Origin of the sequence: Asticcacaulis aquaticus, from assembly GCF_028550415.1 — a bacterium.
GTDB lineage: Bacteria > Pseudomonadota > Alphaproteobacteria > Caulobacterales > Caulobacteraceae > Asticcacaulis > Asticcacaulis aquaticus.
This window is the reverse complement of record NZ_JAQQKX010000001.1, coordinates 397,967-512,205: the sequence shown is the minus strand read 5'-3', so window position 1 is coordinate 512,205 and position 114,239 is coordinate 397,967. Positions and strand designations below refer to the sequence as shown.

The following is a 114,239-nucleotide window of genomic DNA, read 5'->3' as shown; positions in this document are numbered from 1 at the left end:
TACCCCAACCAAAAATGTCGTCATGCGCAATTGCAAGGTCAAAAACGGCCACCAGCTCATGGCTGTCGGCAGCGAACTGTCGGGCGGGATCGAGAACGTCTTCGTCGACAACTGCCACTTCGTCGGGTCGGGTGAGCGCGGCGACGGCTGGGCCGTGGCGATCAACAACCTGCTCTACGTCAAGACCAACGAGCGACGCGGGGGCTACGTGAAGAATATCCACATGTCGAACGTCTCCGCCACAAAGATCGCCGGCAGCGTCGTGGCGGTAGAGACCGACGTCCTTTACCAGTGGCGCACCCTGATGCCGACCTATGTGCGCAAGCTCACGCCAATCGAAGGCCTGCACGTTTCAGGCATCAAGGTCGGTGAGGCGAAGAACCTGTGTTTTATTAAAGGTGAAGCGGAGTTGCCCGTTCGGAACGTGTCGTTGAAAAACGTCAAGGTGGACAAGGTTACGGGTACACCGGTAAGAACGGACAACGTCGTCGGATTGTCAGTATAGGCCCGTGTCGGGCGGAAAGACCGAGGTCCTCATGTCGTCGCCTGTCGTGAATCGCCGTACATTCGCATTCGGGGCATCGAGTCTTGCGGCGACCGCGGGTCTTGCCCATGGCACCTCCTCAGACCCCATTGCCGCACCGGTCCCGTCCGGACGAACCGTCCCGTCAGAAGTCTTAGCGTTATGGTCGCACGAGGCACCGCTGATGGCGACGAAGGACTTTTCTGAGCAAATCGAGAATATTTCGCGGGTTCCAGGTGAGGTGGTGCGCCGCCTAACCGGTACCACTCGACCTCGGCTGGCTGTCTTCCGACCGAAGCATCCCAATGGAAAAGCTATCCTCATCATTCCGGGTGGTGGGTTCGCGACCAATTATTTCGACCCGGAAGGATACATGCCCGCGACCGTATTTGCCTCGAAAGGCTATACCTGTTTCGTGTTGTTTTACCGGCTTGCCGACAATGGGTGGCAGTCACGGCCTGATGTGGGGACAGTGGACGCACAGCGGGCGTTGCGTCTCATCAAATCCAACGCCTCCCGTTTCAATATCGATCCTGAGAAGGTGGGCGCGGTTGGTTTCAGCGCCGGTGGTTTCGTCGTCGCGAGCCTTGCCACACGGTTCAACGAAACCCTGTACGACCCCACCGATCCGATGGATTCTCATAGTTCGAAACCGGCTTTCATTGGCTTGGCCTATGGTGTCCTGTCACTAGATCCGGCAATCGCATGGGCGGGCGCCAATCCGGCTTTATTCGGGCGGATGCCGACCGTGCAGGAAATGGATCGTTACTCCCCTGACCAGCTCGTCACCGCTCAAACGCCTCCCGTGTTTCTAACCCATGCCGAGGACGATAAGGTCGTTGTCGTGGAGAATAGCCTGCGTTTCAGAGCCGAAGCCGTGCGCCACGGCGTACGCACAGAGATGCACATTTTTGCGACGGGCGGTCATGGCTTTCGAAAGGGTGACCTGTTGCTGGACGCGTATCTGCGATGGCCGAGCCAGTTCATGGGCTTCATCGACGCGAATGTCTAACCAGTTGCCATAATGGTTCGCTCAGCGACTAGGCGACGAAATTGAATGTTAACGCTCACTGGTGCTCGCCAACAACACCCCTCGAATATGTACGACAAAATGAACCGTACACATTGAAAACCCGCCGCGCATATGACAATATTGTCAAAAATAAAAAAGCCTGCGTTCGGATTTCACCGGTAACGACAGGTTCCAAGGGAACGGCGCAGGGATTTCATTAAATGCTACGCGTGTCTGAAGAGCGGACGATCTGGCTGTCACGGTTTGTGATTCCACATGAGCCGGCCTTACGAGTGTGGTTGCGAAGGCGAACGTCTGCGGGCATCGAGGTTGATGACATCGTACAGGAAACCTATTCGCGCTTGATTGGTTTGGATTCGGTAGCGGATATTCGAAACGTTCGAGGCTACATTTTTCAGGTCGCGCATTCGGTTCTGGTCCACACAGTTCGACGTTCGAAAATCGTGCCGATCGAAGTCCTAAGCGATGTCGATGAGTACGAAGCTTATGTGTCGGACCCAACTCCAGAAGATTATCTTTTGGGTCGAGACGAGTTGTCGCAAGTCTATGGCGCCATCGGAGCCTTGCCACGGAAGATGAAAGAGGTTTTTCTGTTGCGCAGAGTGGATGGATTGTCCCAACGCGAAGTGGCGCAAAAGCTAGGCCTCGCCGAGAGTACCGTGGAAAAACATATGAGCCGCGGAATTCTGATGGTATTAAATCTGCTGACCCATGGCGGAAATGAGGGCGCTCGCGCCTCTAAAGCATGGGGGAAGAGATTGAGTGAGGATAGTTCGGACCGTGACGTCAGGAGACAGCGCCAATAAGATTGACGTAGCGGCCGCCGATTGGGCGGCGCGTGTGGATCGTGGCGACCTGAATCCGAGCGAAGAATCGGCTTTGGACGAATGGTTGGCGGCTGATGTCAGGCATCCCGGCGCGTTTGCGCGCGCGCGGGCTGCCAGCCTGATCTTGCAGCGGGCGGTCGCCATAGATTCTCAGCGTCAGTCAGGACGTAACCCGTCGGGAGCTGGGTCAGGACGAATAATAACGCGCCGTCAATGGCTCTGGGGCGGCGGAGCCGTTGCGGCGGGTCTCTCAGGTTTAGCTGTCTACAAGATGATCGAAGCAGACGCGCCTTTGACCCTAGTCACGCGGCGCGGCGAAATCAGGTCCATCCCGCTGGCAGACGGATCTGCGGTCAGTCTGAATACCGACACCAGCATCCGAACCAAATACTCGCCGCAACGACGGGAAATATGGCTGGATTCCGGGGAGGTGGATTTTTCGATTCTGAATGATATCGCGCGACCGTTCATCGTCTTCGTTCGCGGCGTCGAAGTTGTATCGAGCAACGCGAGACTGCTAATTCAGAATTTGCCGGGCGCTCCGATTAAAGTGTTAGTATCGGCCGGCGTTGCAGAGTTGCGCGGGCGAACCGCCGAGCAACGCGTTCGACTCAATGCGAATATGGGTGCCATCGTCCCGGACGTCGCCGATGCGCAGACACCAGCCATTCGTTTGGTGCCACTTGCGCCGGGCCAGATCGAGCAGGCGTCGCTGTGGCGTGTCGGAAAAGTAGGGCTTGAGGGACAGCGCTTGCAAGACGCCGTATCGGAATTTCGACGATACGGGGACGTGAAGATTGTCTGGTCCGATCCGAAAATTGGCCAGGAAGAAGTTTCCGGAATGTTCGACCTACGCGATCCCGTAGGTTTCGCCAGAGCCGTCGCCGAGAGCCTTGACCTCAAACTCAGCGTTTCTGGGGACGAAATCGTCCTGGCTTACAAATAAAAAGCCTGAGACAGCAGAGCGAGATGGCGGAAATGCCACGCCGGGACGCTCTAGTCTAAGAGGGCATAAAAAAGGCCTTGGGAGTAATGATGCGCAGAGGACTGAACACCCCTGTTTTACTGGGTGTGGTCGCGACGGCTATGTGCCTCGCGCCGGTCGCTTCCGCGCAAAGCCAAGCCTTCGACATCCCCTCTGACCTGGCATCGAAAACGCTGCCCGAATTCGGTCGTCAGTCCGGTTTGCAGATTATTGCGCCCACGGGTCGCATCAAAGGCATAAAAACCCGGTCGGTTAGCGGACGCTTTCTGCCACGTGAAGCCTTGGCGAGAATGATCGAAGGGACGGGTCTGGAGATCGCTTCAGACCGCGGATCGGTCATCGCGCTTCGTTTGCGTTCGGTGCCGTCCGATCCCCAACGCCTCCCGCCGCCACCTCAAGTGGACGCCGCGCAACCGTCGTCGCTCGATCAGCCTATTCCGGAAGTAATCATCGTGGGGGTACGGCGTGCTCAGCAATCGGCGATCGAGCGCCGCCGAATGTCGGCGACCTTGGCGGAGTCCATTGTCGCCGAAGACGTGGGGTCTTTCCCCGATCGAAACCTCAATGAAGCGATTTCTCGGATTGCAGGTGTAGCGCTAGCGCGGAACGACATGGGGGAGGGAGCCGATATCAGCTTGCGGGGCAACGGTCCCGACCTGACGCGTGTGGAAATCGACGGCATGGGTGTCGCCGCCTCGGGGTTCGATCTGGCCGTCAATGGTGGGGGGCGCGCCGCCGATCTGCGTGAACTGCCCGCCGACATCATCAAGTCCGTCGACGTCATAAAGGGTCAGACAGCCGATATGACCGAGGGCGGGCTTGGCGGAACGGTGGTGATTACAACCCGAACAGCATTTGAATTTCCGCGCCCCTATCTCTCCATGCGCGTTTCGCTCGATCGAAATTCATTGAGCCAGCGATGGTCTCCGGATACCAACTTCGTCGCCACGCGAACATTTCTGGATGGTCGACTGGGCGTTCTGTTCAATCTGACGCAAACGCGCCGCTTAAATGATAGCCATCAGGTCGCTCAGGCCGGGGTGAACAACTCTCAGGGCTATGTTCGACTATTTGATCTGGATGATTCGCCCGAAAAGACCTACGCGCTCAATCCAGCGCTGGTCAGCGGTGTTGATCGGAACAATGTGGCTTTTAATGCGCCGCTCCAGACCTTTGCGCTTGCCTCTGGAACCGGTACCTTCAGCACGAACTCAGCTCTCGACATCGTGAGGTTGTCATCCCAGGCTCAGTCCAAGGCGGAATGCCTGTCGGCCTTTCCGCTCTATTCCGAAACCGATCTGAACCGTATACAGCCCGGCACAAACAACGCCAACCGCGCGGCCCTTCAGGAACAACGCATACGGGAGCAAGTGACATGTTTGAACCAGTGGAACGACTACTTACCCAACACTGTCAACGAACGCTTTAAGTCGAACTACGAGGATCGCACCGCGTGGGACATCCGGTTGGACTATCGCGTCAATGCGCAATTGACCGTTTTCGCGAAGTATCAGTATGCCGGTCGTGAGATGGACGAACAGGTTCGCACCCGGGGCCTGGGCTCGGTCTTGTGGAGCTACACCGACGCCCGTTACGTCTCGCAGTCCCTATCGAACAACACCGCTATTCCGATCGGAAGTCTCAATACCCTCAGCCCTGTGGCCGGTAGCGGGTATTCGCTTTTCAACACGGGCCAACCGACGGGAAGCATCCGATTGGATAGCACGTTAGGCGGCGGAAATGTTCTCAACGCGTTTCCGATCTATGGCGTAGCGCTCAACGTGGTTCCAGGGTCGCTGAGAATCGACTCCAATCACTACGCCACCAGTCTTGAGATCACCAATCCGGCGCTGGCCTACGACAACATCCAGAATGATCAGAAATGGAAAAGCTCTTACCTGCAAGTCGGCGGGGCGTACAAAAATGGGTCGTTAAGCGCTGATTTTCAGGCCAGCCACACCCAAGCCGCCTATCAACGGACAGACGCGCGCTTTCGCCGATCAATCCTTTATTCTCAGGCAACCTTACGGGCCACGGAGCAGGGTTTATGGCGTGTAACTTTCCCGGCGGGATTCGATCCCGATCAGATTGAGAGTGCCTATCCGTTAAACCCAGCCACCAATGCAGACGCCGCCCAATTTACGAACCCGGTGCAGGTCACCTACGATCCCAAGTTAAGCGAGAACGCTGAGGATGCGGCTAAGGTCGATCTGACCTATCGCAGGCCAGACGCCAGTGTCTTATCGCGTATCAAGGTCGGTGTGAGTTACCGGAACCTCCAAACAGATTACTGGTCCGGGGGCGGATACGCATTGGGGAACGGCGTCACGGTTCCGGCAAGCACCATGAGGGGGACGATTCGCGCTTGTGAGAATACGCCGACCACAGCGCTGGCTAACCGGTGTGCCTATGGCTACGCGCCCATCTCCAATGGCGCGCTCTACGGTGTTGAAACAGTGACGCGAGAGCAATTGCTCGATGTTTATCGAAATAGTGTCCAGATGAATTCCAACGGGTTTCTCCCCGGAATAGACGGCTATGCCGATGCCCGTCTCTGGAACACGGTGGACGTGCAGCGCGCCTTTGCGCTTATGGTCGGCACGCAGCACTTCAACCTAGATTGCATGAAATGGTGTCGCGGCAGTGATGGGATCATCTATTCGACACCTATCAGTTCAGCCAATGAACAGGTGTATGCGGCTTACTACATGGTCAATTTCGACCGAACGTTGCCCCTCGGCATGAGGCTCGATGGAAACTTCGGTGTGCGCTACATTCGGACAGATTTGCGCACATCAGGCTTCGTTACGTTCAACGCGATAACCAAGAATGCGGACTGGAATGCAAACGAAGGGGCGGACCGTGTGACGACGAGCGTAACAGCGCGACCGGTAAGTCTGGGTGCCATTTCAAGTGATTGGCTCCCGAGTTACAATTTGGCGTTATGGTTTGTGCCGGGCAAAATCGTAGCGCGATACAATTGGGCAATCGCCGTCGCGAGACCGCCCATCAGCCGTCTGTGGCCGTCCGGAAATTGTACCTTTGATGAGCGTGTCGTCATATCGGGCGACACCGCGCCATACTTGGCATGCGGCACGGTCGGCAATCCTGATCTGAAGCCCTACAGGGCTAGCCGGGTCAATACCTCTCTGGAATGGTACATCAATCGCGATAGCTATTTTACAGTGACCTATTACCGTCAAAAGGTGAAAATAGGTGCGCCTATTCTTGTTCGTGTGCCAGGCGGACCTCTGTTTGAAAACAGCTCGGACGCTGACCCGAATACGGGCCGTATTCTAAGCGACTACGCCGTAGATTACTCGACCTATGTAAATGGCCCAGCCTACACCTACGCAGGCTGGGAGATTGCCGCCAAAGCGGCCTGGACGAGGTTGCCCGGTCCATTGCGCCACACGGGCACCGACTTCAATATTTCGACGAACCGGGCACAGGGGGCGGCGAGCCTGATTGATCCGGTTACAGGAGAAAAAGTCGGCGTTCCGGGCCGGTCCGATTATTTCCTCAATATAGGCCTTTGGTATGACGATGGAAAAACGATCGCACGCCTGACCTATCAGGCCCGTGACGCCATGTTACGGTGTTTGACGGGATGTGGCACCAATACCGAGCTCGCTTACAATTTTCCATCTTCCAATCCGGCCAGCACCAGTTTTGTGGGGCTGCCTTATAACCCCAGTGAGCCCTACTACAGCCGCGCCTATGCCTACCTTGATGCCAAGGTCAGCCACGAAATTGCGCCTGGGTTTGAAATTTACTGGGAAGGCCGAAACCTCCTCAAGGAAGCCAGCGTTGTCGATGGAAGCCGCGGGTTTGCCGACTCGAATTACCCATTTAGCTACAATTACGGCGGGCGTCGCTTCACTGTAGGTGTGGTTTATAAACTCCATTGAATGGGGTCGCGGGCGTTAGGTGCCGCCGCAACGCCGAAATTTTTTTGCAGGTTTATGGCGGAAATCAGCTCGCCCAGCTCTCTAATCTAATGTGAGCGTCGCGGCACTGCACAATCCGTTTTTTGAACTTTTGGAGAAGTGATCCAGCTTTTCCGCAGTGGCTGCCGCGCTCGTCCTGGTGCATCGCCTCTCTTGGGTGATTGGCCTGCGTTTCCTGTTCGCATGTGATCTCTTCGCTGTACAAGTGAGAGCATCAATGCGCGGCCAGACTAAGCAAACTCCCTGCAACTGGTCGAGACTGGGCGGACCGAAAGGTCCGCCCTTTTTTTGCGATGCGGGAAGGCGCCGTCGAAAATAAACCGAGACCTAAATAGCGGAAGAAGGATGAACTCCAACTCTAGTTAGTTGAGGGTCGGCCTTTGGACATGAATCCGTCCGGGCCTGTCTGACCGAACAAATAAATAGGCAGGGGCGCCGTGTGCGCAAGGACATGAACCTAATCTCAAGCGGGCTGTACCGTGCCTGAACGGGGCATCGTATCGCCGGATCGCGCGGAATGGTTGGCGCGCCATGTACTCCCGCACGAGCGAGCGCTTCGTAAGTGGCTTAACGGGAGGGTGCCACCAGACATCGATGTCGATGATATCCTTCAAGAAACCTACACCCGTCTGATTATGAAGGAGTCGGTGGCAGAGATTTTGAACATCCGGAACTACGTCTATCAGGTCGCCTACTCCATTCTGGCATTGCATATCCGTCGCGCCCGCGTCGTATTCATCGATGCCGTATCCGAAATTGAGGAGTTGAACGTCGCGGCCATCGAACCCTCTCCAGAGGACCATGCGGGTGGGCGCGAGGAGCTGCGACATCTCGCCGAGGCCGTTAACCGGCTCCCGGGGAAAATTCGAGAGGTGTTCCTGATGCGACGGGTTCAGGAAATGTCGCAGAAAGAGGTAGCCAAAACGCTCGGACTTTCTGAAAGCACCGTTGAAAAACATATGAGCCGCAGTCTTTTTTTGCTCATGCGTACGCTTTTCGATAGTGGCAAAGACTTTGAACGCGCATCTAAGAGAATAGGTATGGCATTGAGTAGGGATGAACCCCATCGTGGCGGCGATTGAGACGGCGGTAGATATTGACGCCACAGCGGCGAAGTGGGTAGCGAGGGCCGATCGGCGTCCGCTGACACCAGACGAAATGTCCGAACTTGAGGCTTGGCTATCAGGCGACGTCCGTCGGCCAGGCGCGTATGGACGCGCACAAGCCGTATTGATCTATGCAAAGCGCGCGGTGGCCTTGGGGCCGGACTATCGTGGTCGGGCCGAGGTGCGGGACGGGAAGGGCTTCAAACTTGTCCCGGGGGGGCTGTCACGTCGTCAGGTTTTCTGGGGTGGCGGCGCGGTCGCTGCGTCAATGGCAGGCGCGCTGGTCGTACTGTCCGCTGTCGATAGCCAGGCGCAGGTACTGACGACGGAAAAAGGTGAAGCGAGAGCGGTCCCGCTGAAGGATGGATCGTTGGTAAATCTGAATACCGATACGCATTTACGAGCATTGGTTAATGCACGGCATCGCCGCGTTGACCTCGAAGCGGGTGAAGCCTTGTTTGAGGTTGCGAAGGACCCGACCCGACCCTTTACCGTAAATACTGAAAATGTGGAATTTGTCGCTTTAGGGACTAGCTTCGTGGTGCGGCGCCTGAACAGCCATCAGGTAGTTCTTCTTGTAAGGGATGGGCTCGTCGACGTGCGTCTAGCGGGCTCAGATACGATTGTCCGCGTTGGCGCGGGCGAACGCCTGAAAGTCGATAGTCGGATGTGGAGAACGGCGGGCGCGACCCCAGAATCGCTTTCCCCTGACGAGTTATCACGTTCGCTGGCGTGGCAGGGTGGACACATCGCCCTTGAAGGACAAACCCTTGCGGAGGCGGTTGCCGAGTTCGCGCGCTACAATGACAAGGTTATAGTCATTACGGACCCGGCTATCGCGGCCCACGAGATTACGGGGCTTTTCGAAGCCCGCAACCCGGGCGGTTTCGCCAGCGCCGTAGCCGCAGCTTACAGCCTTACGGTTATCGAAGACACCCACCAGTATCGCCTCGTAGCCAAGGCAAGTTAGAAAGATATTGTGTCGGATGGCGGAACATTGACCCTCTGCGCCTCTAACTAAAGGGAAGTCCGCATCACAAAACAAGCGGATACCCAGGGAGGTTTTAGGAATGGTAAGTCGGAGGGCAGGACTTGCGGCCGGTCTTATTGCCGTCGGTTTTGGCTTCGCCAGTGCGTCGGTGGCGCAAGTGAAACGATTCGATATCCCGTCGGAACCGGCTACAAAGGCAATATCGGAGTTTGCCCGTCAGGCTGGCATACAAATTTTTGCGCCTGCTGACACATTGAAGGGTATTCGGACCCGCCCTCTTAAGGGCCACATGGAGGTCAGGGCGGCTTTAGGATTTTTACTAGAGGGTACAGGTCTGGAAGTCGCGTCGGACACTGGGACCGTGATCTCTTTAAGGGTGAGGACATCGGTACCGGAGACGAAGCTGCTATCATCCCGACCTGATCCCGTTGCCGAAACACAGGTCGAGCCGGTAGAAGTGATAATTACTGGCTCTAGACTACTCGTCCGGGGGGCGCGGTCCCCGGCACCGTTGCTGGGGATCAGGCGCGATCAGATAGACCTTTCCGGTGATCAGACGATTGAGACCCTGCTGAGCCAGGGTTCGCAATTTCTCGGTTCCCAGACCAACAGCTCCACCGGCAATACCGTACCCGGCGGTAGCGTGGCGCTCAATCTCCGCGGACTGGGCGAGCAGCGCAATCTGGTACTGGTAAATGGACGCCGCTTTGCCATAGCGGGGATAGATCAGACGACGGATCTGAACGCCATCCCGCCCGGTCTGGTCGACAGGATCGAGGTGGTCACGGGCGGGTCGTCCGCAGTGTATGGGTCGGACGCTATCTCGGGAGTCGTGAATTTCATCATGAAGACCGATCTGAAGGGTGTAGACCTATCGGCTCGGACGGACTGGGACGAACCCACCGGCAGGCGAACCCATGAGATCGAACTGACCGTCGGCCGCGCCTTTGCCGAAGATCGGGGAATAGTTATGGTCGCCGTCAATGCGACGGATCGGGATGCCATCACGCGCGGTGAGATGGGTGGCTGGGCTTATTTTGCCGCAGGCGATGGGTGCGTAACGAAGGAAAGCTGGAGTGCTAGCCGGCCGGGTCAGGCTTTGGCGGTGCCGACGGGTCAGACCTGTACAGAGGCTGGCGGTCGGCCTGGCTTGATCGCTACGGGTTCGGGTGACCTGCCCAACGGGCGCTTTTTTGGAATACCTCAGTACGGGGCCGTCCGTTCCAGCCCGCAACTCGATATGAGTCTGACGGCGGCAGGCCTGCAAAGTGCCGGCGGGCGGGGTTTCACCTTCGACGATGCTGGCATGACGGCGCGCCCCGCCCTGACGCCGGAGGACGATTATAATAATAGCCCGCCGAATTATCTGATCATCCCGCTCAAACGGCGCACGGCCAATGCGTTCTTCACATTTCAGGTGACGTCTGCCGATACCGCGTACGCCGAGTTGCACGCGTCGCAAAACACCACCCGGATGCAATTCGCGCCCACCAACATCAACGGAACGTTTTTGCTCGAAACGACCAATCCATTTCTATCGTCTGAGATGAAAGCTGTTTTTCGAGAGATCGATGCCTTGGAGACAACGACGACTACCATCAATCAAGGCGGTATCGATTTTACAAACCGGCCGCAGGACGGCCTAATCGCCATTGGAATTGGGCGGCGAATGGCTGAAATTCCCGTGCGACGCAATGTCTCGGAACGGCGTTTGGCGCGGGGCGTCGTAGGGATTAGAGGCAGCCGATACGGCCTGCAATATGATGTGTACTATTCCTATGCCAAAATGCGAAATCGCGACAGGCAGACTGGGGCGGTCTCTCGATCGCGATTTGCGCTGGGCCTGTTGTCGCACAATGGACAGCCGCCTGTGCTAAACATATTCGGCGCGAATATATCGCCGACCGCCGCACAGTCCGTCACCTTTGGTTCGACGAACTACCAGTACGCCGCGCAGGACGTCTTCGCCGGGAACGTCAGGGGAAGCGGCCCGACATTGCGTACGGGACGGATCGTTTACAGTCTCGGCTTTGAGTGGCGCCGCAATACCGCCATTCTTAAGCCCGACTACCCTGCGGACCTCGGAGATATCGCCGGATTTACGGCGTTGCGCCCGACATCGGGATCGGTGTCGGTCAAGGAGGTTTACGGAGAGGTCCGACTACCCCTCATCGCCAATCAACGGCATATCGGCCGGTTGGATATGACTGCGGCGCTGCGGTATTCCGACTATAGCCTAGCGGGTGTCGGCGGGGTCTGGAGTTACTCCGCAGGACTGCAATGGCAGCCTTCGGCTGACTTTAGCGTCAGGTCTCAACTTCAGCATTCCATTCGCGCGCCCAGCATCGGCGAACTTTATAATCAGCAATCCGCAATATTCACGCCGGCCGTGGACCCCTGTTCCAGCCGGGCTGCCGCCGATCACAAGACGGATGCGGTTCGAAAGCTGTGCATCCAGACCGGCGTGCCCGACCATGCCGTCTTCACTGAACTCGTCCAGCCGAATGGCATCATCGGCGTGACGTCGGGTGGAAACCCCTTGGTGGGGCAGGAAGAGTCAGATACCTTGACATTTGGGGCCACGTATCAGCCCACCCACCGGCCGACGGCGGTCATGAGTGTGGATTTTTTCGATATTCGCGTAGACGGCGCCATCGGCTCAGGCGGTGGCGGTCTGCAAAGTACGCTGAACCTCTGCTACTACGAATTTGTCGCGGCGGAGAACACGTATTGCCAAGCGATCCACCGGGACAGGTTGACGGGCGAAATCTCGCAACCGACTTACGTCCAGACAACAAACGCTAATGCCGGTGGCCTCCGAGTGTCGGGCGTCGACCTGAGTCTGCGAGACACCCTGTCCGCGTCGGGATACCTATCTCGCCTGATCGGGACCGTGGAGGTGGCGGTAGACGCCACATATACACAGAGGTTCACGATCAATCCAGTTCAGGCGCTCAGCCATTTCAACAACGAATGTGTAGGCGCGTTTGGTGGCACCTGTGGTCAGCCTGTACCGCGATGGAAAAGCGTCTCGACTCTCACCTGGCGTGGGGAAGCAAAATCAGTGTCGCTTAAGGTACGCTATATCGGCGAAGTCTGGCGGGACAGCTACCGGCTTCCCCGGCGTGCCGGTGGCAACGTGCCCGACCTCGAAAACATGACCAGCCCGCGCATCGCGCCACAGGTCTATGTCGATTTATCCATTATGTTAAAGCTCGGACAGCGAACGAGTCTTTTTGGGGGCGTCACGAATGTGATGAATCGGGAGCCGCCGATACCCGGTTCAGCTCAGTACCTCTCGAACACATGGCCCGCCACCTACGACGTGCTGGGCCGGACTTTTCAAGTCGCCCTTAAGACGACCTTTTAAGACCCCAACGATTTCGATTCAAAACCCATAACACCATCAGGATGGAAACCATGCGCTTTAAGCTAAAACTCTGTTCCGCAATGTGGCTGTGCCTGGCGGCCTCTTCGGGAGCCGCAGCGGTGAGGGCAGCAGATGCGCCTGTCATCGCTTCCTCGACCAAGGCCGTAAGCTGGGATGAACACTCCCTGATGATCAACGGCCATCGCGAGTTCATCTGGTCGGGCGAGTTCCATCCGTTCCGACTGCCGGATACAAACGCTTGGCGCGACGTCTATCGCAAGATGAAGGCCTCGGGGTTCAACACGGTCGCACTCTATTTCAACTGGGGCTATCACTCGCCCGCGCCGGGCGCGTACGACTTCACGGGTATCCGCGACATGGATCTGGCGATCCGCATGGCCGAGGAAGAGGGGCTCTACGTCATCGTGCGTCCCGGCCCCTATATCAATGCCGAGGTCTCCCGCGGCGGCTTCCCCGGCTATCTGGCGCGTCAAACAGGTGTGGCGCGGACGATGGCGCCGGACTACCTCAAGGAAGCCGACGACTGGCTGACCCATATCAACGCCATCATCGCCAGACATCAGATCAGCCGCGGCGGCAAGGTCATCCTCTATCAGGTCGAGAACGAACTGTTCGACACCTCCGACGAACACCGTCGCTATATGGATCACCTGATCAAGAAGGCTCGTGCCGACGGTATCGATGTGCCCCTGTTCCATAATTCCCCCAACTCCCTGCCCAACTGGGTGCCGCAGGGTTCCGAGACCTACTATACGGTCGCCGCGCCCGGTCTCGACCTCTATGCCTTCGACGGCTATCCGGGTGGATCGTGCAACGAGAAGGGCGAGGTCGGAGCCCACAACCCTGCGCCCAATAACGGCATCTATTCGACGACCCAGCCGCAGATCGGTTCGCTGGCATCGCCGAAGACGCCGGGCTTTGCCGCCGAATATGGCGCGGGCTGGTTCGACTACTGGGGCAGTGTCGGGAACTACGAATGCAACGCCAAACGCCTCGGGCCGGGCTATGTCCGGACGTTCTATGGCGCCAATATCATCAACCGCGTGACTATCCACAATATCTATATGGCGTTCGGCGGTACTTCGTGGGGCTGGATGCCGGCCAGCGTCGTCTATACCTCCTACGACTACGGTGCGCCGATCTCTGAGACGCGGCAACTGCGTGACAAAGCCTATACCCTGAAGCAACTGGGTCAGTTCACTCAGGCCGCGGAACCGCTCCTGACCCATATGGACAAGGCCGAGCCGCTCTATCCGACGTCCGACAAGGTCAAGCTCTATCATAACGCAGGACCTGCTGGGCATCTGGTCTTCGCCATCCACGAACCGCACGACGGCATGGGTGATGATGCGTTCAAATTTCGCCTGACGACGAAGGCCGGATCGTACCTGATCCCGCAACAAGGCACGCTGCGGCTCAAGGGGCAGGACGCCAAGCTGCTGCTGGCCGATTACGGGCTGGAGCGACAAAAGCTGGTCTATACGACGTCGGACCTGCAAACCCACCTTCAACAGGGCGCGACCGATATTGCTCTGTTGTATGGTCGGGTCGGTGAGGATGGCGAGACCGTCCTGCGTTTCAAGACTAAGCCCAAGGTCGAGGTGATCGAGGGTCTGGCGACCACGGTTTACGACGCCAAGACCGGCGACCTGCGTCTGAACTATCAGCACAAAGGCCTAATCCGACTGCGTATAACGGGCGATGCCGCCCCGCTGCTGCTACTCATTGGTGAGGATGCCGAAACCCAGAAATTCTGGCGGCAAGAGACAGACAAAGGGCCTGTTCTGCAACGCACGAGCGCGATCGTCAAAGGCGCGGTGTGGGATGGCGAGCGCCTGAACCTGACCGGTGAGGGTCAGACAGCCGAGGCCATCGAAGTCTGGGCGACGGCGAAAACGCTGACTTTCAACGGAACACCGCTGGACGCCCATTCAACGGCCTCCGGATCGCTGTTGACCTCGTACCTCGCGGAGCCGAAAGCCGTCGTGCTGCCTGATCTGATGGCGGCGCAATGGACAATCCGTTGGGATTCGCGTGAAGCCGATCCCGCCTTCGACGACAGCGCATGGCGCGTGGCGGACCTGAAGGTTTCTGCCGCCACCGTGCCGACCCAGCCGCCGCCGGGGCAGCCGGTTTTGGCGATGAGCGATTACGGTTTCCATCAGGGCGATGTCTGGTATCGGGGCCGCTTGACGGCGAGGACCACTCAGAAAAAACTGGAGCTGACCTATGGCGGTGGCGCGGTCGGTCTCGTGCAGGTGTGGATCGATGGCAGGTTCGTCGGTCAGAACGAGCTGCCGGGCGGTTTCACCTATCCGAAAATCCCAACGGTGGGTAAGGCCAGCTTCGACGTCGATCTGAAACCCGGCACGCACCAGATATCGGTGATGGTGCGCAACATGTCGCACAACTGGGATCTGTTCGCCAATGAGGAACACAAGGAGGGGCGCGGCCTAATCTCGGCCTCGCTCAGCCCTGACGAGACGCAACGCTTCACCACGCCGATCACGTGGAAAATTCAGGGTCAGGGCGAGACCATGGACCCCGTGCGGGGCACGTTCAACAACGGCGGGCTCTACGGTGAACGCAAGGGCTGGCACCTACCCGACGCCAGACCCGACGGGTGGACGCCCGCCAACGTCACCGCCGCCCCGCCTGCACCGGGTACCTACTGGCTGCGCACTGCCTTCAAGCTGGATCTGCCCAAGGATGTCGATACGCAACTCGCCCTGGTTTTCGGCGATCCGACACAGACAAAAACCGATAGGCACACGCGCGTTCTGATCTTCGTCAACGGCTGGCATGCTGGCAACTATGTCTCAAACGTCGGGCCGCAGAATACCTTTGTCATACCTCCGGCATTCCTGAACCCGAACGGCGCCAACACGATCGCGCTTGCCGTCACGACCGACGGCAAGCCCGGCAACGCCTTGGAAGGCGTGAAACTGGTCGATATGCGCCAAGCACGGTGATTGAAGAGTGCGAATGAGCGCATCGAACTCGCGAGGATTGCCGCGACCAAATCCTAGACAATAGACGGCCGACGCCGAAGATACCGGAAGAAAGATCATGCACATGAATACCATCAAAATAATATCCCTGACGGTCGCCATTTTGACGCCGACCTTCGCCTGGTCGGACGTACGGCTACCGGCTATTCTTTCAGATCATATGACTCTTCAAGGGGGACAGTCCGTTAGCGTCTGGGGTTGGGCCGATCCGGGTGAAAAGGTCGATGTTCGGATTGCGGGTCAGACGGTTAAAACGAAGGCAGGTTTGGGCGGCCAATGGCGGGTGCAGTTGAAGCCTATGAAGTCTTCCAGCCAACCAATCGACATGATCGTCAAAGGGAAGGCAAACACCCTGACGGTGAAAGACATCCTAATCGGTGAGGTGTGGCTGGCATCCGGCCAGTCGAATATGGAGATGCCCTTTCGTTGGGGAAAATTCCCCGGCATCTTCGATTACAAGGCCGAAATGACCGCGGCTAACTATCCGGAAATCCGCATCTTCAAAGTTAAGAAAGCGCGGGGAGCAAAGGAAACGAATGATGTCGAGGGGCACTGGATTGTCTGTACTCCTGACCAAGTCACGGAGGAGGGATTCTCGGCCGCGGGTTACTACTTTGCGCGGCGACTGAACGGAGCCTTGGGTACGCCCGTTGGGCTTATCGATTCCACATGGGGAGGAACCCGGATCGAAGAATGGATTTCCACGGATGGCTTTCGGGGGCAATCGAGTCTGAAGCGCTTCCTTGCCGTGGAAGCCGGTGGTGAGAAGGTCGACGGTATCAAGCGAACGGAACTGTTCAATGGAATGATCGCGCCGCTTTCAAATCTGACGATCAAAGGCGTGATCTGGTATCAGGGTGAAGGCAACGCCAGTGACTATCCTGCGGGAGATGACTATGCCGACAAGATGCGCGCGCTTGTCGGCGGCTGGCGTACGGCGTTCAAGTCCGATGTACCGTTTTACTATGTCCAGATCGCACCTTATCTCTATCACATCGAACGTCCACTTCGTGTCGCGTCGCCTGAAGCGGCACCTCTAATACAGGAAGCGCAGACCGACGCGCTTTCGGTACCCGGAACCGGCATGGTCGTTGTGAGTGATCTGGTAGATGATCTGGCAGATATCCATCCTCGCAATAAGAAAGATGTTGGTGAACGTCTGGCTGGATGGGCGTTAGCGAAAACCTATGGCCGTAGCGATCTCGTTTTCTCCGGCCCGCGGTTCAAGTCAATGGCGATTTCGGAAGGCAGGGCAATTCTGACTTTTGATTTTGTAGGTGGTGGGTTGGCATCGCGAGATAAAAAGCCGATCACATGGTTCGCGGTCGCGGGTGCGGACGGGGTCTATTTTCCCGCAAAAGCGGAAATCTCGGGCGACCAGATCATAGTTTCGAGTCCGTTTGTCTCTGAACCGATGGATGTTCGCTTTGCGTGGGACGAGGGGGCAAGATCGAATTTAATGAACAAAGAGGGCTTGCCCGCTTGGCCGTTTCGAACACGCCGCTGAATGGAGGCTGCCTGACTCGGCGAGTGGGATTTGCCTTCATCGGTATTTCCCATTGGCGATAAACTCGATGCTGGGGGAAGCGGGCGTTCAGCGTAAACCTAGGCACCTGACCGCCTCACAATAGTGGCTCATTTCTTTGCCATTCCGGGGGGGTAGCTTAAATTATTTTCGCGCCGAGTATGGAGGCAGGCGTATCGAACACCGCTCTACCTAATTGAGCCCGTTAAATCAGACAAAACGGGCCAATCAGGAGGAAACATATGCGAAGAGTAAAATCGCTTCTGTGCGCCGGTGTCGCTACAGCAGGTCTTTCGATGGCGTGTGGTGCTTTTGCCCAGGACGCCCAACCCACCGCTGAGAAGGCCGCCGATGAGCCGCAGGAGGTCATCGTAACCGGATCACGGATTGCCCGGACCGGCTTCGACGCGTCAACGCCTGTGGCGGTAGTCCGCGAAGAGGATATCCGCCGGTCGGGCAACATCAATATCGAGCGGACCCTGCTTCAACTGCCGCAATCGTTCGGGTCGTCGACCGGCAGCTCCTTCTCCAATGAAGTATCAGGCCAGTCGAGCGGATTTGTGGATATAAACCTACGCGGGTTTGGATCGAGCCGCAACCTTGTCCTCGTGAATGGACGTCGCTTCGCTATTTTTGACGCACGCCAAATCACCGATCTGAATTCCATTCCCTCAAGCCTCATCGCACGCACCGAAGTGGTCACCGGCGGCTCTTCAGCCGTTTACGGTTCCGATGCCATCACGGGTGTCGTCAACTTCGTCATGAAGGATAATTTCGAAGGGGTCGAAGCCAAGGCACAGTACAACTGGGTTGGGCACACAGGCACGCCGACCTACAACCTCGACTTTACCGCTGGTGGTAATTTCGATGGCGGCCGCGGCAACATGGTCGTTTCGCTGAACTATGTGAAGCGCGAGCCGGTTTTCCGTGGCGATTACGACTGGTCATATTACGGTCTGGGCGAAAGCTGTGTCGCCAACGGCACCGGTACGGCGACAACTCCGGGCACCCAACTCGTGCCGCCATCGGGTCAGACCTGCGCACAGGCCGGCGGCTATATCGGCTATATCTTCAGTGGCAGCGGCGATATTCCAAATGGCCGCTTCTCGGGTATCCCGTCGTTCGGCGGTAGCAATGCCGGTCTGAATGCTGCCTATACCGCAGCGGGCCTGTCGGGCATGGGCTCATTCGGCTTCACCTTCAACGACACGGGCACGACCGCACGTCCGGCGGTCGATCCGACCGATCGCTACAACAACCAGCCGCCCAACTACCTGCAAAGCGCGCAGGATCGCTACATGCTAAATTCCTTCGCCCATTATGATCTCAGTGATCGGGCGACGGCCTATATGGAGCTGCACTACAGCTACAACAAGGTTGCAGGCCAACTGGCAGCGACCAATGTTGGTTCGCCAACGCTGTTCAATACGAATAATCCCTATCTTTCGACCCAGATGCGCGAAGTCCTCCGTCAACTGGATATCGCCGAAACCTCGACTACCACTGTGACGGCTGGAAACGCGCTTTTCACCAACGCGCCCAATGACGGCCTCGCCGTCATCACCGCGGGTCGACGATACTCCGATCTAGGGCCGCGCCACGGCAGCAATACGCGCAACGTATTCCGCGGGGCGTGGGGCCTGCGCGGCAGTCTGCCGGAGGTGTCGCCGGCCTTCCTGCGCGAGCTGAAATATGACGCCTATTACAGCTATGCCCACACGGAAGAATCCATTCTGGTGCTGAACGGTATTTCCCGAAGCCGCCTGCAACGGAGTCTCCTGTCCGTCGGTGGCGCGGCCCCGGTGTGCAACATCTTCGGCCAAAACGTCAGCCAGGCCTGCGCAACCGCGATAGCGACCAACTCGCTCAGCCAGACAAGCGCGACCATGCAGGTGATTCAGGCAAACCTGACAGGTATCCTGCTGACGCTACCGGCGGGCGATGTGGGCTTCTCCGGGGGCGCTGAATGGCGCAAGACCGAAGGCGAGTATGTTCCGGATCAGGGTCTCGCAACGGGTGACATCGCCGGCTACAGCCCCGGTCTGTCGACAAAGGGCAGCGTAACCGTCAAAGAACTGTTCGGCGAACTGCGCATACCGGTCTTGGCCGATCTGCCGTTGGTCAAGGCCCTGACGGTCAACACCGGCTTCCGCCAGTCTGACTATTCGCTCAAGGGTGTCGGTTCCGTATCGACCTACTTCTATGGCGCCGACTGGAAGGTCAACCGCGATGTCGCTTTCCGCGCTCAATATCAGCGCGCGATCCGGGCGCCAAATATTCAAGAGCTGTTCGGCGGCCTGACGACCAATTCGGTCGTTGTGTTCGATCCGTGTTCGAGCCGCGCCCCGACATCGCTGCAAACAGCGGACGTTCGCGCCCTGTGTGTTGCCACTGGCGTACCGTCGGCAAATGTGTTTGGGACCGGTGTTCAACCGAACGCCTTCGTGCAGGTTCAAACAGGCGGAAATCCCAATCTGAGCGAAGAAACGTCGGACACGAAAACCCTCGGTGTCGTTTTCACACCGAGCTTCCTGCCGCGCCTCTTCGTCAGCGTCGACTACTTCAATATCGAACTTGAAGGCGCGATCGCACCCCTCGGCGGGGGTGCCCAAAACGCGATGAACCTGTGCTATTACACGGTCAAGGATGCCGCCAGTGAGTTCTGCCGCGCCATCCCGCGCCTGTCGTCGACCGGTGAAATCGTCGAAAACAACCCGTTACGCGTTCTGAACGCCAACACCGGTGCGCTGAAGACTTCAGGCTATGATCTCGCTGTGCGTTACCGCATCGAGGCAAACTTTGGTCTGCCCCGGCTGGCTGATCGGAGTACGTTCGACCTCACCGGTAATTTCACGTGGCTGGAGGACTTCACCCGCGTGCCAGTATCGGCTCTGCCGGCTGTCCAGAATGATTGCGTCGGCACCTTCGGCGGCACCTGCGGGACGCCGTTGCCGCATGTCCGGGGCTTTTTCCGCGCCACATGGAATGTGGGTGATCTCAGCGTGAGCGTACGCGACCGCTATTTCGGACCGGTGACAACCGATCGATATATCGTGCCGATGCGTCAAGGCTCGGCATCAACGCCTGCGCTCAATACGATCGCCTATCCAACGATCAAGGCGCAAAACTATATCGATCTCAGCATCGACTACGATCTGAACGACAAAATCAAACTATTCGGTGGTGCAAACAACCTGTTCAACGTGGAGATGCCGAATCAAAGCGGTCAGCAAACCTATGATGCGCTTGGGACGGAATTCTTTGTCGGCGTGACAGCGAAATTCTGATCCCAGACGGGGAGGGGCTCCGGACGTGTCTCTTCCCGTCTACTCTGACCATAGCGGTCGCCTTTTGATCTGTTTTTTTAGCAAAAATCTCGAAAACGAGTGGCGGAAATTCCGGTCCAAATACCTCTATTAAATGAAGCGCGGATACAGGTAGTCCACCAACGCACGCGCTTCGAGCATTCGTGAATTCCCCGCCCTTTTGGGTACATTCCTAGAGACTTGGTCCGCCAGACCATTTTGGCGGACTTTTTTCTCGTTTTGACCTCGCCCGATCAAAACTTTCACTATTTGGCTGGGGCGTTCCATCGCGAAGTTCGAACGTAAAAAATTACATCGGGAGAAACATATGAGCCTGTTCACCGCGATCCGCACTTTTTTGAAGTCCTCTAAAACCGACAGCGATACTGGACGGCTTGCGGTTTCCCGGCGGACCCATCTTCTGGGGTCAGTAAGTCTTTTCGCGCATTTGAGCCTGAGTTTTGCACCCCGCAGCGTGGCGGCTGTAACGGGCGATTTGCCCACGCACAGGGTCCTCCTGAACGGTCATGCGGGCGGTAAACGCTTCGACGGCATAGGCGTCGTGAATGGGGGTGGGGCCACATCAGTTCTGTTGAAGGATTACCCTGAGCCTCAGCGGAGTCAGATTCTCGATCTAGTTTACAAGCCAAAATTCGGTGCATCGGTAAGCGCTTTGTTGGTCGAGATACCGGGCGATGGAAACTCCACGCAAGGCTCCATGCTGAGTCATATGCACACCCGAGAAGACCTCAATTACCAACGCGGCTACACGTGGTGGGTGCTGAAGGAAGCCAAGAAGCGTAATCCGAAACTGTCACTCGACGGCACGGCATGGAGCGCACCTGGCTGGGTCGGTGACAGTGGTGGCCATTTCGACAAGATCGGTAAAAACGGTGATGCAAAATTCTTCTCACAGGATGCTGTTGACTACTACATCAAGTGGCTGGAAGGCCTGCGTAAGGTTCATGGACTCGAACTGGATGCCATGGGTGTCCGAAATGAAAAAGGCGTCAGCTATGGCTTCGCAAAGGCGCTGAAATCGGCTTTGAAGACCAGAGGTTTCGAGAAGGTGAAGCTGCACGGCTTCGACAACTGGCCCAAGGATAAGCTCGACTTCGTCCCCGACCTGCTGGTCGATAAGGAACTGAGCGACTCCATCGATATCATCGGCGCCCACACCTTCTATTCCAACTGGCCGGTAACGCCTGAAAATCAGGCTATCGCCGCTCAACTGGGCAAGCCGATCTGGAATACCGAGGATCACGTCTACAAGAAAGGTTTTGATTGTGCGATCAGCATCACCCAGTGCTTCAACCACAATTACATCAAAAGCGGTGTCACCAAGGTCGTAAACTGGTACGACATAGCCGGTGTTTATCCCACAGAACCCTATTCCGAAGATCCTGCGGCTATGCTGGCGTGGGAGCCTTGGAGCGGTCACTACAAGATCCGGGAATCCTTGTGGGGTTACGCACATTGGGGTCAATTCACGGAGATTGGCTGGACTTTTCTGTACGGCGGCAGTGGTGAGTTGGGACAAGGAGGTACGTTTGTAACGCTTAAGTCGCCGGGCGACGATTACAGTGTGATCATAGAAACTAAGGATGCGAAGGGACCGCAGAACCTCCGACTGGAGATTGTCGATGGTTTGTCCACCAAACCCTTATGTGTCTGGCGGAGTAACGCCGCTGAACAGTTTGTTCGACTTGAGGACCTGAAGGTTGAGGGTGGCGCTGTGACCCTGACCCTGGAAGCGAATAGCATCTATTCTTTGTCGACGACGACCGGCCAACAGAAAGGCGGGTTTGCAGACATCCCGGCATCGAAAGCCTTCCCGTTCCCCTATTATGAAACCTTCGAAAGCTACAAACGGCCGGACCTGTCAGGTTATTTGCCTCGCTACACGGCGGATATTGCCGGCGGGTTCGAGCTTGTGAATCGACCAGACAAAAAGGGGCTGTGTCTGCGGCAGGTTATTCCAGTTCCGACGATCTCATGGGCACCAGACTGGCAGCCCTACACGATCTTGGGCGATGCAGCCTGGACCAACTATGAAGTAGGTGCTGACATCTGGCTAAATAACGGAGACACCGGCGGTGTAATGGGTCGTATCAACCACGTTGGCACGGGCTACGGGTTCATTCCCAAGGGCTACTTTTTCGAGTTGAGGGACGACGGTCAGGCTCGACTAATCGCCATCCGAGGCAAGAAAGATCCGAAAGCGCTCGTGGGGGATGCGGAGCAGCAAAGGCTCATAGCGGCGGGTAAATTCGATGGAGAGGGCGGTGAACTGGTTCTCGGAACCCAAACGGTTCCAGGCATCAAGTCGCATACCTGGTATCGGCTCTCGATACGATTTGAGGGCGATGTAATCACCGGCGTGATCAATGGGAAGCCCGTTCTTACAGCGAAAAGCAACCTTTACGAAAAAGGTATGGCCGGATTGGTGGCAGGTCAGTCGAAAGCGAAGATCAGCACGCCCTATTTTGACAATGTATCGGTGACGGCGCCAAATCGGCGACTGCCCAAAGCCGCAACGCCATCAAGGTATCAGACGCCAATCTATGCCCTCTGATTTGATATCGACCCTGCGCTCCACCCATAGAGCAAAACAATAAAAGGAGGAATTTCTATGAACTCGACGATCAAAACCCTTATCCCATCACTGTTTCTTGTTGCGATATGCACTGGCGCCATCGCGGCAGATGGAAAACTGTCGGACAGGTTTTCCAAAATGGACCGTAACAAAGACGGTATATTGACCTTAGAGGAATTCAATCACGAGATCGGCGAGACGGTTAAAAACATCGACAAGAACCGTGACAAGGAGCTGACGGCGGCCGAAGCTGAAACCTATTTTACGGCTATCGCACCAATTACCGATCCGAAGACGCCGAAACGGATCGCAGGCGTTATGCGAAACGATTTGAACGGCGATGGCCGTGTCACGATCGAGGAAATGAAAGCAAAAGGCACCTCCGACTTTAAGACGATTGATAAAAATGGTGATGGTGTCGTGACCGCTGCGGACATGTAGAGTTACCAAGTGACGCTTGCTTAGGTTTTGCTGCGCAGGCGCCGTGAGATTAAACGCACCGGAGGCTGAACGGTATCCTCTACAGGCTACCGGATAACTCGGAGCTGACGGCTTTCAGCGCGTCACCAGAGCGAACACACTTTCAATCAACCGCCAGGCTAGTGACGCGGCCTGGCGCATTCATTCAATGCTTATGGTAAAGGTCGACTACAATGCTCGCGCTTGATCCCGGCCAAGCCTCAACGGCTGTAAGGGGCGTCGGGCATGGTTAGGGGTGATGGATTGCGGCGCACCCACTCGACGGCCAACTGACACAGGCGAGCGGTATCTCCGCCCTTGCGCTTGACCGCCGCGGTCAGCGCGCGCGCCTCCTCCAATTCGCCGGCGGGAAGCGCCTGGCCATTGGCGAATATCTGCGTCAGCATATCCGCCATGGCCTTGAAGTCGGAGTCCCAGTTGACGCCCCCATTGCCTTCTAGCTCCCGATGGAGGCGGCCGGAAACACGGATCGCCTCCCCCTGCTGCGTCATGGCGGCGCCTTGAGGTGGGACGAGCAGTGCCCAGAGTTCATCGTGCTGGTCGCTCCAAGCCTTTGCCGTCACCTTGATAGGGGTCTTGCCATCGTACATGGCCCGGCGTGGCACAGGTGTTACGTCGAAGATCGCGTACAGCTTGTCCAGAGCCGCGCTCACCGCGTCGACACTCTCCGGATTGAAGGCGCTTCGCGAAAACTCGAAATCCTGGCCGATACGGGTCACTTCTGCCTGCCTCTCGGGGCTCATGACCGCCACGGTTTTCGCCCCGCCCAGCAAACGGTTGAGGAAACTGGCCGGCGGCTTCGCCTCATCTCGCATGGCTGCTAGCAACACCTCTGACAACGGCACCATATTTTCGATATTGATATTGCTGCACCGAGACAGCGCATAGTCTAGCGGCGTCTGGCCCTCGCGGTTCGCCACCGTTGCCCGCGCGCCCGCAGCAATGAGCGCTGCTGCGGCATCGGCCTTGTAAGCTCTGGCGGCGCAATGCAAGGGCGTGCCCCGGCCGCTTTCGCCGTGATTCACGAAGGCCCCCAATTCTAGCAGGGTCGAGATCCGGCCGGCGCGGGTGCCGGCATGCGCGTGCAGAGGCGTCTCGCCGTAGGCGTCCTCGGCGCCAAGATCCGCGCCCTGAGCGACCAGCCACCGGGTCAGGTCGTCCGGACAGGCAAACGCCAGCGCCGTCTGTTTGGTGTAACCGCCGCGTGCGTCGATCTCACACTTGTCGAACACGGCCTTCATGGCTGCGAGATCGCCGCTGGCGAGTATCGCTTCGAAGTCCTTTGGTAGGGTTTTTCGTTTCGCCATCGACGTCTCCTCCAGGCGCAGCCGCTACGCTGCGAGGCGATCAGGTTTTCGGGACAATAGTCGAGTCACGAACGTGTTCCATTTTTTCATACCGGCGCGCTTCTCCGGTAGATAATTCCAACGATCATAGTTCTTCGAACTGACGTCATGCAGAGCATGATTTTGAATCCGGTCTCGAATTTCCTTCGATACACCAGCCTTCCCTGCCAAGGTTTTCCAAGTGCGCCTCAAATCGCGGTTCGTCGCGTGGGGTATCACACCGCGCTCGCGTTGACGCCAAATAAACGAATATAGCGTGGCCGCTGTGACTGGTCGTTTAGGGTCCTTTTGAGACGGGAAAAACCATCCGTACTCGTTTGGAATGATACTCTCAATCAAGTCGGTGGCGATGTCGGGAACTGGAATAGCGTGAGGACGATTATTCTTTGTCTTTGACCAGTCGATCATTCTGGCAGCCGAATCCCACTGCGAAACATGGAGGTGGGCGATTTCGTCAACCCGCTGGCCGGTCAACATAATCAGTCGAATGGCTCGGGGGTAGGGTGGGTGGATTTCGACGTCCGGATGTTCGAGCCAGCGGTACAAGTGCACAAATTCACCTTCGGACAACCAACGGGTGCCGGCATTTTTGGGTTCACTGGGAATTCCCGCGGCCGGATTATAGACAAGGTGGAAGCGTCTTGGTGACGTATCGCGATAGTCGTGCTCAGTCTTAAGTCCCCAACTAAAGGCAGCACGAATATAGCTCCTGACATGATCCGCCATAGACTTAGCGCCACGCTCGTATATTGGCCTAATAACGGCAGTAATTTCATCGGGCTCGATGCTTCGGGCCGGCCTGTTTTCACCTAGTATCCCAGCGACCTTGTGAAGCCCCTTTTTTGTTTCTTTCCACGAAGATTTGCCAGCCGATTTGAGCGACTCGACATAACCGTCAAATAGATCAAGGACCGTTCCAGGTCGGGCGTCGCCTGTTATTTTGATGCTTCGCTTTTTCAAGATAGCCTTTGCAAAGTCCCTATGGAAGATGGACCGAGCCTCAGACAGGGATAGCGCTGGGTAACTTCCGATTTTCTTCTTCGTGCGCTTGCCGGCCCGCCACTGTTGCACCATCCAGTCGGCGGTGACGCGCTTCGGCATAGGTTTGAGGATCAAAATAAGTCTTCCAGTGCCATGGCCCTCGCCATCCGCCAAGTTCTCTTGACGACGGTCCTTTTCGACCCTTTTGATCGCGTGAATGATTTCAAGGTTGGTTAAATTGGCCATTGTTTCGTCCGCCTCTAAACTGGGAACACACCCTGTATGGGGGAGTGTGAATGGGGACGGTTGATGGTTCAATTGCCCGTCCGATGCCCCTAATATGCTTTAGGACGTCAGACTGCGACAAACGATAAAAACTTAATAATTTCAACTGGTAGAGTTGGCGATCCGTGACGCCATTCACCCCAAAATGGGGTGGTTGTGGACCAGAATCACCGAGGACGCCGACAGCTCCAGCGACCGGCGCATGATCTCGCGCGGATAGGCCGGGGCGTGATCGACCGTGCCATGGTTCATGATCTCGTCGGCGATGAGCTGGTTTTTCTTGTCGAGAAACAGAATGCGGAACTGCTCACGCGGCTCGTGCGCCAGGGTCACGCGCAGATAGCTGACCAGCGACGCCCAGCTTGAGATGACCGTGCTACGTTTAAGCGGTTCGGCCAGCATCCGGCGGGTGGACTCAAACATCAGCGCCAGATCGAGCGCGATATCCGCCGTCATTTTCAGCGCCCGGCCTTTGTTATCCAGGGCCGAGACCTGAAGCATGTCCTCCAGCGGCGCCGACAGGGTGGCAGGCAGCGAGCCGAACCGCGTCAGCAAGGCCTTGGCCAGCGGCTTCACGTCGCGCTGAGGGATCGAGCGGAAAAGGAACAGTTCCAGCAGTTCGTAATCGGGCAGGGCCGAGACGCCACCCTTGCGCGCCCGGTCGCGCAGCCGCTGACGGTGGCCGCCATGGTCGGGCAGGGCTGTATCGAGGCTGGAAATATCGTCGCTCATACGGTGAGCCTATATTGGCTTTGCGGGATAATCCAGAGCCGACGGGCGGTGAAATATACTCGCTATTGGCGATATTTTAATGTCGCGCACGCTAGGAAGCCCTGTAAGCGAAAGGGTGGTATCGTGCGGGAATTTCTGAAGGACGTGTGGAAAGGCTGGCCCTATCTGGAGTTTATGGAGCCGCGCACTCGTGAGATATTATATACGATAGGCGTCTCAGTGGCGGCGGTAATTATCCTCTTTTTTGCATATGTCGTCTGGGACCGCGAAAACCATTACCGGATCATTGCCGCTGAGATCGTCGCCGCACAGACCCAGTGCGTATATACCGAGGCCGACCGCACGCCTGTAGCGGTAAGATGCGACAGGGCCTATGGTCCAACGCGGCCACAGGGGGCGAGCCTTGTCATTATTACCGACCTGACCTATCGCTTTCGTTCCCCAGCCGACGGAAACCTGTATGAAGGCAGCGCTCAGGTCCAGCCGTCTTCACCATGGTCCCTGCCAAAAGCGGGTGAGACCGTGCAAATACGAGCGCACCTGACCCAGGCCGGGCGGTCGACTCTGGCGACGAACGCAATGCCGCTACTTAAGGATTAAAGCACCGGCAACGGACGGAACAGATCCGACGCGGTGAAAAGCTCCAGCCCGTCCTTCGTCACGCCGATGCTGTGTTCGCACTGCGCCGTCAGCGACTTGTCGCGCGTCACCGCCGTCCAGCCGTCGTTCAGAACCTTTACCTCGGGACGACCCAGATTGATCATCGGCTCGACGGTGAAGAACATGCCTTCCTGAAGCACCGGTCCTGTACCGGCACGACCGAAGTGCAGGACGTTGGGATTGTCGTGGAAGACCTGACCGAGGCCGTGGCCGCAGAAGTCGCGCACGACCGAACAGCGCTGGCTTTCGGCATATTTCTGAATGGCGTGGGCAATATCGCCGAAGGTGTTGCCGGGCTTGATCTGTTCAAGGCCGAGGCGCATGGATTCGTAAGTCACGTCGACAAGGCGCCTGGCCTTCTGGTTGACCTGACCGACCTCGTACATGCGCGAGGTGTCGCCGTGCCAGCCGTCGACGATGGCGGTGACGTCGATATTGACGATATCGCCCTCTTTCAGCGTCTTGTCCGACGGCATGCCGTGGCAGACGACGTGGTTCGGCGAAATACAGACCGTATATTGATAGCCGCGATAGAAGACGCAGGCCGGTAGCGCGCCGTGGTCGAAGATGAACTGCCGCGCCAGATCGTCGAGATAGGACGTCTTCACGCCCGGCACGACATAGGGGATCAGCATGTCGAGGCACTGGCTGGCGATCTTACCGGCGCGTCGCATGCCCTCGAAGTCTTCAGCCGTGTGGATGCGGATCGTGTCGGAGCGGGTCATATAGTCTGAATCTACGGTCATGGCGGCAATATAGTCGTTAGAAGACGCCAAGGCTAGAGCGGCGTTGCACGATCCCAATTCTCCCCCATATCCTCCCCAGCCAAATTGTTAACGAATTATTGACGCAGAATGCGCGCGGCCTGACAGTGAGGGTGTCGGTTCAGGGTCGATTCGGGTGTGGAGTAAAAATATGTCGAACGCGCGCATTCTGGTTTTTGGCAACGAAAAGGGCGGGGCGGGGAAGTCCACCGTCGCCATGCACGTCGCCGCCGTGCTGCTGCATATGGGCAAGCGCGTGGCGATCATCGACCTCGACCTGCGTCAGCGCTCGCTGTCGCACTTCTTCGAAAACCGCAAGAAGTGGGCGGCGGCCAACGAAAAGATTCTGCCGCACGCGGTCGAGCCGTTCCTGCACAAGAATCCGGCGGAACTGGTCAAGGTGCCCGATGCCGAGGCCAAGGCGGCCTTCGATCGTGCCCTGAGCGAAGCCATCGATATCGCCGACTACGTGATCATCGACACGCCGGGGGGTGATTCCGTCCTGTCGCGCCGGGCCCATTCGGTCGGTCACGTCATCATCACCCCGATGAACGACAGCTTCATCGACTTCGACCTGCTGGGGCAGGTCGATCCGGTGACGCTTGAGGTCAAACGCCCGTCGATCTACGCCGAAACCGTGTGGAATTCGCGCAAGCAGCGCGCTCAGTGGGACGGCAAGACCATCGACTGGATCGTCCTGCGCAACCGTCTGGCCACCAATCAGGCGCGTAACGGCAAACGCATCGACGACCGTTTGCAGGCCCTGGGTAAGCGTATCGGTTTCCGCGTCGCGTCGGGCCTGCGTGACCGGGTCATCTACCGCGAACTGTTCCCTTTTGGCCTGACGGTGCTCGACCTCAGCAACGAGATCAAACCGGTGGCCGTGTCGATGGCACACGTCTCGGCGCGCAGCGAAATCCGTGCCGTCATGCTGGCGCTCGATCTCGAAAACGAAGACTCAGTGTCGGATCAGCTGACCGAGCTTGGCCCGCAGGTCGAGGCCGACGAGGACGATTTCGAGGCGGCGGAGTGATTGAGCCCGCGCGCGTCCTGTGCCACAACACCGTTGCATTTTAAGGAAACGCAACGGTGTATCTGCTTATTGGGGCGGTGGCGGTTTTCGCCTTTCTGGTCTGGGTCGGGCGTCAGTCGCACCTCGGCAAGCTGAAGGCCGGGCCGTGGATACGGCAAAAGCGCGCCGTGATCGCCATTCTGGCCGTGGCCGTGGCCATGGCTGGCGTGGTTTGCGTGGCGCGCGGGCAGTATATTCTGGCCAGCATCCTTGTGACGGTCGCCTTCGGTATGGCAGGTGGGGCACGCTATCGCGGCCAGACTCAGCCGCCAGCGGATCGGCCCCATAGTCTCGCGGAAATCGAAGCCTATCGTGCGCTGGGTATCCCGGCGGGTTCTGACCGCAAAACCATCCTCAAGGCGTGGAAAGCGCGCATGAAGGAGGCTCACCCGGATCAGGGCGGCTCCGATGCCCGCGCGGCGAAGCTCAATGCGGCGCGGGATGTGTTGTTGAAACGCAGATAGTCATGGGGTTTGGGGCCTGTGGCCCCAAGTCTTATCTTCAATAGAAAACCCCGGCTTTGTGAAGCCGGGGTTTTCTATTGATCGGTAAAGGTTCATGGGGCCATAGGCCCCAAACCCCATAACTCTAGCTCTTCACCACCATGCAATCCAGACGCTTGGCCTCGATCGCCTTGCAGGCCTTCTGCGCGTCGGCCTTGGTCATATCGACAAAGCGCGTGCGGTAACGGCCCGCGTCGTTCTTCGACACGTCCGTATCGACACCCTTGAGCAAGGCAAAGCGCTTCTGGACGTCCTTCGCCCAGTCGGCGGCCTGAGATTTCGCCTTGAAGGCGCCGACCTGAATCGCCCAGATGGCGTCAGGGTCTTTCTTCTTCTTTTTGGCGGCGGCGGTCGTCGAGGTCTTCTTGGCCGCCGCCTTGTCATCGGCGGCCTTCTTGGCCTCGGCCTTGGTCAGGGCGGCGACGACGCCGGGGGCCGGAGTCTTCTGGCTCAGGCGCTGAACGTTCACGCCGTCCTCGTCGTCCTGCGCATCGAGCGCCGCCATCAGGGTCGCATTATCGCCCAGCACCTCGTATTTGGGCTTGGGCGCGATGACGCTGCGGAATTCGCTTTGGGCGACGGTGATCGTCTCGCCCTTGTCGCGGCGGGCGAAGACGGTGAAGCCCGTGTTCATCAGGGTGGTGACGTGCTCGCGGCGCTGGGCCTTGTTCGAACCGCCGAGCATGACCGCGATCAGGCGGTGATTGCCCTTGCGCTGCGAGGCGACGAGGTTGTAGCCGGCGGCGTTGATATAGCCGGTCTTCATACCGTCGACGCCGGGATAGGCGAGCAGGGGGTTGTGGTTGGGGTAGGTCCGGCCGCGGAACTCGATCGAGCGCACGTGGAAATATTCATAATATTGCGGGAAGTCGCGCATGACCGAGCGCGCCAGCACGGCGAAATCGCGCGCCGACGACACCTGACGCGAGTCGGGCAGGCCGGACGCATTGACGAAGTTCGAGCGCGTCATGCCGATTTCCTGCGCCTTAACCGTCATCAGGGCGGCGAAGCGCGACTCGGTGCCGCCAATATGTTCGGCCAGAGCGGCGGCCAGATCGTTGGCGGAGTAGGCGGCGATCAGACGCATGGCCATGTCCACCGTGATAGTATCGCCGGCCTTGAGGCCCGAATTCGTGGGTGGCATCGAAGCGGCGTGCGGCGAAATAGTGATCAGATCGTCGGGCCTGAGGCGGCCCTGGGCCATCTCTTCGAACGCCATATAAAGCGTCATGATCTTGGTCAGGGAGGCCGGATAGCGGGGGCTGTCGGCGCGCATGGCGTAGAAGACTTCGCCGGATTGCGCATCGACGACGATGGCGGCATAACGGGCGCTGTCGGCCGGGTCCTGCGCACGGGCGGGCGAAACGATCAGGGCGGCGACGATCGCCAGCGCCGTTATCAGCCACAGCTTAAGGGCGCTGAAATCCCGCGACGCTGCCACTGCCTGTGACCGAACCATAGTCTTACGCATTCCACTTTTTCCCGCTCTTACGCATTGTACAAAATCGGAGGCCTGACATGCCGCAGGTGCGGCGGGCGACCGGATGGGAGAGAGTCCGCTGAACCCACGCAGGGGTCTTAACCATAACACCATGAAAGCTTCGCGCTGTCAGGTGTAATTTAACGCGGTCTTAACAGGACACCGCGAAATCCTTACCAATTGCTTATAGTGAGGGGGATATTTGTCGAAAATGCGCCCGCTTACATCTTTGAGGCGAAGATTGTCCATCACGATTTCGTTAGGCTTTTGTGCGCCGCACAAAAATTGTTGACCTTATGCTGCATATGCGTTATTTATAGTCTCAACAAAGGGCGGCGAAACGGATTTCGCGGGCCCTGCGCTCGAAAATTCCGCGTACCCTCAGGCGTTTTGAAAGCGTCGAACCTCAAGGAGATTATCTCATGGTTGATACCGAAGCCTACAAGGCCACCGTCGAAAAAGTGTCCGCTGCCTCGAACCAGGCGTTCAAGGACGGCGTCGAAAAGACGCTGGGCGCGCTGAACGAAGTCAACGCCCTGTCGAAGTCGAACGTCGAAGCCGTCGTCGAATCGCTGACCGCTGCCACCAAGGGCGCAGAAACGGTCGGCGCCCAGGCTGCCGCCTTCACCAAGAAGAACTGGGAAGAAGCCGTCGCCGCCGCCAAGAGCCTGTCGACCGCCAAGTCGGTGCAGGAAGTGATCGAGCTGCAGTCGTCCTACGCCAAGACATCGCTCGAAGCCTACGTCTCGGAACTGAACTCGCTGACCGAAACCCTGTCGGCCTCGTTCAAGGACACCTTCAAGCCGATCAACGCCCGCGTCACCGCGACCGTCGAGAAGTTCCAGTCCTACCGCTAAGATTAGCCGAAAGACAGGATCACATTGATGTGACGTGTTGAACGCCGCGTCTGCGATACCCAATTAGAAATCCCCGCTGGCGTGCTGGCGGGGATTTTTATTTTTCGCTTAGAGAGGCAAGCCCTTATTCGTTCAGGCGATTTGTAACGCATGTGCGTAAACTGTGATCAGGATAACGCAAATATGTCACGTGCAGCCTCTTAACAGGAATAAAGTTTGTACTATCTTGAAGTGGAACGGAAACTGTTGAAGCATGGGCCGACGCAGCGTTCGTTCAAGCTATATGAGTCTTTGCGGCCGGTGGCGTACTTACCGTTCGCACGCATACAGGACAGTTGGTTGATTTCGACACCGGACCTTCCCCGCCCGTTTCCCCCGGCAGCTTCCCTGCCGATCAAGGCCGCGCGCGCGCCTAAGCCTCCGATCGAGGATTCGTCCAAACCGGCCAATGCGCCCTTCGCGATCATCGACGCCAAGCCCAAGCCGCAGAAGCCGTCGCTTTATCGCGTGTTAATACTTAATGACGACTATACCCCCATGGAATTCGTCGTGTACGTGCTGGAGCGTTTTTTCAACAAGTCGCGCGAAGAGGCTACCCACATCATGCTGCACGTCCATCAGACGGGCGTCGGCGTCTGTGGTCTTTATACCTACGAAGTCGCCGAAACCAAGGTCGCGCAGGTCGTGGACATGGCCCGGCGGCATCAGCATCCCCTTCAATGCACTATGGAGAAGGATTAGGGGTTTCTGATCCCGCCTTTCAGCCCAGGTTCATCAAGGAGAGACGATACTAACTGTACTGCTTTACTCGCTCTAAGGAGAGGCCGACATGCCATCGTTTTCCAGCGCCCTCGAAGAAACCCTGCATCGCGCGGTGAGTCATGCGAACACTCACCACCATGAATACGCGACCTTGGAGCACCTGCTGCTGGCCCTTGTGGACGACACCGATGCCGCCGGCGTTATGACCGCGTGCAATGTCGATCTGACCAAGCTCCGCACCGCCCTTGCCGCCTATATCGAAACCGACCTCAAATCGCTGGTCGTGCCGCATTCCGAAGAAGCCAAGCCCACCGCCGGGTTCCAACGCGTCATTCAGCGCGCCGTGATCCACGTGCAGTCGTCGGGCCGTGACGAAGTGACCGGCGCCAATGTGCTGGTCGCCATCTTTAGCGAGCGCGAATCCCACGCCGCCTTCTTCCTGCAGGAGCAGGAAATGACGCGCTACGACGCGGTCAACTATATCGCCCACGGCATCGCCAAGAAGCCGGGCGCTTCCGAATCGCGTCCCGTGCGTTCGGCCTCCGAAGACAGCCCCAGCGGCGAGGAAAAATCCGGCAAGGCCGCGTCGAACGACGCGCTGGCCGCCTACTGCGTGGACCTGAACGAAAAGTCGCGCCACGGCAAGGTCGATCCCCTGATCGGCCGCCACGCCGAGGTCGAGCGCGCCATCCAGATCCTGTGCCGCCGCACCAAGAACAACCCGCTGCTGGTCGGCGATCCGGGCGTCGGTAAGACGGCCATCGCCGAAGGTCTGGCCAAGAAGATCGTCGACGGCGAAGTGCCTGAGGTGCTGGCCGGGGCGACCATCTTCTCGCTCGACATGGGCACGCTGCTGGCGGGTACCCGCTACCGCGGCGACTTCGAAGAGCGTGTCAAGCAGGTCGTTAAGGAGCTTGAGGCCCATCCGAACGCCGTCCTGTTCATCGACGAAATCCACACCGTCATCGGTGCGGGTGCGACCTCGGGCGGGGCGATGGACGCCTCGAATCTGCTCAAGCCCGCTCTGGCGTCGGGGGCCCTGCGCTGCATGGGCTCGACGACCTATAAGGAATATCGTCAGCACTTCGAGAAGGATCGGGCGCTGGTCCGTCGCTTCCAGAAGATCGACGTGACCGAACCGACCGTTGACGACACGATCAAGATTCTGAAAGGCCTCAAGCCCTACTATGAGACCTTCCACCATCTGAAATATACCGACGCCGCCATCAAGACGGCGGTGGAGCTGTCGGCGCGCTACATCACCGACCGCAAGCTGCCGGACAAGGCCATCGACGTCATCGACGAAGCGGGGGCCCTTCAGGTCATCCTGCCGGAATCGAAGCGCAAGAAGGTCATCGGCCCGCGTGAGATCGAGACGGTTATCGCCAAGATCGCCCGCATCCCGCCGAAGTCGGTCTCCAAGTCGGACACCGAATCGCTGCGCGACCTGCAAAGCGATCTGCAACGCGTCGTCTTCGGTCAGAACGAAGCCATCGAGCAACTGTCCTCGGCCATGAAGCTGTCGCGGGCCGGTCTGCGCGATCCGCAAAAGCCCATCGGTTGTTACCTGTTCGCCGGTCCGACCGGCGTCGGTAAGACCGAAGTGGCCAAGCAACTGGCCTCGACGCTCGGCATCGAACTGCTGCGCTTCGACATGTCGGAATATATGGAACGCCACACGGTGTCGCGCCTGATCGGTGCGCCTCCGGGCTATGTCGGCCACGATCAGGGCGGTCTTCTGACCGACGCCGTCGATCAGCAGCCGCATGCCATCGTCCTGCTCGACGAAATCGAAAAGGCGCATTCGGACATCTACAACATCCTGCTGCAGGTCATGGATCATGGAGTGCTGACGGATGCGGTGGGTAAGAAGGTCGATTTCCGCAACGTGGTCCTCATCATGACCACCAATGCGGGCGCTTCGGACAACCAGAAGAACTCGATCGGCTTCGGCCGTGAAAAGGTCTCCGGTGAAGACGAAGCGGCGATCAAGCGCCTGTTCACGCCGGAATTCCGCAACCGCCTCGACGCGATCGTCAACTTCCGTCAGCTCAAGCCGGAGGTCATCGGTCAGGTCGTCCAGAAGTTCATTCTGCAACTGGAAATGCAACTGGCCGACCGCAACATCTCGATCGAACTGACCGCCGAAGCCGAAAAGTGGCTGGCCGAAAACGGCTACGACGAACTCTATGGCGCGCGTCCGCTGGCGCGGGTCATTCAGGAGAACATCAAGAAGCCGCTGGCCGACGAGATCCTGTTCGGCAAGCTGGTCCGCGGCGGTCATATCCTGGTCAAGCTGGCCGAGGGCAAGATCGCCTTCGACATCACACCGGCCAAGGATAAGAATGCATCCAAGGCCGAGGCTGTGGACTAAGGGAAGAAAGGGCAGGGGCCGCAAGGCCCCTGCACCCCTATACTGGGAGCCTTCGGTTGACGCCGGAGGCTCTTTTATTATGGGGTGTGGGGTCCGCGACCCCACGTCTTTTTCTTTTGCTTTCCCTCGTAATCGTAACCGGATCACCTACATAAGCTGGAGTAGCTTGAAAGGTGCCGCATGATCCCGTTCTCCATCCTTGACCTGTCGCAGATCGGCGAGGGCGGCACCGCGTCTGAGGCTCTGGCTAATTCGGCCTTGATGGCGCAACAGGCCGAGGCCTTGGGATATAGCCGCTATTGGCTGGCGGAACACCACGGCATGCCGGGGATCGCTTCGGCGGCGACCTCGATTGTCATCGCGCATGTCGGGCATCATACGTCGAAAATCCGCATCGGGTCTGGCGGTATCATGTTGCCGAACCATTCGCCGCTGGTGATCGCCGAGCAGTTCGGGACACTGGAGGCGCTGTTCCCGGGACGCGTCGATCTGGGGTTGGGCCGCGCGCCGGGAACCGACATGAAGACCGCGCGGGCGCTGCGGCGGAACATGGAAAGCGGCGTCGACAGTTTCCCCTACGATGTCGCGGAACTTCAACAGCTTATGGACGATCACGCAGGCGATGCGCGGATCATTGCCGTGCCGGGGGCGGGGTGTCAGGTGCCGATCTGGGTGCTGGGGTCGAGCGCCTATGGCGCGCAACTGGCGGCGCAGATGGGTCTGCCCTATGCCTTCGCGTCGCACTTTGCGCCCGATATGCTGCACCAGGCCTTGCGGATTTATCGGACGCAGTACCGGCCAACAGAGCGCAATCCGGAACCACGCGTGATGGTTGGGATCATGGGGGTAGCGGCGGACACCGACGAGGAAGCGAGGTTCCTCTATTCGTCGATGGAGCAGTCTTTCGCCAATCTGCGGCGCAATGACCGCAAGCCGTTCCCGAAACCTCAGCATGGGCTGCAACTGGCCCCGGAAGAGCGGCAGATGGTCGATCATATGCTGCAATACGCCGTGGTGGGGTCGCCGGAGACGATCAACCGCAAGCTGGAGACTTTTCTGGCGGCGACCGAGGCCGATGAACTGATCGTATCGATGCCGATCCACGATATTACCGCGCGTCTGAAGTCGGTGGATATCTTTGCGCAATCGCCCTTGATGCGGAAGGTTTGAGACGCGCAATAAAAAAGGCCGGTGAAACACCGGCCTTTCATTCTGTTCCAAGTTAGGATTGTAAGGGCTAGCCCTTACCCGACGCGGATACCGGAAAGCGAGCCCAGCACGCCGAAGACCTGAAGCAGCCAGATGACGACGGCGATGACGACGACGGCGTTGAGGATGTTTTTGATCTTGGGGTCCATCGGGATGTAGGTGTTGACCAGCCAGAGCAGGACACCGACGACGATGAGGATGGCGACAAGTGACAGAAGAGGCATGACGGGTTCCTTTTGAGATTACTCAGAATATGGAACTAATGTCGCCTGTCGGTCGGGGGTTTTAAATGTCGCTCGCGATCCAGAAAATAAAGAAGGCGTGTTTAAGGCTTCACGGTGTGGCTAAGGATGCGTCCGCTGACTTCGACGGTTGTATCGGTCGGCGCGAAGATGAGTTCAACTTCCTGTCGGGCGTTACAATAATAGGTCGACCAGATTTCGCTCCACTGGCCGGTCTGGGCGCTGGGGGCGGACACGACCCGGCTGTCATAGGCCAGAGTGACCATATTGCAGTCCGGTATGGCCTTGCCTTCGCGGCGGGATTTCTGGACCAGATTGACAGCGGTCATCTCGGCGCGCGATTGCAGGTCGCGCTGGGTCAGGGTGTTGCCCGGGACTGCCAGAGCTACCGTTACAAATGGATCGTTCGCCTGACGCCAGGTAACGAAATTGAGGGTATAGGTCTTGCCGCAACCGGCGGCCTGAATATGTTCGATGGCGGCAACTGGCCATTCGGCAGCCATGGGCGGGCGTGCGACCAGGACGCCTCGCAGGTCGGGCTGCTGCGGCTCGACGGTACGCGGCAGAAGGGTGTAGCCAGTTGACGTAAAGGTGAGGTCGCGACATTTATCCAAAGCGGTCTCAAGGCGTACGGTGACGCCATCAATCGCCATGAATTTGCTGATAATGGCTGTATAGGTCGTCGGCCCTGCCGGTCCGGTCAGTTCGACCGGCCGTTCCTCGATTCCCGTAATGACATAGGCCGCCGTCAGTAATTCAATCATTATCGCCTCCCCCAATTATCCTTAGTTATCTCGCTTCAAAATGCCTCGTCAAGTTGAATTACGCGCATTTTCGCGGGGCATAGGCCTCGATACCGGGGGCGGGGCGACCGATGAGGTAGCCCTGCGCCTCGCGGCAGTTCATGGCCCGGAGTGCGTCGAGTTGCGCGGGGGTTTCGACGCCTTCGGCGGTGATTTCGACGCCCAGCGAGCGGGCCATTTCGGTGATGGCGCGGATGATCGAGGTAGCGTTGCGGTCGTGCGGCAGGTCGCGGACGAAGGACTGATCGATCTTTATTTTATCGAAGGGGAAGGTGCGCAGATAGGACAGGGACGAATAGCCGGTGCCGAAGTCGTCCATGGCGATACGTACACCCATGCCTTTGATCTGGTTGAGGACTTTCAGATTGTGGGTCTCATCGGCCAGCAGCACGCTTTCGGTGATTTCAAGCTCCAGCCGCCGCGCGTCGAGGCCGGTGGCCTTCAGCGTCTTGCGTACCAGACCGGGCAGCGAGCCGTGGCGGAATTGCAGCGGCGAGATATTGACGGCGATGCGCCACGGCTGCGGCCATGCCGCCGCCTGACGACAGGCCTCACGCAGCACCCATTCGCCAAGCGCGCCGATCAGGCCACAGTCTTCGGCCAGCGGGATGAACACGGCGGGCGAGACCATACCGGTGACCGGATGATGCCAGCGCAGCAAGGCCTCGAAGGAGACGATGTCGCCGCTGTCGAGATTGAGCAGGGGCTGAAAATAGAGCTGGAACTGGCCCTCGGCGAGGGCGATTTTGAGGTCGCGCTCCATCTCGACGCGGGCCTGTAGCTGTTCGTCCATCTCGGCGCGATAATAGCACCAGCCGTTGCGACCGTCGCCCTTGACGCGGTAGAGCGCCATGTCGGCGCGCGACAGCAGGTTATGGGCATCGGCGCCGTCATCGGGCGCGAGCGCGATACCAACGCTGAGGCCGATATCGAGGCGCGCATCCCTGACCACGAACGGGTCTTTCACGGCATCGATCAGCCGTTCGGCGAGGTACTGGGCGTCTTCGGGGCGGTCGATATTCTGGATGATGGCGAATTCGTCACCGCCCATGCGGGCCATGAAATCGCCCTTGCGCAGACACAGCTTGAGGCGTTCGGTGACCTGACACAGAAGCGCGTCGCCGGTCAGGTGGCCGTAGGAATCGTTGACGGCCTTGAAGCGATCGAGATCGAGGCAGAGCAGGGCGATTCTGTGGCCTTGTCGCTGAACGCGGGCCAGGGCCTTGTCGATTTCGGTCGCATAAAGTGCGCGGTTGGCCAGTCCGGTCAGGGGATCGAAGTGCGCCAGTTGCGCGATCTGGGCCTGAGCGTGTTTCTGTTCGGTCAGGTCGATCCCCAGCGTCAATATGGCGTCGGCCTCGCCTTCGGGGGTGCGCAGGACGGTTTTCTTGAGCTGGACGACGCGCTCGCCGCACCCGTTATAGATAGCCTCTTCCTCGATCATCACGGCCTCGGCGCTGTCGAGCGCACGGCGGTCCGAGCGGGCGAACTGCGCCGCCTGATCCGGGGCGAAGATGTCGTGGCTGGTCTTGCCAATCACCTCGGCGCTGGTGACGCCCAGCATGGTTTCGCCGGCGGGGTTGATCAGGCGGATTTTGGAATCGTGAGCGCCCTTGACCAGCACCATGGCCGGGATGGTCTGAATGATCGTGTTGAGGAAGGTCTGGTGCCGCTGGGACTCGGCACTGACACGGATCAGGTCGGCCATCATGTCGCGCTGCTGGGTCAGGGTGTCCTGAAGGTCCTGACTGATCGCCTTCATGATCGACAAGGTGGTGCCGACGCCTTCATAGCGCCCGTCGCGGGTGACGATAAAGCCGCGCATCAGCTCCGACGGACGGTCGGCCAGGCTGGCCTGAGTAAAGTCGCGCAGCGGTGTGGCGACGTCCACTGTCAGGGCGGAGGCATCCATCATGGTGGTGACCGACTTGGCGCCGAACAGGGCGCGTCCGTATTCGGCGGCCATTTTGAGATTGAAGTCGTGGCGTTCCATCAGGCCAAGGACGCCGCCCTGCGCATTGACGACGGCTACTACCATAAGTTCGGGCTGGTCGCGGAACAGATCGTAAAGTTGCGAGTTGGTGAAGGACGGTAAAACGGGGTCTATGCGATCCGCAATATCCGAAATTGTGGATACATTCTGCATAACGGCGGTCCAGTTTGTCATAAAAACTTCACAAAACTCAACTTAGGCGTATTTTACACGTCTCTATTGGGTTTTATAGATGATTTTCCTGAATCCACGCTTAATGCAGCTGATTTTATACTCAAATAATACTTTGTTCCGTGGGCGGAGGAACGGGGAAATGAGTGCCTATTTTATATGCGCCCCATGGTTGTGGGGCCTTTGAAAAAGGCGCCGTGCAGGGGTTGATTGTCCGGATCGAGGCCGGTCATGGTCCACACCTCGCCGGTCTTTTCGTAGCGCACCGGGCAGGCATTGGGACTGGAATACATCTCGCCTAAGTAAATCCGGGCGATGGCGCGGAACGGGATGCCGTGGCAGACGAACAGGCAGGTCTCGCCGGAACCACAGTGATCCTCGATGGCGGCCTTGACGCGGTCGATGACCACGGGCAGGCGCTCGGCATTGTGCGGATAGTGCTTGCCATCGATATCGAGGTCAGGATTCATGTGGGCCAGCATGTCGCGGCGCTGGGTTTCGACCTCGTCGATAGTCAGGCCTTCGAACAGGCCGAAATGCCGTTCGGTGAGGCGCGCGTCGGTGACGACCGGCACGTTCAGGGTCTCGGCGACGATGGTGGCGGTCTCATGGGCGCGGACGAGGGGACTGGCCAAAATCTGGGTGATCCCCTGATCGGCGAGGAAAAACGCGGCCATGCGCGCCTGATCGCGGCCCGTCTCATTGAGTGGTATGTCGGTCGAGCCCTGAAGCCGCATCTGGGCGTTCCAGTCGGTTTGGCCGTGGCGAAGAACGTAGAACATGGGAGCCTACAATACCCCCTCTCCCTGAGGGAGAGGGGTGGGGTGAGGGGGAAATGGCAAAAACGCGCTCGGTTGTGCCGGTATGGTCAAATTAGTTCTTATCAAAAAGTATGCGAGGGTTCGGACACATTTCCCCCTCACCCGGTGCTTTGCACCACCCTCTCCCTCAGGGAGAGGGATTATAAGGCCGCTTTGATCCGTGCCGCCGTTTCCAGCAGATCGCTCATCGCCGCCATTTCGCCCGAGGCATGGCCTTTCAGCTTACCGGCGTCCCAGCAGGGGATGATATGAAAGTGCAGGTGGAACACGGTCTGGCCTGCCGGTTCGCCGTTGAACTGCGCGATACGGATGCCGTCGGGCTCCAGCGATGTGTTGACGGCGCGGGCGATGCGCTGGGTCTGATGGATCAGGTTTTGCAGATGCTCGGACGGGATGTCGAACAGGTTGCGCGCCTTGACCTTGGGGATAACCAGCGTATGGCCCTTCGATTGCGGGAAGGCGTCCATGAAGCTGAGGACGCGCGCGTCCTCATAGACCTTGGCGCAGGGAATGTCGCCGCTGAGGATTTTCGCAAAGATATTCTTGCTGTCGTACTCACCGATAAGGCTCATGACCGGTCTCCGATTCTGTCTATTCAATCTTATCGCTTTAATTATACAGCCAATACAGGTAAAGAGCGGCGATGTTCAATCTTTTGCTGGTCATGATCGGCGGTGCGGCGGGCTCAGGCCTCCGCTACGGCCTGTCGCGCGTTTTGCCGACGCAGCCGTGGCCGTGGCACACCTTCGCCGCCAATCTGGTTGGCGGGCTCCTGATGGGGCTGTTGATGGGGTGGCTGTGGTCGAGGGGCGGAGACGAGAAGCTCCGTCTGCTGCTGGGTGTTGGCGTGCTGGGCGGCTTCACCACCTTTTCGAGCTATTCGCTTGAGGTCGTGCAGATGCTGGAGCGCCGCGACTACGGCACCGCAACCGTCTATGCCGCAGGCTCGGCGGTCGCCGCTATTTTCGCCGTCATGATCGGTTTGTATATCGTCCGGAAAGTGACCGGATAAGAAGGTAAAATGAGTAAGGAAGTCAAAACCCTCTACGTCGCCGAAGGCGAAGACGGCGTCCGCGTCGATCGCTTCTTCAAGCGTCGCTGGCCGCATATCAACCACGTGCAACTCAACAAGCTGCTGCGCTCGGGGCAAGTGCGCGTCGACGGGTCGCGCGCCAAGGCCGATACGCGACTGGTCGCCGGTCAGACCGTGCGTGTGCCGCCGCTGCCCGACGCGCCGACTGAGGATCAGCAAAAGCGCGAGCGTGCCGAACTGTCGCCGCAGGAGGTCCGCTACGCCAAGTCGCTGGTCCTCTACGAAGACGAGGACGTGATCGCCATCAACAAGCCGTCGGGCCTGGCGGTGCAGGGCGGAACCAAGACCAAGAACCATATCGACCGTCTGTTGTCGGCGTGGGGCGAGGGGCTGGAGCGCCCGCGTCTGGTTCACCGCCTCGACCGCGATACCTCGGGTGTGCTGCTGCTCGGCAAATCGCCGTCGGCGGCCGCGCGTCTGGCCGGGGCCTTCGCCAAACGCAAGGCCTACAAGACCTACTGGGCGCTGGTCGCCGGGACGCCGGACCCCAAGGAGGGCGTCATCGACGTGCCGCTGGTCAAGAAGGGCTTCCACGACCGCGAAATCGTCCAGCCAGCCGATCCGAAAGAGCCGGGCGCCGAGGCGGCCGAGACCGAATATGTGACCATTTCGCGCGCCGCCCACCGGCTGGCGTGGATGGCGCTGCGTCCGCATACGGGCCGCACGCACCAGCTTCGGGCCCACATGCAGGCCATCGGGCACTGCATTTTGGGCGATCCCAAGTACAAGGACGAGAAATCCATAGCCTTGTCAGAGGGTTTGGGGCTTCAGCTGCACCATCGCCGGATCGAAATTCCGCATCCGAACAACGGTACCCTGATCGTCGAAGCGCCGCTCGATCCGGTCATTCAGGCCGGGTTCGATCGCTACGGCTTCGATGAGCATGAGGCCTCGGCGGAACCGTTCCGCAAGGCGACGCGGGCGTCGCGCCGATGAGGCTGGCGGTATTCGATGTCGACGGGACGCTGGTCGACAGCCGCGCCTCGATCCACCGTGCGGCGGTGGAAGGGGCCAAGGCGATCAATATTGATCCACCGACCTATGATGAGGTGCGCTCGATCGTCGGCCTGTCGTTGTTCGAGGCCTTGCAGGCCATGCGACCGGAACTGGATCCGGAAACCGTGGCGGCCTATACGCGCGAGTTTCAGAATGCGTTCCTCACCTTTCATGCCGATCCGGACTTCACCGAGGCGCTCTATGCCGGGGCGCACGAAACGCTGGTGCGACTGAAGAACGACAACTGGCTGATCGGCATGGCGACGGGCAATTCGCGCCGCGGCGTGACGCGGATCGTGGATCGCCACGGCTGGAAGGACATTTTCGACGTGACCTTCTGCGCCGACGACGGCCCGTCGAAACCGCATCCGCATATGCTTCAGTGCAATCTGAGCGCCTTGGGTGTGGGCACGCATCAGGCGGTGATGATCGGCGACGCCACGCACGATATCCGCATGGCGCGCACCGCTCAGGTCCATGCCATCGGTGTGTCGTGGGGCTTTCATACAGTCGAAGAATTGCAGGACGCCGGAGCCCATGAAATCGTGCACGATTTCAAGGCACTGGAACGGTCGCTTGAAGCGTTCGTGCCGGTATTGGCATAAACCCCCTCTCGCCCCATTTTTGATTTTTTGGGGGAGAGGGTTGGGGTGAGGGGGCTGCTTCGGTGGCTGTTACTCCCCCTCACCTGGCGCTAACGCGCCACCCTCTCCCCGTAGGGGCGAAGGGATTGCTACGAGATATTTTCATGACCTACAAAGCCGAAGCCCCGTCCAAACGTACCGATCAGGTCGGTCATAAGCCCAAGCGCTTCTGGACGTCTGTCGAGATCGCCGCCACGTCCGGCGGCTATGGCGTCAACCTCGATGGCCGTCCCGTCAAAACGCCTTTGGGGCAGATACTGGTCCTGCCGAATTTCGCGCTGGCGGCCTTGGTCGGGCGCGAGTGGGAGACGGTCGAGGACTATGTCGACTTCACGTCGATGCCTCTGACGCGGCTTGGTTTTGCGGCGATGGATCATATGGAAAGCGGCCTCGACGCGGCTCTGGCCGAGGCGGCGCGCTTTTCCGAGACCGATCTGGTTTGCTATCCGGCGGACTATCCTCAGGCCTTGATCGAGCGGGAAACGGCGGCGTGGCAACCGATCATAGACTGGAGCAAGGCCGAGTTAGGTATTGAATTCGTTCAGCAAAAGAGCCTGATGCACCAGGCGCAACCGGTAGCGACCATCAATGGCGTTCAATCATTGATTCGCGAGGTCGATATCTACACACGTGCCGGTTTGCTAGTGGCCATCCCTCTGTTGGGGTCGGTGGCTCTGGCCCTGGCCCTGTGGAAGGGGCGCTTGTCGGGCGAGGCGGCCTTTGACGCCTCGCGCATCGGTGAGGCCTTCCAGATGGAAACCTGGGGCGATGACGCCGAGGCCGTTCAGCGGGCGGCCCATATGAAAGCGCAGGCGATCAGCCTTGAGGCGTGGTTCCGGGCGTTGATCTGAACCTTTTCAGGCGTTCAGGCAGGCGCCCACTCAGCCACAGACCGAACATGTGATAGTCGCCGATAAACGACCACAGGGGATAGGTGAAGGTCGCCGGGCGGTTCTTCTCGACGAAGAAATGCGCCGCCCACGCACAGCCGTAACCGGTCCCAAGGCCTGCCAGCAACCACAGGGGCTGCCGTTGCGCGACCGTCAGTATCAGGGCGGTAATCCCGAACGTAGAGCCGAGGTAGTGCAGGGCGCGGGTCGCCGGTTTGTCGTGTTCGCTCAGGTAGAAATCGAAAAAGGCGGCATAGGTCGTGTAGCGTTCCATCCTCATATTCCTTTTGGAAAGATGAATACCACGAACTCGCCTTCCACACGAAGCGTTACAATAAATAATATCAAATGTGACCGGCAAGGGGCTTTCTCGCAGGTGCAAAATTTGCTATGACAGCGTTGTCAGATGCCGAAAGGCTTAAAGTTGAAGCGCCGAACCGATCAATCCGGCACTCGCGTCCGACCTTTGAAAACCCTTTGTGTGTGGAGATATGACAATGGAAAAGATGATCGAAAAATTCATGGCGGCCTTGCTGGCCTTCGGTTTTGCGCCGTTTTCGGCGTCGAACTAACGATCTCACTGTAAACTGAAAAGAGTAAAACGATGAAAACCCTGACCAAAGCTGTTGCACGCGCCCTCAAGACCTGGGCCTTTGCGCACCGTCTGCCGGTCGCTTAATTAGCGAAACAGCGTACCCAAAAACGCCGCCGGTTCATCCCGGCGGCTTTTTTCATGCCTTTTTGAAGGGGGAGCCCTCGGCTTCCAGCCTCTGCATCTGTTCCATAACCGCCATGCGCTCCTGCAGCAGATAACGCGCGACCGGGGCGCGCAGGGCTTCGTCGCGGATATGATGCGCCGAATAGACCGAGTGGGGCAGGTAGCCGCGCGAAATCTTGTGCTCGCCCTGCGTACCCGCTTCGACGCGTTTCAGCCCGTGGGCGATGGCGTAGTCGATGGCCTGATAATAGCAGACCTCGAAATGCAGGAACGGCACCTCGACGGTCGCGCCCCACTGGCGCCCGTAAAGCGTATCGCCGCCGACATAGTTGATGGCTCCCGCCACGGCCTCATCGCCGTCATAGGCAAAGACCAGTATGATACGCTCACGCATCCGTTCGGTAATAAGTGAGAAGAAGTCGCGCGTCAGATAGGGCGCGCCCCACTTGCGGTCATAGGTATTCTCGATGAAGGCGTGCAGCTGATCGAGGTGCGTTTCGGTAATATCGTCGCCGGTGATGACGCGCAGGTCAAGGGCGGCCTGCACGTCGCGACGTTCGCGACGGATGACTTTGCGCCGGTTGGCCGATAGCGCGCCGAGGAAATCGTCGAAGCTGTTGTAATTATTATTGTCCCACCAGAATTGCTGATCCTGACGCAGCAGCAGACCGGCTTCGCCCATCTCTTCCCATTCGGTGTCGGTGGGGAAGTTGATGTGCAGCGACGACAGGCCATTATTGTCGGTGAGGTCCACGGCGGCGCGAATAAGCGCGCGGCGAATATCCGGATCGGGCGACAGCAGCCGTGCGCCGGTGACAGGCGTAAACGGCGCGGCGGACAGGAGTTTGGGATAATACCGCCCGCCCGCGCGTTCATAGGCCTGGGCCCAGCTGTGGTCGAAGACGTATTCGCCCATCGAATGCAGCTTGAGATACAGCGGCATGACGCCCCGGATCGCGCCGGTTTCGTCGCTCAGACTGAGGTGGTGCGGCAGCCAGCCCGACGCTTCGCCGACGCAATCGGTCTGTTCGAGCGTTTCAAGAAAGGCGTGCGAATTGAAAGGATTGTCGTCGTCTTTTAACCCATCCCATACGGTAGCATCGATCTCCGAGATCGAGCGGTGCAGGGCGACGGTCAGGGCGGGCAGGGACATATCCTATAGATAGATTTGCCCTGACGTGTTCGCAAGTAATTACATCCTTCCCCGTTTACGGGGAAGTTGGCGAACAAATGCGAAAGCATTTGAGCGTCGGAAGGGGGAAAGCTTCAGATACAACGAACTCAGATGTGGGGCGTGGAAACATCCTCCCCCTTCCGTCTGCTCGTCCCTCGCAGCCACCTTCCCCGTAAACGGGGAAGGATTTTAGGTGTTTTGGCCCTGTAAACGGGGAAGGATTTAAGCCTTAAGCCACTTCGATCACGGCGTCGATTTCGACCGCGAAACCGAGCGGGATCTTGTAGATGCCGACCGCCGAGCGGGCGTGGCGACCGGCGTCGCCCAGCACCTCGACCATCAGGTCCGAGCAGCCGTTGACGACCTGAGGGATGGCGTAGAAGTCCGGACCGGCCTGCACAAAAGCCCCCAGTTTCACCACGCGCACGACATTGTCGAGATCGCCACCGGCCGCGGCCTTCATCTGCGCCAGCAGATTGATGCCGCAGACGCGCGCCGCTTCGGTCGCCTCTTCGGGGCTGACATCGACGCCGACCGTGCCCTTGAAGCGGCCCGAGCCGTCGTTCGACAACTGACCCGAAATATGGACCGTGTTGCCGCTGCGCACGAAGGGCACGTAGTTGGCGACGGGGGCGGTCGGCACGGGCAGGGTGATGCCCAGTTCGGCCAGACGGGCTTCGGTTTTCGACATGTCAGGGTTCCTTGAATTGAACGATAGGCGCTTATAACCAAAAAGCCCCCGCTTTCAAACGAAGTGTGCGTCACCATATGAGGAGGTGGAAAACTTGCCGCCTTTACCTTTTGTTTTCTTCCTTTTCACCTCGGCTTAAGACAGTTCCGCTAAGGTCAATGGCCATACCGTCCGACAGAGCCTCGAATCGCGGGCCGCCGGGCAACTTCCTGTAAGGCGCGACCGCATTGGATACGCTTGTAATGACCGCAAAGAAGGTCCTCATCGTCGAGGACAACGAATTGAACATGAAGCTGTTTCATGACCTGCTGGACGCGCAGGGCTATGACACGCTGCAGACCGGGGAAGGGCTCTCCGCGCTGGCGCTGGCGCGCAAGCATCGCCCGGACCTGATCCTCATGGATATTCAGTTGCCCGAAATTTCCGGCCTTGAAGTCACCAAGTGGCTGAAAGAGGACGATGAACTGTCGCATATCCCGGTTATAGCGGTGACGGCCTTTGCCATGAAGGGCGATGAGGAACGTATCCGCGAAGGTGGTTGCGAGGCCTATATCTCGAAGCCGATCTCGGTGTCGCATTTCCTCGAAACCGTCCGACGTTATTTAGCGTAGGTTTGGCAAGGGGGATCACATGAGCGCCAAGATTCTGGTCGTCGACGATATCCCGGCCAATGTCCGCCTGTTGCAGGCCAAGCTTGAGGCCGACTATTACGAAGTGGTCGTCGCCCATTCGGGGCACGAGGCGCTGGATATCGCCGTCAATGATCCGCCCGACCTGATCCTGCTCGACGTCATGATGCCGGAGCTGGACGGTTACGAAGTCACGCGGCAGCTTAAAGAACACCCGGCGACCCGTCATATCCCCATCATCCTGATCACGGCGCTCGACGGCCGCGAAGACCGCCTGTCGGGCCTTGAGGCCGGGGCCGACGACTTCCTGACCAAGCCGGTGGACGATGTCATCCTGTTCGCGCGGCTGAAGGCGCTGGTCCGCCTCAAGCAGATGTTCGACGAACTGCGTCAGCGCGAGGCCTCGTCGCGCCGCATGGGCCTGTTCGACGCGGCGCAACTTCAGCGTCAGATCACCGCCACCGGCAATGTCCTGATCATCGACGACAATCCGCGTCAGGCCGAACGCCTGATGCACGCCCTGGGTGCTACGCACCGGTGTGCCTACGAGACCGATCCGCAGGCGGCGCTGAAAATCGCCGCGGGACGTGTCGATCTTCTGGTGCTGAACCTGACCGTGCGAGCCTTCGACGCCCTGCGTTTCGTCGCACAACTGCGTTCCAGCGAGGCGACGCGCCAGACCCCGGTGCTTGGGATTTTCAATGCCGACGACCGTCCGGTCCTGCTCAAGGCGCTGGAGCTGGGTGTCAACGACGTGCTGCCGAAGCCCGTCGATTCGCTGGAACTGATCGCGCGGGCGCGGACCCAGATCCGCCGCAAGCGCTATGCCGATTTCCTGCGCACCAGTCTCGACAAGTCGCTGGAGCTGGCGGTGACCGATCCGCTGACCGGCCTGAACAACCGCCGCTATATGGATATGCAACTGGCGCAACTGATGCGTCGGCACCTAAAGACGGACGAGGAGGTGTCGGTCCTGCTGCTCGATATCGACCATTTCAAGCGCGTCAATGACAGCTTCGGTCATGATGCCGGGGACGAGGTGCTGAGGGAGTTCGCCGGTCGTCTGGGGATCAATGTCCGCGCCATCGACATGCCCTGCCGCATGGGGGGCGAAGAGTTCGTGGTCATCATGCCGGACACCGATTCCGACAGTGCCCGGATTATCGCCGAACGCGTCAGGTCGCAGGTCGCGGCTGCGCCGTTTGCGCTGGCCGACGGGCGGACTTTGGACGTCACCGTCAGCGTCGGCGTCGCCACCCTGACGGGACTGGGCGACTCGATCGAGGCCATGCTCAAACGCGCCGACGAAGCGGTCTATGAGGCCAAGCGCGCCGGCCGCAACAAGGTCGTGCTGAGAGCGGCCTGATCGGGGGGGCATGAGGTGCCGATCAGGCCACCCCGGGTTATGAGCAGCTGAACACGATTTTGCTGTCCCCGAGGATAGACTTTTTCACCAGCGTGATCCGGCTGTTCATCAGCGCTTCTGAAGCTTCAATCAGCTTCTGCGACGAAGCCATGATGGCCGGTGGATTTTTCGCCGCATCGGCTTTTTGGGCATAGCTAATGGCGCTCTTGAGGTCGCCGCAGTATTTCTTGTCCTTTTTACCGGAACTGTAGGCGCGTCGCAGATTGTCGGCCCCCAGGCAGAAACGCTGCTGGGCGGTCTGAGCCCAGACCGGCATGTTCTTGCCGCCATAGCGGATATGCTCGCCGCTGATGCCGCTGCAGGCTGTTTTCAGAGCGCCGAAATAGGCGTTGCCTGCGGCCTCACTGGCGTCCAGGTCGTCCGATGTGGGGACGTTCTGGGTAGCGGCATTGAAAAGTGACAGGTTGCGCTCGGTCCAGACACGGGCGCTTTCGTCGCCGAATTCGGCGGCATGAAGCGGGGCCGCGGCGATAAGGATGCACAGGGCGGTTGTATAGATGGTCAGATGATGTGGCTTTGACATGGTATCCCCGCAGAATTAAGAACGACGATATCCATTAATGGGGGGGGTGTGCGGCGTCAGCTTACAAATACCGTAAGGGGTTCCGGCGGGCATAGAAAAACCGCGCCCGGCGAACCGGACGCGGTTTTTTAAATCTCATAATGCGAGACGCCAAATAAGCTTTTGGCTTACTTGATCTTGCCTTCGCGGAATTCGACGTGCTTACGCACAACCGGATCGTACTTCTTCAGGACCATCTTTTCGGTCTTGGTGCGGGCGTTCTTCTTGGTGACGTAGAAGAAGCCGGTGTCCGCCGTCGAGTTCAGGCGGATCTTGATGGAGGCTGGCTTTGCCATGGTTTAAAACCCTCAAACGGTTGGTCAGCGGACGATTGAGGAGACACCCAGCGCCGCACAAATCTTTCAGAGGCGCGGAAAATACGCATCTGCGTCCGGAAGTCAATGGCGGAATGTAGATTTCATACATTATCGGCACGAAAGATTGGCTTTCGCGCCGTTTCCGGCCAGACTGGACCTGTTGCCGCCTCTATAAAGGACATTTGCCGCGAATGCGATACGAAGAACGCCCGCCGTCGCTGGAATATGCGCCCTATATCGAGCGATTCTGGCGCTTTTCTGTGGACGATCACGATCCACCGGCGTTCGAACACGTCATAGTCCCCGACGGCACGATCAGTCTGGCGGTTATCGTCATCCCGACGGGGCAGGCCTTTTTCAACTGGGTCGGACCGTCGGCTCAGGCGATTCGCACCGAGGTCCATCAGGGCGTGCGCTATTTCGGGGCGCGGTTTCATGCCGGGGCGTTTCGCGCCCTGACCGGGCTTGAGGCCGCGGCTTTGGCGGAGCGCGTCCTGCCGCTGGCCGTGGTGTCGCCGGACTGGGCGGCCGCCATGCAGGCCTGTGTCGGGGCCACCGATCTGACGGACTTTGCCGACTGCTTCGAGCAGGCCGCACAGCCGTGGCTGGATAGCGCCGGGCCGCGTGATGAAGCCGTCTGCGAACTGGCCCGGCGACTGATCGCGGCGGACGGGGAGGGGGCCTTGCCGGTCCACGATCTGGGGGTCAGCGAGCGGCACCTGCGTCGCCGGTTCGTCAGAGAGGCGGGGCTTAGTCCAAAGCTATTTTCACGACTGAGGCGCGTGCGGCGGGCCTGTATCGATCTGGTCCTGCACGCCCAGGCCAAGGCCGCCGTGTCGGCGGATCACGGCTATGCCGACCAGCCGCATTTTACGCGCGAACTCAAGGCCGTATTCGGCCTGTCGCCGGAGATGCTGAAACAATATCTGGAACAGATCCGTCATATCGACGTCGGCAATATTTAACCTGTCCGATTTGTTCAATCGGGCGATCTGGAACGGTGTTATGGTCGGCCGTTCAAAGGAGATCGCCATGTTGAAAACCGTTGCCCTTACCCTGATACTAAGCCTCGCACCGATGGTCGTCATGGCGGAAACGCCCAAGGCGCCTGCCGCCAAGCCGGAGATGAGCAAGCTGTCGCCCATGACCGGGGTATGGAAGGGCCGCGCCAAGGGCACCGATCGCGCGGGCAAGGCCTATGACATCATCCAGACCGAACGCGTGGGCTTCATGCTGGACGGTGACGTGCTGGTGGTCGAGGGCAAGGGCTACGAAGACGGCGGCGCGGTGGCCTTCAATGCGCTGGGTGTCGTCTCCTACAATGCGATGACGCAGAAATACGAGTTCCGGGCCTATAGCGGCGGGTTTGCCGGCACGCACAGCTTCGAGGTCACCCCCGAAGGCTTCGTCTGGGAAATGGCGGCGGGGCCGAAAGCGAAAATACGCTACCTGATTGTGATCAAGGACGGCACCTGGGTCGAGACCGGCGAGTATATAGCCGAAGGCCAGCCGGGGCGTAAGTTTATCGAACTGAACCTCAAGCGTGTCGGTGACTCCGACTGGCCGGTGGCCGGGACGATCAAACCTTAGTTTGACGCGCATCTGGTCCTAAAACCGCGGCACACTTTTAGGGATGCGCTTAACCATAGTTTTGCTTCCACTCGGCCTTGAGCCGCGCATAGTCGGGGTGGGCCTCGGCTTCGCGCCAGGCGTCGTAGAAGATGCGCGCGCTCTCGGCCTTCTGCGGGTCGCCGGTGCCGCGCTCAAGCGGCGCATGGTTGCGGTCTTTATCGTACTTGCGTCCGCCCTTGTAATTGGCGTAGCGGCGGGCGCGCGTGAAACCCATTTGCAGGAACTTGCGCGCCATATCGGCACCGACAAAGTCCTCCGCGTCCAGATAGGCTAGAAACATGGCAGTGAGGCGCTCGGCGCTTTCGCGGGCGATCTCCGGCGTCTTGAAGCGCCAGTGCGGCGTCATCTGGCTCTTGTAGGGCTCGACGATCAGCACGCCTTGCTCGCCGCGCCCAACGCGATAGGCTTCGGGGTGGGCGCAGTAGTCGACATCGGGTCGCCACGCATAGCTTGCCTTGTCGAAGTTCAGATAGGACGGGTGTTCGCTCATGCGAACGATTGTCGCCGCACGCGGATAAGGATGCGATGAGAAGCGAGCCGTGAGTTCGCAAAGGGTGGAGAGTTTCTCATACCTCCCCAGTTTACTGGGGAGGGGGACCGCACGAACTTGCGAAGCAAGTGAGATGTGGTGGTGGGGGCCTGCGCTGTCGTGGCAGCGCATAGGTGAGCGATCAGGTTCGGGCGCGGATTCTACGCGAGCCCCCCACCGTCAGCGTCGCTGCGCTTGCTGCCACCTCCCCCGGCACGCCGGGGGAGTATGAGGTGAGGGTTATCTCCGCTTGCCCTTTTTAGTCTTCGATTTCTCCGTCACGCCCTTTTGACGCGGCTTTTCGCCGGGTTTGCGCGAGCCGCCCCCCGGCCCGTTGCGGGGTACGGGCTTGCCGCCGCGGCTGGAGTCGACACGCGACCGGACACCCAGCCTGACGCGCGGGGCATTGGGATCGGGCGGCGAGGCCTCGGAGATCGCCTTGAAGACCAGCCCGCCGGTCATCGGCATGGCCTCCAGCAGCTCGACCTCGATCAGCCGCCCCAGTGGCCAGCGCTTGCCTGTCCGTTCGCCGACCAGCGCATGGGCCGTGTCGTCGTGGATATAGTAATCGTCACGCAAGGACGACGCCGGGATGATGCCGTCGGCGCCGGTTTCGGTCAGCTTGACGAACATCCCAAAGCGCGTGACGCCGACGATGCGGCCCTCGAAGGTCGCGCCGACCTTGTTCTCAAGGAACGAGGCCACATAGCGCTCGATGGCCTCGCGTTCGGCCTGCATCGAGCGGCGCTCGGTCGCCGTGATGTGCTCGGCGGTGTCGGCCATGGTCTTGACCTCGTAGTCGGTCAGGCCGTCGTCGCCCAGCTTCAGTGCCCGGATCAGCGCCCGGTGCACGATCAGGTCGGCATAGCGGCGGATCGGCGAGGTGAAGTGCGCATAGCGGTCGAGATTGAGCCCGAAGTGGCCGAAGTTTTCGGCGCTGTAATGAGCCTGCATCTGGGTGCGCAGGACGACTTCGTTGATGATGTCGAAGTGCGGGCCGTCCTTTTCCTTGTTCAGAAGCTGGTTGAAGCGTTCGGTGCGCGGCGGTTCGCCCTTGTTCCACGGGAGGCCAATCGTCGACAGGAAGTCGGCCAGATTACCGACCTTTTCGAGGCTCGGTTGTTCGTGGACGCGGTAGATCAGCGGCGTCTTATGCTTTTCCAGCGTCTCGGCGGCGGAGACATTGGCCTGAATCATCATCTCTTCGATCAGCTTGTGCGCCTCCAACGAGACGCGCGGTGTGATGGCGACGACATTGCCGTCCTTATCGAGTTGTACCTTGCGCTCGACCGAGGTGATCTGTAGCGGCTGACGGGCATTGCGGCCACGCGTCAGGCAAGCGTGCGCCGCCCACAAGGGCTTGAGCAGGGTCTCAAGGATGGGCTGGGTCTGTTCGTCCGGCGTGCCGTCGATGGCCGCCTGCGCCTGCTCGTAGCTGAGCTTGGCCGCCGAACGCATCAGGCCGCGCACGAAACTGTGGCTGATCTTCTTGCCATCGGCATCGAAGACCATGCGCACGGCAAGCGTGGCGCGGTTCTCGCCTTCCTGAAGCGAGCACAGTCCCGACGACAGGACGTGCGGCAGCATCGGCTCGACGCGGTCGGGGAAATAGGTCGAATTGCCCTTGTCGCGCGCGTCGCGGTCGAGCGACGAGTTCGACTTCACATAGTGGGCGACGTCGGCGATGGCGACCCAGACGACGTGGCCGCCGGGATTGGCCTCGTCTTCGTCGGCATGGGCGTATACGGCGTCGTCGTGGTCCTTGGCGTCGGACGGGTCGATGGTGATCAGCGGCAGGTCGCGCAGATCCTTGCGGCCTTTCAGGTCTGGCGCGACGGCGTTCTTCGCTTCGTCCTCGGTCGAAGACGCGAACCCGACCTTCAGGCCGTGGGCGTGGATGGCCATGATCGAGGCGATGCGTGGGCTGTCTTCCTTACCGATGACCTCGACCAGGCGCGCGGGTTTCGGCCCGAAGCGGTGCGTGCCACCTTGCGGCGCGGCGATGACCACGTCGCCATCTTCGAGCGAGTCGATGGACCCGGCGACCAGCGTATAGCTGTCCTTCGCCTTGCGATCGACGCTTTCCAGACGGATTTCGCGGCCTGACTTGCCCTTTTTCGAGATGCGCACGACGCCGACCAGCTTGGCCGCGCCCTGATCGAGGACCTTGACCAGATGGGCGATCCATTCGTCATTAACATATTCGAAGCGCACATAGATTCGGTCGCCCACCGTCGGCGGCGTCTGGGCGACGGTGCGTTTCAGCGGCGCGAGGCGGGCCAGCGGCGGCTTGTGCTTCAGCTTGGGATCGTCGGCTTTTCCCCACTTGACCCACAGATCGCCGTCGACGTCGCGTTCCACGACCTCGGCGACGCCGGTTTCGGGCAAGGTGCCGACCGCGCCGAACGTCTTGCGCCCGCTCTTGTTCAGCTTGCCCGATTCGCTCAGCAGTTTCAGCTTTTGCCGCAGGGCGCGGCGTTCGTCGCCCTTGAGGCCGAATTGCTTGGCCAGATCGCTGACATCCAGTTCGCGGGCGGTGCGCAGCACCTCCAGCAGGGTGTCATCGTCGGGAAGGCCCTGAAAGGAACCATTGGCGCGGGGGGTACGGGGCAGCTTGGGCGTGCGTGTCATGAATCGCAGTGTAAAGCGTTTACGACGACGGGGCCACGATTAGTTGCGGCCTATACCCCCTCGCCCCTATGGGGAGAGCCGGGCGCCCGGTGGCGGTTGGGGTGAGGGGAAAAGATCAAGGCCCATCTTCGGTAGCCGAAACTTCCGCCTCAGCCTGCCTCATCGCCAGATAATCCTCCAGCGGTCGGCCGGTGCGTTGTTCGATCAGCCTGCGCGCCAGTTTTGGCTCGTTGCGCAGCATCTCGTCGTCGCGCATGCGTTCCCGACGCTGGCAAAGCGCGGTGTGTTCCGCCTGACGCACGATGTCGGCCTTGGCGCTTTGCAGGGCCGCGGTGTGTTGATGGACCTCAAGCTTCGATTTGGCCGCCGCGGCCTCAGATGCATCGGCGCGGGCATAGAGCCGCTCGATGCGGTTACCGACGCGGACGGCACGTTCAATCTCGGGCAAGGTTTCCGGATCGGGCAGTTTTTCCGCACAGGCCAGCATCCGATCGGCGAAGGCGCGCAACCGCGCCCGGCGTTCTTCGGGGCTGAACTGTTCCTTTGTGCGATTGATCTCAGACATGCGCCTATCATGAGCGCAGGTTTCAGGGGAGGGGATAAGTGGGCCGCTTGTTTATATCTATGCGACTCTGCGGTCTGCAGAGCCATGCGCTTGCGCGCGAATAGCGAGAATCGAACCGTAAAAATAGAACCACAAAGGTGCGCTGAGCAAAGAGCAATAGTTCAAATACCAAGCGGCATACAGGGTCATACCTGCTGTAATAATGAGTTCGCCTAAAATGAACAGGTTGGCTTTTCGAAGATTGATCGGAATGAGTCGTGTCCGAAAATTAAATTTTTGTCCGATGAGAAACACTGCGTTCAAACCAACCAGCAACAGCGTCATGGGAAATATTCCGAAGACGACCCCTCGGGCGGTTGCCGCATCGGCACCGCTCCAAAAAGGTATGATGGCCATACCGTACAATTCTTCGACATCCTGAATAGCACCCCAGGCCGTCAAACCGGAGGCAATCAGTCCGACCGGTATTATCAGCCATTTGTTCGCGGGTGATATCAGGCCGTTGAGGCCTCGGTGAAACAAAAGTATGGCCCCTGCGGCTACAGCGGCGAGTGTCAGGCTAATACGTTTGATTTGATTTCGGGGCGTTGCATAGGTCTCATAAAGCCGATCATACGCCTCGTAGTCTTGTGGCGATGACTGCGCCTCAATGGCTGCCGCACCGGCCTCAAAAGCCGTTCTGTCCGTCATATGAGGTAAGGTGCGCGCATACCCAAACGCCGCCAATGCCAGCGCCAGTATCACGCATGAACCTATAAATAGCCGCATTCCGCCCCCCGAACGTCGAATTATGCCTCCGTCTTGGCCTTTGCGGAGGCTTTTTTCGCCGGTGCCTTTTTGGCTGCGGTGATCGTCTTCTTCGCCGCAGGTTTTTTGGCCGCCGTGGTTTTCGTAGCGGCCTTCTTGGCCGGAGCCTTTTTCGCGCCCGCTTTCACGCCGCCCTTGGCCGCGATCAGCTCCAGCGCCAGTTCCAGCGTCACGTCTTCGGGTTGAACATCCTTCGGGATGGTCGCATTGACCTTGCCGCATTTGACGTAAGGCCCATAGCGACCGGCCATGACCTGAATCGGGTCGCCCGATTCCGGATGCGCGCCCAGTTCCTTGAGCGGCGCGACCGACGACGCCTTGCCCTTGCCATTGGCGCGCTTTTCGGCCAGCAGGACCACGGCGCGGTTCAGCCCGACCTCGAAGATATCCTCGAAGCTGGTCAGATTGGCATAGGTCTTGTTGTGCTCGATGAACGGCCCGAACCGGCCCAGAGCCGCGACGATGGGCTTGCCATCTTCGGGGTGCAGACCGACTTCGCGCGGCATGGACAGCAGTTTCAGCGCGCGTTCAAGGTCGATCGACGCCGGAGGCCACGCCTTCGGCAAGCTTGAGCGTTTCGGCTTGTCCTCTTTCGACTCGGCTTCGCCCAGTTGCACGTAAGGCCCGAAACGTCCGATTTTCAGCGAGACGACTTTGCCGGTTTCCGGATCGGTGCCAAGTTCGCGGTCGCCCGCCGCGCCGCCGTCGTCGGAGGCGTTTTCGGGGTTGCCGACCGGGCGCGTATATTTGCATTCCGGGTAGTTCGAGCAGCCGATAAAGGCACCGAAGCGCGAGGTTTTCAGGCTGAGCAGGCCTTCAGAACACGACGGACAGGCGCGTGGGTTCGAGCCATCGCCCTTATCGGGGAAGATGTGCGGCCCCAGCGACTCGTTCAGGCGATCCAGCACTTCCGACACGCGGAATTCGGCGATTTCCCCGGCCTTGGCATTGAAGGCGTCCCAGAATTCGCGCAGCAGCGCCTTCCAGTTGAGGTCGCCCGCCGAGACCAGATCGAGCTTTTCTTCGAGATCGGCGGTGAAATCGTACTGCACGTAGCGCGAGAAGAACTGATCGAGGAAGGCGGTGACCAGACGGCCCTTGTCCTCGGGGATAAAGCGGTTCTTGTCCATGCGGACATAGTCGCGATCGCGCAGCACGGTCAGGACCGAGGCGTAGGTCGAGGGACGCCCGATGCCCAGTTCTTCCATGCGCTTGACCAGTGAGGCTTCGGAATAGCGCGGCGGCGGCTCGGTGAAGTGCTGGGCGGGCTTGATGTCGTGGACATCGACCAGGGTGCCGGTGCGCAGCATGGGCAGGCGGCCGCCGTCTTCGTCCGTCTCGTCGTCCTTGCCTTCTTCGTAGAGGGCCAGATAGCCGTCGAAGGTGATGACTTGCCCCGTTGCGCGCAGGCCTATCGCCTTGTCCTGATTGAGCAGGTCGATGGTCGTCTTTTCGACGCGCGCGGCTTCCATCTGCGAGGCCATGGTCCGCTTCCAGATCAGCTCGTACAGACGCGCCTGATCGCCGTCGAGGCGCAGGGTCTCCGGACGGCGATAGAGCGAGGTCGGGCGGATGGCTTCGTGGGCTTCCTGCGCGTTCTTGGCCTTGACCTTGTAGTGGCGCGGTTCACCGGGCACGTAAGGTGCGCCGAAGCGCTCGCCGATAACCTTGCGGATCTCACTGATGGCCTGTGGCTCGATATAGACGCCGTCGGTCCGCATATAGGTGATCAGGCCGGTCGTTTCGCCGCCGATATCGACGCCTTCGTACAGCTTCTGCGCCGTCTGCATGGTGCGCTGGGCGTTGAACCCAAGCTTGCGCGCGGCTTCCTGCTGCAGGGTCGAGGTGGTGAACGGCGGCGGCGGTGTGCGCTTGCCGGGCTTTTGCTCGACCGCTTCGACGGCGAATTTCGACAGCGAGATCGCCTTGCGCGCGTCCTCGGCCTTGTCGGCGGTGTTCAGGTCGAACTTGGCCAGCTTCTTGCCATTGAGCAGGTTCAGACGCGCGGTGAAGGGCGGCGAATTGGCCGAGACCTCGGCGTCGACGGTCCAGTATTCCTCGGTCTTGAACTTCTCGATCTCAAGCTCGCGGTCCACCACGATCTTGAGCGCCACCGACTGCACCCGACCGGCCGAACGCGCACCCGGCAGCTTGCGCCACAAAACGGGGGACAGGGTAAAGCCGACCAGATAGTCCAGCGCGCGGCGCGCCAGATAGGCCTCGACCAGTTCCATGTCGATCTGACGCGGAGCGGCCATGGCCTCCTGCACGGCGGACTTGGTGATGGCGTTGAAGGTGACGCGTTCGACGACCTTTTCCTTCAACACCTTCTTTTTGTTGAGAACTTCGAGTACGTGCCACGAAATGGCCTCGCCTTCGCGGTCGGGGTCGGTCGCGAGGATAACGCGGTCGGACTTCTTGGCGGCGTCGGCGATGTCGCTCAGGCGTTTGCTCGCCTTGGCGTCGACTTCCCAGCTCATGGCGAAGTCTTCGTCGGGCTTCACCGACCCATCCTTCGACGGCAGATCGCGCACGTGGCCGTAGGAGGCCAGCACGGTGTAATCCTTGCCGAGATACTTGTTGATGGTTTTGGCCTTGGCCGGGCTTTCGACGATGACGAGGTTCATGAGGTCTTTAATAGGGACAAAGCTGAGAAGATCAACTGATTGAATGTAAGGCACCTGTATTTTTCGAGGTCGAACATGGGCTGCGTCCCCGCATATGTCAACGCAGAGGCGAATTTGGTAATTGCAACTTAAGGTTAAAAATACTATCGTAACGTTCTGTTGCGATAGTAGAGGTGCCCATGACGAATATTCCGGAAACCGAGGCCAACAAAGGCGCCTATCCCCCGATCGATGAGACGGTCCATCGTGAAGGTGTGCTGAACTATATCGGGGAGATGGCGGTGGAATTGTCGGTCCTGGCCGATCAGATCGGCGCGCCGGCCCTCAGCGACTCTTTGCGCCGGATATACCGCAAGACCCGCGGGGTTTAGAGCGATATGCCCAAAAGTGTGAAGCGGTTTTGGGCTGCAATATCGCGACAAAGCAAAAACTTAGAATGGAATGACTTATCCATTCCATTCTAAGCCCTGACGTACTGCCCTTCATTCGTGGTGACAATCAGGCCCGCGATTTCCAGTTCACCCAAGGCGGCAAAGCCGATATGGACGGGGGCATTGGCCAGCCGCAGCAGGTCCTCGCGCGGGGCAGGGACGTGGCTGATCAGGCCCAGCAACCGGTCGCGGACAGAATCGACCGCTTTGTCTAAATCCATATCGTGCAAGGGCGTCACGGCGTGGAGCGGCACGGGGGTTGCGGCGGGCTCGAACAGCGACATCTGTCCGTCCAGAGTCCGGATGACGTCTTCGGCGGTCTCGCACAGGGTCGCGCCCTGACGGATCAGGTCATTGGGACCGCGGCAGCGTGGATCGAGCGGTGAACCCGGCACGGCAAAGACCTCGCGGCCCTGTTCGTTGGCCAGTCGCGAGGTGATCAGCGAGCCCGAGCGCAGTTCGGCCTCGACGACGATGGTGCCCATGGTCATGCCGCTGATCAGGCGGTTGCGGCGCGGGAAGTCCCCGGCACGAGCGCGGTAGCCGACCGGGCTTTCGGACACCAGCGCACCATAGGCCTTGATCGACTGGTAGAGGTCGGCATTGTCGGGCGGATAGATATCATCGACGCCGCCGCCCAAGACGGCCGCCGTGCCGGTCTTGAGGCTGCCCGCGTGGGCCTGCGTGTCGATGCCGCGCGCCAGACCCGAAACGACGAAAAAACCCGCTTCGCCAAGGTCTTTGGCGAGCGTGTGCGCGATACGGCTGCCCGCGGCGGAGGCATTGCGCGCGCCGACGATGGCTATGGCGCGGGTGGGGAAGGCTTTTTGTTCGCCCATCACCCACAGTATGGGCGGGGCGGCGGCGATTTCGGCCAAAAGCTTCGGATAGGCGGGATCGCCCAACACGATCAGGCGCGCCCCTGCGGTGGTGCCGCGCGCGATCTCGGCCTCGACGGCGTCACGACTGGCGGGTTGCAAGGCGCCGCCTGCGCGTTTGGCGATAACCGGCAGGGCTTCGATGGCCTTAATGGCGCTGCCGAAACGCAGGATCAGTTGGTGGAAATTGACCGGTCCGATGCGGTGGGTGCGCGCCAGTTGCAGCCGCGCGAAGCGTTCGGCCTCATCGGTGCAGGGCGGTATGCGTCCAAACTGTTCCTCTTCCCCCCCGTCGAGCAATTTAAACCTCAGCCGTTTTCTTCTTGCCGATCTTCGGCTCTTCGCCTTTCAGCAGGCGGCGGATATTGTCGCGATGGCGGACATAGATCAGCACCGCCATGAACAGCGCCATGACGATAAAGGCGTGCGGCTGATCGAACACTAGGGCCAGCGGCGCGATCAGGGCCGCAGCGACCAACGCTGACAACGACGAGATGCGGAAAATGAAGGCCGTCAGCAGCCACGTCCCGGCAGCCAGCAGACCCATCGGCCACGCCGCAGCGAACAGGGTGCCCAGAAACGTCGCCACACCCTTACCGCCCTTGAAGCGCAACCATACCGGGAACAGGTGGCCGAGAAAGGCCGCGCCGCCCGCCAGCGCCATGCCGACCTGACGCGTGGCCTGATCGAGACTGAGAAGCAAAGCGAAGGCCAGTCCGACCGCCGCCGCACCTTTACCGGTGTCGCCTAAAAAAGTGATCAGCGCCAGATCCTTACGGCCCGTTCTTAAGACATTGGTCGCGCCGATATTGCCCGAGCCAACCTCGCGGATATTGATCCCCGCCAGCTTTGTGGTCAGGACGCCGAACGGGATCGAGCCCAGCAGATAACCGCCGAAGGCCGACAGGGCATAGATGGTCCACGCGGGAAGGGCGGTCATGGGGAACAGAATCCTAAGCGCTTTGGTAGACGATTCGCCCGTCCACCAGTGTCAGTTCCACCTTGCCCTGCAACGTGCGGTTTTCAAAGGGGGAGTTCTTCGATTTTGACAGGATGTCTCTTTCGCGCAATGAAAACGGCGCGTCGATATCGACGAGGATCAGGTCGGCAGGGGCCCCGACGGCCAGACGTCCGGCGTCTAACCCGATCAGGGCCGCTGGATTGCTCGTCACCGTGCGCAGCAAATCGATCAGCGGAATCTCGCGGTCGTGGTGCAGCCCGATCAGGGCGGGCAGCAGGGTCTGCAAGCCAATGGCGCCGGGTTCGGCTTCGCTGAACGGGCGGCGCTTATCCTCGGCAGGCAGCGGCGTGTGGTTCGACACCACCACATCGATGACGCCGTCGGCTAAAGCGTCGACCAGGGCCGAGCGGTCGTCTTCTGAGCGCAGCGGCGGATCGAGGCGGTAGAAGGTGCGGTAATCGCCGATATCGATCTCGTTGAACACCAGATGATTGATCGAGGCCGAGGCATAGACGTCGAGGCCCCTGGCCTTGGCCTGTTTGATGGCCTTGACCGAACCGGCGGTGGTGATCTGATCGACCAGCAGTCGCGCCCCGGTCAGTTCGACCAGGGCTAAATCGCGTTCCAAAGCGATGCGTTCACTAAGCGCCGAGACGCCCGACAAACCCATGCGCGCGGCCATTTCGCCGGAGGTGGCCACGGCCCCGTCGGACAGCCACGGCTCCTTGGGCCGGTGCGCGATCAGGGCGTTGAAGCCGTTGGCGTAGCTGAGGACGCGGGCCAGCACCTTGGAATTGACGATCGGGTGTTCGACATCGGTGAAATAGACCGCGCCGGATTCCGACATCAGGCCGATTTCGGCCATCTGCTTGCCATTGTGGCCCTTGGTGGCGGCCCCGGCAGGGTAGACGTGGACCAGTTCGATGTCGCGGGCGCGGCGCAGAATGAAGTCGACCATGGCCGGTTCGTCGATGACCGGGTCGGTGTCGGGCTGAACGACCATGCTGGTCACGCCCCCGGCGGCGGCGGCGCGGCTGGCGGATTTGAGGGTTTCCTTGGGCTCGGCCCCCGGTTCGCCGGTCTTGACGCGCAGGTCGATCAGGCCCGGACAGACGACATTGCCGTCGCAGTCGATGACCTTCATGTCGGCGGAGCCCGACGGCAGGTGCGCGGTGTGCAGGACTTCGGCGATCAGGCCTTCGGCGATGATCAGGCTGCCGGGACCGTCATAGCCGCTGGCCGGGTCGATCAGGCGCGCGTTCACAAGGGCGATGGCTTGGGATTGTTTTTGGGTCATCGGTCGGTCTCCAGACGCGCCGCAAGACTGGCCAGCACGGCCATGCGGGCGGCGACGCCCATCTCGACCTGATCCTGAATGAGCGAGATCGACAGATCGTCGGCGATTTCCGAGTCGATTTCGACGCCGCGGTTCATCGGGCCGGGGTGCATGACGCGCACATCCTTGGCCGCCACGGCCAGCTTTTCGCGATCCAGCCCGAAATAGCGGAAATATTCGCGCGTCGAGGGGATAAAGGCCCCATCCATGCGTTCAAGCTGAAGGCGCAGCATCATCACCACATTGGCCCCGGCAATGCCTTCGCGCATGTCGTGATAGACCTCGACGCCCCATTGATCGGCGTCGCCGGGAATGAGCGTCGGCGGCCCGACAAGGCGCACATTGGCCCCCATCGCATTGAGCAGGATGACGTTCGACCTTGCCACGCGGCTATGGGCCACGTCGCCGCAGATGGCCACGGTAAGGCTATCCACATGCCCGAAGGCGCGTCGGATCGACAACATGTCGAGAAGCGCCTGAGTCGGGTGCTGATGCTGGCCGTCGCCAGCGTTGATGACGGAACAACCCACCTTCTGCGCCAGAAGCTCCGCCGCGCCGGACGCCGAATGGCGCACCACCAGCAGATCGGGCTTCATGGCGTTGAGCGTCACCGCCGTGTCGATCAGGGTCTCGCCTTTGGCGACGCTTGAGGTGCGCGGGTTCATATTGACCGTGTCGGCCCCAAGGCGCTTCCCGGCCAGTTCGAACGACGACATGGTCCGTGTCGAGTTTTCGAAGAACAGATTGACCTGCGTCCGGCCTTTGAGCAGGTCGAGCTTCTTGTTGGTGCGCCGGTTGAGATCGACGAACACATCGGCCAGGTCGAGCAGGGCCAGAATGTCGGGCGGATCGAGATCCTGCGCGGCATTGAAGTGGCGCTTGGGGAAGGCGAACAGGCGCGACTGGATCATCTCCAGCAGGACCTGCGGATCGGTGGCGGCGATGCGTGTCATAAAGCCGTGCTATAGCCGACGACTCAGGGCGAGGGAAGGGGCTATCCGCCCTTCGCGTAGATCGCGGTTTGACGGGCCTGCGCCGTGGCCAGTTTGGGGGTTTTGCCCTTCACCCGGTTGATCAGCACATTGTCGAAGTAGGGGCGGCTGACGCGCGTCTTATCCTGCCCGGCCAGAAGCCCTGCCATGCCCTTGTCATAAAGGGCGTTGGTGGCCGTCACCGTCGCCTTGCCGTCGATCAGGCCGGTGATCGTCTGGCCTTCGAAGCGCAGGGTCAGTCGGTGCCACTGACCGGCACGGGCCTTGATCTTCGCCGTACCGAGCACCAGCTCACCGCCGTCGCCTTCGAACTTGCCCGCCGCGATCAGGCGTTGCTGCTCGGCATCGCCTATGACCTCCTTCGGGTTCTTCTTGCCGCGAATGGCGATCAGCCGGACGTCGCCGTTGTCCTTCAGTTCGAGATAATAGCCCTTGGGGATGAAGCCGTACCCGGTGCCGACATGGGTGATGCGGCCCATGACGCCCGCCGTGTCGCCGTCTGTAAGCCAGACATCGGCGCTGACCTCGTAGTCGGTCCACGCGGCATCGCCGAGGATCGTATAGGGCTGCCAGTCAGGCGCCCACGAAATGGTCGGTACGGGCACGACCTGACGCAGGCACTGGCCTTTTGTATCGGGACGGGCGGTCAGTTCGAACGCCCCGGCGATATCGGCGGTATACCGCGGCAGGTAACCGTGCGCCCTGATGTCGTAACCGTCGAAGGTCTCAAGATAGGGGAAGGGGAAAGGTCGCGAGGCCGGAATGTCGGCGAAGCTGCCCTTCTGTTGTCCCGTCGTGGTCGACAGCGAATAGATGGCGTCGGGTTCCAGTATCAGGCTGGCCACGCCCGTATGCGGCTGTATATCGGGCTGGCGGATGAACTGCGCTTTTGCGTCGCTTTTCCACACGCATAGCGGCGCTGACGACAAACCCTGCATAAGGACAAGGGTCAGTCTTTGTGCCGCTTTTGCGCCCCTGGTTTCGATGATGACGCTGTAATCCTCGTCGGGCGATTTCAGCGTCACATAGGAGCCGCCCTGAGGCAGCTCGCCGCTGCCGCCCTTGAGGTAGGTCCAGCCGATTTCGCTGAACTGGCCATAGTGCGCATAGCCCCACAGGGCCTCGCGGATGCGGTAGTGACCGCTCCACGGCTCCCAGGCCAGCACGGTGGCCGGGTCTTCGGGGTAGGGCTCGGTCGGATAAAGCCCGGCGATGTCGTACCAGTTGACGACCCGCGTCGCGCCGCTTTTGATGAAATTGTGGTTGAAGCACTGGACCAGACCGATCGTGCAGTCGAACCCTTTGAGATAGACGTGGTCCTCGGTGTTCCAGATCGGCTTGCCCAGTTCCGTGGCCAGGGCCTGCTGTTCCGGCGTGGCGTGGGTATGGGCATAGAAAACATGCGCGCCGATGACGTCGATGGCGTCGCGCAGTTCGGTATCGGTCTTCATGTCGGCCATGAAGTCGAGCTTGTCCTTGGGCCAGTTGTCGAAGGCGTGCAGTTTCACCTTGTCGAAGCCCCGCGTCGTCAGGCCCTTTTTCAGCGCCTTGGCGAAGCCGTAGCTGACGCCCTTTTCGTTGCGTACCCCCAACGCATCGAGTTCGAGGCCGTGGACGGTGCGCAGGCCTTCCAGCCATTTGATGTAGTAATCGACGGCGTCCTGAGAAAAGAACTCGACATTGCCGTTCTTGCCGATCTTGTCGAAATGGCTTCCCGCATCGCCAATCCAGCCGGGGGCGCTCCACGCCGCGGCGTCGAGGCTGAGTTTGGGATTGCGCTTTTTGGCTTCCTTCAGAATCCACCACGTATAGCCGCGCCCGTAATTCAGGTCGTCGCGGCTGTGCATGTGGCTGAGCATCGAGCCTTGCGTCGAATTGCCGTCGCCGGGGATTTCGACCAGCAGCGCACTGACCGAGGCACCGAACTTCGGTTTATAGAGCAGGTCGAGGATCTGACTGCGCTGCGGTTCCGGATAGTCCTTGAGCAGGACCGAGGTTGCGCCGCCGCCATTGACCACGCCAATGCCGTCGAAGCGCTTGCCGCCCGCCGTGCCGTCGAGCTTGACCACCCGTTCGGAAACGGACTGTGCCGCAGCCTTGCCGGCAGCGACCAGCGCCATCGACGCGGTCGCCAGCAAATAGGAACGCCGGGATAGTGACATGGTTTTCCTCCGCAGCGTTCCAAAGCGCATGCCGAAAAGTGCCAAATTTATTTGGCGGTTTTCGGACTCAAATGCGCGACTTTGAAGTGGCGCCTAAAATTATAGTATAATTAGTTTTACATATAGGCCAGACGAAAAAGCCCGGCCACTCCTTTAAGAGCCGCCGGGCTTTAGGTATCCGCCATGCGAGGATGTTTATTTCAACGACGCGATATCGATGACGAAGCGGTAGCGCACGTCGGATTTAATGACGCGCTCATAGGCTTCGTTGATGGACTGGATGTCGATCAGCTCGATGTCCGAGACGATGTTATGCTCGCCGCAGAAGTCGAGCATTTCCTGCGTTTCCTTGATCGAGCCGATGCTGGAGCCGGCCAGCGAGCGACGGCCCATGATCAGCGAGAAGGCGTGAACCGGGACGGGATTTTCCGGCACGCCGACCAGTACCATGGTGCCGTCGATCTTGAGCAGGCCCAGATAGGCGTTCCAGTCGATCGGCGCGGACACCGTATTGATGATCAGGTCGAACGACCCGGCCAGAGTCTTGAAGGTTTCGGCGTCGTTGGTGGCGTAATAATGGTCGGCGCCAAGTGCCAGTGCATCGTCCTTCTTGGCCAGAGACTGGCTCAGCACGGTGATTTCGGCGCCCAGAGCATGGCCCAGCTTGACGCCCATATGACCGAGGCCGCCGAGGCCGACGATGGCGACCTTTTTGCCCGGACCGGCATTCCAGTGTTTCAGCGGCGACCACAGGGTGATCCCGGCGCACAGCAAGGGTGCTGCGCCGTCCAGCGGCAGATGCTCCGGCACCTTGAGGACATAGCCTTCCTTGACCACGATATGGTCGGAATAGCCGCCGTAGGTCGGCAGGCCGTCGCGGTCGCGGCTGTTGTAGGTCATGACCGCCTGCTCGGGCATGTACTGTTCGCGATCGACGTCGCGCGTCTGGCAGTGGATGCACGAATCGACGAAGCAGCCGACGCCGACCGCGTCGCCTTCCTTGAACTTGGTGACTTTTGACCCGACTTCGCGGACGCGGCCGACGATTTCATGGCCGGGGACCTGAGGATAGATGCCGGGGAACCACTCGTCGCGGACCTGATGGATGTCGGAATGGCAGACGCCGCTATAGAGGATGTCGATGACGACATCGTCTTCGTTCGGGGCGCGGCGTTCAAACGTAAAGGGTTCGAGCGGCTTCTTGGGTTCAAGCGCCGCATAGGCTTTCGCGAGTGTCATGTGGGATTACCTCTCTCTGATAGGTTCACCGCATATGGGGCGCAAATGGTGCAGCGCCAGATGCTGCACCGTAATTACCTGTGTAATTAAATGAGGTGATACAGCCACAGCAAAATGGGCAAGGTGATCAGGCTCAGGGTCGTGGTCAGGGCCACGATCCCGGCCATCAGCGGCGCGTCACCGCCCATATGGCGGGCCTGCACATAGGCGACGGCAGCGCAGGGGGCTGCTCCGCAACACAAAGCTACACCCTGTGCCAGATGGTCGCCGCCGAACAGTCGGCACAGGCCCCAGCTGATCAGGGGCACGACGGCGATCTTGAACATCGACACGGTGGTGACGAGGTAGGGCTTGCTGCGGATATAGGTGAAGTTGAGCCCGGCCCCGGCCAGAATCAGACCCGTCGGGATTGCCGCGTCGCCCAGCATCTTGAGGTCTTTTTCGATAAAGGCCACCGGATTGACCTTCAGGAAGTTGAGCGCCAACCCGATCAGGCACGACAGAAAGATCGGATTGGTGAACAGCCGCCCCAGAAGCGCCCGGACCGAACGGTCATTGGTGCCGCCTTCGGGCTCGCCCCAGCGTGCCAGCACAAGGATCGAGGCCATATTGCTCAACGGGATCAGCGCGCTCATGGCCACGGCGGCCAGGCTCACCGCGTCCGGCCCGAAGATCGCGGTGGCGATCGGCAGGAAAACGAAGGAGTTGAAGCGCATCAGGCCCTGAAAGACGCTGGTATAGGTCGGCCCGGACAGGCGAAGGATCGGTTTGAGGCTCAACCCGATTACCGCCGAGATCAGGAATGACACCGTCACGGCCAGGCTGATCGGACCGGCGGACAGGCCCGACAGGTCGGCGTGCCAGATCGCCGGGATCAGGAAGCCCGGATAGAAGACATAGACGGCGATGCGCTCGATCGGCCCCCACACGGACGGGGCGAGAAAGCCTGAGACCTTGAGGATATAGCCCAGCGCGATCAGCAGAAAGACCGGCAGGATGCCGTTGACGAATAACTCAGGGCTCATTCCGCGCGCATCCTGTCCAGCGCCCCTTGCAATATATAGGCGGCGGCCGAACGGTCGATGACCTCGGCGCGCTTGGCACGGGTCAGGTTGACCTCCTCGATCAGGAAGCGATTCATGACGCTAGACGACCAGCGCTCGTCCCAGAAGGCGATAGGGATATCGCGAAGCCTGAGCAGGTTGCGGGCAAAGGCGCGCACCGACTGACAGCGCGGGCCTTCGGTGCCGTCCATATTGACCGGCAGGCCGATGACCATGCCTGACGCTTCGCGCTGCGCCATGAGCGCAAACAGCCGCTCGGCTTCCAGCGTGAATTTCGACTTTTTGATCAGTTCCAGCGGCGAGGCGATGCTCAGACCGATGTCGCTGACGGCGACGCCGATGGTCTTTTCGCCGTGGTCGAGACCCAGCAGGCCGGTACGCGGCGGCAGGGCGGATTTGAGATCGGTGATATCGAGAATGGCCATGATGAGCGGGTTTGACGTTTTTAGGGGGGGAGAGTCAAGCGTTTGCCGGGTAAGTTGTCTTGCCATACCGACGTTCACTGTATTAATTGGGTGCACCGCAACAAAAAGGGGGGGTGGGTATGGGCCGTGTAGATCAGTGCTGGGTAGCGCTAAAACAAAAGGGCACCTTCCGATCGGTAGCCGACGTTCTGCGTCGTTTTGGCCTCATACGTTATGGCTTTCGCGCGTACGAACATATGGTTGCCGCCAAAGAGGTATGGACCCAAAGGCATAGCCCGGCTCAGGCGTCGGCAGATGGATTGCCCCTGCCGCCCGCCGATATGCGGGTGATGGTCGCGGGTACGCAAAACGTCGACTGGTTCCTCGGCTTCGGGGCCAATATGCTGGAGACGATTCTCGACCTTATGGCGTCCTGCGGTGTCGTGCTGGGCCCTGACGATGAGTTGCTGGACTTCGGCTGCGGCTGCGGCCGGGTGTTGCGGCACTGGGAAAAGGTTGGGGCGAAAATCGGGGCTACCGGGGGCGATGGGCCGAAGCTCAGCGGCACGGACTATAATCCCCGTCTTTACGACTGGTGCCGGCGCAACCTGCCGTTCGCCAGTCTGTCGCTGAATAAGGCGACCCCGCCGCTGACCTACGGCGACAATCGTTTCGACCTGATATATTCGATTTCCGTTTTCACGCACCTGGCGGCCGATCTTCAGATCGCGTGGATGGATGAGCTTCGCCGCATTTGCAAACCGGGCGGTCATATCCTGATCACCACGCACGGCGACAGCTTCCGTTCCGGGCTCAATGAGACCGAAGGGGCGGCCTATGATCGCGGCGAACTGGTTTTGCGGTTCGAAGAGGCGAGCGGCATGAATCTGTGCAACGCCTTCCATCCCCAGTCCTATGTGCGTGAGGTTCTGTCGCGCGGTTTCACTGTCGAGGCCTTCGTCGGCGTGGGGACACGGGACGGCATTTATCAGGATCTCTGGCTGCTGCGTAAAAACGCGTAAAAAGCCCAGCATTTATCTCTTTAAGCAGGATTTGACCCTGCCGCGATCCCGCGGCGGGCTTTTGGTCGTTCGCCCGGGCTGGGGCTTCCCTGCATCAGACGGAAGGGTTTTGCGGCGAAAGATGAACTTTAAGTAATGATGACGGTTTTGTAACCATCAAAAAGTGTTCATATGCAAGGCCTGGCGCATGTTTTAATTTCTTTAGAAACGTTTTAAAATTCCGTCACAAAGTAAACTAAATTTAATACATGAAGGCAAGTTAATGTCTGTCCAAGATTTAATAATAAAGCTGTCGCAATCGCAGATTAATTTGTGTATTCACCATTTCATGAGTTCACTTACTGTTATCAATTGAAACTACGGAGACTAATCATGTTGCATTCCAAGTCTGTCGCCCTGCTGGTTGCCGCCTCTGTGGCCGCCGTTTCGTTTGCCGGTGCCGCCGGCGCGCAGGACTATCCCACGGCCAGCGTCTCGCTGGCCAAGGTGGATTTTAACAACCCTGACGAGGTTCAGGCCGTGTACAACAAGCTGCGCCGCACCGCCGCCGACCTGTGCGACTCGCGGGTCCTGGGGGCATCGCACAAGTTCCTCAATGACCGTGAATGCGCCGCCATGGCGCTCGATCAGGCCGTCATCGACTCGCGCCAGCCTGCGCTTCACGCCTATCACGCCGACAAGCTGAACACCCAGCAGGTCATGATGGCGAAAAAGGCGGCCGCCAAGGATAAGCAATACGCCGCCAAGTAAGGCGGATATTGATTACGGCCACCTAGTAGTTCGTATCCTGAAAGACGCGCCGCTCCCCCGGCGCGTCTTTTTGCGTCGGGACGCGTGTTGACCGAAACCCCGTGCGCTTTAGACTTGTCAAAGCGCGTCGCGCTCGCTAACCGGAGAACCTGATAATAAGGAGTCTCCGCATGGCCATCGACGTGGCAACCGTGCGCAAGGTCGCGAGCCTGTCGCGTCTGCGCGAATCCGACGAGCGGCTGGAAAGCCTCGCCGGGGAACTGAACGGCATTCTGGGCTGGATCGAGCAACTCAACGAGGTCGATGTGTCGGGCGTTCAGCCCATGACCTCGTGCATCGAGATGACCCAGCCCCTGCGCGATGACGTGGTCAGCGACGGCGACAAGGTCGCCGACGTGGTCAAGAATGCGCCGAAGACCGTCGACGGCTTCTTCATCGTGCCGAAAGTGGTGGAATAGTCATGACCGATCTGACCAAACTGACGCTCAAGGGTGCGCTTGACGGCCTGAAGGCGAAGCAAATCTCCTCGACCGAACTGACCGAGGCCTTTATCGGCGCCATCGAGACCGCCAATCCGGCGCTCAACGCCTACGTCCTGACGACCTTCGATAAGGCGCGGGGCATGGCGGCGGAGTCCGACAAGCGCATCGCGTCGGGCGACGCCCGCGCACTGGAAGGCGCGCCGCTGGGCATCAAAGACCTGTTCTGCACCAAGGATGTGCGCACGACGGCCTGTTCCGGCATCCTCGACAATTTTATCCCGCCGTATGAATCGACCGTCACCCAGAACCTGTGGGACGACGGCGCGGTCATGCTGGGCAAGCTCAATATGGACGAGTTTGCCATGGGTTCATCGAACGAGACCTCGCACTGGGGCCCGGTGACCAATCCGTGGAAGTCCAATGCGTCGAACGCCGCCCTGACGCCGGGCGGGTCTTCGGGTGGTTCGGCTTCGGCGGTCGCGGCCGACCTCTGTCTGGCCGCCACGGCGTCGGACACAGGCGGTTCGATCCGTCAGCCCGCGGCCTTCACCGGTACGGTCGGGATCAAGCCGACCTATGGCCGCGCCTCGCGCTTCGGCATGGTGGCCTTTGCCTCGTCGCTCGATCAGGCCGGTCCGATCACCAAGACCGTCGAAGACGCGGCGATCATGCTGCAATCCATGTGTTCTTACGACACGAAGGATTCGACCTCGCTCAAGGTCGATCTGCCGGACTTTTCGTCGTTCGTCGGCAAGTCGGTCAAGGGCCTGCGCATCGGCATCCCCGACGAGTACCGCCTCGACGGCATTCCGGCGGAAATCGACGCCCTCTGGGAGCAGGGGATTGCCTGGTTGAAAGACGCCGGAGCCGAGATCGTCCGCATCTCTCTGCCCAACACCAAATACGCCCTGCCGTGCTACTATATCGTCGCCCCGGCGGAAGCTTCGTCCAATCTGGCGCGCTATGACGGGATGCGCTTCGGTCACCGCACCGAAGCGGCGACCGGCCTGACCGACACCTACGAGCTGTCGCGCTCGGAAGGCTTCGGCAAGGAGGTCAAGCGCCGCATCATGATCGGCACCTACGTCCTGTCGGCAGGCTTCTACGACGCCTATTACGTCAAGGCGCTCAAGGTACGCCGTCGTATCGCCGAGGATTTCACGAATGCGTTCAATAGCTGCGACGTCATCCTGACGCCCGCCACGCCGTCAAGCGCGTTCGAGCTGGGCGATACGGCCAAGGCCGCCGACCCGGTCGCTATGTACCTCAACGACGTGTTCACCGTGACGACGAACCTGGCCGGTCTGCCCGGCCTGTCGGTCCCGGCGGGCCTCGATTCGAAGGGCCTGCCGCTGGGTCTGCAGGTGATCGGCAAGGCGCTGGACGAAGGTACGACTCTGGCGATTGCCTCGGTGCTGGAAAAGGCTGCGGGCTTCACGCACAAGCCGTCGAAGTGGTGGTAAAGCACCGCTCTCCGGTGTGAGCTGCCGTAACGCTTCCGGAGGATTAACTCCGGAAGCGTTTTTGTTTTCCACACCTGACGGGCGAAGCGTATAGGCAAGGCATCCCAAGCGGCCTATGTTGCATCATCGATAAGGAAGAGGCGCAGATGCTGGTAACGGTGCAGGACATGATCGCGTGGGGGCTTCTGGTGCTGCCGCTGATCGTCATCGCCTGGGCCGCGGTCTGGCACGCAGAAGCGGTGGCGGAGCGTAACCGCCACGAGCGTTATCAACGCTTCTACGCCATCATGCAGCAGCTTGGCCGCGAGGACACCTCGTGGGCCGAGAAGATGGCGGCGGCCTATGAGTTGCGGCAGTACAAGGATTATCGTCACATCATCGGCAAGATTTTCGAGGACGGCAAGCTGCGCGAAGAGGGGGCTCAGGCCGCGCTACAGGCCGAGCTGAAAGACCTGTCCAAAAGCTGATCACGCAGGATTGAACAGCCTCAGGTAGAGTCTGTTGCAATTGTCCCGCATCCTTCCGCAAACCGGAGGGATGAGATGGTCGCCTATTCACGCCTGAAATACGCGTTTGCGGGTTTGCCCGACGCCGAGCGCGATGCCGCCAAGCTGCAAACGCTCGATGCGCTGAAGCGATTGAGAGCGGCCTTACGCGCCGATCTGCCGGGACGCACGACCTCGACCCTGATGCTGGGGACGTGGAATATCCGTAATTTCGACGACAACCGCTTCGGTCATGGCACGCGTCTGGAGGACAGCCTCTACTATATCGCCGAGGTTATTTCGGCCTTCGATGTCATCGCCATTCAGGAGGTGTGCGAGGACCTGACGCCGTTCACGCGATTGATGTCGGTGTTGGGGCCGGAGCACGATTTCCTGATCACCGACGTGACCGAAGGCGACAGCGGCAATCGTGAACGGCTGGGGTTCATCTATAACAAGTCGAAGGTGCGCTTTACCGGCGTGGCGGGGGAAATCGTCCTGCCGTTCGACGATCAAATCTCCGATGTGACCAAGGCGCGGCAGTTTGCGCGCACGCCGTTCGCCTGCACGTTTCAGGCCGGGTGGTTCAAGTTCAGCTTCGCCACCGTACATATCTATTACGGCGCCGACGGTCTGAGCACCGCCGAATATGCCCGTCGCGTCGCTGAAATCGACGGCGTGGCGAAATTCATCGCCAAACGCGCCAAGGCGGACAAGGCGCAGAGCCACGTGCTGGTCGGCGATTTCAATATCGAGGATTTCGGGGCGAAAACCTTCGATGCCCTGGCGAAACACGGCTTTCAGGTCTTCCGCAACAAACAGGGGTCGAACGCCAAGCAGAACCGCTTCTATGACCAGATTTCCTTCATCCCCAAGGCGGGCGAGGTGCAACTGGCGCAGGAGACGGAGGGCAAATCCAACGGTGTGTTCAACCTGTTCAAATATGTCTTTCGCGACGAGGATTTCACCGCCTATCGCGACGATATCCGCCGTATCGTGACCGGGCGGCGCGACGCGGCGAAGCTGGACCACACGGTGGCCCTGACGAAACTGGCGGCGGCGACCAGCGATGCCCAGAAAGCGAAGGCACAAAAGGCGGTCGATGCGGCCCTAAAATCCATCGCAAACGAGGAAAACCTGCTGTCCGACGATGTGGCGCTGAAAACCTACTATCTCGACGACTGGCGCACCTTTCAGATGAGCGACCATTTTCCGCTGTTTGTCGAGTTGAAGGTCGATTTCACCGAAACCTATCTCGACGGCCTGCGCGAGGCGGTTCTGGCGCCGGAATAGACTTGCGCCATAAAAAATCCCCCGCTGATGAGGCGGGGGACAGCTTCTAGTAATGCGTGCGCCGGTGCCCGAAGGCACCGGCCTTTACGCTTAGTACTTGTAGGTCAGACCGAACGTCACCGTGCGACCGATACGCGTCTCGAACAAGGTGTCCTGACGGTTGGAGTCGATATAGAGCTGGTTCTGCTCATCGGTCAGGTTCTGCGCTTCGAGCGAAAGCTTCAGCTTGTCGTTGACCTGATAGGAGGCCGACGCATCGACGAAGGTCGTTTCGCCGTTACCCTGAAGGTCGCTGCCCGCCGACGCCGGGATGCCACGGATATATTTGCCGCGGTACGACGCCGTCGTGCGGAAGCTGAACTTGTCGTTTTCCCAATACAGCGTGCCCGACGCCGAGTCGCGCGACAGGTTGGTCAGGTCGTTGGTCGTCGAGGTCAGGGGCACGCCCGTCGTGGAGGTGGTCAGGATGTAATTGATCTCGGACGTGATGTGCGTGTAGTTGGCCAGCACGCCGAAATTGCCCCAGAAGCCAGGCAGGAAGTCGAGATCGGCCTGAAGGTTCAGTTCGATACCCTTCAGCGGACCGCCCGGCGTATTGACGAAGCGGGCCACGTTGAACAGATCGGTTGCCGAGGCGTTGCTGGCGTTATTGACCAGCAGTTCCAGCGGCAGGCCGAGCTGGTTATACGGCAGCTGCTGGTTGATGCGCTGAACGAAGGTCTTGATGTCCTTGTAGAAATAGGCCACCGAAACCAGCGAACCCGGACGGAAGTACCACTCCAGACCGGCATCGAAGGTCGTGGCGCGGATCGGATCGAGGTACGGGTTGTTGATCGTGCCGGTACGCGTCGTGAAGGTCACGCCGCTGGAGGGGATCAGGTTGCCCAGTTCCGGACGCGACATGACCTTGGCTGCCGAGAAGCGGGCCAGCAGGTCAGGGTTCAGTTCAAACACGACGTTGGCCGACGGCAGCATGTCGTGATATTCGCGTTCGACCTCGTTACGCACGCCGCGCGTCGGATATTGCGAACCCGCCGGAGCGGTCACCGGGATATAGCCGACGGCGAACTGTTGGGTGTGCACCGAACGCAGGCCGATATCGCCGCGCACCGGGATCGGCAGCAGGTTGTCGTAGTTGAACTCGGCCATGATATAGGTGCTCTTGACCGTTTCGGTGATCTGCGACTTGCCCGCCCCGCATTCGACGCCGCAATACTGGAACGAGTCGAACTTGAAGGCGTCGCGCCACTTGGCCGAATCGATGGCGACCCAGCTGGCCGGAGCGCCATGACCCCAGAGATCGTCGAGGCCGGTGATCTGCTTGGTGATGCTGGCCAGTGTCACGCCGGTCGGCAGGGCGGTGACCGCAACCTGCGACGGGATCAGGCTCAGGGTGTGGCTGTTGAAGTCGTTCTGACGATACTGCACGCCGAATTTCAGGGTGAGTTCCGACGTCAGATCATATTTGCCGTCAAGATTGACCGTTTCGATGTCGGTCTTGTTCCACTGCGGTTTACCCTGAACCGAGAAACCACCGGTCACGGTGCCGTCGGCCGCCGTGGGCGCGTAGGCGAAGTTGGCCGGGTTGGACACGTCGAAGCCGAAATTGATCACCGGAGTCGTGTCGCCGCCGCGATAGTCGATCGAGAAGTTATCGACATCGATAGCGTCGATGAAGGTTTGCAGGCGCATAGGACCGTCCCAGCTCGAAGACGACTTGCCCACAAAGGCGGTCATTTCGAAGCGGTCGTTGAAGCGATGGCGGCCGTTCAGGTTGATCTGGGTGAACTCGGACGAGAACACGTCGACCAGACCTTCGGAGCGCACGTCCATGCCGTCGAACAGGCCGTAGAGCAGTGAGCCGTTCGCCTTGAACTGCACGTCCTTGACCGAGACCATCGGCTGACCGTTATTGCCGATGTTACGCGCCAGAGACAGGCCGGCGATGTAGTTGTCGCGACGTTCGACATCATACTTCGAATAGAGGAAATCGAGCGAGACGTCGGTATTGGCGTCCGGCTTCCACTGGAAGGTCAGGCTGCCGCCCAGACGTTCGGTATCCTGTTCTGAGTTCACATAACGCGGAATGCGCGGGAAGAAAGCGCCCGAACCCGGCGTGGTCAGGGCGTCGGCGCGGCGCAGATTGTAGATGGCGTTGTAGGCCGCGATCGTGCCGGTACGCGGATTATTGGTCGAGCAGTTGGCCGCCGTTGCGCCCTTGGCCGCGCTTTCTGCGGGATCGGGGCTGACAGTGCGCCCGCCGGTCGGCGTGGTCCAGCCGATCGGCGTACAGAAGGGCTGCACTTCGCGGGCATAGACAATATTGCCGTTGGTATCGCGAATGATGTTGCCCTGCGCGTCGCGCGTCGGGATCAGTGCACCGGTCGCATCACGCTGATAAGCATTATAGCCGTTGGTATTGGCCGACAGGATATCCACGGCGGAGTAGCCGACTTCACGGGTGTGCTTTTCCTGATAGGTCAGGGTGCCGAGGATGCCGAACTTGCCGTCGCCGAACTTCTTGGAAGCCAGCAGGGTCAGGCGCGGATCGGTCTTTTCGGCCAGTTCGTTATAGACGCCCTTGGCCGAGAAGCTGAACACCTGGTCCTGACGGTAGTCGAAGGGCTTGGGCGCGCGCAGATCGACGGTCGCCCCAAGCGAACCTTCTTCGACATCGGCAGATGCCGTCTTGCGGGCGGCCAGCGACGAGAAGATTTCCGACGGGAAGATGTTGAAGTCGAAGCTGCGCCCGTTGTTACCGGCACCGTAGATATCCGCCGAACCCGACTGCGCCGCACCTTCCATGCCGTTCAGGCGGACGCGCGTATATTGCGCGCCAAGGCCGCGGACCGAGATGTTACGGCCTTCGCCGCCATCGCCGCGCGACAGCACGACGCCGGGGATGCGTTGCATCGACTCGGCGAGGTTGGAGTCGGGGAACTTGCCGACATCTTCGGCCAGAATCGAATCGACGGTGGCGGCGCTGGTTTTCTTGACGTTCAGCGCGCTTTTCAGCGAACCGCGGAAACCTTTGACGACGACGGTCTCGATGTCTTCAGCCGGGGCGGCGGCTTCCTGAGCCAGCGCAGGTACGGCGGTGAACAGCAGGGCGGCGACAAGCGCCGACGAACGCAGGAGGCGATCCTTGCGCACGGATGGAGTATGGGGGGACATCCCGTTTTTCCTCTTTTAATGCACCCACTTATGGGGTGGTGATCCTGTTTTACGCGTCGATCTTGCGGGTGATCGATTGTGCTTATTTACCCCCGGGTCGGCCTATGGTGGCCAACTCCGTCCGGCCATTCGTTGTGAATTGTGTCCGGATTGTCGTAGGCTAGGGTAAATCGGGGCGCGATTAAAGCGGAAAAGTTGCACTCACGGCGGATGTGATGATCGAAGCGACATAGTGTTGCATTTTGGTGATTGAAGCTGATTTGTAACTTTCTCCCGTTTGCGGAAATTATGGGTTGTCAGGCGGCCTGTCTCAGGCAAGATGCGCCTGAAACCGTTTTCGGACCTGCGTCCGGCCGTGACCTGGAGTTTTGATGCGTTCGTCTTCTGCCCCAACGACTGAAACCCCGGCTAAACCCATGGCCGAAATTACCGTTCGCGGTGTGCTTCTGGGGATCGTCATCACGCTGGTCTTCACGGCAGCGCAGGTCTATCTGGGGCTTCAGGTGGGGCTGACCTTCGCCACCTCGATTCCGGCCGCCGTCATTTCCATGGCCCTGCTCAGCGCCTTCAAAAGTGCGACGATTCAGGAAAACAACATCGTTCAGACGATTGCCTCGGCAGCGGGCACCCTGGCCTCGGTCATCTTTGTCCTGCCCGGTCTGATCATCATCGGCTGGTGGCGCGACGTGCCGTTCTTCATCACCTTCATGGCCTGCGCCATCGGCGGTATTCTGGGGGTCATGTACACCATTCCGCTGCGCCGGGCGCTGGTGTCGAATTCGCCCCTGCCATACCCGGAAGGCGTTGCCGCCGCCGAGGTGCTGAAGGTCGGGACCAATACCCGCGAAGGCGCCCGTGAAGGTAAGGTCGGCCTGATCGCCGTCATTCTGGGCAGCCTTGCCTCGGCGGCCTATTCGGCGCTGGCCGCTGCCAAGGTACTGGCCGGGGAACTGGCGGCCTTCTTCAAGATCAATCTCGGCGGCAAGGCGGCGGCCACGGGGCTGGCGGGCGAAAGCTCGCTGGCGCTTCTGGGGGCCGGGCACCTGATGGGGATCACGGTCGGTATCGCCATGCTGGTCGGGTTGAGCATCGCCTGGGGCGTTGCCGTACCGGTCCTGACCTCGCTGACCCCAATGCCGGATGCGTCGGCGGCGGATCATGCGGGCGCCATCTGGTCGACCAAGGTTCGCTATCTCGGTGCGGGGGCCATCGGCGCCGCCGCCATCTGGACGATCGGCAAGCTGCTGGTGCCGGTGTGGTCCGGCCTGATGTCGGCGCTGGAAGCCAATCGCAAGCGCAAGGCGGGCGAAGGCGACCTGCCGCGCGAGGAACAGGATATCCCCATCGTTCTGGTCGGGCTGATTTCCGTGCTGCTGCTGGTTCCGGCGGGCTTTATGATGGCGCAGTTCCTGTCGGGCACGGCGATCGCCAGCCTGAGCGTGCCTCTGGTGGCGCTCGGCGTGCTCTATCTGGCGGTGGCCGGTCTGCTGGCGGCGGCGGTCTGCGGCTACATGGCCGGTCTGATCGGCTCGTCCAACTCGCCGGTGTCGGGCGTCGGCATCCTCAGCGTCCTCGGTGCGGCCCTGCTCATCGGCGCGGTGGGCCACAGCGTGACGGGACCGGACGCCGGTCAGGCCCTGACGGCCTTCGCGCTTTTTGCCACGACCTTCGTGCTGGCGGTCGCCGTGGTCGGCAACGATAATCTTCAGGATCTCAAGACCGGGCAACTGGTCGGGGCAACCCCGTGGAAACAGCAGGTGGCGCTGGTTATCGGCGTCATTGCCGGGGCGGTGGTCATTCCGCTGGTCCTCAACCTTCTCAACAATGCTTTCGGTTTTGCCGGTGATCCCAATTACCGCGCCATCACCGGTGAGCCGCTCGGCGCGCCGCAGGCGACCCTGATCTCGACCCTGGCCAAGGGCGCCATCGGCGGCAACCTGCCCTGGGACCTGCTGGGGACCGGCGCGGTGATCGGCGCGGCGCTTGTCGCCTTCGACATCGTCCTGCGCAAGGTATCGAACCAGCGCTACAGCCTGCCGCCGCTGGGTGTGGGGCTGGCGATCTACCTGCCGTCGTCGGTGACCGCGCCGGTCGTGGTAGGCGCCTTCGCCGGATGGATTTACGACCGCACCGTCAGGGACAAGCCGTGGGGCGAGGCCGCCTCCCGCCTTGGCGTCCTGATCGCGTCGGGCTTCATCGTCGGCGAAAGTCTGTTTAAGGTTATGCTGGCCGGGGTGATCACCTTCACGGGCTCAAAGGCACCGCTGGCCGTCTTCGGCATACCTTACGGTGAGGGGACGGCCATGGTCATCGCCCTGATTCTGGCGGCATCGGGGGTGATCGGTCTCTATGGCTGGTGCCGCCGGGCGGCGAAGAACATCTAAACGTCATGACCCCCAGTTCCGCGTTGCTGAACCGTGTCCAGACGGCGTTTCTGGAACACGGCTACCAGAATCTGTCGATGGTGACCCTGGCTACGATGTGCGGGTTTACCCGACGGTCGCTCTACAACTACTTTTCCAACAAGGAAGAGGCCTTTCAGGCCATGTTCCGTCAGCACAATCTCGACCTGATCGAGCGGGCCATGACCATGGGCGACTATCTGAAACGCGACGGCGCCAGCGTTCTGGATATCCTGTCGGCGGTGCTCGATATCCGCTATGGCGACACCTGGCGTCTGATCCAGCCGTCGCCGCACGCACTGGAAATCAAGGGCGCGGTATTTCGTCTGTGCACGCCGATCATGATCCAGCTGGCGAGCGACTTTCAGGCGAAACTGGCCGGCCTGATCGAGGGCATGGCCGCCGACGGCAACCTGTCGCTCAAGCGCGACTACAGCGCTGCCGAACTGGCCCAGATGCTGGCCGATGCGGCGCGCGGGGTGAATCAGGTCTATCCGGCCATGCCGCTGGACCAGCTTTCGGGGCAGTACCGCCGCATTTGCCGGGCAATCTTGTACGGTTATCTGCATGAAGTCTAAAAATTTCTCACTACGGGAGGAATTGAGAAATTTTTAGACTTGCGATCGTTTCCATAGCGTCATATTGTGCAATGCACATTGGGGGGGATGGGGGAACTTCCGGCCGCCGACTTCCGATGTCCATGCGCGTCGCTCTATTGGACGAAGTCGGTTTTCATTAGGTTTTTCATTTATTTAACGCCCCGGTTTGTCAAAAGCCGGGGCGTCTTTTATGGTAAATGGGGCTATGCCGGAAAGGAATATCCGTGACCGATCCTGACGCTTTCATGACCCGGATGACACATCCGGAAAAACCGCTGATCGAAGCCTTGCGTCTGGCGATAAAGGCGCTGGATGACGACGTCGCGGAGATCATCAAGTGGAACGCCCCCAGCTTTACTTACAGAGGCAAGGATTTCGCCACCCTGCATCTGCGGGCGAAGTCGGGAATAGGCGTGATATTGCATACGGGCGTCAAGGCGAAGGATCACACGGTATTTCCGGCCATCGACGATCCGGATCGGCTGCTGAACTGGCTGGGGGCGGACCGGGCGATGATCGCTTTCGACAGCGTCGCCGCTCTTAACGCGCGGGCGGCGGCGCTGACGGCCCTTTTGCGTCAGTGGCTGACGCGTCTGTAGGATCGGCAATCCTTCAAAAAAGCGTCAAGCCGCTTTGCAAATGACGGGCGGCGTGGTCAAATCGCGCGACGAATTTGGAGTGTCCCATGAGCCTGCCTGAAATCCCCATCAAGCCTGTCCATGCCGATGGCGTTACCTACTATATGCACCCGCATCCGCGGTCGCCGTTTTCCGAAGCGGTACAGGTCGGCGGCGTGATGTATCTGTCGGCCATGATCGGTCTGGACGGGCAGGGGCGGCTGGTTGATGGCTTCGAGCCGCAGGTGCGCCAGATCATGAGCAATTCGCAGGCGATCCTGAAACGCTACGGTCTGGGGCTGGAGCACGTGTTCAAGACAACGGTCATGCTCAAGGACATGACGCACTGGAGCGCCTTCAACCGTCTCTACAAGCCTTATTTTCACCCGACGCGTCTGCCGGTACGCACAGCCTTCGGCGTCAGCGATCTGGCCTATGGTGCCGAGGTCGAACTGGAGTTTCAGGCCTTTGTGCCGCACGGCGGATAGGGAGCGAGTATGCGGGCGATTATCCTGAGCGCGATCCTCGCCACCGTATCACCGGGCTGGGTATTGGCCCACACCCTGCCGACGCCGCAGGCGGTCGATGCCGAAGTGCGACAAGCCATGACACGGACCGGTGCCAGGGGGCTGGCGATCGCGGTCATAAATGACGGCAAGGTCGCCTATGTGCAGGCCTACGGCGTCCGTAACGCTCAGGGCGAGCCCCTGACGGTCGACACCGTCATGTACGGGGCGTCCCTGACCAAGACCGTGTTCGGCTATCTGGTCATGCAGCAGGTCGACAAGGGTAAGATGGCGCTCGATACGTCGATCGCCGACTATCTGCCGCAGCCGTTGCCCGCCTATCATACGCCGGATATCGTCAATCGCTATGCCGACTGGTCGGCGCTGGATGAGCGCTGGCGTAAACTGACCCCGCGCATCCTGCTCAATCACGGGTCGGGGTTCTCGAATTTCGGGTTTCTGGAGCCGGATGAAAAGCTGAAGTTCCATTTCGATCCGGGGACGCGTTATGCCTATTCCGGCGACGGACTTATCACCCTGCAATTCGTCATGGAGACCGGGCTGAGCGTCGATGTCGGGCAGGCGGCGGACGCGGTGTTTCTGAAACTGGGCATGAAGCGCACCAGCCTGATCTGGCGCGCCGATTTCGCCACCAATCTGGCCGATGGCTGGGATGAAAACGGTAAGGTCGAGCCGCACGACGAACGCTCCAAGGTCCGCGCCGCCGGGTCGATGGACACCACCATCAGCGATTTTTCGAAGTTTGCCGCGGCCTATGTGCGCGGTGACGGCCTGACGCCGGCCGGTCGCGCCGAACTGGTCAGACCGCAGTTGCCGATTACCACGCGGTCGCAGTTCCCGTCCTTGCAGGCGGAATTGCCGGTCGATCAGCGCCGTAAGGATTTAGCTGCCGGTCTGGGGGTGGTCGTGTTCGACGGGCCGCAGGGCCGGGGCTTCATGAAGGGCGGCCATAACGATACGACGGCCAATACATGGGTTTGTATCGAAAAATCAAAGCGCTGTGTGGTAATTCTCTCGAACGACGTTCGGTCGGAAAAGGCCTTTGCCGGATTGGTGACCCTCGTTCTGGGCGATACGGGTGTGCCTTACGACTGGGAGTACGGATTTACGCCGGTTCAATAACGAAAAACGAAGGGGGATAGTATGGGATGGATCAGGGGGATTATTGTCTGTCTGATGATGGGGTTTGCCGGATCGACTCTGGCGGAAACCGGCCTGACTATTGAAATCAAAGCGCCGCGTCAAATTCAACAAAGCTCATGTAGGGATTGCTATTGGGGGCGGTCGCCGCCGGAGGTCCGGCGCGCCAAACGTCTGGCTTGTGCGGAAAGCGGAGACATCGGTTGCCAGATATATCTGGCGCTGGACTATACCTATGAACCGCCCAACAGTCCGGAATCAGGCAAGGACCTTGTTGCCGCCCGAATGTGGATGGAGCGCGCGGCGGCTGCGGGTAGCGCCGAGGCGGCGTTCTGGATGTCGGATGCCTATAGCCCTAAACCTTATTTCAAACTGGGACTTTCGCCGTCACCGGAAAAGCAGACGCAGTGGGCGGAACGGGCTGCCGAACGAGGGCACACCTCCAGTCTGAAACGGTTGGTAGAGTCCTATACGCAGGGCATTTTTACCTCGGTCGACGATAAGCGCGCCTTGTATTGGCTCGATCATAAAACGGTTGCCACTTCGTATTGGTATGCCGCCGATGCGTGCAAATGGCTGGATGAGCACAATCAGTGGCCGCGCGCCCTGCCGTTCTGCACGCGGGCGGTCCAGCGCGGCAGCCTCGATGCGCCTGTGCGGCTGGGGCTGGCCCTTGAGGCCGGCAAGGGCGGGCTGAAAAAGGATCGCTCGCGCGCCATCGCCTACTATGCCGACGCCATGCCGGACGAACGGGCCGCGACAGCGCTCAAGCGTTTGGCGGACAAAGGCGATGCGGAGGCCTATGCAATTTTCCGGTCGTTTGGAGGACTGAAAAATCCCGAAGCCGTCGCCGATCTGGCGAAGACCTATGAGACATCGGACCCTATGGAGGCCGGGCGTCTCTATAGGTACGCGGCGTCTCAGGGTCATGTGGGCGCACAGGGCTGGATGGCTGCGCATCCCGACATCACGCCTGACCGGCTTGCCGCGCGTGAGGTGGATGCGACCGCGATTTCTGGCCGTTTTACGGTGCGTGACCCGGATAGCCGCCGTGTCGAAGCCTATCCTTTTGCCGAGGCGATACGCCGGACGGTTCAGCGACGGGGTGCGATCTATTATCCACCACGTGCAGCCGATGCGGAAATCGAAGGCCGAACGGTCGTGCAATGCCGGTGGAGCCAGACGGGGTGGCTCGAAAACTGTCTGGTGTTGGAAGACAAGCCCAAAGGCTATGGCTTCGGCGCAGCGGCCTTACGCGTCGTGGCGGCACCTTTGACGACACAGGGAAACAAGGACGCGGCGACGGCCTATGCCGGGCGCACGGTGACCTTTACGCTGCTGTGGACGCTTGAATAAGCTACTGACTGGCCCAGACGATACGCGCGATCCATGTGACCTGGGTTCGTTCAAGGATACGATTGGCGAAGCTGGGGTTGAGGGAGCGCAGTTCGACCTGAAGCGCCGACTGACGAACCAGTTCCTTGGCCATGACCTCGCCGTCGGTGGTGCGCACCACCACCCGGTCGCCGCGCCTCAGGCTCTGGGTATGCGGGTCGACAATGATCCGGTCGCCGTCGCGATAGAGCGGCAGCATGGAATCGCCGGAAATTTCCAGCGCATACAGGCCGTTTTCGCCTTCGGGGAGGTCGATTTCGTCCCAGCCCTGACCGACCGGAAAGCCCGCATCGTCGAACAGGCCGTCATTGCCGGCTTGGGCAAAGCCGATCAGCGGTACGCCTTTCTGGGCGCGCCGGTTTTCCGTCAGGGCGGCGAAATCGGAGAAGCTGAGCGAGGTGGCGTCAAGCAGTTTGGCCAGACTTTCCGTCGATGGCCAGCGCGGGCGCGGTGCGGTCGTATCTGCGTCGGCCACGCGTTTCGACTTGTTGAAACTGGTGGGGTCGAGCCCTGCCAGACGCGCCAGACCGGACGGCGTCGTATGGAGCCTGAGCGCCAGACTGTCTATGGCGTTCCAGATGTCGGCGTGGGACAGGGGCATGGGCGGATACGATCAGGAATATATGGGCAAGATATATCCAAAAATGGGAAAATCAACCTATTTTTGGGATTTTAGTCCTTTTCGCATCCTTGACGCGACGAAAGCGCCAATGACGATTGCCAAGAGCACAGCGTACCCTGAAATGGTCATGGCGCTGTAATAGGCCCAGCCCTGAATGCGCGCGTCGCTCAGGCGCACGATCGGAATCATGACGGCGATCAGTTGAAACCCTAAGGCCCATAAAGGCCAGGGATGCGGCGATTTCCAGCATAGACAGACCAGCGCGATTGAAAAAAGACCATCTAACCCTAGGTTGATTCCCGGTTGTGTCCAACCCAGATAATAGAGCCCGGCCTGCAACAGGAAGGTGGTCAGATAGGCCGCGCCCGCCAATCGCTCGCGCAGGCCCCCAAGTATAAGCGCGGTCAGGCAACCCGTCAGCACCAGAACCAGCGATACCTGGCTCAGCAATGTTCCCAACATACGCAGCAATCCCCTTCACAGCCTTAAGCGGTATAAGGACGTGAAGAGGAAAGCTCAAGCGGTGAGGGCTCAGGCCGCACGCTCCGTCTGAGGGCTCAGGCGGCCTTCGGTCGGTTCCGGGTCTTTTTCCGGCTTGTCATTGATTGGCACGACCGCCGATGGCGCAAGGCCGATCTGGGTCTGGAGCTGACGCAGGGCGGCATGGGCGGCACTCATATGCTCCTGCGCGTCACGCAGCGCGATCATCGCCTCAAGCGTGTGCTTATGCACCTCCGGCCCGATTATGGCGGACATGTTGATCGCCCGGCGCGAGGTGACGTAGGTCTCGATCAGGTGCGCCGCTTCGGCCAGAGCCGTGTCGATGGCTTCTTCCGACGCGTGCAGCTGCGTGGTCAGGGCCCGGGCGACGCTGAGTTTCTTTTCCTTGGACATGCCGTATTTCCTATATCAAAAGATGTGTCGTTATAGATAACGCCTATAACGAGCATATAGGCATATACGCAATTTCAGGAAGCGCAATGGGAAAATGCGCCCTTGAGTAAGTATTTATTCCTTTTAATCGCTATGAGTGTATTCAGCCGATCAGGAAGTGCGCCTGCAGCGTGGCGATGGGCTGTTCCCGAACCTCCTGCCACGCCCACACCTCGACATTGGCGATGGTGCGGCCGACGCGGTTGATACGGGCGCGGGCATAGGTGTCGATGGGCTTGCCCGGGCGCAGGTACTGAATATTGACGTCGACGGGCTTGGGGATGTGGTCGAAAGTTTCGAAGACCGACAACTGTGCCGTGGCGGTCAGTTCGAGAAAGGCCCCCAGCGAGCCACCGTGCAGGGCCGGCAGCATGGGGTTGCCGATCAGGTGCGGGGCGAACGGCATATGGGTCGTCAGTTCGTTGCCCGCCAGTTCCAGTCGCAGGTCAAGAAGCCGCGCGAAGGGAATGACTTTGAACAGGTCTTCCGGACCGGAAATCATCATGTCCTGAATCATCAGTGGATCTCCCGCGCCTTGAGGCTGGGGTGCGAGATGATGAAGGCGGATTGTGCGGCGGCGACGGGATCGTCCATGCGCTCGTCATAGGCGAAGCCGCGCACGAAGCCGACGCTGCGGGTCAGCTTGTAGCAGCGGGCCGTCACGATCAGGTCGCGGTCGGGCAGGGCCGGGCGCATATAGTCGATCCTGAGGTCCAGCGTGGCGATGGGCTTGAACTCGTCCAGCCCGTCCCATACGGCCATGCCGCAGGCATGATCGAGCAGGGCGGTCACCACGCCCCCGGCAATGACCCGCGTCTGCGGATCGCCGACCAGATCGTCGCGGTACGGCAGACCAAGGCTGACGCCCTCGCCGGAGCGGCCGACATAGTAGGCGCCGATGGCTTTCATGTAGGGAATATTATCGACGAGCAGCGCAAAGCTCTCGTGGAACGGCCGGTGCGACATTGAAATAAGCCCTGTAGACTATTGTTCTTATGTAATATTTCCGTAACCTAATGCCCGCTAGGCGGGATGTTTCGGCTCACCATGACGTAAATTGACTTTCTCGTCAAAAAGAATGACGCACGGTGTCGTGAGGCGCCGTGTCACAAAATCCTTGCAAATTTAACGAAACCGTTTCTTTACAAGGCATCCCCGCGCGCCCATCTGCGGATATCTCCAAATCGTCAGTGAAAGTTTTTAGTCCCATGTCCGATGCTGCCCTGTCCCTCGAAGCCGTGCCCGCCGAGCGTTCGGCGCTGGTGCTGTTTTCCGGCGGGCAGGATTCGACGGCCTGTCTGGCCTGGGCCCTGACGCAGTTCGAGCGTGTCGAGACGGTGGGCTTCGATTACGGACAGCGCCACCATATCGAGATGGAAACGCGGACCAAGGTGCTGGCGCGTCTACGCCGCGAATATGCGCCCGCGCAAACGAAGCTGGGCGACGACCATGTGGTCGATCTGAAAGGCTTCGGGCGCGTAGCGGAATCGTCGCTGACGCGCGATCAGGAAATCAAGATGGGCGAACGCGGCCTGCCCAACTCCTTCGTGCCGGGGCGCAATCTGGCCTTCTTCGTCTATGCAGCGGCGGTGGCCGACCGGCGCGGGATCGACCATCTGGTCGGCGGCATGTGCGAGACGGACTTTTCCGGCTATCCCGACTGCCGCAAGGATACGCTCGATGCGATGGAGCGCGTGCTCAATCTGGGGATCGAGCGGCCCTATGTCATCGACACGCCGTTGATGTACCTGACCAAGGCCGAGACCTGGGCGATGACCCACGATCTGGGCGGTGACGCTCTGGTCGAGGTGGTACTGGAAGAGACCCACACCTGCTATATGGGCGAACGCGGGGCGCGCCATGCGTGGGGCTATGGGTGCGGCACCTGCCCGGCGTGTGAACTGCGCGCCAACGGCTTTGAACAATGGCGTGCCGGTAAATGACCTATAGTTTCAAGGAAATATTCCTGACTCTTCAGGGCGAGGGCGGGCAGGCGGGCCGCGTCGCGGTCTTTGCGCGCTTTGCCGGTTGCAACCTGTGGAGCGGGCGCGAGCAGGACCGCGCCACGGCAGCCTGTACCTTTTGCGACACCGATTTCGTCGGCACCGACGGTGAAAACGGCGGCAAGTTTACCACGCCCGCCGCCGTGGTCGCAGCGCTGGACGCGCAGTGGGGCGGCATCGACGCGGCGGAAAAGTCGGTGGTCTTCACCGGCGGCGAACCGCTGCTGCAACTGGACGCACCGCTGATTGCGGCGGCCAAGGCGGCGGGCTATTTCATCGCGGTCGAATCCAACGGCACTATCCGTGCGCCGTCTGGCATCGACTGGCTGTGTATCTCGCCCAAGGGTGAGAACCGCGTCCATCAGACGTCGGGGCAGGAACTGAAGCTGGTCTGGCCGCAGGATAATGTGGATCCGGCGGAGTTCGCAGACATGGCCTTCGAGCGCTTTTATCTTCAGGCGAAAGACCCGCTCGATCAGGACCCGGCTGTGCGCGCAGGCCACACGCAAAGGGTCATCGACTACTGCCTGACGCATCCGCAATGGCGGATGAGCGTCCAGACGCACAAGATGGTCGGGCTTAAATAAGACAACAGCCCCATTGGGTCAGTTGCAGGGTTTAACTTTACGCATTACCGTAAAGCATGAGCCGTTCTTACCCTAAAATTCCACAGTCGGTTATAGATCAGCTTTCCGCTATCCACCCGAGCGGTGGTGATAATGAGCCAATTTATTATCCTTGCTCGCTGACGCTGAAGTCGGGAGAGAGACTCGATTGCGTTTATCTTTGCGAAGCGCAAAGCTGGTATTATCATTGGGGTGTCTGGCCAGAAAATGACTCCGGCAAGCACAGCGTCGATGTTCTGGACATCGAGACTTTAGAACCGAGCGCCTTTGCCATGCCTGCTCATTTTGCCAATCAGCTCTATGCGGCTGGCGAATCCGGCATGGGTTATACGATATTCACGGTGGTGTTCAGCGGCGGAACCAGTGCGGCCTATGGTACGGGAAACGCGGTCGATTTCATCGCGTACCCACCCGGAAAAAACGCTGCCGATATCGTTCAGGTCATCCCGCATATCGGACGAGAGCGAAAAGACATACTTTCGTGTCCCGAATACAGTTGGTGCCTTTATTCAATTTGAATTTTTAGTTGGTCGATGCTGCCGAGCGTCCGCCGCGCGAGCGACGACGGCGGCGCGTCTTCTTCTTGACCATCGACAGCAGCAACCCTTCGCGCAGGCCACGGTCGGCGACGCGCAGCCGGTCGCATGGCCACAGATTCTGCACAGCTTCCAAAATCGCGGCACCGGCCAGCACCAGATCGGCGCGGTCCTTGCCGATGCACGGTTCACCCTCGCGTCCCGATTGCCCCAGACTGAGCAGACGGTCGATGACGGCGCGGCACTGATCGTGGCTCATCCACAGGCCGTCGACCTTCGAGCGGTCGTAGCGCTCCAGCCCCAGATGCATTCCGGCCAGAGAGGTAATCGCCCCCGATGTGCCGACGATATAGGCGTCCTGCGCGTCGAAATGCGGCCGCAGGGCTTCGGGCCCCTTGAAGTCCTGCAAGGCGGCCTGCACGTCGGCGACCATGCTGTCGAACCATACCTGTTTGTCGCCGGTGGCGGGTTCCGGGAAGCGTTCGGCCAGATTGACCACGCCCTTGGGGATCGAAATCCAGTGCTGGGGTTTCGGCGCGCCGCGGGTGGCCGACAGGCCGTGCGCGCCGTTACGTCCCGATTTGGGTGCGGGTGTTTCCAGAGACAGCCACGAAATCTCGGTCGAACCGCCGCCGACATCCATCACGATGGCCGCCTTGGCGTCGCCCTCCAGCAGCGAGGCGCAGCCGACCACGGACAGGCGCGCCTCTTCTTCGGGCGGGATGATGGTCAGTTTGAGGCCGGTTTCCTTCTCGACACGGCGGATGAAGTCCGGGCCGTTTCTGGCGATGCGACAGGCCTGGGTGGCGACGGCGCGGATCTTGACCACCTGACGGCGGCCGACCTTTTCGGCGCAGAGTCTGAGGGCGGCCATCGCCCGGTCGATGGCGCGGTCGCTCAGACGCCCGCTCTGGCTTAGGCCTTCGCCGAGGCGCACGATGCGCGAAAAGGCTTCAACGATGCGGAATTGACCATTGTGCCAGGCGGCGATCATCAGGCGGCAATTATTGGTGCCGAGGTCGAGCGCGGCATAGAGCGGCGCCTGATCGAGGCCGTTGTCGGCGCGCACCGGTGGTCGCGCAGGCCGGGACTCTGGCTTTCTAAGGGACTCTGAGCCCCCGCCGGTCCCCCGCCGGGGCGGAGGGCCCTTTTTTGAGGGAGCCTGACGCATGGCTCGTACCCCGCTATATCGATGTGAGGATGAGGCGGCTGAAAAACAGGCGCGTCATCAAGTTGTCATCACCCTAAATCGCATTCCCCTTCAAGCAAAGCGGTTTTGTGTTAATTTCGAGCGTGACGTTCGCGCCCTTTAAATGAAAATGGGTTGTAGCCGACAACTGCCGGGGGAAGGGGCAAGGCGGGGCTAAAAAGTCGGGCTACATAATGGGTCGAAACCGATTCCAATCGCGGGGGCTCAGATGACCGATCATTCCGATCCATTGCATAAGTCGCTACCCGATCTGGAGTCCGGCACCTGGGGGGCTCAGGCGCTCGATCGCTGCGCCAAATTCGGCATCGGGCAGTTGGTCACCCATCGGCTGTTCGATTTTCGCGGCGTGGTCTTCGACGTCGATCCGGAATTTTCCAATACCGAGGAATGGTGGCAGGCCATCCCGGAATCCGTCCGCCCGCAGAAGGACCAGCCCTTCTATCACTTGCTGGCTGAAAACGGCGACAGCTGCTACGTCGCTTATGCGTCCGAAGGCAATCTGTGCGCCGACGATACCGGTGAGCCTTTGCGCCACCCGCAGACCGGCCTGATCTTCGAGCGTTTCGAGAATGGTCGTTACCTGCCCAAGTCGCGTCTGGCGAATTAAGCGCCTCCTGAAAAGTGTGCAGCGGTTTTCAGGATATAGAGGCGCGCCCACTAAGAACACGCGCAACGCCGTTCGTCATAAAACGAAATCAATCGTAATCTATCCGTTCATAAACGCGCCGCAATTTCGCCGCGGTGCGGGGGCCTTCTGAGCGCGAAAAACGTTTGCGTTCAGTGCAGTTTCATCTGCGGTTCATAATGGGAATTTTATGGTCAGGCGTCAGATAGACATAAAAAAAGCTCACCAATTCTGGGAGAATTGGTGAGCCCGCTGGGACTCGAACCCAGGACCCTCTGATTAAAAGTCAGATGCTCTAGCCGGCTGAGCTACGGGCTCATCAACCTCGCGAACCGCGCCGCAAGCGGCGTCGTTCGGTGGGGACTTCATAGTGGGGACTTTTTGTTTTCGCAAGCGCAAGCTTTCAGTTTTATGTGTAGTTCTGTAGATAAATGACTTACAGGTGGTGCGTGGAGGGGTTTAGACAATGAATTTCTGGCGGTTTACTCTGGTGGCGAGCGGAGCGGCCTGTCTGCTGACCCCGCTGAGCGCCTGTGCCGGACGATCCGAAAAGCTCGAAGTGGTCGAATCCCGCCCGGCAGATACGGCCAATGCGAAATCCAGAGACGACGAGTCCATCAGCGATGTGGCTAAAAAAAGCGCGGCCGATGTCGGTGACGGTTTCGGCGATGCCATTTCGGCGCCGCTGGTCGATCTCAATCTCAAGCGTAAGGCCATACCGCCCGTTCTGATGAAGGCGGCGAAAAATACCTATGATCTTACCGGCATGGACAAGTGCGAAGCCATTGCCGGCGAAGTCGCCTTGCTCGATGACGTGCTGGGCGCCGATTTCGACGAGGCGCCCGGACCGGAACGCTCGATGAAGGAAAAGGGCGGCAAGGCGGCGTCGGACGCTACCCTGACCGCGGTGCGCTCCGCCGCCACCGACTTTATCCCCATGCGCGGGCTGGTGCGCAAGATGACCGGCGCCGAGCGCCATCAAAAGGATATGGACCGCGCTCTGGCGGCGGGTCACGTCCGCCGCGCCTATCTGAAAGGCGTCGGCATGAACAAGAACTGCGCCCCCCCGGCGGCGCCGTCGTGGTTCGTACCGAAGCAAATCCGGGTGACGGTCGAGGAACTGCCCGACACGCCGGAGCCGAAACCGCTCCCCATCAAGAAAAAGAAGTAATCAGAGGGGTTTACGCCCCTCTTTTCACGTGCGTTTCATGAAACCATTTGCGGAAGGCGGCGAATTCGCCTGCCGCAATGGCCGCGCGCATCCGGATCATCAGGGCCTGAAAGAAGGCGATGTTGTGCCAGCTCAGCAGTATCTGGCCCAGAATCTCCTCGGCCTTGAACAGGTGGTGCAGGTAGGCCTTGGAATAGTCGCGGCTGGCCGGGCAATCGCTTGTGGCATCGAGCGGCGTATCGTCCTCGGCAAAGCGGGCGTTCTTGATATTGAGCGGCCCTTCCCACGTCCACACCTGACCGTGACGACCCGAGCGCGTCGGCAGGACGCAGTCGAACATATCGACGCCGCGCGCCACGCCTTCGACCAGATCGATCGGCTTGCCTACGCCCATCAGGTAACGCGGACGCTCCCACGGCAATAACGGCGCGCAGTAGTCGAGCGTGTCGCACATGGCTTCGTGGCCTTCGCCGACCGCCAGACCGCCGATGGCGTAACCGTCGAAACCGATATCGAGCAGGCGGTCGGTCGATTCGCGGCGCAGATTCTCAAACGTCGATCCTTGCTGGATACCGAACAGGGCCTGGGTGTCGCGCTGCCCGAAGGCGGCTTTCGAACGCTGACCCCAGCGCGCCGACAGTTGCAGCGCCTTTTGCGCGCGGGCCTCTTCGGCGGGCCACGACACGCACTCGTCAAGCTGCATGACGATGTCGGAGCCCAAGAGGTCGGCCTGAATCTCCATCGAGCGTTCCGGCGACAGGATGTGACGCGAGCCGTCGATATGACTTTGGAACGTCACGGCCTCTTCGGTGACCTTGGAAATCTGCGACAGGCTCATCACCTGAAAACCGCCGGAATCAGTCAGGATCGGCCCGTCCCAGCCCATGAACTTGTGCAGACCGCCCAGACGCTTCACGCGCTCGGCGGTCGGGCGCAGCATCAGGTGGTAGGTATTGCCGAGGATGATCTTGGCGTGGCTCTGACGGACCATGTCGAGCGTCAGGGCCTTGACGGTAGCGGCGGTGCCGACCGGCATGAAGATAGGCGTCGGGATGTCGCCGCGCGGGGTTTTCAGAACGCCGGTGCGGGCCTGACCCTCGTGGGCGGTGATTTCAAAGGGGAATGCGGACATGCGGGCCTATTAAACGTCGGACGCGGTTAAGTCAAAGCGGTTGCAAATCCACCGGAACAAACCCATGCTTATCCCTGCAATCAGGGAGGGAAAATATGCTGAGACATATGTGGGTGGCGGGATTGTGCGTAACGTTATTGAGCGGTGTTGCAAACGCAAAAGAAAAGTACGAATGGCGTTACGACCGGTCGAATGAAGGCTTGTTGACCCTGTGGGATATCTCGAACGGCAAGCCCTTATACGATAAGCTGAGTTTGTTTTGTGCGGATGACGGTAGTTTAGTTGTTGAGGCGCGAGGTATTATCCTTTGGACTGATGTTGGAGGTGGATCAAACCCGGAAAATTATGAACGGTTCGCTCTGGAAACGGCCGTCTTACGCCTTGAGGCATCACTTGAACCTGCAAATACAGATTATTCGGGATGGGCTCTGGCCAGATATGCAGGTGGGACTAAATTGATTGATGGCATTGTCCCTGGCGAGTTCATTGTTGTGCGAGCCATTCATCGCAAACCGGTCATGGAACGTTCTACAAGTGATTATGACCTCACCGAACTGTATCCTGCACCGAATTTCAAAAAATCAGAGGCTTTCCGCAAATACTGCGCCAACATTAAGGTAACGGGTTCTGTGCCTTAAGCGAGGCGCGTAGAGCGCTCATACATGGTCACCTTATGACCTTTGTAGATTGTGTCACCGAAAGCGACATACCCGAGTGCGGCGGCGACCTTTTGCGACGGCTTATTGATCGGATCGATGATGCAGACCGTGCGTTGAGGCCGGTTCGCGTCGAACCATGCGTGCGCTGCCGTGACGGCTTCCAGCGCATAGCCTTTACCCTGAACCGACGGCATCAGGGCCCACGCCGCTTCGGGGAAAGGATCGAAGGTGTCACCCAGTCCACGGTGAAAATCGGCCAGACCGGTTTCGCCGATGAACTGACCTGACGTCTTGTCGATGATGGCGAACAGCCCCCAGCCGAACACCGTCCAGTGGCCGGTATAGCGCAGCAGGCGGTGCCATACCTCTTCGCGCGACTGCGGGCTGATGCCCGACAGGCGAAAGAAGTCCGGATCGCCGAACATGGCGGTCATGCCCTCATAGTCTTCGAGGGTGTGTGGGCGCAGGATCAGGTGGGGCGTTTCGATCATGGTGAAAGGCTAAAACAGGTTGCTGACGTGGCGCAAGGGTTCAGGCTATAAGCGCCGCATGACCGCCCAAATCGCACCCTTTTACGCCATCGAAATCAGCCGTCTGGCCCACGCCCTGAAAGCGCAGGGCCGCTCCATCATCCATATGGAGTTCGGTCAGCCCTCGACCGGTGCACCGAAGGCCGCCATCGCCACGGCGCATGAGGTGCTGGACAGTGACGGCATGGGCTATTGGGAAAGCACGCCGCTGAAGGCGCGGCTGGCGCAATATTACCATGACAGCTACGGCGTCGAAGTCGCACCAGATCGGTTCATCCTGACCTGCGGGGCGTCGCCCGCCCTGGTACTGGCCCTGACATCGAGCTTCGCGCCGGGGGCAAGAGTGGCTCTGGCGCGGCCGGGCTATGTCGCCTACCGCAATACGCTCAAGGCGCTGCATATGGAGGCAGTGGAAATCCCCTGCGGGCCGGAGGTGCGCTTTCAACTGACGGCGCAGGCGCTGGCGGCGCTCGATCCGGCGCCGGACGGGGTGATCATCGCCAGCCCTGCCAATCCGACCGGCACGATCATCGCGCCTGACGAGTTACGCGCCATAGCCGAGGTCTGCCGCGCACGGAATATCCGCATCGTCTCGGACGAAATCTATCATGGTTTATCCTATGGCGAACCGGCGCGCTCGATGCTGGAATATGCGCCGGACGCGCTGATCGTCAGCAGTTTTTCCAAATATTTCAGCATGGTGGGCTGGCGTCTGGGCTGGTTGCTGGTGCCGGAAGCGCATCTGGAGACGGCACGCGCCTATGTCGGCAACCTGTTCCTGACGGCGCCGTCGCTGAGCCAGCACGCCGGTCTGGTGGCGCTGGACAGCCGCGACGAGTTGGAGGGCCATGTCGAGACCTATCGCCGTAATCGTCAAATCTTGCTTGAGGCCTTGCCGGAACTGGGTCTGACGACCATCGCGCCGCCGGACGGAGCCTTTTACGTCTATGCCGATATCGGGCACCTGACTGGCGACAGCCTGCAATTCTGCAAGGATTTGCTGAACGAGACGGGGGTGGCGACGGCACCGGGGATCGACTTCGATCCGGTCGAGGGGCGGCACTTTATCCGCTTCAGTTTTGCGGTCTCGACGCGGGAGATCGAAGAGGCTGTGAAGCGTATGATTCCTTGGTTTAAGGCCAAAGGTTAAAGACGCAGGGGGCGCAGACCCTTGCACCCCCAAACCGGGCGCACAGCGTCGGCCATTTTAGCGCGGATAATTATGGGGTGAAGGGGGCTGCGCCCCCTTCGTCTTAATCCCTTGAACGGTTTGTCAACAAACACGCATCGCCATAGGAAAAGAACCGGTATCCGGTCTCGATGGCGTGGTCATAGGCCGCCTTCATGGCTTCCGTGCCCGCAAAGGCGCAGACCAGCATGAACAGGGTCGATTTCGGCAGGTGGAAGTTGGTCAGCAACATATCGGCGGAATTGATCCGCACGCCCGGCGTAATGAAGATCGCGGTCTCCGCCGCGAAGGGACGGATGACGCCCTGATCGTCGCAGGCGCTTTCGAGCAGGCGCAGGGCGGTGGTGCCGACGCAGATCAACCGTCCGCCCGCCTGACGCACCGCATTGATGCGCGCAGCGGAGTCGGGGGTAATGTGGCCGAATTCGGCGTGCATGGTGTGGTCGTCGGTATCATCGACCTTGACCGGCAGGAAGGTCCCGGCGCCGACGTGCAGGGTGATTTCCTCGGTTAGAACACCCTTGGCGCGGATCGTCTCCAGCAACTCCGGCGTGAAATGCAGGCCCGCCGTGGGGGCCGCGACCGAGCCTTCGTCGCGGGCGAAGACGGTCTGATAATCGGTCAGATCCTGCGCGTCTTCGGCGCGCTTCGAGCGGATATAGGGGGGTAGGGGCATCCCGCCCAGCCGGTGCAGGCCATTGATGACCTCGGATGGCGACTGCGCGAAACGCAGGACATAGACGCCGTCCTCGTTCTTGCTCAGAATATCCGCGGTCAGGTCGCCAAACGCCACGCGGTCGCCTTCGCGAATACGCTTGCCGGGTTTCAGAAACGCCTGCCAGCTTTGACCGTCGAGCGACTTGATCAGGGTCGCCTCAAACCCCGCCGTCTGGCCGTCGCGTTCGCGCGTGCCTTTAAGTTGCGTCGGCAAAACCTTGGTATTGTTGATAATTAATAGATCGCCCGCTCGCAGCAAAGACGGCAGGTCGGCAACGCGGCGGTCATGCAAGCCGTCGGCGACCTCCAGCAGGCGTGCGGCTTCGCGCGGCACCATGGGGCGCAGGGCGATGCGGTCTTCGGGGAGGTGGAAATCGAAATCGGAAACCTTCATGCCCGTCTAAAAGGGCATGGGCCGATAAAAATCAAGAGACGAGTTTGGCTGCCGTCTCGCTCAGTTCGCCAGCGAGCCACAGATCGGCGTCAGCCATGTCCTCAAAAATGCGGAAGCTGCGCGTGGGGAATTCGATGCTGTAGGCATTGGCGCGCGCCAGAACCAGCGGATCGTTGCTGACGATGGCGACCTTGCGGCCCATGTCACGGCCCTGAGCCAGCGTCGCCCAGTGCTTGGCCAGGCGCGCCAGTTCTTCGAACGGCACGAAGCCTTCGAAGCGGCGCATGTCGAAGGTCATGTCGTACAGCCAGACATTGCCGACCGATTCCAGATGTTTGGTCAGTTCCGTGACGATCTCATTGCCGGAAATATCGCCGATATAGCGGACGATAATGCGTTTGGTGTCCTCGTCGATGGAGAAGATCAGGCGGGATCGCATGGGGGCAGGCTCGGTAAGGCAGGGCTTTGGACTCGTATTATGACCGGCAGGGGTTAATTTTTGGCTTAGAAGGAATAAAAGCCGGTGAGCACCTGTCCCACCGGCTTTCAATTTATCGTTTTGCGGTAACCCTTTACGCCTTTATCAGGCGTCGGCGGCGACCTTGAAGCTGACGATCTTGCCCGGGGCGCGCGGCGGCTCACCCTTCGGGAGGGCGTCGACATGCTCCATGCCTTCGGTCACTTCGCCCCAGACGGTATATTGACCGTCGAGGAAGCGGGCGTCGGCGAAGCAGATGAAGAACTGGCTGTCGGCCGAATCCGGGTTCTGCGAACGGGCCATCGAGCAGACGCCGCGCACGTGCGGCTCTTTCGAGAACTCGGCCTTGATCTTCTTGCCCGATCCGCCGTAGCCCTGGCCTTCGGGGTCGCCGCCCTGAGCCATGAAGCCCGGGATGACGCGGTGGAAGACGATGCCGTCATAAAAACCTTCGCGTACCAGTTCCTTGATCCGCGCGACGTGGTTGGGGGCGAGGTCGGGACGCAGCTTGATGCGCACGTCGCCGCTTTCCAGCGTCAGGATGAGCGTGTTTTCCAGATCTTCGGACATGGTGTCTCCTTGGTGGGGGAAGTTTTTTTCGACATAGGCCATTCACCGCCGAAAACAAAACAAAAATATGTAATCGGCGTCAGCCGTTACATTGTGACGGCTTTTTCTCGTCCGGTCCGTACAGGGCGCAGGCGCGGTCGATCTCGCCCTGAATCAGCCGGCAGGCATTGTCGATATGGCAGGGCGGATGCGTCGCCGGACTGACCTGACGACAGCGGTCGGCCAGTTTTTGCGCCTCCAGCTCGCCCTTTTCCTCGCGGCAGGTGCCGGTAGAAGCACTGGTCGGGTTGAGCGTCGGCGCGGCGGTGGCCAGAGGCGCTTCGGAGGCATCGACCGCGGCGACCGAGGTACCTGTGGCGTAGGATTCGTCTTCTGCGGAGACTGGCGCGGGCTTGCAGGCCGATAGCAGAGCCAGCGCGGTCAAAAGACAAAGGGATGTGTGGATCATGGAATGCTCCTTTTACGCTGGAACTTAGCGAAGGTCGCATAAAGGCAAAATGATTTTCGCTTAGCTATAAAAGCGGTTATAGAGCGCCCTATGAGTAACGAACCAGAAGAACCCCGCCGCAAGATGGTCAAGCCGCCCACGGGCGGCAACCTGTCGGGGCGCGCCAAGGGCCACACAGCGGTCAAGACGGCCAAGCAGCGCACGCAGTCCTCGGCCAAATGGCTTGAGCGGCAACTGAACGACCCCTTTGTGCAGCGCGCCAAGGCCGAGGGCTGGCGCTCACGCGCGGCCTTCAAGCTGGAAGAGATCGACGACCGTTTCCATATCCTTAAACGCGGTGTGCGCGTGATCGACCTCGGTTGCGCGCCGGGCGGCTGGGTGCAGATGGCCAAGAGCCGCGGCGCGGCGCATGTGGTGGGCGTTGATCTGCTGCCGGTCGATCCGATCCCCGGCGCCGAGATGATCGAAGCCGACTTCACCGATCCGGCGATCGGGCCCCGCCTGATGGAGATGATGGGCGGTAAGCCCGATGTCGTCCTGTCCGATCTGGCGCACAATACGGTCGGCCACCGTCAGACCGACCACCTCAAGATCATGGGGTTGCTGGAGTTGGCCGGTGACTTCGCCTGCGACAATCTGAAACCCGGCGGCACCTTTATCGCCAAGGCCTTTCAGGGCGGCGAGACCGAGCATCTGCTGCTCAAGCTGAAGCTGGCCTTCAACGACGTGAAGCACTTCAAGCCTAAGTCGAGCCGCGCCGACTCCTCGGAAATCTATATCGTGGCGCAAGGGTTCAAGGGGTAGGGGGCAAAGGCCAAATTTAAAGGATGGCTTCGCCTCCCAATCGTTTCCATGTATAGCTGATGGCCCATGCCCTGTGAGTCTGCGTAGGATTTGAATGTCTAAACTGCCCCTCAATCCGTTTTTCGCCTGGACCGCGCTGGCCCTGAAAAGTTCGGAAATGATGACCGCCTCGGCGGAAGTGATCACCCACCGCCTGACGCGCATGGCCAATGCCGATGTCATCCCCAGCCTGGAGGACCAGAAGGAATTCACCCTGATGGGGCAGGAAAAGATGGAGGCGGGGACCGAATCGCTGATGGCGATGGGCACCTACTGGATGACCCTCAACCACGAGATGGGCGCGCAGGCCTTTAAGCACATGATGGATATCGGCAAGGACATGACGTCGCTGGCGACCTCGACGTCGCCGGGTCAGGTTCTGACGCGGCAGGCCAAGCTGGCCGACAGCCTGACCAAGGGTGCGATGCACGCGGCGGATATATCGGGTAAGGCGGCGGCCCTGACCGATCATGGCCTGAAACCGGTCCATAGTCGTGCGGTGGCCAATGCCAAGCGTCTGGGGAAGCGCGGGAAGTAGACTTTTCAGTCGCGCATCCGATTCCAAACGAAGTTCGGCGAAGCCAAAAACCGCTTCACACTTTTTGGGATGCGCTTTTAGCCTACGAGTTTCAGCTTCAAGCGATGGGCATTCATCATGGCGCGGAAGCGCGCCTGACGGAACAGCGCGGTCAGGCCGTAGGACATCTCGATCAGGGCGCAGGCGATGGAATATTCGGCGCGGATTTTCAACTGGGTCATGATCGGTACTCGCTACTCGAAGAGGGGTGTCGGCTGACTGTAACCGCGACGCCTTAAGGTCTGGCCAACAAAGACGGTTAAAATAAGGTTGCCTGAAAGGTTTTGACTGTGAAAACCATCCACGGTCTGAAACAATAATTTCCCGAAAGCACGCTCGCGCCCCTTTACGCGGCGCACCAATTCCCATAGGAACAACCCGCAAAATGGAGAGTTCCTTATGGAGATACGCGAAGGCTTAACCTTCGACGACGTTTTGCTGGAGCCCGGCCCCTCTGAGGTCGTGCCCACTCAGGTCGATACGAAAACCAAATTCACCCGCTCGATCCATCTCAACATCCCGCTGGTTTCGTCCGCGATGGATACGGTGACCGAGGCGCGTCTGGCGGTGGCCATGGCGCAGGCCGGGGGGCTGGGGATCATTCACCGCAATCTGAGCAACGAGCGTCAGGCCGACGAAATCCGCGAAGTGAAGCGTTACGAGTCGGGCATGGTGATCAACCCGGTCACCATCTATCCCGACACGACGCTGAATCAGGTCCGCGCCATCATCGCCCAGCGCCATATCTCCGGCTTCCCGGTCGTCGAGCGCGAAACCAACAAGCTGGTCGGCATCCTGACCAACCGCGACATCCGTTTCGAAGGCGAGGGGTCCAAGACCGCTGCCGAGCTGATGACGACGCAGAACCTGATCACCGTCACCGAAGGTATCGATCAGAACCGTGCCCGCGACCTGATGGCGAAGCACCGTATCGAGCGCATCATCGTCGTCGATGAGGCCTATCGCGCCGTTGGTCTGATCACCGTCAAGGATATGGAAAAGGCTCAGGCCTATCCGCTGGCGGCCAAGGACGAAAAGGGCCGCCTGCTGGTCGGTGCGGCCTCGACCGTCGGCGATGCCGGGTTCGAGCGCTCGGAATTCCTGATCGATGCGGGCGTCGACGTGGTGGTGATCGACACCGCGCACGGGCACTCCTCACTGGTGGGGCAGGCCGTCGAGCGTCTCAAGAAGGCCTATAACCACGTTCAGATCGTCGCCGGCAACGTCGCGACCTACGAGGCCACCAAGGCGTTGATCGACGCAGGTGCCGATGCGGTCAAGGTGGGTATCGGGCCGGGCTCTATCTGCACCACGCGCATGGTCGCCGGGGTCGGCGTGCCGCAGCTGACCGCCGTTGCCGACTGCGTCCGCGCGGCGCTGGGGACCGGCGTGCCGATCATTGCCGACGGCGGCATCAAGCTGTCGGGCGATCTGGCCAAGGCGATTGCCGCCGGGGCCTCGACTGCCATGCTGGGCTCGATGTTCGCGGGCACCGAAGAAGCGCCGGGTGAGGTCATCCTCTATCAGGGCCGCTCCTACAAATCCTATCGCGGCATGGGCTCCGTGGGCGCCATGGCCCGCGGCTCAGCCGACCGCTACTTCCAGAAGGACGTTCAGGACTCGATGAAGCTGGTGCCGGAAGGCATCGAGGGGCAGGTGCCGTACAAGGGCCCGATCGCGCCGGTCGTCCATCAGCTGGTCGGCGGCTTGCGCGCCTCGATGGGCTATGTCGGCGCACCGACGATTGAAGAGTTCCAGAAGCGGGCGAAGTTCGTGCGCATCACCAATGCGGGCCTGCGCGAAAGCCATGTCCACGACGTGATGATCACGCGCGAAGCCCCGAACTATCGCCAATAAGAGGGAGCGGGTGCGATGACGGTCGAATTGCAGGTACTGGTGTTTGCGGCCCTGTGGGGTCTTATACAAATCCTGATCGCCGCCACCGCGCCCGCCGCTCGTCCAGGCTATTTCAAATGGAACGCGAGCCCGCGTGATACCGAATTCGACTACGGTCCGGTGTTCGGACGGATGAACCGGGCCTATAAGAATTTCCTTGAGACGTTTCCGATCTTTGCGGTGATTGTGCTGGCGCTGGTTTTCTCAGGCCGCGCCGACGACGTGTCGAAGTGGGGCGTCCATGTCTATCTGTTCGCCCGCATCGCCTATTTCCCGGCCTATGCCCTTGGCACCAAGCTGCGCAGCGCGTTCTATATCGTGTCGCTGATCGGCATGGCCATGTGCGTCTGGTCGTTGTTCTTTTAAGGTAATTCGTTGACTCCTGCTGCCCGCCTTCAGTCCGCTGCCGAGATCCTCGATCTCCTCAAGAAATCGCGCCGTCCGGCCGAAGAGGTGCTCAAGGACTGGGGCCGCAACAACCGCTACGCCGGGTCGAAGGACCGCCGCGCCATCGCCGACAAGGTCTATCAGTGCCTGCGCGCACGCGAACGCTTGTCTTTTGCAATGGACTCCGACGCAGGTCGGTCGCTGGTGCTAGGGGCGCTGCATTTCCTTGATGGCGTCAGCATTGCCGAGATTGACGACCTCTATACGGGCGAAGGTTACGCGCCGCCGAAGCTGTCGGAGACCGAACGTAACCGCCTTGAAGCGCCGGATGGTGAAGCGCCGGAATGGCTGGAATCCGGCCTACCGGAATTCGTCGTCGAACGCCTGAAAAGCGTCTATGGCGACAACTGGCTTAAAGAGGCCGAGGCCCTGATGCTGCCGCGCGCGCCGATCGATCTGCGCGTCAATGGCGACCGCGCACCGCTGATCGCCGGGCTGGAGATGCTGGGTTACAAGCCGGAGCCGACGCCGTTCTCGGCCTTCGGTGTACGTCTGCCTGCCGATCCGCCGCCCAATGTCCGCGCCTTGCCGGCGTTCCGTCAGGGCACCATCGAGATTCAGGACGAAGGCTCGCAACTGGCCGGTTTTCTGGCCGGGGCCAGGCCCGGCATGACCGTGGTCGATTACTGCGCCGGGGGCGGCGGCAAGACGCTGGCCCTGCTGCAAGCCATGCAGGGTGAAGGGCGTCTGATCGCCTCGGACGTCGAAAAAACCCGCCTCAACAATATCAAGCCGCGCCTGACGCGGGCGGGGCTGGAAGCGGATTTGCGCCAGCTTGGTCCGGACGGCGAAGGGATGGAAGACCTCGAAGGTCAGGCGGATCTTGTGCTGGTCGACGCGCCGTGTTCGGGGTCTGGCGTCTGGCGTCGCCGCCCGGAAACCGCGCACAAGCTTGAGGAAAAAGAGGTCGCGCGGCTGCATGAGCTGCAAACGGCGATCCTGCATCGCGCGTCGCGGCTGGTGAAGCCGGGCGGCTTGCTGGCCTATGCGACCTGCTCGATCCTGCCGGACGAGAACGAACGGACCGCCGACCGCTTCGAAGCCGACCATCCGTGGTTCACGCCACGCGCCGTCGCCGAGGTCGTCGACACGCCATCGATTACGCCCGAGGGGGCACAAACCCTCAAATCCATCGCCCATAAATCGGACAGCAGGGGCCACCGCCTGCGTCTGAGCCCCGGAACCAGCCATACGGACGGGTTCTTCGTTTCGTTATACCGGCGCGAGCCGTAAGAAAGATTGGCCATGTCGCACCACGAAAAAGTTCTGATCATCGATTTCGGTTCGCAAGTCACCCAGCTGATCGCCCGCCGCGTGCGCGAATGCGGCGTCTATTGCGAAATCCATCCCTTCACCAAGGCCGCCGAAGCGCTGAAAAGCGTCCAGCCCAACGCCGTCATCCTGTCGGGTTCGCCGCATAGCGTCGTCGAAGCCGGGCCGACCGTCGACAAGGCCCTGTTCGATATGGGCTTGCCGGTGTTCGGTATCTGCTACGGCGAGCAACTGATGTGCGATCTGCTCGGCGGTAAGGTCGAGAGCGGCCACCACCGCGAATTCGGCCGTGCCGAGATCGAGATCACCGCCGACACGCCGCTGTTCCGCGGTCTGGGCCACGTCGGCGACAAGGAAATCGTCTGGATGAGCCACGGCGACCGCGTCACCGCCATCCCCGACGGTTTCAAGGTCATCGCGGTGTCTGAGGGCGCGCCGTTCGCGGCCATCGCCAACGAAGACAAGCGCTTCTACGCCGTGCAGTTCCATCCGGAAGTCGTCCACACCGTGCGCGGCACCCAGATGTTGAAAAACTTCCTGTTCGAAGTCGCCGGCCTCAAGGGCGACTGGACCATGGCCGCCTTCCGTCAGGAAATGATCGAGAAGATCCGCGCGCAGGTGGGCACGGGTAAGGTCATCTGCGGCCTGTCGGGCGGGGTCGATTCCTCGGTCGCCGCCGTCCTGATCCACGAAGCCATCGGCGAGCAACTGACCTGCGTATTTGTCGACACCGGTCTGCTGCGCAAGAACGAGGGCGAGCAGGTGGTGACGCTGTTCCGCGACCATTACAATATCCCCCTGATCCACGTACAGGCGCAGGATAAATTCCTCGGCGAACTCAAGGGCCTGTCCGATCCGGAACAGAAGCGCAAGACGATCGGCCGCCTGTTCATCGAGGTTTTCGATGAGGAAGCGGCAAAAATCGATGGCGCCGAATTCCTCGCGCAGGGGACACTCTATCCCGACGTGGTCGAAAGCGTTTCGCCGCACGGCGGGCCGTCCACCGTCATCAAGTCGCACCACAATGTCGGCGGTTTGCCCGACTATATGAAGCTGAAACTGGTCGAGCCGCTGCGCGAACTGTTCAAGGACGAGGTGCGCGCGCTGGGCCGCGAACTGGGGCTGAGCGAAGCCTTCGTCGGTCGCCACCCGTTCCCCGGACCGGGTCTGGCCATCCGCATCCCCGGCGAAGTGACCGCAGAAAAGGTCAAGACGCTTCAGGACGCCGACGCCATCTATCTCGACGAAATCCGCAAGGCGGGTCTTTACAACGAAATCTGGCAGGCGTTTGCCGTGCTGCTGCCGGTCAAAACCGTCGGCGTGATGGGCGATGCGCGGACCTATGAGGACGTGCTGGCGCTTCGCGCGGTGACCTCGTCGGACGGCATGACGGCGGACTTTTACGAGTTTCCGTGGCCGGTACTGGGCCGCTGCGCCACCAGAATTGTCAATGAAATTAGAGGGGTCAACCGCGTCGTTTATGACGTAACCTCAAAGCCCCCCGGCACGATCGAGTGGGAATAACGGATACCGGATATCCGTCTGCAACGGCATAAACTTTGCTGGCGTTGGCCATAAGACCCGTTTATTGTCATATAAATTTCGATGTTAAAAAAATCGAGTTATAGCCGCGCAATAAGGGACGGAAGCCAACGACATGAAGACTAAGCACAATGCACTGACTGTGGTATCGCTGGCGATGGGGCTGCTGGCCTCCGGTGTGTCGGGCTCTGAGGCTATGGCTCAGGCCGATCTGAACGATCCGCGCACCACCGGACCGTCTCCGGCGCTGGTCGCCCCCTATAGCACGCCGTCCGGCCGCATTATTGTCAAGACCATCCCTTTCCCCGAAGGGCAGGGCCCGAAAGTCCACGAAGGCTTCAAGGTCGAGCCTTTTGCGACCGGACTGGAATCGGCGCGTCAACTGGTCGTGCTGCCGAACGGCGACGTGCTGGTGGCCGAGGCGACGACCGAAAAAAAGCCCAACGACCCGACCTTCAAGGACAAGGGCGCCAATCGTATCCGGCTCCTGAGAGACGCCGACGGCGACGGTAAGGCTGAAATCAAGACCGTTCTGATGGCCAACCTGCGTCAGCCCTACGGCATGGTCTATACGAATAAGCGCCTCTATGTGGCCGATACGGACGGTATATTCTGGATACCGTTCACGCTCGGCACGACCGAAGTTGCTGCAGATGTCAAAAAGACGCGCATCGCCGAATTCAAGCCGGGCGGGTACAACAACCACTGGACGCGCAATCTGCAACTGTCGAAGGACGGCAAGTTCCTCTATGTCGCGGTCGGTTCGGCTTCCAATGCCGGTGAGTACGGCGTCGAAGAAGAAGTGCGCCGGGCTTCTATCCTTAAGATCGACCTGAAGACCGGCAGGGAAACCCTCTACGCCAGCGGGATTCGCAACCCGGTCGGCATGGCGCTGGAGCCCAAATCGGGCACGCTGTGGACATCGGTCAATGAGCGCGACGAACTAGGTGACGATCTGGTGCCGGACTATATCACCAGCGTCAAAGAGGGCGGCTTCTATGGCTGGCCCTATAGCTATTACGGTCAGCACGAAGACCCGCGTCTGAAAGGGCAGCGCCCGGATCTGGTCGCTAAGGCCATCAAACCCGACTATGCTGTCGGTCCGCACGTATCGGCGCTGGGGATCGTTTTCGGGGCTCAGACGACATTCCCGGCCCGCTTCCGTGACGGGGTGTTCGTCGGGCGTCACGGGTCGTGGAACCGCCAGAGCCTGATCGGCTACGACGTGGTCTTCATCCCGTTTGCCAACGGCAAGCCGTCGGGGCCGATGGAGCTTTTCCTGTCCGGTTTCACCGCCGGTACCGACACGGTCTATGGTCGCCCGCGCAGTCTGGCGGTGGCAAAGGACGGCAGCCTGCTGGTCACCGACGACAAGGGCGGATTTATCTATCGCATCACAGCGGAGGCCGCCTCAAAGTAGAGGGCAGGAGCGACTCGCGTTGGATCGATCCTGCGTTCGCGTTGAAAAATGTCGCAACCTTTCCGGGAAGCGTTAAAATTCTCTTAGCGTTTTCCCCGTATCCTTTTACCGGGCCGCAGGGCCGTCGCCGGACAGAAGGTCGGCGAAACCGGTAGGGGGATCACGGACCGTGAATTCCATCAATACCAATGTCGGCGCGATGATCGCGCTGCGGAATCTGAACGCGATCAATGCCGAATTGATCGCGACGCAGAACCGTATCTCGACGGGCTATAAGGTCGCCAGCGCCAAGGATAACGGCGCGGTCTGGGCCATGGCGCAGACCCAGCGCGCGGAGGTGCGCGGCCTCGACGCCGTCAAGGAGTCCCTGTCGCGCAACAGCTCCGTCGTCGATGTCGCCCTGACCGCCGGCGAAAGCGTCTCCGACCTGCTGATCGAATTGAAGGAAAAGGTGCTGGCGGCCTCCGACACCTCGTTGAGTACCAGCAGTCGCAACGCGCTCAAATCCGACTTCGACGCGATCAAGACCCAGATCACGCGCACCCTGCAAAATGCCAGCTTCAATGGCATCAACCTGCTCGATGGGTCCAAATCCGCCATCTATGCGCTGGCCAATGCGCGCGGCAGCGATAGCCTGACGGTGGCGGCGCAGAACCTGTCGTTTGGCGGATCGATCATCACCTTCAGCGCGGCCGCCACTTTCACCAGCGCCACCGCGGCGTCGAACCTTCTGTCGGGGCTGAATACGTCCATCGACAATGTCTCGGCGGCCCTGTCGCGGCTTGGGACGTCGTCACAGTCGCTCGATCGTCACGCCACCTTTATCGACAAGATTCAGGACACGATGATCGCCAGTATCGGGCGCATGGTCGACGCCGATCTGGCGAAGGAAAGTGCGAAGTTTCAGGCGCTTCAGGTCAAGCGGCAACTGGCCATTCAGGCCATGGCTATCGCCAATCAGGCACCGTCCTATCTGCTTAAACTCTTCGGACGATAGGCTTGATCCGTCACACGAACGGCGTTAATCCCCCGGTTTGGGAGATAAAAATGACGGTCACGCTTTATGGTATCAAGTCCTGCGACACGATGAAGAAGGCGCGCGACTGGTTGGCGGCGCGCGGCATTATCTACGACTTCCATGATTACAAGGCGTCCGGCATCGACGAGGCGCATCTGAAGGTGTGGGCGGCAAAGGTCGGCTGGACGGTCTTGCTCAACAAGGCCGGAACGACGTTCAGAGCGCTGACCGACGCCGACAAGGCCGATATCGACGAAGCGAAAGCCATCCGCCTGATGATCGCCAATCCGTCGATGATCAAGCGCCCGGTACTGGACCGCGACGGAGATATTACGGTAGGCTTCAAGCCGGACGTTTACGCGAAGACATTCGGATAACCCTATGAAACGCTTATGGACATGGCTTGAGATCGATCGTGCCGGTGTCCATCAGGCGCTGCGGCTGGCCTTTGCGGCGTGGCTGGCCTTTGCCATCGCCTCGTTCCTGCATATCGAACACGCCTACTGGGCGGCCATGCCGGTATGGGTCGTGTCTCAGCCCTCACGCGGCCTGCTGCTGGAGCGCGCCTTTTTCCGTATTTTCGGGACGCTGATCGGGGCCGGGGCCGGATTTGCGGTCCTCACGCTTGCGCCTGGGCCCTATGCGGCGATCCTCTGTCTGGCGCTGTGGGTCGCGGTGAACGCGGGCCTGACCCATATCCTGCGCGGGGTACACGGATACGGGGCGCTGATGGCCGGGATGACGGCGACCATCGTCGTTCTGCCGTCGCTGGTCGCGCCCCAGACCGCGCTGCACGTTGCCGAGGCGCGGGTTATCTGCACCCTGATCGGGGTGGCGGTGGTGACGCTGGTGACCGGGTTTTTCACCCCGGTCTCGCCACGCGACGAACTCTATCGCCGGGTGAAGCAGGTGTCCGCCGAGGCTATCGGTTTTGCGACGAAGGCCATTGCGCAGCCGACCGAGGACAGCGCGAAGGCCGAACGGCGTATAGTGGGCGACATCAGCGAGGTCGAGGCGTCCGCCGCGCTGATTTCCGCCGGTTCGGTCGAAGGCTATCGCCGGTTGCGTCATCTCGATGCGCTGATCGCGGCCTCGCTGGCGGTGATGGCGGCGGGGCGGGCCGTGCGGTCGCGGCTTCGGCATGGCGACCTCTTGCCAGACGGTTTTGCCGAGGCGCTTAACGATCCCGCCCACATCTCACACACCGGCCTGATCCCCGAAGCGGCGCGGCTGGTCGACGCCCTGACGCAACTGGCCGAAGCCGAGCGACGCTTATTTGCCGTATCGGACGACGCCGATGCGAAGTCGTTCGGGCACAAGGCGATTTACCTCGCGCCGCATCGCGACCGGTCGATGGCGCTGCGGGCGGCGGTGGTGGCCGGGGGCGCAACCCTGATCGCGGCAGGCGGGGCGTTCGCGTCGAAATGGCCGCTGGCCGAACTGACGGCCATGGGGGTGTGCATCTTCTCGATGGTGCTGGGCCAGATGCCGAAACCGCAGGCCATAGCCCCGCAACTGCTCAAAGGCATGATCGTCGGCGTGGTGCTGGCCATACTCTATCGCCTGACGATCCAGCCCTATGCGACCGGACCGTGGGCCAGCCTTCTGTCCATCCTGCCGTTTTTGATCCTGGGCGGCCTGGGCCGCGTCAGCCCGAAGACCGCCGTCCCGGCGTTGGAGGCCAATATGGGCTTCCTGCTGACCAGTCAGGCGGGCGCGGCGGCGATTCCTGCCGGGCACGTGCTGTTGTCCTCGCTGGCCTTTGTCGTCGGCATGGCTTCGGTCTGCGCCGGGTTCATGCTGTTTCCGCCGCACGCCGAAAACCATGCGGCCAACGCCGCCGCGCGTATTCGGCGCGAGCTGGAGGCCATGCTAAGGCGGGATACGCCTCCCGATGTAAATGACTGGCACCCGCACACGACGCGGCAGATATTGCGGCTGATGCTGCATCTGGGGCGGGCGGGCAAGCTGGGCGAGAACGCGCCTGACGGTTTGCTAGCGGCGCTTAATCTGGGCCACGCCATCACGCGTCTGCAACGGCTGGCCGCCGATCCGGACGCCGCCGAGGCCGCGACGCTCGCCCTGCATAAGCTGGACGGGTTCGCCGATCATCCCGATGCGGTGGCGGCGACCTTGCGGTCCTTGCGCGTCGGTGATCCGCGCGCGCAGCGGGCCATCGTCAATGCTGGGGACGCGGTCGAAGCCGCCAAACCCGTCTTTGCGTTTTAATCCTCGATAGTCGCGTGCGTATCGGCGCTGCCGCGCTGCCAATAGGCGGCGACCTTGAGCCATTTCGCATTGACGCCGCGCGCGATCAGTTGCGGCCTCAGACGTCGCGCGACGCTGCCTTCACAGGCCGCCCAGACATAGATATCGCCGTCGGGCAGGGTCGCGGTCTCCAGCGCGCTTTCCAGCGTTTCACCCGCCGACCGGTGCACCCAGCGCAGGTCGAGATCGGCCTTTGTCTCTAAGCTCAGTTCGCCTTGCCCGTCCTCGATCTCGGCAATGACCAGCGCCGCGACCCCGGCGGGCAGTTCCTCCAGCCGTCGGGCGATGGCGGGCAGGGCGGTGTCGTCGCCGATCAGCACATAGCCGTCAAAGGCCAGAGGCACGACGGTCGAGCCCTTGGGGCCGCCGATCATCAGCGGATCGCCCGGCTTTGCCGATTGCGCCCACGACGTGGCCGGACCGGCCTCATGGACCGCGAAATCGAGCGTCAGTTCGTTGCGCGCCGCGTCGAACGCCCGGGGCGTATAGTCCCGCGCGATGACCGTCTTGCCCAGAGGGAACACCGGCGCACCATTGCCGGAAAAGTCCGGTGTGTTGATCTCTCCCGTCAGCGGATCTGGGAAAAAGACCTTCACGTGGTCGTCGTGCGACAGGGAGCGAAACCCGCTCAGGTCGTCGCCGCCGACCACCACGCGGATCATGTGCGGTGTCAGGGCCTGCACTGACACCACGCTGAGGCTTCGGCGTTTCAGTTCGTGGCGGACGCGCGTCGGCTGGCGCAGGATGGTTTGCAACTCTTCCATCCTAAACGCGCTCCACCGATTTGGCGGCGGCATCGAGGATATTGGCGATGGCGTCGATCTGCTCAGGCGTCAGGTCGCGCTCCAGCCGCAGGTGCATGGCGGTCTTGAAGTTTTCGATGGCGCGGACGATCTGCGGCGGACGACCGGCCCGTTTGCCGCCACGGTCGAGCCGCGACATGGCCTCGGCCACGATGTCGGCATTTTCGGTGAGGAACGCCTCGCCGGCCTCGGTCAGGGTGTAGAGCTTGCGGCCGCCGTCGGTGGTTTCAACCGTGGCATAGCCCAGTTCCTCGATCCAGGTCAGGATCGGATAGACGACGCCGGGCGAGGGGGCATAGGCACCGTTCAGGCGGTCTTCGACGGCCTTGATCAGCTCATAGCCATGGCTGGGCTTTTCTTTCAGCAGCGACAGCAGAACCAGACGCAGGCCGCCGTGACCGAACATGCGGCCGCCGCCGCGGCCCCTACCTTCGCCGCCCCGGCCGTGACGTCCGCCGTCACCGCGGCCGCCAAAGCCACCGAACATATCGTCGCGGGAAAAGTGAGGATGTGGGCGCCCGTGGCGCATATGATGAAACAGTCTCATTGAATTTTCCTTCTTAATTAGGCAATATTTAGATATATCTAAATTGCATCTAAATCAAGGCGACGATCATGAATTTTATTTAATCCCGATTTTTGCATCCAAACCGGGCGATCAGGGCCTCTTATTCATCAAAGGGCCGGAAACGGTTCGTTCCCATTCCACTCAGAGGAGTTGAAACTATGGATATGAGTGATTTCCAAGGCATTCTGGCCATCATCATGATTTTTGGCATGCCCGTCTTCATCGTCGGCATCGTCGCCTATTTCCGTGCCAAGGATCGGGCGGAAACCCAAAAGACCGTCCGCATGGCGATCGAAAAAGGTCAGACCCTGCCGCCGGAATTTCTCGAAAGCCTGCAGAAAACCGGCACGCTCAAGGAAAAGACGCCGGAGCGCGATATTCGTTCCGGCCTGATCCTGATCGCTGTCGCTGGAGGCCTGTGCGTACTGGATTTCATGCACGGCGACTTTATGTTCGGTGGCCTGAGCGGCGTTGCCGCCATCCCCGGCTTTATCGGGGTGGCCTTGCTGATCATGGGTATTGTCGGCAAACGCAAGGCTTAGACCTTTCCTGACGATCCAATCCGCCCGCCCTGCCTGCTGCCACGACTTCGAAGCCTGAGTATGTCCGACATCCTGTCCTCTTCCAGCCTCAAACATCTGTCCGATCACGACCTGATCGCTCAGGCGCTGCTGGGCGCGTCGGCAGCGTTCGGGGAACTGGCGCGGCGGCACGGATCAAGCCTGCGGACGCACTTACGGCGGATGGGGGCGCAGGGGCCGGACGCCGACGATATGGCGCAGGAGGCCTTCGTGGCGGCCTTCGAGCGCCTGAGCGAGTACCGCGCCGACGGACCGTTCGTAAACTGGCTCAAGATGATCGCCTCGCGCCGCTATCTGCGCAAGCTCAGGAAAACGCAGAAATATCTGTTCGTCGATGACATGCAGGCCTTTGAACCCGCGCCGGATATCCACGAACACCGCGCGTCGGAAGGCCGGACCTACGATCTGGACGGGGCCTTGTCACAATTAAAACCCACCGAGCGGTTATGCGTGACGCTGAATTTTTCCGGTGGTCTCAGCCATCAGGAGGTCGCCACCGAGACGGGCCTTCCGCTCGGCACGGTCAAGAGCCATATCAAGCGGGCCCTGGCCAGCCTCAAATCAAGCCTCGGTGCGGTCGGTAACGACCGGGCCGCTATCTAAGGGAGTCGTAACGCCATGAAAGACGACGATTTTCATGCCCTGTTCAACGCGCCCCAAAGGTTCGCCGACGAGGCCGTGTTTCACGACAGGGTCATGCGCAGTCTAAACACCAAGACCTGGCTGCGTCAGGGCCTGATCGCCCTGTCCGGCATCATCGGCGGGCTCTATGCCCTGATGCAGTTCGTGCGGCTGCCCGGCTGGACGCCGGCGGCGGAAGCCGAGGTGCGCGCGGTCGCCACCCGCACCGATAGCGGTTTCGAGGCCGGGTTGGGCGTCGGGCGCGACCTGCTGGAGAGCGCCGCCCATTCGCTGGCCAATGGCCTCAGCCGCTCCACCGAATATTTGACGCTCATGCAATCGCCCCTCTTTTTTTGGGTCAGTTTTTCGCTATGTATGGCCATCGTCGGGCTCTACCTCGTGAATGCACGCGAGGACGCCCTTTAGAACAAGCGCATCCCGAAAAGTGGGTACCGGTTTTTCGGATGCAGATGCGCGACTTGAAAAAGGGGTTTTGCGTGAGCAGCCATACCCAGACCGTCAAGCGCCTGACCGCGCCGGAAATCTATGCCCGCAAGGGGCAAACCCCGCTGGTCTGCCTGACCGCCTATTCCGCCCCCATGGCGGATATTCTCGATGCGGCCTGCGACATCCTGCTGGTCGGCGACAGCGTCGGCATGGTCGTCCACGGCCTGCCCAGCACCATCGGCGTCACGATGGAGATGATGATCCTGCACGGTCAGGCCGTCATGCGCGGCGCGAAAAAGGCCTTTGTCGTGGTCGATATGCCGTTCGGTTCCTACGAGGCCGGACCGGAGCAGGCCTTCGCCAATGCCGTGCGTATCCTTAAGGAAACCGGAGCGCAGGCGGTCAAGCTGGAGAGCGGCCCGACCGTGCACGAAACCATCGGTTACCTGACCCAGCGCGGTATTCCCGTCATGGGCCACGTCGGTCTGCGCCCTCAGGCGGTCAATGTCGACGGCGGCTTCAAGGCCAAGGGCCGCACCCAGGCCGAGCGCGACAAGGTGTTGCAGGAGGCCCGCGATTCGGACGCCGCCGGGGCCTTTGCCATCGTCGTCGAAGGCGTGGCGGCGGATCTGGCGGGGGAAATCACCGCGGCGGTGAAGGCGCCCACCATAGGCATCGGTGCGTCGGCGGCCTGCGACGGACAGATTCTGGTGGTCGATGACATGCTAGGGCAATTCGACTGGTCGCCGAAGTTCGTCCGCCGTTATGCGGGCCTGCGCGAAACGATCTCGGACGCGGCCGAAGCCTATGCCAAAGATGTCAGGTCGCGCGACTTTCCCGCCCCACAAGAGACATATTTTGCTAAGTAAATAGCGGCGACTATGGGGATTAACCGAATGGTGCCGAATGACGATTGCGCATCCCGCCGCTTGCGGCTAGGTTCGCGCAATATTTGAGGGGCCGCCGCAGACACCGGCGCGTCCCCCGCACTGATGAGGTTTGAGGCCCGGCACGATCACCGTCTGGCGGGTCCCATAAGGTAAGGGAATTAAGTTGAGCGACATTTTTGAAGAAGCCGAAGAAGGTCTTCGCAACGAAGATCTGAAAGCTATCGCCAAAAAAAGCGCCCCGTGGGTCGGTGGTATTCTCGGCGGCGCGCTGATTCTGGCGCTCGGCTTCTGGGGCTATACCTCGTGGCAGGACGCCAAGGTGCACAAGGCGTCGGAACTTTACGTCGCCGCCGCCGAAGTGGCGGGCAAGGGCGATCTGACCAAGGCTAAGGCCGAATTCCAGAAGGTCGTCGAGGCCGGTGCTCCGGCCTATAAGGCCATGGCCCTGTCGAACCTCGGCGCCATCGCCATCGAGGAAAACAAGCCCGACGAGGCGCTGAAACTGTTCGACGAAGCCGCCAAGGCGTCGTCGGCGCCCCTGATCTCTGACGTCGCCGCGCTCAAGGCCGTCTATCTGATCATGGACAAGGCCCCCTATGCCGATGTCGAAAAGCGCCTGACGCCGCTGATCAAGGACGGTCGTCCGTTCGCGCCGCTGGCCAAGGAAGCCCTGGCCATGGCCAAGATCCAGAAAGGCGACCTGCAAGGCGCGCGCGGCGATCTTCAGGCGCTCGGCCTGTCGCTCGACGCTTCCGACGGCCTCAAGCAGCGCGCCCAGATGGCGGTGGCCCTGATCGATTCGGGTGGCGCCAAGGCCGCGGTCGAGTCGCTCAAGCTGCCGGAAGTCAAGGCCGCGCCGCAACTGCCGGCCGGTTTGCAACCGCAGATGCCGGCGCAATAAACCCTACTTCGCACATTGAGATTTTGAAGAGACGATGACCGTGACACACACTACGACAATGGGCCGCCGGATCGCCGCCACCGCTCTGGCGCTGGTCATGGCGGCGGGGTTTGCGGGCTGTTCGACGGTTCAGAAGCTCAATCCGCTCAAGAAGGACGAACCGGTGGAAAGCGCCGCCCAGGGCGAGCGTATCTCCATCGTCGCCTTCGAACAGAAGCTGACGCCGTCCGAACGTCTCAAGGGGCAGGACTTCTATATCCCGTCGGCGCAACCCGTTGCCGATTGGCCGCTGGCCACCGGCCCGGCGCAGGCCGTCGAACACGCCGCCGCCGCCGCTCAGTTCAAGGTCGCCTGGTCGAAATCGATCGGTACGGGCTCGTCCACCACGACTCAGGTCATGGCCACGCCAGTATCGGACGGCAAGCTGATCTACACCCTTGACGGCGAAGCCCGCATCCGCGCCTTCGACGTCAATACGGGGGCCGAGGCCTGGACCCGCAACCTCAATCCCGGCATTCGCCGCGACAAGGACGCGTTTGGCGGCGGCATGGCCCTGTCGGGCGGTAAGCTGTTCGTGACGTCGGGTTTCCGTCTGGTGGCCGCGCTGGACGCCGCCACGGGCGAAGTGCAGTGGACAAAGACGGTGGAAACGCCGTTGCGCGCTGCGCCGACCGTCAGCGGCAAGTTCGTCGTGTTCAGCGATGTCGACAATCAGATGATCGCCCTCAATCAGGCCGACGGCGCGCCCGGCTGGACCTATCAGGCGATCGTCGAACC

At 60.2% G+C, this 114,239-nt stretch carries 109 protein-coding genes and 1 tRNA gene (2 of these 110 running past the window's edge); 65 read left to right on the top strand and 45 right to left on the bottom strand.

The annotated features are described in order from the left end of the window. From PQU92_RS02495 to PQU92_RS02435, 13 genes are all read left to right on the top strand, one after another. On the top strand, positions 1 to 505 hold the final stretch of the coding sequence (locus PQU92_RS02495; RefSeq protein WP_272746630.1) for a glycoside hydrolase family 28 protein. The gene continues 902 nt to the left of window position 1, outside the view; 505 of the gene's 1,407 nt are visible here — the last part of the coding sequence; its start codon lies beyond the left edge, outside the window; the stop codon is at positions 503 to 505. Between the two features lie 202 nt (positions 506 to 707). Next, positions 708 to 1,535, top strand: coding sequence for an alpha/beta hydrolase (locus tag PQU92_RS02490; protein ID WP_272746629.1), 828 nt, complete (start codon positions 708 to 710; stop codon positions 1,533 to 1,535). A gap of 221 nt (positions 1,536 to 1,756) precedes the next feature. Beyond that, positions 1,757 to 2,362, top strand: a complete 606-nt coding sequence (locus PQU92_RS02485) for an RNA polymerase sigma factor (RefSeq protein ID WP_272746628.1) — start codon at positions 1,757 to 1,759, stop codon at positions 2,360 to 2,362. Continuing rightward, positions 2,337 to 3,329 (top strand): FecR family protein, encoded by a 993-nt coding sequence (locus PQU92_RS02480; RefSeq protein WP_272746627.1) that lies wholly within the window; start codon positions 2,337 to 2,339, stop codon positions 3,327 to 3,329. The genes PQU92_RS02485 and PQU92_RS02480 overlap by 26 nt, the downstream gene beginning before the upstream one ends. Positions 3,330 to 3,418: 89 nt before the next feature. Then, complete coding sequence (locus PQU92_RS02475) at positions 3,419 to 7,279, top strand: TonB-dependent receptor (protein WP_272746626.1); 3,861 nt, start codon at positions 3,419 to 3,421, stop codon at positions 7,277 to 7,279. 518 nt (positions 7,280 to 7,797) lie between these two features. After that, positions 7,798 to 8,400, top strand: coding sequence for an RNA polymerase sigma factor (locus PQU92_RS02470; protein ID WP_272746625.1), 603 nt, complete (start codon positions 7,798 to 7,800; stop codon positions 8,398 to 8,400). Further along, on the top strand, positions 8,375 to 9,394 hold the full coding sequence (locus PQU92_RS02465) for a FecR family protein (protein ID WP_272746624.1): 1,020 nt from the start codon (positions 8,375 to 8,377) through the stop codon (positions 9,392 to 9,394). Before PQU92_RS02470 ends, PQU92_RS02465 begins: the two co-directional genes overlap by 26 nt. A gap of 532 nt (positions 9,395 to 9,926) precedes the next feature. Further along, positions 9,927 to 12,785, top strand: coding sequence for a TonB-dependent receptor domain-containing protein (locus PQU92_RS02460; RefSeq protein ID WP_272746623.1), 2,859 nt, complete (start codon positions 9,927 to 9,929; stop codon positions 12,783 to 12,785). Between the two features lie 50 nt (positions 12,786 to 12,835). Next, the gene (locus tag PQU92_RS02455) at positions 12,836 to 15,778 is read left to right on the top strand and encodes a beta-galactosidase (RefSeq protein WP_272746622.1); all 2,943 of its coding nucleotides are present in this window, start codon (positions 12,836 to 12,838) and stop codon (positions 15,776 to 15,778) included. A gap of 103 nt (positions 15,779 to 15,881) precedes the next feature. After that, entirely contained in the window at positions 15,882 to 17,324 is a 1,443-nt protein-coding gene (locus tag PQU92_RS02450) for a sialate O-acetylesterase (protein WP_272746621.1), read from the top strand. A 260-nt stretch (positions 17,325 to 17,584) separates the two neighbouring features. Beyond that, positions 17,585 to 20,629, top strand: coding sequence for a TonB-dependent receptor domain-containing protein (locus tag PQU92_RS02445; RefSeq protein ID WP_272746620.1), 3,045 nt, complete (start codon positions 17,585 to 17,587; stop codon positions 20,627 to 20,629). Positions 20,630 to 20,975: 346 nt separating this feature from the next. Then, positions 20,976 to 23,222, top strand: a complete 2,247-nt coding sequence (locus tag PQU92_RS02440; protein ID WP_272746619.1) for a glycoside hydrolase family 30 protein — start codon at positions 20,976 to 20,978, stop codon at positions 23,220 to 23,222. Between the two features lie 57 nt (positions 23,223 to 23,279). Beyond that, the gene (locus PQU92_RS02435; protein ID WP_272746618.1) at positions 23,280 to 23,684 is read left to right on the top strand and encodes an EF-hand domain-containing protein; all 405 of its coding nucleotides are present in this window, start codon (positions 23,280 to 23,282) and stop codon (positions 23,682 to 23,684) included. 239 nt (positions 23,685 to 23,923) lie between these two features. On the opposite strand, the gene PQU92_RS02430 is transcribed toward PQU92_RS02435, so the two are convergent. The 3 genes from PQU92_RS02430 to PQU92_RS02420 all read right to left on the bottom strand — a co-directional run bounded on the left by PQU92_RS02430 (position 23,924) and on the right by PQU92_RS02420 (position 27,067). Beyond that, the gene (locus PQU92_RS02430; protein ID WP_272746617.1) at positions 23,924 to 25,030 is read right to left on the bottom strand and encodes an ankyrin repeat domain-containing protein; all 1,107 of its coding nucleotides are present in this window, start codon (positions 25,028 to 25,030) and stop codon (positions 23,924 to 23,926) included. Between the two features lie 24 nt (positions 25,031 to 25,054). After that, entirely contained in the window at positions 25,055 to 26,296 is a 1,242-nt protein-coding gene (locus tag PQU92_RS02425; RefSeq protein WP_272746616.1) for a tyrosine-type recombinase/integrase, read from the bottom strand. A gap of 174 nt (positions 26,297 to 26,470) precedes the next feature. Continuing rightward, positions 26,471 to 27,067: a JAB domain-containing protein gene (locus tag PQU92_RS02420; protein ID WP_272746615.1), complete on the bottom strand. Its 597-nt coding sequence runs from the start codon at positions 27,065 to 27,067 to the stop codon at positions 26,471 to 26,473. A 123-nt stretch (positions 27,068 to 27,190) separates the two neighbouring features. On the opposite strand from PQU92_RS02420, the gene PQU92_RS02415 reads away from it, so the two are divergent. Beyond that, the gene (locus PQU92_RS02415; protein ID WP_272746614.1) at positions 27,191 to 27,667 is read left to right on the top strand and encodes a hypothetical protein; all 477 of its coding nucleotides are present in this window, start codon (positions 27,191 to 27,193) and stop codon (positions 27,665 to 27,667) included. Here the strand turns inward: PQU92_RS02415 and map are convergent. Further along, on the bottom strand, positions 27,664 to 28,473 hold the full coding sequence (gene map, locus PQU92_RS02410) for a type I methionyl aminopeptidase (protein ID WP_272746613.1): 810 nt from the start codon (positions 28,471 to 28,473) through the stop codon (positions 27,664 to 27,666). The two genes, PQU92_RS02415 and map, sit on opposite strands and share 4 nt — an antisense overlap. A gap of 169 nt (positions 28,474 to 28,642) precedes the next feature. Between map and PQU92_RS02405 the strand changes: the two genes are divergently transcribed. Further along, positions 28,643 to 29,524, top strand: coding sequence for a division plane positioning ATPase MipZ (locus PQU92_RS02405; RefSeq protein WP_272746612.1), 882 nt, complete (start codon positions 28,643 to 28,645; stop codon positions 29,522 to 29,524). Positions 29,525 to 29,580: 56 nt separating this feature from the next. Continuing rightward, the gene (locus PQU92_RS02400) at positions 29,581 to 30,027 is read left to right on the top strand and encodes a J domain-containing protein (protein ID WP_272746611.1); all 447 of its coding nucleotides are present in this window, start codon (positions 29,581 to 29,583) and stop codon (positions 30,025 to 30,027) included. A 124-nt stretch (positions 30,028 to 30,151) separates the two neighbouring features. On the opposite strand, the gene PQU92_RS02395 is transcribed toward PQU92_RS02400, so the two are convergent. Further along, complete coding sequence (locus tag PQU92_RS02395; protein ID WP_272746610.1) at positions 30,152 to 31,537, bottom strand: D-alanyl-D-alanine carboxypeptidase; 1,386 nt, start codon at positions 31,535 to 31,537, stop codon at positions 30,152 to 30,154. 431 nt (positions 31,538 to 31,968) lie between these two features. Here PQU92_RS02395 and PQU92_RS02390 point away from each other — a divergent pair, with 431 nt between their 5' ends. The 4 genes from PQU92_RS02390 (at position 31,969) to PQU92_RS02375 (ending at position 36,709) form a co-directional block, all read left to right on the top strand. Then, positions 31,969 to 32,403 carry a phasin family protein gene (locus PQU92_RS02390; RefSeq protein ID WP_272746609.1) on the top strand — a complete coding sequence of 145 codons (435 nt, stop codon included), beginning with the start codon at positions 31,969 to 31,971 and terminating at the stop codon, positions 32,401 to 32,403. Positions 32,404 to 32,826: 423 nt separating this feature from the next. Next, positions 32,827 to 33,144: an ATP-dependent Clp protease adapter ClpS gene (gene clpS / locus PQU92_RS02385; RefSeq protein WP_272746734.1), complete on the top strand. Its 318-nt coding sequence runs from the start codon at positions 32,827 to 32,829 to the stop codon at positions 33,142 to 33,144. 88 nt (positions 33,145 to 33,232) lie between these two features. After that, positions 33,233 to 35,539, top strand: coding sequence for an ATP-dependent Clp protease ATP-binding subunit ClpA (clpA, locus tag PQU92_RS02380; RefSeq protein WP_272746608.1), 2,307 nt, complete (start codon positions 33,233 to 33,235; stop codon positions 35,537 to 35,539). 180 nt (positions 35,540 to 35,719) lie between these two features. Next, on the top strand, positions 35,720 to 36,709 hold the full coding sequence (locus PQU92_RS02375; RefSeq protein WP_272746607.1) for an LLM class flavin-dependent oxidoreductase: 990 nt from the start codon (positions 35,720 to 35,722) through the stop codon (positions 36,707 to 36,709). 74 nt (positions 36,710 to 36,783) lie between these two features. Here PQU92_RS02375 and PQU92_RS02370 read toward each other — a convergent pair whose 3' ends face one another. The 5 genes from PQU92_RS02370 to PQU92_RS02350 all read right to left on the bottom strand — a co-directional run bounded on the left by PQU92_RS02370 (position 36,784) and on the right by PQU92_RS02350 (position 41,350). Beyond that, a complete protein-coding gene (locus tag PQU92_RS02370; protein WP_272746606.1) occupies positions 36,784 to 36,972 on the bottom strand; it encodes a Thivi_2564 family membrane protein in 189 nt (62 codons plus the stop codon). A 101-nt stretch (positions 36,973 to 37,073) separates the two neighbouring features. After that, on the bottom strand, positions 37,074 to 37,754 hold the full coding sequence (locus PQU92_RS02365) for a hypothetical protein (RefSeq protein ID WP_272746605.1): 681 nt from the start codon (positions 37,752 to 37,754) through the stop codon (positions 37,074 to 37,076). A 58-nt stretch (positions 37,755 to 37,812) separates the two neighbouring features. After that, positions 37,813 to 39,939 carry a putative bifunctional diguanylate cyclase/phosphodiesterase gene (locus tag PQU92_RS02360; protein WP_272746604.1) on the bottom strand — a complete coding sequence of 709 codons (2,127 nt, stop codon included), beginning with the start codon at positions 39,937 to 39,939 and terminating at the stop codon, positions 37,813 to 37,815. A gap of 173 nt (positions 39,940 to 40,112) precedes the next feature. Continuing rightward, positions 40,113 to 40,739 carry a histidine phosphatase family protein gene (locus PQU92_RS02355; RefSeq protein WP_272746603.1) on the bottom strand — a complete coding sequence of 209 codons (627 nt, stop codon included), beginning with the start codon at positions 40,737 to 40,739 and terminating at the stop codon, positions 40,113 to 40,115. Positions 40,740 to 40,918: 179 nt separating this feature from the next. Then, positions 40,919 to 41,350, bottom strand: coding sequence for an HIT family protein (locus PQU92_RS02350; protein ID WP_272746602.1), 432 nt, complete (start codon positions 41,348 to 41,350; stop codon positions 40,919 to 40,921). Positions 41,351 to 41,421: 71 nt separating this feature from the next. Between PQU92_RS02350 and crcB the strand changes: the two genes are divergently transcribed. From crcB to PQU92_RS02330, 4 genes are all read left to right on the top strand, one after another. Continuing rightward, entirely contained in the window at positions 41,422 to 41,790 is a 369-nt protein-coding gene (crcB, locus tag PQU92_RS02345) for a fluoride efflux transporter CrcB (protein WP_272746601.1), read from the top strand. A gap of 9 nt (positions 41,791 to 41,799) precedes the next feature. After that, positions 41,800 to 42,807: an RluA family pseudouridine synthase gene (locus PQU92_RS02340; protein WP_272746600.1), complete on the top strand. Its 1,008-nt coding sequence runs from the start codon at positions 41,800 to 41,802 to the stop codon at positions 42,805 to 42,807. Continuing rightward, complete coding sequence (locus PQU92_RS02335) at positions 42,804 to 43,472, top strand: HAD-IA family hydrolase (protein ID WP_272746599.1); 669 nt, start codon at positions 42,804 to 42,806, stop codon at positions 43,470 to 43,472. Before PQU92_RS02340 ends, PQU92_RS02335 begins: the two co-directional genes overlap by 4 nt. Positions 43,473 to 43,615: 143 nt before the next feature. Beyond that, the gene (locus PQU92_RS02330) at positions 43,616 to 44,362 is read left to right on the top strand and encodes an ATP12 family chaperone protein (protein WP_272746598.1); all 747 of its coding nucleotides are present in this window, start codon (positions 43,616 to 43,618) and stop codon (positions 44,360 to 44,362) included. Here PQU92_RS02330 and PQU92_RS02325 read toward each other — a convergent pair. From PQU92_RS02325 to PQU92_RS02315, 3 genes are all read right to left on the bottom strand, one after another. After that, positions 44,328 to 44,675 carry an Mpo1-like protein gene (locus PQU92_RS02325; protein WP_272746597.1) on the bottom strand — a complete coding sequence of 116 codons (348 nt, stop codon included), beginning with the start codon at positions 44,673 to 44,675 and terminating at the stop codon, positions 44,328 to 44,330. The two genes, PQU92_RS02330 and PQU92_RS02325, sit on opposite strands and share 35 nt — an antisense overlap. Before the next feature lie 457 nt (positions 44,676 to 45,132). Continuing rightward, on the bottom strand, positions 45,133 to 46,272 hold the full coding sequence (locus PQU92_RS02320) for a GNAT family N-acetyltransferase (RefSeq protein WP_272746596.1): 1,140 nt from the start codon (positions 46,270 to 46,272) through the stop codon (positions 45,133 to 45,135). Between the two features lie 250 nt (positions 46,273 to 46,522). Continuing rightward, entirely contained in the window at positions 46,523 to 46,984 is a 462-nt protein-coding gene (locus tag PQU92_RS02315) for a RidA family protein (RefSeq protein WP_023462762.1), read from the bottom strand. 242 nt (positions 46,985 to 47,226) lie between these two features. Between PQU92_RS02315 and PQU92_RS02310 the strand changes: the two genes are divergently transcribed. Next, positions 47,227 to 47,595 carry a response regulator gene (locus PQU92_RS02310; protein WP_023462763.1) on the top strand — a complete coding sequence of 123 codons (369 nt, stop codon included), beginning with the start codon at positions 47,227 to 47,229 and terminating at the stop codon, positions 47,593 to 47,595. Between the two features lie 19 nt (positions 47,596 to 47,614). Beyond that, positions 47,615 to 48,979, top strand: a complete 1,365-nt coding sequence (locus PQU92_RS02305; protein ID WP_272746595.1) for a PleD family two-component system response regulator — start codon at positions 47,615 to 47,617, stop codon at positions 48,977 to 48,979. 37 nt (positions 48,980 to 49,016) lie between these two features. On the opposite strand, the gene PQU92_RS02300 is transcribed toward PQU92_RS02305, so the two are convergent. Together PQU92_RS02300 and rpmG are read right to left on the bottom strand one after the other, a co-directional pair. After that, on the bottom strand, positions 49,017 to 49,562 hold the full coding sequence (locus PQU92_RS02300) for a hypothetical protein (RefSeq protein ID WP_272746594.1): 546 nt from the start codon (positions 49,560 to 49,562) through the stop codon (positions 49,017 to 49,019). A 167-nt stretch (positions 49,563 to 49,729) separates the two neighbouring features. Then, positions 49,730 to 49,897 (bottom strand): 50S ribosomal protein L33, encoded by a 168-nt coding sequence (gene rpmG, locus PQU92_RS02295; RefSeq protein ID WP_004620056.1) that lies wholly within the window; start codon positions 49,895 to 49,897, stop codon positions 49,730 to 49,732. Positions 49,898 to 50,109: 212 nt separating this feature from the next. On the opposite strand from rpmG, the gene PQU92_RS02290 reads away from it, so the two are divergent. Together PQU92_RS02290 and PQU92_RS02285 are read left to right on the top strand one after the other, a co-directional pair. After that, complete coding sequence (locus PQU92_RS02290; protein WP_272746593.1) at positions 50,110 to 50,883, top strand: helix-turn-helix transcriptional regulator; 774 nt, start codon at positions 50,110 to 50,112, stop codon at positions 50,881 to 50,883. A 67-nt stretch (positions 50,884 to 50,950) separates the two neighbouring features. Then, a complete protein-coding gene (locus tag PQU92_RS02285) occupies positions 50,951 to 51,508 on the top strand; it encodes a DUF1579 domain-containing protein (RefSeq protein ID WP_272746592.1) in 558 nt (185 codons plus the stop codon). Positions 51,509 to 51,557: 49 nt separating this feature from the next. On the opposite strand, the gene PQU92_RS02280 is transcribed toward PQU92_RS02285, so the two are convergent. The 5 genes from PQU92_RS02280 to topA all read right to left on the bottom strand — a co-directional run bounded on the left by PQU92_RS02280 (position 51,558) and on the right by topA (position 58,709). Then, positions 51,558 to 52,040, bottom strand: a complete 483-nt coding sequence (locus tag PQU92_RS02280; RefSeq protein ID WP_272746591.1) for a DUF4385 domain-containing protein — start codon at positions 52,038 to 52,040, stop codon at positions 51,558 to 51,560. Between the two features lie 279 nt (positions 52,041 to 52,319). Beyond that, positions 52,320 to 54,710: a ribonuclease R gene (gene rnr, locus PQU92_RS02275; RefSeq protein WP_272746590.1), complete on the bottom strand. Its 2,391-nt coding sequence runs from the start codon at positions 54,708 to 54,710 to the stop codon at positions 52,320 to 52,322. A 115-nt stretch (positions 54,711 to 54,825) separates the two neighbouring features. Continuing rightward, a complete protein-coding gene (locus PQU92_RS02270; RefSeq protein WP_272746589.1) occupies positions 54,826 to 55,275 on the bottom strand; it encodes a hypothetical protein in 450 nt (149 codons plus the stop codon). Between the two features lie 57 nt (positions 55,276 to 55,332). Beyond that, on the bottom strand, positions 55,333 to 56,019 hold the full coding sequence (locus tag PQU92_RS02265; protein WP_272746588.1) for a hypothetical protein: 687 nt from the start codon (positions 56,017 to 56,019) through the stop codon (positions 55,333 to 55,335). A gap of 44 nt (positions 56,020 to 56,063) precedes the next feature. Then, the gene (topA, locus tag PQU92_RS02260) at positions 56,064 to 58,709 is read right to left on the bottom strand and encodes a type I DNA topoisomerase (protein WP_272746587.1); all 2,646 of its coding nucleotides are present in this window, start codon (positions 58,707 to 58,709) and stop codon (positions 56,064 to 56,066) included. Between the two features lie 179 nt (positions 58,710 to 58,888). Between topA and PQU92_RS02255 the strand changes: the two genes are divergently transcribed. Continuing rightward, complete coding sequence (locus tag PQU92_RS02255) at positions 58,889 to 59,080, top strand: hypothetical protein (protein ID WP_272746586.1); 192 nt, start codon at positions 58,889 to 58,891, stop codon at positions 59,078 to 59,080. 89 nt (positions 59,081 to 59,169) lie between these two features. Here PQU92_RS02255 and dprA read toward each other — a convergent pair whose 3' ends face one another. From dprA to ruvX, 8 genes are all read right to left on the bottom strand, one after another. Further along, the gene (gene dprA / locus PQU92_RS02250) at positions 59,170 to 60,318 is read right to left on the bottom strand and encodes a DNA-processing protein DprA (protein WP_272746585.1); all 1,149 of its coding nucleotides are present in this window, start codon (positions 60,316 to 60,318) and stop codon (positions 59,170 to 59,172) included. 1 nt (position 60,319) lies between these two features. Beyond that, complete coding sequence (gene plsY, locus PQU92_RS02245; RefSeq protein WP_272746584.1) at positions 60,320 to 60,958, bottom strand: glycerol-3-phosphate 1-O-acyltransferase PlsY; 639 nt, start codon at positions 60,956 to 60,958, stop codon at positions 60,320 to 60,322. A 13-nt stretch (positions 60,959 to 60,971) separates the two neighbouring features. Further along, positions 60,972 to 62,276, bottom strand: a complete 1,305-nt coding sequence (pyrC, locus tag PQU92_RS02240; RefSeq protein ID WP_272746583.1) for a dihydroorotase — start codon at positions 62,274 to 62,276, stop codon at positions 60,972 to 60,974. Further along, the gene (locus PQU92_RS02235; RefSeq protein ID WP_023462777.1) at positions 62,273 to 63,268 is read right to left on the bottom strand and encodes an aspartate carbamoyltransferase catalytic subunit; all 996 of its coding nucleotides are present in this window, start codon (positions 63,266 to 63,268) and stop codon (positions 62,273 to 62,275) included. The genes pyrC and PQU92_RS02235 overlap by 4 nt, the downstream gene beginning before the upstream one ends. A gap of 41 nt (positions 63,269 to 63,309) precedes the next feature. After that, positions 63,310 to 65,469 (bottom strand): 3-keto-alpha-glucoside-1,2-lyase-like domain-containing protein, encoded by a 2,160-nt coding sequence (locus PQU92_RS02230; protein WP_272746582.1) that lies wholly within the window; start codon positions 65,467 to 65,469, stop codon positions 63,310 to 63,312. A 195-nt stretch (positions 65,470 to 65,664) separates the two neighbouring features. Further along, entirely contained in the window at positions 65,665 to 66,708 is a 1,044-nt protein-coding gene (locus tag PQU92_RS02225; protein ID WP_272746581.1) for an NAD(P)-dependent alcohol dehydrogenase, read from the bottom strand. Between the two features lie 86 nt (positions 66,709 to 66,794). Then, positions 66,795 to 67,733 carry an AEC family transporter gene (locus PQU92_RS02220; RefSeq protein WP_272746580.1) on the bottom strand — a complete coding sequence of 313 codons (939 nt, stop codon included), beginning with the start codon at positions 67,731 to 67,733 and terminating at the stop codon, positions 66,795 to 66,797. Then, the gene (gene ruvX, locus PQU92_RS02215; RefSeq protein ID WP_272746579.1) at positions 67,730 to 68,197 is read right to left on the bottom strand and encodes a Holliday junction resolvase RuvX; all 468 of its coding nucleotides are present in this window, start codon (positions 68,195 to 68,197) and stop codon (positions 67,730 to 67,732) included. The genes PQU92_RS02220 and ruvX overlap by 4 nt, the downstream gene beginning before the upstream one ends. A gap of 236 nt (positions 68,198 to 68,433) precedes the next feature. Between ruvX and PQU92_RS02210 the strand changes: the two genes are divergently transcribed. The 6 genes from PQU92_RS02210 to PQU92_RS02185 all read left to right on the top strand — a co-directional run bounded on the left by PQU92_RS02210 (position 68,434) and on the right by PQU92_RS02185 (position 73,671). Next, a complete protein-coding gene (locus PQU92_RS02210; protein ID WP_272746578.1) occupies positions 68,434 to 69,198 on the top strand; it encodes a class I SAM-dependent methyltransferase in 765 nt (254 codons plus the stop codon). 372 nt (positions 69,199 to 69,570) lie between these two features. Beyond that, a complete protein-coding gene (locus PQU92_RS02205) occupies positions 69,571 to 69,948 on the top strand; it encodes a UrcA family protein (protein WP_272746577.1) in 378 nt (125 codons plus the stop codon). 170 nt (positions 69,949 to 70,118) lie between these two features. Beyond that, positions 70,119 to 70,406, top strand: coding sequence for an Asp-tRNA(Asn)/Glu-tRNA(Gln) amidotransferase subunit GatC (gatC, locus tag PQU92_RS02200; RefSeq protein ID WP_272746576.1), 288 nt, complete (start codon positions 70,119 to 70,121; stop codon positions 70,404 to 70,406). A 2-nt stretch (positions 70,407 to 70,408) separates the two neighbouring features. After that, positions 70,409 to 71,893, top strand: a complete 1,485-nt coding sequence (gatA, locus tag PQU92_RS02195) for an Asp-tRNA(Asn)/Glu-tRNA(Gln) amidotransferase subunit GatA (RefSeq protein ID WP_272746575.1) — start codon at positions 70,409 to 70,411, stop codon at positions 71,891 to 71,893. Between the two features lie 146 nt (positions 71,894 to 72,039). Next, positions 72,040 to 72,360, top strand: coding sequence for a hypothetical protein (locus PQU92_RS02190; protein WP_272746574.1), 321 nt, complete (start codon positions 72,040 to 72,042; stop codon positions 72,358 to 72,360). 75 nt (positions 72,361 to 72,435) lie between these two features. Then, positions 72,436 to 73,671, top strand: a complete 1,236-nt coding sequence (locus tag PQU92_RS02185; protein WP_272746573.1) for an endonuclease/exonuclease/phosphatase family protein — start codon at positions 72,436 to 72,438, stop codon at positions 73,669 to 73,671. Positions 73,672 to 73,761: 90 nt separating this feature from the next. Here the strand turns inward: PQU92_RS02185 and PQU92_RS02180 are convergent, their stop codons facing one another. After that, on the bottom strand, positions 73,762 to 76,845 hold the full coding sequence (locus PQU92_RS02180; RefSeq protein ID WP_272746572.1) for a TonB-dependent receptor: 3,084 nt from the start codon (positions 76,843 to 76,845) through the stop codon (positions 73,762 to 73,764). Between the two features lie 371 nt (positions 76,846 to 77,216). On the opposite strand from PQU92_RS02180, the gene PQU92_RS02175 reads away from it, so the two are divergent. The 6 genes from PQU92_RS02175 to PQU92_RS02150 all read left to right on the top strand — a co-directional run bounded on the left by PQU92_RS02175 (position 77,217) and on the right by PQU92_RS02150 (position 83,486). Next, positions 77,217 to 79,229 (top strand): OPT family oligopeptide transporter, encoded by a 2,013-nt coding sequence (locus PQU92_RS02175; RefSeq protein WP_272746571.1) that lies wholly within the window; start codon positions 77,217 to 77,219, stop codon positions 79,227 to 79,229. Between the two features lie 5 nt (positions 79,230 to 79,234). Beyond that, the gene (locus PQU92_RS02170; protein WP_272746570.1) at positions 79,235 to 79,825 is read left to right on the top strand and encodes a TetR/AcrR family transcriptional regulator; all 591 of its coding nucleotides are present in this window, start codon (positions 79,235 to 79,237) and stop codon (positions 79,823 to 79,825) included. A gap of 245 nt (positions 79,826 to 80,070) precedes the next feature. Beyond that, complete coding sequence (locus tag PQU92_RS02165; protein WP_272746569.1) at positions 80,071 to 80,445, top strand: DUF1801 domain-containing protein; 375 nt, start codon at positions 80,071 to 80,073, stop codon at positions 80,443 to 80,445. 86 nt (positions 80,446 to 80,531) lie between these two features. Further along, the gene (locus tag PQU92_RS02160; protein WP_272746568.1) at positions 80,532 to 80,951 is read left to right on the top strand and encodes a RidA family protein; all 420 of its coding nucleotides are present in this window, start codon (positions 80,532 to 80,534) and stop codon (positions 80,949 to 80,951) included. A 9-nt stretch (positions 80,952 to 80,960) separates the two neighbouring features. After that, entirely contained in the window at positions 80,961 to 82,112 is a 1,152-nt protein-coding gene (locus tag PQU92_RS02155; protein WP_272746567.1) for a serine hydrolase domain-containing protein, read from the top strand. Between the two features lie 21 nt (positions 82,113 to 82,133). Beyond that, a complete protein-coding gene (locus tag PQU92_RS02150) occupies positions 82,134 to 83,486 on the top strand; it encodes an energy transducer TonB (RefSeq protein ID WP_272746566.1) in 1,353 nt (450 codons plus the stop codon). 1 nt (position 83,487) lies between these two features. Here PQU92_RS02150 and PQU92_RS02145 read toward each other — a convergent pair whose 3' ends face one another. The 5 genes from PQU92_RS02145 to PQU92_RS02125 form a co-directional block, all read right to left on the bottom strand. Further along, positions 83,488 to 84,126 (bottom strand): S24 family peptidase, encoded by a 639-nt coding sequence (locus PQU92_RS02145; protein ID WP_272746565.1) that lies wholly within the window; start codon positions 84,124 to 84,126, stop codon positions 83,488 to 83,490. Positions 84,127 to 84,183: 57 nt separating this feature from the next. Then, complete coding sequence (locus tag PQU92_RS02140) at positions 84,184 to 84,609, bottom strand: hypothetical protein (protein WP_272746564.1); 426 nt, start codon at positions 84,607 to 84,609, stop codon at positions 84,184 to 84,186. A gap of 69 nt (positions 84,610 to 84,678) precedes the next feature. After that, positions 84,679 to 85,041, bottom strand: a complete 363-nt coding sequence (locus PQU92_RS02135; RefSeq protein ID WP_272746563.1) for a hypothetical protein — start codon at positions 85,039 to 85,041, stop codon at positions 84,679 to 84,681. A gap of 142 nt (positions 85,042 to 85,183) precedes the next feature. Further along, positions 85,184 to 85,597 carry a PaaI family thioesterase gene (locus PQU92_RS02130; RefSeq protein WP_272746562.1) on the bottom strand — a complete coding sequence of 138 codons (414 nt, stop codon included), beginning with the start codon at positions 85,595 to 85,597 and terminating at the stop codon, positions 85,184 to 85,186. Further along, positions 85,597 to 86,046, bottom strand: a complete 450-nt coding sequence (locus PQU92_RS02125; protein ID WP_272746561.1) for a PaaI family thioesterase — start codon at positions 86,044 to 86,046, stop codon at positions 85,597 to 85,599. Before PQU92_RS02125 ends, PQU92_RS02130 begins: the two co-directional genes overlap by 1 nt. Before the next feature lie 242 nt (positions 86,047 to 86,288). Between PQU92_RS02125 and queC the strand changes: the two genes are divergently transcribed. Genes queC through PQU92_RS02110 form a run of 3 tightly spaced genes read left to right on the top strand, consistent with a single transcriptional unit; the run spans position 86,289 to position 88,227 of the window. Further along, the gene (gene queC / locus PQU92_RS02120) at positions 86,289 to 87,023 is read left to right on the top strand and encodes a 7-cyano-7-deazaguanine synthase QueC (protein WP_272746560.1); all 735 of its coding nucleotides are present in this window, start codon (positions 86,289 to 86,291) and stop codon (positions 87,021 to 87,023) included. Then, on the top strand, positions 87,020 to 87,670 hold the full coding sequence (gene queE / locus PQU92_RS02115) for a 7-carboxy-7-deazaguanine synthase (RefSeq protein ID WP_272746559.1): 651 nt from the start codon (positions 87,020 to 87,022) through the stop codon (positions 87,668 to 87,670). The genes queC and queE overlap by 4 nt, the downstream gene beginning before the upstream one ends. A 56-nt stretch (positions 87,671 to 87,726) precedes the next feature. Then, entirely contained in the window at positions 87,727 to 88,227 is a 501-nt protein-coding gene (locus PQU92_RS02110) for a hypothetical protein (RefSeq protein ID WP_272746558.1), read from the top strand. Between the two features lie 4 nt (positions 88,228 to 88,231). Here the strand turns inward: PQU92_RS02110 and PQU92_RS02105 are convergent, their stop codons facing one another. Beyond that, positions 88,232 to 89,416, bottom strand: a complete 1,185-nt coding sequence (locus PQU92_RS02105; protein WP_272746557.1) for a Ppx/GppA phosphatase family protein — start codon at positions 89,414 to 89,416, stop codon at positions 88,232 to 88,234. On the opposite strand from PQU92_RS02105, the gene PQU92_RS02100 reads away from it, so the two are divergent. Together PQU92_RS02100 and hspQ are read left to right on the top strand one after the other, a co-directional pair. Beyond that, a complete protein-coding gene (locus PQU92_RS02100) occupies positions 89,415 to 89,558 on the top strand; it encodes a hypothetical protein (RefSeq protein ID WP_272746556.1) in 144 nt (47 codons plus the stop codon). The genes PQU92_RS02105 and PQU92_RS02100 overlap by 2 nt on opposite strands. A gap of 105 nt (positions 89,559 to 89,663) precedes the next feature. Further along, positions 89,664 to 90,062 carry a heat shock protein HspQ gene (gene hspQ / locus PQU92_RS02095; protein WP_272746555.1) on the top strand — a complete coding sequence of 133 codons (399 nt, stop codon included), beginning with the start codon at positions 89,664 to 89,666 and terminating at the stop codon, positions 90,060 to 90,062. Positions 90,063 to 90,321: 259 nt separating this feature from the next. On the opposite strand, the gene PQU92_RS02090 is transcribed toward hspQ, so the two are convergent. Next, a tRNA-Lys gene (locus tag PQU92_RS02090) sits at positions 90,322 to 90,398 on the bottom strand. Positions 90,399 to 90,546: 148 nt separating this feature from the next. Between PQU92_RS02090 and PQU92_RS02085 the strand changes: the two genes are divergently transcribed. Next, the gene (locus PQU92_RS02085) at positions 90,547 to 91,251 is read left to right on the top strand and encodes a hypothetical protein (RefSeq protein WP_272746554.1); all 705 of its coding nucleotides are present in this window, start codon (positions 90,547 to 90,549) and stop codon (positions 91,249 to 91,251) included. A gap of 10 nt (positions 91,252 to 91,261) precedes the next feature. On the opposite strand, the gene tgt is transcribed toward PQU92_RS02085, so the two are convergent. After that, entirely contained in the window at positions 91,262 to 92,383 is a 1,122-nt protein-coding gene (gene tgt / locus PQU92_RS02080) for a tRNA guanosine(34) transglycosylase Tgt (protein WP_272746553.1), read from the bottom strand. Positions 92,384 to 92,478: 95 nt separating this feature from the next. Between tgt and PQU92_RS02075 the strand changes: the two genes are divergently transcribed. Continuing rightward, positions 92,479 to 93,021: a hypothetical protein gene (locus PQU92_RS02075; protein ID WP_272746552.1), complete on the top strand. Its 543-nt coding sequence runs from the start codon at positions 92,479 to 92,481 to the stop codon at positions 93,019 to 93,021. Here PQU92_RS02075 and PQU92_RS02070 read toward each other — a convergent pair. Continuing rightward, positions 93,018 to 93,533: a GNAT family N-acetyltransferase gene (locus PQU92_RS02070; RefSeq protein ID WP_272746551.1), complete on the bottom strand. Its 516-nt coding sequence runs from the start codon at positions 93,531 to 93,533 to the stop codon at positions 93,018 to 93,020. The two genes, PQU92_RS02075 and PQU92_RS02070, sit on opposite strands and share 4 nt — an antisense overlap. Positions 93,534 to 93,591: 58 nt before the next feature. On the opposite strand from PQU92_RS02070, the gene PQU92_RS02065 reads away from it, so the two are divergent. Further along, positions 93,592 to 94,722, top strand: a complete 1,131-nt coding sequence (locus tag PQU92_RS02065) for a pyridoxal phosphate-dependent aminotransferase (protein WP_272746550.1) — start codon at positions 93,592 to 93,594, stop codon at positions 94,720 to 94,722. Positions 94,723 to 94,825: 103 nt separating this feature from the next. Here PQU92_RS02065 and queA read toward each other — a convergent pair whose 3' ends face one another. The 4 genes from queA to PQU92_RS02045 form a co-directional block, all read right to left on the bottom strand. Next, positions 94,826 to 95,872 (bottom strand): tRNA preQ1(34) S-adenosylmethionine ribosyltransferase-isomerase QueA, encoded by a 1,047-nt coding sequence (queA, locus tag PQU92_RS02060; RefSeq protein ID WP_272746549.1) that lies wholly within the window; start codon positions 95,870 to 95,872, stop codon positions 94,826 to 94,828. Positions 95,873 to 95,903: 31 nt separating this feature from the next. Then, entirely contained in the window at positions 95,904 to 96,311 is a 408-nt protein-coding gene (locus PQU92_RS02055) for a hypothetical protein (RefSeq protein ID WP_272746548.1), read from the bottom strand. A gap of 144 nt (positions 96,312 to 96,455) precedes the next feature. Next, the gene (locus PQU92_RS02050; RefSeq protein ID WP_272746547.1) at positions 96,456 to 96,920 is read right to left on the bottom strand and encodes a peptidylprolyl isomerase; all 465 of its coding nucleotides are present in this window, start codon (positions 96,918 to 96,920) and stop codon (positions 96,456 to 96,458) included. Positions 96,921 to 96,999: 79 nt separating this feature from the next. After that, positions 97,000 to 97,368, bottom strand: coding sequence for a hypothetical protein (locus PQU92_RS02045; protein WP_272746546.1), 369 nt, complete (start codon positions 97,366 to 97,368; stop codon positions 97,000 to 97,002). A gap of 90 nt (positions 97,369 to 97,458) precedes the next feature. On the opposite strand from PQU92_RS02045, the gene PQU92_RS02040 reads away from it, so the two are divergent. Then, a complete protein-coding gene (locus PQU92_RS02040) occupies positions 97,459 to 98,172 on the top strand; it encodes an RlmE family RNA methyltransferase (protein WP_272746545.1) in 714 nt (237 codons plus the stop codon). A gap of 94 nt (positions 98,173 to 98,266) precedes the next feature. Then, a complete protein-coding gene (locus PQU92_RS02035; protein WP_272746544.1) occupies positions 98,267 to 98,749 on the top strand; it encodes a polyhydroxyalkanoate granule-associated phasin in 483 nt (160 codons plus the stop codon). 77 nt (positions 98,750 to 98,826) lie between these two features. Here the strand turns inward: PQU92_RS02035 and PQU92_RS02030 are convergent, their stop codons facing one another. Continuing rightward, the gene (locus tag PQU92_RS02030) at positions 98,827 to 98,970 is read right to left on the bottom strand and encodes a hypothetical protein (protein WP_272746543.1); all 144 of its coding nucleotides are present in this window, start codon (positions 98,968 to 98,970) and stop codon (positions 98,827 to 98,829) included. A gap of 217 nt (positions 98,971 to 99,187) precedes the next feature. On the opposite strand from PQU92_RS02030, the gene guaB reads away from it, so the two are divergent. From guaB to PQU92_RS01990, 8 genes are all read left to right on the top strand, one after another. Further along, positions 99,188 to 100,645: an IMP dehydrogenase gene (guaB, locus tag PQU92_RS02025; RefSeq protein WP_272746542.1), complete on the top strand. Its 1,458-nt coding sequence runs from the start codon at positions 99,188 to 99,190 to the stop codon at positions 100,643 to 100,645. Positions 100,646 to 100,660: 15 nt separating this feature from the next. Then, complete coding sequence (locus PQU92_RS02020; protein ID WP_272746541.1) at positions 100,661 to 101,050, top strand: MAPEG family protein; 390 nt, start codon at positions 100,661 to 100,663, stop codon at positions 101,048 to 101,050. Positions 101,051 to 101,059: 9 nt separating this feature from the next. Further along, positions 101,060 to 102,364: an RsmB/NOP family class I SAM-dependent RNA methyltransferase gene (locus PQU92_RS02015; RefSeq protein WP_272746540.1), complete on the top strand. Its 1,305-nt coding sequence runs from the start codon at positions 101,060 to 101,062 to the stop codon at positions 102,362 to 102,364. Positions 102,365 to 102,376: 12 nt separating this feature from the next. Next, positions 102,377 to 103,927, top strand: a complete 1,551-nt coding sequence (gene guaA / locus PQU92_RS02010) for a glutamine-hydrolyzing GMP synthase (RefSeq protein ID WP_272746539.1) — start codon at positions 102,377 to 102,379, stop codon at positions 103,925 to 103,927. Between the two features lie 133 nt (positions 103,928 to 104,060). Then, the gene (locus PQU92_RS02005) at positions 104,061 to 105,365 is read left to right on the top strand and encodes a PQQ-dependent sugar dehydrogenase (RefSeq protein WP_272746538.1); all 1,305 of its coding nucleotides are present in this window, start codon (positions 104,061 to 104,063) and stop codon (positions 105,363 to 105,365) included. Between the two features lie 169 nt (positions 105,366 to 105,534). Beyond that, a complete protein-coding gene (locus PQU92_RS02000; RefSeq protein ID WP_272746537.1) occupies positions 105,535 to 106,362 on the top strand; it encodes a flagellin in 828 nt (275 codons plus the stop codon). Between the two features lie 50 nt (positions 106,363 to 106,412). After that, on the top strand, positions 106,413 to 106,760 hold the full coding sequence (locus PQU92_RS01995) for an ArsC family reductase (protein WP_272746536.1): 348 nt from the start codon (positions 106,413 to 106,415) through the stop codon (positions 106,758 to 106,760). Positions 106,761 to 106,764: 4 nt separating this feature from the next. Further along, positions 106,765 to 108,612 (top strand): FUSC family protein, encoded by a 1,848-nt coding sequence (locus PQU92_RS01990; RefSeq protein ID WP_272746535.1) that lies wholly within the window; start codon positions 106,765 to 106,767, stop codon positions 108,610 to 108,612. On the opposite strand, the gene PQU92_RS01985 is transcribed toward PQU92_RS01990, so the two are convergent. Both PQU92_RS01985 and PQU92_RS01980 read right to left on the bottom strand, forming a co-directional pair. Next, positions 108,609 to 109,415, bottom strand: coding sequence for a siderophore-interacting protein (locus PQU92_RS01985; protein ID WP_272746534.1), 807 nt, complete (start codon positions 109,413 to 109,415; stop codon positions 108,609 to 108,611). The two genes, PQU92_RS01990 and PQU92_RS01985, sit on opposite strands and share 4 nt — an antisense overlap. A gap of 1 nt (position 109,416) precedes the next feature. Then, positions 109,417 to 110,001, bottom strand: coding sequence for a PadR family transcriptional regulator (locus PQU92_RS01980; RefSeq protein WP_272746533.1), 585 nt, complete (start codon positions 109,999 to 110,001; stop codon positions 109,417 to 109,419). A 185-nt stretch (positions 110,002 to 110,186) separates the two neighbouring features. On the opposite strand from PQU92_RS01980, the gene PQU92_RS01975 reads away from it, so the two are divergent. The 6 genes from PQU92_RS01975 to PQU92_RS01950 all read left to right on the top strand — a co-directional run. Beyond that, complete coding sequence (locus PQU92_RS01975; protein ID WP_272746532.1) at positions 110,187 to 110,564, top strand: DUF6249 domain-containing protein; 378 nt, start codon at positions 110,187 to 110,189, stop codon at positions 110,562 to 110,564. A gap of 60 nt (positions 110,565 to 110,624) precedes the next feature. Continuing rightward, complete coding sequence (locus tag PQU92_RS01970; protein WP_272746531.1) at positions 110,625 to 111,206, top strand: RNA polymerase sigma factor; 582 nt, start codon at positions 110,625 to 110,627, stop codon at positions 111,204 to 111,206. Between the two features lie 15 nt (positions 111,207 to 111,221). Next, positions 111,222 to 111,650, top strand: coding sequence for a hypothetical protein (locus PQU92_RS01965; protein ID WP_272746530.1), 429 nt, complete (start codon positions 111,222 to 111,224; stop codon positions 111,648 to 111,650). Between the two features lie 44 nt (positions 111,651 to 111,694). Then, on the top strand, positions 111,695 to 112,540 hold the full coding sequence (gene panB / locus PQU92_RS01960; protein ID WP_303657251.1) for a 3-methyl-2-oxobutanoate hydroxymethyltransferase: 846 nt from the start codon (positions 111,695 to 111,697) through the stop codon (positions 112,538 to 112,540). A 184-nt stretch (positions 112,541 to 112,724) separates the two neighbouring features. Beyond that, a complete protein-coding gene (locus PQU92_RS01955) occupies positions 112,725 to 113,462 on the top strand; it encodes a tetratricopeptide repeat protein (RefSeq protein ID WP_272746528.1) in 738 nt (245 codons plus the stop codon). A 40-nt stretch (positions 113,463 to 113,502) separates the two neighbouring features. Next, positions 113,503 to 114,239, top strand: the 5' portion of a protein-coding gene (locus PQU92_RS01950) for a PQQ-like beta-propeller repeat protein (protein ID WP_272746527.1). Its footprint extends 661 nt past the window's final position; 737 of the gene's 1,398 nt are visible here — the first part of the coding sequence; its start codon is at positions 113,503 to 113,505; its stop codon lies off the right edge, out of view.

Coding starts and splice junctions, on each gene's coding strand:
- PQU92_RS01965 (WP_272746530.1), top strand. CDS start 111,222: ATGAAAGACGACGATTTTCATGCCCTGTTCAACGCGCCCCAAAGGTTC.
- PQU92_RS02425 (WP_272746616.1), bottom strand. CDS start 26,296: ATGGCCAATTTAACCAACCTTGAAATCATTCACGCGATCAAAAGGGTC.
- PQU92_RS02390 (WP_272746609.1), top strand. CDS start 31,969: ATGGTTGATACCGAAGCCTACAAGGCCACCGTCGAAAAAGTGTCCGCT.
- PQU92_RS02405 (WP_272746612.1), top strand. CDS start 28,643: ATGTCGAACGCGCGCATTCTGGTTTTTGGCAACGAAAAGGGCGGGGCG.
- PQU92_RS02440 (WP_272746619.1), top strand. CDS start 20,976: ATGAGCCTGTTCACCGCGATCCGCACTTTTTTGAAGTCCTCTAAAACC.
- PQU92_RS02485 (WP_272746628.1), top strand. CDS start 1,757: ATGCTACGCGTGTCTGAAGAGCGGACGATCTGGCTGTCACGGTTTGTG.
- map (WP_272746613.1), bottom strand. CDS start 28,473: ATGACCGTAGATTCAGACTATATGACCCGCTCCGACACGATCCGCATC.
- PQU92_RS02310 (WP_023462763.1), top strand. CDS start 47,227: ATGACCGCAAAGAAGGTCCTCATCGTCGAGGACAACGAATTGAACATG.
- gatA (WP_272746575.1), top strand. CDS start 70,409: ATGACCGATCTGACCAAACTGACGCTCAAGGGTGCGCTTGACGGCCTG.
- PQU92_RS02050 (WP_272746547.1), bottom strand. CDS start 96,920: ATGTCCGAAGATCTGGAAAACACGCTCATCCTGACGCTGGAAAGCGGC.
- PQU92_RS02290 (WP_272746593.1), top strand. CDS start 50,110: ATGCGATACGAAGAACGCCCGCCGTCGCTGGAATATGCGCCCTATATC.
- PQU92_RS02450 (WP_272746621.1), top strand. CDS start 15,882: ATGAATACCATCAAAATAATATCCCTGACGGTCGCCATTTTGACGCCG.
- PQU92_RS02375 (WP_272746607.1), top strand. CDS start 35,720: ATGATCCCGTTCTCCATCCTTGACCTGTCGCAGATCGGCGAGGGCGGC.
- PQU92_RS02445 (WP_272746620.1), top strand. CDS start 17,585: ATGCGAAGAGTAAAATCGCTTCTGTGCGCCGGTGTCGCTACAGCAGGT.
- PQU92_RS02490 (WP_272746629.1), top strand. CDS start 708: ATGGCGACGAAGGACTTTTCTGAGCAAATCGAGAATATTTCGCGGGTT.
- PQU92_RS02465 (WP_272746624.1), top strand. CDS start 8,375: ATGAACCCCATCGTGGCGGCGATTGAGACGGCGGTAGATATTGACGCC.
- tgt (WP_272746553.1), bottom strand. CDS start 92,383: ATGTCCGCATTCCCCTTTGAAATCACCGCCCACGAGGGTCAGGCCCGC.
- PQU92_RS02110 (WP_272746558.1), top strand. CDS start 87,727: ATGAGCCGTTCTTACCCTAAAATTCCACAGTCGGTTATAGATCAGCTT.
- PQU92_RS02280 (WP_272746591.1), bottom strand. CDS start 52,040: ATGAGCGAACACCCGTCCTATCTGAACTTCGACAAGGCAAGCTATGCG.
- plsY (WP_272746584.1), bottom strand. CDS start 60,958: ATGACCGCCCTTCCCGCGTGGACCATCTATGCCCTGTCGGCCTTCGGC.
- PQU92_RS02125 (WP_272746561.1), bottom strand. CDS start 86,046: ATGTCGCACCGGCCGTTCCACGAGAGCTTTGCGCTGCTCGTCGATAAT.
- PQU92_RS02130 (WP_272746562.1), bottom strand. CDS start 85,597: ATGATTCAGGACATGATGATTTCCGGTCCGGAAGACCTGTTCAAAGTC.
- PQU92_RS02420 (WP_272746615.1), bottom strand. CDS start 27,067: ATGAGCGACGATATTTCCAGCCTCGATACAGCCCTGCCCGACCATGGC.
- PQU92_RS02160 (WP_272746568.1), top strand. CDS start 80,532: ATGAGCCTGCCTGAAATCCCCATCAAGCCTGTCCATGCCGATGGCGTT.
- PQU92_RS02155 (WP_272746567.1), top strand. CDS start 80,961: ATGCGGGCGATTATCCTGAGCGCGATCCTCGCCACCGTATCACCGGGC.
- PQU92_RS02365 (WP_272746605.1), bottom strand. CDS start 37,754: ATGATTGAATTACTGACGGCGGCCTATGTCATTACGGGAATCGAGGAA.
- PQU92_RS01990 (WP_272746535.1), top strand. CDS start 106,765: ATGAAACGCTTATGGACATGGCTTGAGATCGATCGTGCCGGTGTCCAT.
- PQU92_RS02335 (WP_272746599.1), top strand. CDS start 42,804: ATGAGGCTGGCGGTATTCGATGTCGACGGGACGCTGGTCGACAGCCGC.
- PQU92_RS02105 (WP_272746557.1), bottom strand. CDS start 89,416: ATGCGTCAGGCTCCCTCAAAAAAGGGCCCTCCGCCCCGGCGGGGGACC.
- PQU92_RS02325 (WP_272746597.1), bottom strand. CDS start 44,675: ATGGAACGCTACACGACCTATGCCGCCTTTTTCGATTTCTACCTGAGC.
- PQU92_RS02285 (WP_272746592.1), top strand. CDS start 50,951: ATGTTGAAAACCGTTGCCCTTACCCTGATACTAAGCCTCGCACCGATG.
- PQU92_RS02430 (WP_272746617.1), bottom strand. CDS start 25,030: ATGGCGAAACGAAAAACCCTACCAAAGGACTTCGAAGCGATACTCGCC.
- PQU92_RS02070 (WP_272746551.1), bottom strand. CDS start 93,533: ATGATCGAAACGCCCCACCTGATCCTGCGCCCACACACCCTCGAAGAC.
- PQU92_RS02150 (WP_272746566.1), top strand. CDS start 82,134: ATGGGATGGATCAGGGGGATTATTGTCTGTCTGATGATGGGGTTTGCC.
- PQU92_RS02235 (WP_023462777.1), bottom strand. CDS start 63,268: ATGACACGCATCGCCGCCACCGATCCGCAGGTCCTGCTGGAGATGATC.
- PQU92_RS02055 (WP_272746548.1), bottom strand. CDS start 96,311: ATGCGATCCCGCCTGATCTTCTCCATCGACGAGGACACCAAACGCATT.
- PQU92_RS02475 (WP_272746626.1), top strand. CDS start 3,419: ATGCGCAGAGGACTGAACACCCCTGTTTTACTGGGTGTGGTCGCGACG.
- PQU92_RS02320 (WP_272746596.1), bottom strand. CDS start 46,272: ATGTCCCTGCCCGCCCTGACCGTCGCCCTGCACCGCTCGATCTCGGAG.
- PQU92_RS02180 (WP_272746572.1), bottom strand. CDS start 76,845: ATGTCCCCCCATACTCCATCCGTGCGCAAGGATCGCCTCCTGCGTTCG.
- PQU92_RS02135 (WP_272746563.1), bottom strand. CDS start 85,041: ATGTCCAAGGAAAAGAAACTCAGCGTCGCCCGGGCCCTGACCACGCAG.
- PQU92_RS02035 (WP_272746544.1), top strand. CDS start 98,267: ATGTCTAAACTGCCCCTCAATCCGTTTTTCGCCTGGACCGCGCTGGCC.
- gatC (WP_272746576.1), top strand. CDS start 70,119: ATGGCCATCGACGTGGCAACCGTGCGCAAGGTCGCGAGCCTGTCGCGT.
- PQU92_RS01975 (WP_272746532.1), top strand. CDS start 110,187: ATGAGTGATTTCCAAGGCATTCTGGCCATCATCATGATTTTTGGCATG.
- clpA (WP_272746608.1), top strand. CDS start 33,233: ATGCCATCGTTTTCCAGCGCCCTCGAAGAAACCCTGCATCGCGCGGTG.
- rnr (WP_272746590.1), bottom strand. CDS start 54,710: ATGACACGCACGCCCAAGCTGCCCCGTACCCCCCGCGCCAATGGTTCC.
- PQU92_RS02085 (WP_272746554.1), top strand. CDS start 90,547: ATGAATTTCTGGCGGTTTACTCTGGTGGCGAGCGGAGCGGCCTGTCTG.
- PQU92_RS02225 (WP_272746581.1), bottom strand. CDS start 66,708: ATGACACTCGCGAAAGCCTATGCGGCGCTTGAACCCAAGAAGCCGCTC.
- PQU92_RS02300 (WP_272746594.1), bottom strand. CDS start 49,562: ATGTCAAAGCCACATCATCTGACCATCTATACAACCGCCCTGTGCATC.
- PQU92_RS02305 (WP_272746595.1), top strand. CDS start 47,615: ATGAGCGCCAAGATTCTGGTCGTCGACGATATCCCGGCCAATGTCCGC.
- PQU92_RS02030 (WP_272746543.1), bottom strand. CDS start 98,970: ATGACCCAGTTGAAAATCCGCGCCGAATATTCCATCGCCTGCGCCCTG.
- queE (WP_272746559.1), top strand. CDS start 87,020: ATGACCTATAGTTTCAAGGAAATATTCCTGACTCTTCAGGGCGAGGGC.
- guaA (WP_272746539.1), top strand. CDS start 102,377: ATGTCGCACCACGAAAAAGTTCTGATCATCGATTTCGGTTCGCAAGTC.
- PQU92_RS02395 (WP_272746610.1), bottom strand. CDS start 31,537: ATGCGTAAGACTATGGTTCGGTCACAGGCAGTGGCAGCGTCGCGGGAT.
- PQU92_RS01985 (WP_272746534.1), bottom strand. CDS start 109,415: ATGGAAGAGTTGCAAACCATCCTGCGCCAGCCGACGCGCGTCCGCCAC.
- PQU92_RS02040 (WP_272746545.1), top strand. CDS start 97,459: ATGAGTAACGAACCAGAAGAACCCCGCCGCAAGATGGTCAAGCCGCCC.
- PQU92_RS02145 (WP_272746565.1), bottom strand. CDS start 84,126: ATGCCCCTGTCCCACGCCGACATCTGGAACGCCATAGACAGTCTGGCG.
- PQU92_RS02435 (WP_272746618.1), top strand. CDS start 23,280: ATGAACTCGACGATCAAAACCCTTATCCCATCACTGTTTCTTGTTGCG.
- PQU92_RS02360 (WP_272746604.1), bottom strand. CDS start 39,939: ATGCAGAATGTATCCACAATTTCGGATATTGCGGATCGCATAGACCCC.
- PQU92_RS01995 (WP_272746536.1), top strand. CDS start 106,413: ATGACGGTCACGCTTTATGGTATCAAGTCCTGCGACACGATGAAGAAG.
- topA (WP_272746587.1), bottom strand. CDS start 58,709: ATGAACCTCGTCATCGTCGAAAGCCCGGCCAAGGCCAAAACCATCAAC.
- PQU92_RS02370 (WP_272746606.1), bottom strand. CDS start 36,972: ATGCCTCTTCTGTCACTTGTCGCCATCCTCATCGTCGTCGGTGTCCTG.
- PQU92_RS02005 (WP_272746538.1), top strand. CDS start 104,061: ATGAAGACTAAGCACAATGCACTGACTGTGGTATCGCTGGCGATGGGG.
- PQU92_RS02355 (WP_272746603.1), bottom strand. CDS start 40,739: ATGTTCTACGTTCTTCGCCACGGCCAAACCGACTGGAACGCCCAGATG.
- PQU92_RS02065 (WP_272746550.1), top strand. CDS start 93,592: ATGACCGCCCAAATCGCACCCTTTTACGCCATCGAAATCAGCCGTCTG.
- PQU92_RS02220 (WP_272746580.1), bottom strand. CDS start 67,733: ATGAGCCCTGAGTTATTCGTCAACGGCATCCTGCCGGTCTTTCTGCTG.
- PQU92_RS02315 (WP_023462762.1), bottom strand. CDS start 46,984: ATGTCGAAAACCGAAGCCCGTCTGGCCGAACTGGGCATCACCCTGCCC.
- PQU92_RS02140 (WP_272746564.1), bottom strand. CDS start 84,609: ATGTTGGGAACATTGCTGAGCCAGGTATCGCTGGTTCTGGTGCTGACG.
- PQU92_RS02020 (WP_272746541.1), top strand. CDS start 100,661: ATGACGGTCGAATTGCAGGTACTGGTGTTTGCGGCCCTGTGGGGTCTT.
- PQU92_RS02190 (WP_272746574.1), top strand. CDS start 72,040: ATGCTGGTAACGGTGCAGGACATGATCGCGTGGGGGCTTCTGGTGCTG.
- PQU92_RS02255 (WP_272746586.1), top strand. CDS start 58,889: ATGACGAATATTCCGGAAACCGAGGCCAACAAAGGCGCCTATCCCCCG.
- PQU92_RS02455 (WP_272746622.1), top strand. CDS start 12,836: ATGCGCTTTAAGCTAAAACTCTGTTCCGCAATGTGGCTGTGCCTGGCG.
- pyrC (WP_272746583.1), bottom strand. CDS start 62,276: ATGACCCAAAAACAATCCCAAGCCATCGCCCTTGTGAACGCGCGCCTG.
- queA (WP_272746549.1), bottom strand. CDS start 95,872: ATGAAGGTTTCCGATTTCGATTTCCACCTCCCCGAAGACCGCATCGCC.
- PQU92_RS02175 (WP_272746571.1), top strand. CDS start 77,217: ATGCGTTCGTCTTCTGCCCCAACGACTGAAACCCCGGCTAAACCCATG.
- PQU92_RS02075 (WP_272746552.1), top strand. CDS start 92,479: ATGCTGAGACATATGTGGGTGGCGGGATTGTGCGTAACGTTATTGAGC.
- rpmG (WP_004620056.1), bottom strand. CDS start 49,897: ATGGCAAAGCCAGCCTCCATCAAGATCCGCCTGAACTCGACGGCGGAC.
- PQU92_RS02270 (WP_272746589.1), bottom strand. CDS start 55,275: ATGTCTGAGATCAATCGCACAAAGGAACAGTTCAGCCCCGAAGAACGC.
- queC (WP_272746560.1), top strand. CDS start 86,289: ATGTCCGATGCTGCCCTGTCCCTCGAAGCCGTGCCCGCCGAGCGTTCG.
- guaB (WP_272746542.1), top strand. CDS start 99,188: ATGGAGATACGCGAAGGCTTAACCTTCGACGACGTTTTGCTGGAGCCC.
- PQU92_RS02100 (WP_272746556.1), top strand. CDS start 89,415: ATGGCTCGTACCCCGCTATATCGATGTGAGGATGAGGCGGCTGAAAAA.
- PQU92_RS02045 (WP_272746546.1), bottom strand. CDS start 97,368: ATGATCCACACATCCCTTTGTCTTTTGACCGCGCTGGCTCTGCTATCG.
- PQU92_RS02350 (WP_272746602.1), bottom strand. CDS start 41,350: ATGAGCCTTATCGGTGAGTACGACAGCAAGAATATCTTTGCGAAAATC.
- ruvX (WP_272746579.1), bottom strand. CDS start 68,197: ATGGCCATTCTCGATATCACCGATCTCAAATCCGCCCTGCCGCCGCGT.
- PQU92_RS02230 (WP_272746582.1), bottom strand. CDS start 65,469: ATGTCACTATCCCGGCGTTCCTATTTGCTGGCGACCGCGTCGATGGCG.
- PQU92_RS02205 (WP_272746577.1), top strand. CDS start 69,571: ATGTTGCATTCCAAGTCTGTCGCCCTGCTGGTTGCCGCCTCTGTGGCC.
- PQU92_RS02340 (WP_272746600.1), top strand. CDS start 41,800: ATGAGTAAGGAAGTCAAAACCCTCTACGTCGCCGAAGGCGAAGACGGC.
- PQU92_RS02185 (WP_272746573.1), top strand. CDS start 72,436: ATGGTCGCCTATTCACGCCTGAAATACGCGTTTGCGGGTTTGCCCGAC.
- PQU92_RS02210 (WP_272746578.1), top strand. CDS start 68,434: ATGGTTGCCGCCAAAGAGGTATGGACCCAAAGGCATAGCCCGGCTCAG.
- PQU92_RS02170 (WP_272746570.1), top strand. CDS start 79,235: ATGACCCCCAGTTCCGCGTTGCTGAACCGTGTCCAGACGGCGTTTCTG.
- panB (WP_303657251.1), top strand. CDS start 111,695: ATGCGCGACTTGAAAAAGGGGTTTTGCGTGAGCAGCCATACCCAGACC.
- crcB (WP_272746601.1), top strand. CDS start 41,422: ATGTTCAATCTTTTGCTGGTCATGATCGGCGGTGCGGCGGGCTCAGGC.
- PQU92_RS01970 (WP_272746531.1), top strand. CDS start 110,625: ATGTCCGACATCCTGTCCTCTTCCAGCCTCAAACATCTGTCCGATCAC.
- hspQ (WP_272746555.1), top strand. CDS start 89,664: ATGACCGATCATTCCGATCCATTGCATAAGTCGCTACCCGATCTGGAG.
- PQU92_RS02330 (WP_272746598.1), top strand. CDS start 43,616: ATGACCTACAAAGCCGAAGCCCCGTCCAAACGTACCGATCAGGTCGGT.
- PQU92_RS01980 (WP_272746533.1), bottom strand. CDS start 110,001: ATGAGACTGTTTCATCATATGCGCCACGGGCGCCCACATCCTCACTTT.